Raw genomic sequence first — 113625 nt, 5'->3', positions numbered from 1 at the left:
ACCGATAGTGAACCAGTACCGTGAGGGAAAGGCGAAAAGAACCCCTGTGAGGGGAGTGAAATAGAACCTGAAACCGTGTACGTACAAGCAGTGGGAGCCCTTCGGGGTGACTGCGTACCTTTTGTATAATGGGTCAGCGACTTACATTTTGTAGCGAGGTTAACCGTATAGGGGAGCCGTAGGGAAACCGAGTCTTAACTGGGCGTCTAGTTGCAAGGTGTAGACCCGAAACCGGGTGATCTAGCCATGGGCAGGTTGAAGGTTGAGTAACATCAACTGGAGGACCGAACCCACTAACGTTGCAAAGTTAGGGGATGACCTGTGGCTGGGGGTGAAAGGCCAATCAAACTCGGAGATAGCTGGTTCTCCCCGAAAGCTATTTAGGTAGCGCCTCGGACGAATACTACTGGGGGTAGAGCACTGTTTGGGCTAGGGGGTCATCCCGACTTACCAACCCCATGCAAACTCCGAATACCAGTAAGTAATATCCGGGAGACACACGGCGGGTGCTAACGTCCGTCGTGAAGAGGGAAACAACCCAGACCGCCGGCTAAGGTCCCAAAGTTCTGGTTAAGTGGGAAACGATGTGGGAAGGCTCAGACAGCTAGGATGTTGGCTTAGAAGCAGCCATCATTTAAAGAAAGCGTAATAGCTCACTAGTCGAGTCGGCCTGCGCGGAAGATGTAACGGGGCTCAAACCAGGCACCGAAGCCGCGGATTCACACTTATGTGTGAGTGGTAGGGGAGCGTTCTGTAAGTCTGCGAAGGTGTATCGAGAGGTATGCTGGAGATATCAGAAGTGCGAATGCTGACGTAAGTAACGATAAAGGGGGTGAAAAGCCTCCTCGCCGGAAGACCAAGGGTTCCTGTCCAACGTTAATCGGGGCAGGGTGAGTCGACCCCTAAGGCGAGGCCGAAAGGCGTAGTCGATGGGAAGCAGGTTAATATTCCTGCACGACTTGTAATTGCGATGGGGGGACGGAGAAGGCTAGGTGGGCCAGGCGACGGTTGTCCTGGTGAAAGTGCGTAGGTGGTGTTTCTAGGCAAATCCGGAGACACAACACTGAGACACGAGACGAACACACTACGGTGTGGAAGCCATTGATGCCCTGCTTCCAGGAAAAGCCTCTAAGCTTCAGATTACAAGTCATCGTACCCCAAACCGACACAGGTGGTCGGGTAGAGAATACCAAGGCGCTTGAGAGAACTCGGGTGAAGGAACTAGGCAAAATAGAACCGTAACTTCGGGAGAAGGTTCGCTCTTGACAGTGAAGTCCCTTGCGGATGGAGCAGTTGGGAGTCGCAGTGACCAGATGGCTGGGACTGTTTATCAAAAACACAGCACTCTGCAAACACGAAAGTGGACGTATAGGGTGTGACACCTGCCCGGTGCCGGAAGGTTAATTGATGGGGTTAGCGCAAGCGAAGCTCTTGATCGAAGCCCCGGTAAACGGCGGCCGTAACTATAACGGTCCTAAGGTAGCGAAATTCCTTGTCGGGTAAGTTCCGACCTGCACGAATGGTGTAACCATGGCCATGCTGTCTCCACCCGAGACTCAGTGAAATCGAATTCGCCGTGAAGATGCGGTGTACCCGCGGCTAGACGGAAAGACCCCGTGAACCTTTACTACAGCTTGGCACTGAACATTGAACCTACATGTGTAGGATAGGTGGGAGGCTTTGAAGGCGTGACGCCAGTTGCGCTGGAGCCGTCCTTGAAATACCACCCTTGTATGTTTGATGTTCTAACGCAGGCCCATGAATCTGGGCCGCGGACAGTGCCTGGTGGGTAGTTTGACTGGGGCGGTCTCCTCCCAAAGAGTAACGGAGGAGCACGAAGGTTGGCTAATCCTGGTCGGACATCAGGAGGTTAGTGCAATGGCATAAGCCAGCTTAACTGCGAGACGGACAGGTCGAGCAGGTACGAAAGTAGGTCATAGTGATCCGGTGGTTCTGAATGGAAGGGCCATCGCTCAACGGATAAAAGGTACTCCGGGGATAACAGGCTGATACCGCCCAAGAGTTCATATCGACGGCGGTGTTTGGCACCTCGATGTCGGCTCATCACATCCTGGGGCTGAAGTCGGTCCCAAGGGTATGGCTGTTCGCCATTTAAAGTGGTACGCGAGCTGGGTTCAGAACGTCGTGAGACAGTTCGGTCCCTATCTGCCGTGGGCGTTGGATGATTGAAGGGAGTTGCTCCTAGTACGAGAGGACCGGAGTGAACGAACCTCTGGTGTTCGGGTTGTCACGCCAGTGGCACTGCCCGGTAGCTAAGTTCGGAATCGATAACCGCTGAAAGCATCTAAGCGGGAAGCGAGCCCTGAGATGAGTCATCCCTGACCCCTTGAGGGTCCTAAAGGGCCGTTGGAGACCACAACGTTGATAGGTGGGGTGTGTAAGCGCGGCGACGTGTTGAGCTAACCCATACTAATTACCCGTGAGGCTTAACCATACAACACCCAAGAAGTGTTCTAAGGCTTGTAGCAAATAGAACGAACTACTCAAATTCAGTGATAGTGACAAGCCAAGCGCAACATCACTACTCACGTCAGCTTTCTGGATTAAGAATTTGCCTGGCGGCCATAGCGCCGTGGAACCACCTGATCCCATGCCGAACTCAGAAGTGAAACGCGGTAGCGCCGATGGTAGTGTGGCATTCGCCATGCGAGAGTAGGACACTGCCAGGCACCCAATTTAAGAACCCCGCTCATCGAGCGGGGTTTTTTATTGCCTACAATTCAGTAAATCGCCTTAATATTGACCTTTTATTCCCTCTTCTCTGCCGTTTTCCCTGTTTTTCCTCCCCTATTTTCTCCGGTTCTGCCATCGCCGCTGGCGTTGGTTGTCGTTATAATGGCCGCCCTCAAGCAAGGTGGTGGTATGAAAGCAGAATATCTACAGCGATTCGGGGGCATTGCCCGTCTTTATGGTCAGAGCGCACTGCGTTCCTTTAGCCAGGCCAAGGTCTGTGTGGTGGGGATCGGTGGCGTGGGCTCCTGGGCGGCCGAGGCGCTGGCCCGCGCCGGCATCAACCAGATCACCCTGATCGACATGGATGATATCTGCATCACCAACACCAATCGCCAGATCCACGCTATGCAGGGTACGGTTGGTCGCCTCAAGACCGAGGTGATGGCCGAGCGCATTCGCGCCATCAATCCGGATTGCGAAGTGATCGAGGTGGACGATTTCGTCACCGCCGACAACCTGGCCGAGCATATCAAGCGAGAGTTTGACTATGTGGTGGACGCCATCGACTCGGTCAAGGCCAAGGTGGCGCTGATTGCCTTCTGCAAGCGCAACAAGATACCGGTAATTGTGGCCGGTGGTGCTGGCGGGCAGATGGATCCGACCCAGATCACCGTGGCCGATCTGGCCAAGACTATTCAAGACCCGTTGGCGGCAAAGGTGCGCTCCGACCTGCGCCGGTTGCACAATTTCAGCAAGAATCCGGCGCGCAAATTCGGGGTGGAGTGTGTCTTCTCAACCGAGCAGCTGAGTTATCCGGATGGTAATGGTGGCACCTGTCAGGCCAAGGCGGCCAGCGATGGCACCATGAAGATGGATTGCGCCTCCGGTTTTGGCGCCGTGACGCCGGTGACGGCAACCTTCGGGCTGGTTGCCGCGTCCCGGGTATTGAAGAAGATTGCCGAGCGGGGGGCCCGCGCCGAGAAAGAGAGCGGGAATGAAGATGCAGGGTCGATTGGTGAAGCCTAATCGACCACTGAACAGAGCGGGTTAGACAGCCTGTTCCCGGATCGCCAGCACGATAGCTCTGAGCCCGTTACCTCGTGACGGGCTCAAGTGTTTCTCAAGTCCCAGTTCGGTGAAATACCCTTCCATATCAAATGCCTGGATCGCCGCAGACGATTGGTGGTTGAGTGCCGCCAGCACGATGACGATAAGGCCCCGCACGATCCGGGCATCGGAATCACAGGCAAAGTGCCAGCAGCCATCCTCGCTTTGTTCTCCCTTCAGCCAGGCCTGGCTTTCACACCCCTTGAGGCGGAACTCCTCCTGCTGCCATTCGGCGGGTAGCGCTGGCAGCTGCTTGCCGAGCTGGATGATGAGCCGGTACTGGTTCTCCCAGCCATGAGCGGCGGCAAACTGCTGGCGGATGGTGTCGGCGTTGGGCTCAAGGCCAATCTGGGTATAGCTTGCGAGGTCACTCATTCGGTTGTCTGCCTTAGAAGAAGTCACTGAGTTTGTGCAGGGCGGCCAGCAGGGCGTCGACATCGTTCCGATTGTTGTAGCAGGCCAGCGAGGCGCGCATCGTGCCGCCGATCCCGAGCGACTCCATCAACGGCATGGCGCAGTGATGGCCGACTCGCAGGGCGATCCCCTGCATATCGAGCAGGGTAGCAGCATCTTGCGGGTGGATGTCGTCGAGCAGGAAAGAGACCGAACCGGCGCGTTGGCCGGGTTCGCCGATCAGACGCAGCCCCGGCACCTGCTGAAGGCCAGCGACCAGATAGTCGGTCAGGGCCTGCTCATGCTGGTCGAGCCATTGCCTATCTTGCGCCATCACAAAGTCGATGGCGGCAGCGAGGCCGATAGCGCCAGCGATATGGGGAGTGCCCGCTTCGAACTTGAAGGGCAGGGTATTGAAGGTGGTGCCGCTGAAACTGACCCGATCGATCATCTCGCCACCTGCTTGCCAGGGCGGCATCCGTTCCAATAGCTCGGTGCGGCCCCACAACACGCCTATGCCGGTCGGGCCATAGAGCTTGTGACCGGAGAAGACGTAGAAGTCGCAACCGATGGCCTGCACATCCACCTCGAGATGAGCCACCGCCTGGGCGCCGTCGATCAGTGTCACGGCGCCAGCTGCCTTGGCCGCTGCCACCATCTCTTTGACTGGATTGACGGTGCCAAGGGCATTGGATACGTGGGCCACGCTCACCAGCCGGGTACGTGGCCCCAGCATGGCGTGATAGGCGGCCAGATCGAGATCGCCCCGCTTATCGAGTGGGATAACCCGGATGACTGCGCCTGTGCGTTGGGTGACCAGCTGCCACGGGACGATATTGGCGTGGTGCTCCAGCGTGCTGAGGATGATCTCGTCCCCCGCTTTGAGCTCGCTCATCCCCCAGCTCTGGGCTACCAGATTGATCGCTTCTGTGGTACCACGGGTCCAGATAACTTCGTGGCTGCGGGGCGCATTGATAAAGCGGGCGACCGTCTCGCGGGCAGCCTCAAAGGCGCGGGTAGCGCGGCCACTCAGAGCATGGGCGGCACGGTGCACATTGGCGTTGTCGGCCCGATAGTAGTGAGCGATGGCATCCAGTACCGCTTGCGGTTTCTGGGTGGTGGCGGCGTTGTCCAGATAGACCAGAGGGTGGCCGTTTACCTCCTGCGTCAAGGCCGGAAACTGGCTGCGCAGTTGGTCGTGCTGTTGCTGATTCATGCTCCCCTCATCATCTGGAAAAAGTCATCATCTCGAAAGGTCGGCCATGATCCTGAAAATAGCGCCCGAACACAAGGCGCGATAAGCCCGATTGGCGGTTGCCTGCCGTGCAGCAGGTACGGCTCGTCGGGTGATTTCTGGTACAATGCCGCCCCTCATCATAAGCCAAGAGATCCGGCCCATGAAGCTCAACCCCAATCAGAACGAAGCGGTCAAGTATGTCTCCGGCCCTTGCCTGGTGCTGGCGGGTGCCGGATCGGGCAAGACCCGCGTCATCACCAACAAGATTGCCTATCTGGTGCAGCAGTGCGGCTACAGTGCGCGCAACATCGCTGCGGTCACCTTTACCAACAAGGCGGCGCGGGAGATGAAGGAGCGGGTCGGCCAGACCCTGGGTCGCAAGGAGGCGCGGGGGCTGATGGTCTCCACCTTCCATACCCTGGGTCTCGATATCATTCGTCGGGAGCACAAGAGCCTGAATCTCAAGGCGAACTTCTCCCTGTTCGATGACACCGACCAGCTGGCGCTGCTGAAAGAGTTGACTGAAGACGAGCTCGACAACCAAGGACAAGCTCTCGGCCCTTATCAGCCAAATCTCCAACTGGAAAAACGACCTTATCCTGCCAGCCCGCGCCATGCGCATCGCTCGCGGGCCGGAAGAGGTGTTGATGGCCCAGCTCTACGAGCGTTATCACCGCCAGATGGTGGCCTATAACGCGCTGGATTTTGACGACCTCATCGTGATGCCGACCCTGCTGCTCAAGAGCAATCAGGAGGTGCGCGAGCGCTGGCAGAACAAGATCCGCTATCTGCTGGTCGATGAGTATCAGGACACCAACACCAGCCAGTACGAGCTGGTGAAGCAGATCGTCGGCGAGCGTGCACGTTTTACCGTGGTAGGGGATGATGACCAGTCCATCTACTCCTGGCGCGGTGCCAAGCCGCAGAATCTGGTGCTGCTAAGCGAAGATTTCCCCAGCCTCAAGCTGATCAAGCTGGAGCAGAACTACCGCTCCAAGCGGCGGATCCTCAAGTGCGCGAACATCCTGATCGCCAACAACCCGCACGTCTATGACAAGGCGCTCTTCTCCGAGTTGGATGAGGGGGTGAAGCTCAAGGTGCTGTTCGCCAAGAACGAAGAGCACGAAGCGGAGCGGATCGCCGCCGAGATGATGGGCCACAAATTTATGAACCGCACCCGGTTCAAGGATTACGCCATCCTCTATCGGGGCAACCATCAGTCGCGCATCTTCGAGAAGGCGCTGATGACTAACCGGATTCCTTACCGTATCTCCGGCGGCACCTCGTTTTTCTCCCGCACCGAGATCAAGGACATCATGGCCTACCTCAAGCTGCTGGTGAATCCGGACGAGGACACCGCCTTCCTGCGGGTGGTCAACCTTCCGCGCCGCGAGATTGGCCCCACTACCCTCGAAAAACTGGGTCAGTATGCCAATCAGCGCGGCAAGAGCCTGTTTGCTGCCAGCTTCGAACTGGGGCTGGAACAGCATCTCTCCGGGCGGGGCCTGACTGCTTTGCAGGCCTTCACCAACTGGCTGGTTCGCCTTGGCGATCAGGCGTTGCGTGGTAATCCGGTGGAGGCGGTGCGGGACATGATCAAGGAGATCCATTACGAAGAGTGGCTCTACGAGACCTCGCCCAGCCCGAAAGCGGCCGAGATGCGGATGCAGAACGTTTCCACCCTCTATCGCTGGATCACCGAGATGCTGGAGGGGGATGAGCTGGAGGAGTCGATGACGCTGGCTCAGGTGGTCACTCGCCTCACCCTGCGCGACATGATGGAGCGCAACGAGGGGGAGGACGATGCGGATCAGGTGCAGTTGATGACCCTGCATGCCTCCAAGGGGTTGGAGTTCCCCTATGTCTATATGGTGGGGATGGAGGAGGGCTTGCTGCCCCACCAGACCAGCATCGACGAGGACAACGTAGAGGAGGAGCGGCGCCTCGCCTACGTGGGCATCACCCGGGCCCAGACCGAGCTGACCTTTACCCTCTGCAAGGAGCGGCGCCAGTTTGGCGAGTCGGTACGGCCCGAGCCGAGCCGCTTCCTGCTGGAGCTGCCGCAGGATGATCTGGATTGGGAGAATAAAAAAGTAGTCAGCCCTGAAGAGCGTCAGCAAAGAGGTTTGGATGCTCTTGCTCAGATAAGAGCACAACATAATTTGAAAAAGGGGTAGGGCGATTCTTCTCTACTTCTTGAGTTATCCCCAAGGGGAAAACCAGAAGAAGGTGACTGCCGAGGAGCGCCAGCAGAAGGGGCAGGTTGGTGTTGCCAACCTGCGGGCGCTGTTCAAGAAGGATTAATCCTAAGGATTTGCCGGGGTCAGTAGCGGTACTATGTCTGCTCCCGGCATGGGCGGTGAGATATAGCGCCCTTGCCCCATCCGGCAGCCGATATCAATCAGCTTCTGCAACTGCTGCTGGTTCTCGATCCCCTCGACCACCAGGGTGTAATCGAGATCCTGACAGATATCCCGCATGGCGCGGATCAGCGCCAAATCTTTGGGTGATTGCAGCATCCGCTGGGTAAAGCTGTCATCCACCTTGATGTAATCCACCGGGAAGTGGAACAGGGCGTTGAGGGAAGAGAAGCCGGTGCCGAAATCATCGAGGCTGATCTGGATACCCTTGGCCCTCAGGTCATGCAGGGATGCCAGCGCATCGGAATCTTGCCGCGACAGCTCCCGCTCGTTGAATTCAAAAATCAGATAGCCGGGGGCGACCCCCTCCTCTTCGATAATTCCCATCAGCCGCATGATGTGGTCATGGTTGACCAGATGCTTGCCCGACAGATTGATGGCGATCTTGAACTTGCCCTGCCCGGAGATTGGCAGCCAGTTCTTCAGCTGTTGGCAGGTGTGGCGCAGGATCTGGTAATCCAGCTCCAGAATCAGGCCGCACTGCTCCGCCAGCGGAATAAAGTCGAACGCATCCTTCAGAATCCCTTCCTCGGTCAGCCAGCGCGCCATCACCTCCAGTCCGGTCAGGCGGCTATCCTGCAGCCGGATCACCGGCTGGAAGTAGGGGACGATACGCCCCTCCCGCAGGGCTCTGGCCAGCATCTCTTCCGGCGAATTCCAGTTCTGGTTGATGCAATCATCCGAGTAGCTGACGATGCGACTGCGACCATTGCGTTTGGCCTGATACATGGCCAAATCGGCCTGATGGAGCAGCTGGCTGATATCTGAGGTTTGCTCGGATACGCTCGATACCCCAAGGCTGACGGTAATGCTCAGCTCGTTGCCGAGTAGCCGGAAAGGGTAGGAGAGACGGCTGATAATGCGGTTGAGCACCGGGCTGATGTCATCGTCGCTCTTGCTGCTGTCCAGATAGATGACAAACTCGTCGCCCCCCAGTCTGGCCACCAGATCATTTTGCCGGATACAGGTTTGCAGGCGGCGGCTGACCTCCTTGAGCAGCTGATCCCCAGCGCTGTGGCCCAGGGTGTCATTGATCTGCTTGAAGTGATCCACATCGATGAATATCACCGCAAATCCCGGCGATTTGTAGCGGTTGTAGTGGGTCATGGCGTGGTTGAGGTGGTTCATCAACAGCGCGCGGTTGGGCAGCTGGGTCAGCGGGTCGTGAAGCGCATCGAATTGCAGCCGCCGTTCCAGCTCCTGATGCTGCTTGAGCTGCTTTTGCAGCCTGAGGTTGGTCTGACGCAGCTGTTGCAGCCGCTGGTTGATGGAGTCTTCGGTATTGATGTCGTTGAGCTGCTGGCGGATCCGTCTCAGCTCCAGCAGCAGGGTGAGCTGACCACGCAGGAAGTCGAGAAACAGCTTGTCGTCGGTCTCCAGCGGTTGAGCCGTGCTGATGATGAAGTGGGCGAAGTACTGTTGTTGCAGCCGCAGCGGCATGCTGTGCCAGTAGCGTGACTCCCTGCTCACCTCGATATTGCTGGTGCTGTGGCACAAGCCGCTGATGAACTCGTCTCCCTGATGGGGATGGGCAGGGTAGATCTTTTCCAGCTTCTGACTGGTTAGCCTGACCAGCAGCATGTCCTCGATGGTGAGCATCTGACGCAGTACAGCTTCCAGTTGGGAGAAGAGCGCCTGGGCCGGCAGGGTATTGGCGAGCCGCATGATGCGGCTGATGCTCTCGATTTTCTTTTTCCAGTTCGGGTCTTTGCGGATTAGCGGCGAAGGCAGCTCGGTGAGATGGGATCCCGCCTGGGTTTCGGTCAGCCGTTTGGCCAGACACTCCAGCAGCAGACGCAGGGTTGGCAGGTCGGCAGGGGTGCCGCGAGCCAGCAACCACTGTATCTGGCCATGCTCAATGGGGAAGACGCACCACCCTTCGGCTTCATCCAGCTGGGTGAGCTGATCGGTGATGCGGGACTGCTCACGGCCCAGCTGTTGCTTGAAGATGTCGCTGACCTTGTAGGCGTAAAGCCAGTTCAGACCGGTATCGGAGAGGCCCAGCATGCCGAAATGTTGCAGCGGGCAGAGTTGGTCAATCTGCTGGATCAGGGCATCGTAATCGTCAGACGTGGCGGTTTGTGGCGCCGGGAAGTCCATAATGGCAGAGACCAACGCCAACAGAGGAGTTGAGTAGTGGGGTTCGATGGATTGGGCCGACATGTGCAACTCCCGATATGTCTACCTTACAAGAGTAGTCGGAAGCCGATAGATTGAAAGGGCCGCAATTGCGGCCCTTTCAAATACTTACAGCTTGTCGATCATGTAGTGGATGGCGTTTTCAATCTCTTCATCACTACAGTTCGCACAGGTGCCGCGCGGAGGCATCATGCCGGACTTGCCGGTAAAGCCTTCAATGGCATGTTTCTTGAGAGTATCAATGCCCTGGGCGATGCGAGGATCCCAGGCGGCCTTGTCACCCCGTTTGGGGGCACCAGCGGCGCCGGTGTCGTGACAGGCAAAGCAGGCGCCCTTGTATACCGTTTCGCCATCGCGGGGACCGGAAGAGGCGGCCGCCGTCGGTGCAGCACTCGCGCCGGCAATACCTTCCAGATCCTTGGCGGTATAGACCTGACCGATTGGTTTGATCCGCTCGGCAATGGCCTCCGGTGACATCTCATCGGCAGCAAGCACTGCCCCAGACAAGCTGGCGGCCGTCATCCCGACAGCCAGCAAATAGCTCAGTTTTTTCAACACGCTCATATACTCCCAGCAGTCTTTTATTATCCATGTAAACGACGGGATTATAACCGAATAGTTACAGCCATTTAAACGCTTGTGTGTGAAGTGTTAAACACTCTGCGTACAAAGTTTTGGCCGATATCACGGCAATTCGGGCGGTGGAGATAAAAAGAAACCCGGCATTCGCCGGGTTTCGGTTAACCAAGGGGTGAAACGGCCTATTTATCCCAGCTCAGGATCACCTTGCCGGAGTGGCCGGAGCGCATCGCATCGAACCCCTGCTGGAATTCGTCGATATGGAATCTGTGGGTGATGATGGGGGAGAGATCCAGCCCGGACTGGATCAGGCTGGCCATCTTGTACCAGGTCTCGAACATCTCGCGGCCATAGATCCCTTTGATAAACAGCCCCTTGAAGATCACCTTGTTCCAGTCGATGGCCATGGTGGAGGGGGGGATGCCAAGCATGGCGATCTTGCCGCCGTGGTTCATCTTGTCGAGCATCTCCTGGAAGGCGCTCGGGACGCCGGACATCTCCAGCCCCACGTCGAAGCCTTCGGTCATGCCCAGCTCGCTCATCACGTCGGCCAGCTTCTCCTTGGCCACGTTGACCGCGCGGGTGGCGCCCATCTTGCGGGCCAGCTCCAGCCGGTATTCGTTGACATCGGTGATCACCACGTGGCGCGCACCCACATGGCGGCAGACGGCGGCAGCCATGATGCCGATGGGGCCTGCCCCGGTGATGAGCACATCTTCACCCACCAGATCGAAGGAGAGGGCGGTGTGCACCGCATTGCCGAACGGGTCGAAGATGGCGGCCAGCTCGTCCGGGATGTTGTCCGGCAGCTTGAAGGCGTTGAATGCGGGGATCACCAGATACTCGGCAAAGGCACCCGGGCGGTTGACGCCAACGCCAATGGTGTTGCGACAGAGGTGAGTGCGCCCGGCGCGGCAGTTGCGGCAGTGACCGCAGGTGATATGCCCTTCGCCGGAGACCCGATCGCCGATGGCGAAGCCGCGCACCTCCTGACCGATGGCGACCACTTCCCCAACATATTCGTGGCCGACCACCATGGGTACCGGAATGGTCTTCTGGGACCACTCGTCCCAGTTGTAAATGTGGATATCGGTGCCGCAGATGGCGGTTTTGCGGATCTTGATCAGCAGGTCGTTGTGGCCGAGCTCGGGGGCCGGCACATCCGTCATCCAGATGCCGACCTCTTTGTGCAGTTTGGAGAGTGCTTTCATGGCTGTTCCTTCAATATGAATGCTAAAAAAAGGGGCTGCAGCCCCTTGATTCAAATCAGATAACGCCGAGTTCACGGCCGATGCGGATAAAGGCGTCGATCGCCTTGTCCAGCTGCTCGCGGGTGTGGGCGGCAGACATCTGGGTGCGAATACGCGCCTGACCTTTGGGCACGACCGGGAAGGAGAAGCCCACCACATAGATGCCGGCTGCCAGCATGCGGCTCGCCATTTCGGAGGCTAGCTTGGCATCCCCCAGCATCACCGGAATGATGGCGTGGTCGGCGCCAGCCAGAGTGAAGCCGGCGGCGCTCATCCGCTCGCGGAAGTAACGGCTGTTCTCTTTCAGACGTGCGCGCAGGTCGTGACCTTCCGCCAGCATGTCGATCACCTTGATGGTGGCAGAGACTATGGAGGGGGCCAGCGAGTTGGAGAAGAGGTACGGGCGGGAGCGCTGACGCAGCCAGTCGATCACCTCTTTCTTGCCGGAGGTATAGCCACCGGACGCGCCGCCGAGCGCCTTGCCCAGGGTGCCGGTGATGATGTCGACCCGATCCATCACACCGCAATATTCGTGGGTGCCACGACCATTTTCACCGATAAAGCCGACGGCGTGGGAGTCATCCACCATCACCAGCGCATCGTATTTGTCGGCCAGATCGCAGATGGATTTGAGGTCGGCGATGACCCCATCCATGGAGAAGACGCCGTCGGTGGCGATCAGCTTGAAGCGGGCGCCATCGGCGTCAGCCTGTTTGAGCTGGGCTTCCAGTTCGGCCATGTCGTTGTTGGCGTAGCGATAACGCTTGGCCTTGCACAGCCGCACGCCGTCGATGATGGAGGCGTGGTTGAGGGCATCGGAGATGATGGCATCTTCGGCGCCGAATAGGGTCTCGAACAGGCCGCCGTTGGCATCGAAACAGGAGGAGTAGAGGATGGTATCTTCGGTGCCGAGGAAGGCAGACATCTTCTGCTCCAGCGCTTTATGCTGGTCCTGGGTGCCACAGATGAAGCGCACCGAGGCCATGCCGAAGCCGTGGCTGTCGAGTCCCTGATGGGCGGCAGCGATCAGATTCGGGTGGTTGGCCAGCCCCAGATAGTTGTTGGCACAGAAGTTCAGTACCTGCTCACCGCCGACGGCGATGCTGGCCTGCTGGGCGGAGGTGATGATGCGCTCCTGCTTGTACAACCCTTCAGCTTGCACCTGGTTCAGTTGCTCGGTCAGGTGACGATAGAATCCGTTAGACATCCTCGATCCTTAGTGGCTATTTCAGCTGCGTATCAACAGAGGGCGACATTTTACTGCAATCTGTTGCGGTAAATTCAAATGATTGTGCTGATATTCAACAAATGTGAAACAGATCTCACCCTGCTGGTTGGGCCAGCTGACGGTAGTGCTGTTCCAGCTGCTGGATCTGTCCGGCCACCTGGGGTTGCACATAAGGGCGCAGCAGGAACAGCACCTTCAACACGCCCTGATAGAGCAGCGGTTTGGTGATGCGGGTGTTGGGGGCCTGGGCAATCTGGAAGGGGATCCAGCAGGTCACCACCATCTTGATGGTCTGTCCCAGATCCGGCAGGTCTTCATCGCTGACATCTATGATGCCCCCTTCGCGCAGGCTTCTGAGCAGCGCGACCACGGAGGAGCGCATCTGTTCCTGGGCTTTGAGGTACTTCTGTTGCAGCGGTTCGTCACGGCTCAGGATGTCCGGCAGATTGGCGTAGAAGAAGCGGAACTGCCACATCAGATAGAAGATGGCATCCAGATAGCCCATCAGATCCTGCAGGGTGATCTCACGGTTGCGGGTCGGGACGAAGCTCTCGCTCAGGTGGCGGGCATACTGGTCGAAGATGGAGTGGATGATGTCTTCTTTATTGCGGAAGTGGTAGTAGAGGTTGCCCGGGCTGATGCCCATGTGCGCCGCAATATGGTTGGTGGTGATGTTGCGTTCACCCTGATCGTTGAACAGCTCGGTCGCGCTGTGAATGATCCTGTCTCTGGTTTTCATCACTCATTCCTCCAACAGGTTCCGCTCGGGGCAGTTTTGAACAAGGTCGAATCCCCGGACGGCCCGTGATAAACTTTTCGGCAATTTCAAATTGGCTCACTATACACAGCTTTAACAAGCAGTCACATGTAGCCATCAACGTACGAGAGGCAAACTCCATGATCGTAGTAACTGGCGGTGCTGGCTTTATCGGCAGCAATCTGGTCAAGCAGCTGAACGCTCAAGGACGGACCGATATCGTGGTCATTGATGACCTGACCGACGGCACCAAGTTCGTCAACCTGGTCGATCTGACCATCGCTGACTACATGGACAAAGACGAGTTTCAGGCTCGGATCGTCTCCGGTGACGAGTTTGAAGAGTGGGACAACGGCATCGAGGTGATCTTCCACGAAGGTGCCTGCTCTGCCACCACCGAATGGAACGGCAAGTTCATCATGGAGGTCAACTACGAGTACTCCAAGGATCTGTTCCACTACTGCATCGAGCGTGAAATCCCGTTTATTTACGCCTCTTCTGCCGCGACCTACGGTGGCCGCAATGACAACTTCATCGAAGATCCCAAGTTCGAACAGCCGCTCAACGTCTACGGCTACTCCAAGCAGCTGTTTGACCAGTACGTGCGCCGCTGGATGCCGGAGATCAACTCTCAGGTTGTCGGCCTCAAGTACTTCAACGTCTACGGCCCGCGCGAGCAGCACAAAGGCTCCATGGCTTCCGTCGCCTTCCACCTCAATACCCAGGTGAAGAAGGGTGAGAATCCCAAGCTGTTCGAAGGTTGCGATGGCTTCCCGAACGGTGGCCAGATGCGTGACTTCATCTATATCGACGATGTCTGCAAGGTAAACCTCTGGTTCTGGCAGAACCCGCAGCACTCCGGCATCTTCAACTGCGGTACCGGCCGTGCCGAGCCGTTCCAGAACGTGGCCGAAGCAGTGATCAAGCATCATCAGAAGGGAGCCATTGAGTACATTCCCTTCCCGGATCACCTCAAGGGTCGCTACCAGAGCTTCACCCAGGCTGACATGACCAAGCTGCGCAGCGTGGGTTATGACGCCGAGTTTAAAACCGTTGCCGAAGGGGTAGCGGATTACATGGCCTGGCTCAACCGCTAACGGGTGAGCACAACGCGGCAGTTTGAGCGCAAAACCGGAAGTGGGCACTCGCCTGCTTCCGGTTTCTGGTCTCTGTGGCTGCTTGCCATTCCTCTCTTCTCTACCGGGTAACCGCGCGATGAATATATTGATGGCACTCTCCCAGCTCGAGGTAACGGGAGCTGAGGTCTATGCCACCACGGTCGGTAACGAACTGACCCGGCGTGGTCACAACGTCTTTTATGTTTCTGATACCCTGACCAAGCCGACGCTTGGTCCCGTCTTCAAGCTGAGATTCAACAAGCGCAGCATTCTGCGCCGCTTCTGGCACGTCTTTTACCTCATCTATCTCATCAAGAAGCACCATATCCAGTTGGTGCATGCTCACTCCCGCGCCTCCGGCTGGAGCAGCTATGTCGCTTGCAAACTGACTGGCACCCCGATGATTACCACGGTTCATGGTCGCCAGCCGGTGCACGCTTCGCGCAAAGCATTCCATGCCCTTGGGCTTAGGGCGGTTGCCGTTTGTGAGGATATTGCCCATCAGATTGTCGACAATCTGGGGGTGGATCCCGCGATCGTGCAGGTGCTGCGCAACGGTATCGAAACCGACAAATTCCAGCTTGTGCCAGCGCCGGACAACCCAAAGCCGGTGATTGCCATCATTGGCCGTTTGAGCGGTCCCAAAGGGGAGCTTTGCTACCGCCTGCTCGACGAAGTACTCGATCTGGATGCCTGCAAGGTACGGATTGTCAGCGGTACCAAGGTGCCGGAGCGCTTTGCCCGTTTCGAAGATCGTACCGAGTTTGTCGGTTATGTCGATGATGTGCCTGCTCTGCTGGCTGGCAGCGATTTGGTGATCGGCGCCGGTCGGGTTGCGATGGAAGCACTGCTCTGTGGTCGGCCCGCCTTTGCCATTGGTGAAGCCAGGGCCATTGGTCTGGTGACCGAACAGAATCTGGATGATGCCCTGGCGAGTAATTTTGGCGATATCGGCCCCAAGGATCTGGCTATCGATTTTGCTGCCCTGAAGGGAGAAATCGAGACCGCCCTGGCCAGCAAGACGGTGCCGGAAGTCATTCGGCAGCGCATTCAGGATGAGTATGGCTTGCAGGGGGTAGTATCTGGCCTCGAAACCATCTATCAGGATGCCGTAGTCGAAACCCTGCGCCGCGAGATGCCCGTCATCATGTACCACCGCTTTATCGAACAGGATAGCGAGAAAGGGGTGCACGGCACCTGGATGCCGATCACCATGTTCGAGAAGCATCTGCGCCTGATGAAGTGGCTCGGCTACGAGACCCTGACTTTCCGCGATTTGGCGGACAAAGGCTTTATCCACCGTCTGCAATACGGCAAGAAGTACCTGATGATCACCGCCGATGACGGCTATCAGGACAACCTGACCCGCATGCTGCCACTGCTGGAAAAATATGGTTACAAAGCTGTGGTGTACGTGGTCACCGGCGAAGGTTATAACCGTTGGGATGTGGATCATCCGACCAATCCGGATACCAAGGTCTCATTGATGAGTGGTGAGCAGGTCAAGGCGCTGGCCGCCAGCGGTCATGTGGAAATTGGTGGTCATACCCTGACCCATCCCCGCTTGAGCAAGCTCACACCCGAACAACAAGCCCATGAAATTCAGGAGAATAAACGCCAACTGGAGGCCCTGCTTGGCCATCCGTTGCTCTCGTTTGCCTACCCTTACGGAGATATGAACGAGAGTGCCAAGGAGCAGGCTATCGCTGCCGGGTATCGTTTTGCCGTTGCTACCAATAGCGGCCCCAAAGCGATGCACCAGGACCCCTACCAGATCCGCCGGATCGCTATCTTCCCCCGTACTGATGTATTCGGGCTGTGGCGCAAGATCCGCGGGAATTATGTTTTTAGAAAATGAAAGAGAAAAAAATGAATTACAAAAAAATAGAAAGATATTTACTTTGTTTGTTTGCTGCTTCCATATTTACTAGTAAGCCAGCTATTTATATTTCATCGGCACTAATGATAGTGTTTTTTATTGGGCGATGTGTTTTTGACAGAGAATATTATAATGTGGTGAAACGCGATGTTGTTTTATGGGGGCCAATCGCGGTGTTCCTATTCGGGGTCTTCGCGAAAATAATATCTCCTGCTTCCTTTGTGGATATAGGTCATTTTTTTTATAAGGGGATGTTTTTATTGGTTTTCCCGGCCTTAGTTATTTCTTTGCGAGAGAATAAAAATAGACGATTAGCATTCTCGATATCGATGTTGGGTTTTCTTCTATCTGTATTATGGTCTTTTGTCCAAGCATTTGTTCTGCTTCCACATACTTGGAGTGGTGAGCGATTTGGTGGGTTCTGGGATATAGGTCGGTGGGCTGAGATCACAACGTTTGTCTTTGCATTTATGTTGCCAAAATTGTCTGATGATATGACGGCATCAAAGAAAATTGTCATTGGATTATTTTTGTTTGTGACTTTCTTGAGTCTTATAATATCTGGCGGTCGTGCTGGTTGGATTGCTGCATCATTTTCCCTTGTGGTGTATATGATCTTTATGAATCGGAAAATGTTGTATGTTTTTACTCCGGTTGCATGTGTGTTGATTTTTTCTCTTTATCTAGCAATGCCCTCACAATTTAATGCTGTAGCGGGAAGGGCTACATCTGTAACTGAGACTACAAGCAAGGATTATTCTAACTTTAGCCGTATTCTCATGTGGGGGAATGGCGTTTCTCTTCTGCATGAAAATTTATCACATTATCCTCGAAAGTTTCTATTTGGTATAGGGTTCAATAAGTTTCAGACAGAATACTCGGCCTATTTGAACAAAATTTCGAATACTGAGGATCTGATAAAATTAACGCAAGGTAATTACTCCTTAAATGACTTGCATAATTCTTATCTTGATTCGGCAAATAAAATGGGTTTTTTGTATACGTTGTTTTTCTATGGCTCATTAATTTTCATTGTGTATCTTTTTTATAAGAAAGAATCTCTCATTAAGGGTTGCATATTAATTGCTCCATTTTTAATTTTGGGTGTTTTCTATACAAATTATCTTGAGTTTCAAACCTACATATTTTTCTTTGTTGTTGCATTAGCCTACTCGGAGGTTGAGCAATATAATGTTGATAACCATAAGGTGAGAGCATGAAAGCTAGTGTTATTATAGCTTTTTACAATAATTTAAAAGCATTGAAAATTATTCTGTCAGCTCTTAACAATCAGTTTGAAGATAACTTTGAGGTTATTATTGCTGATGATGGCTCCAGGGAAGATGTTGTTTCAGAAATAAAGTCTATTCAGACAGGATTTAGTTATCATATAAAGCATGTATGGCATGAAGATAAAGGTTTTAGAAAAAACAAGATACTTAATCAGGCTGTGTTACTTGCATCAAATGAGTACATAATATTTATTGATGGAGATTGCATTCCACAAGTTAACTTCGTTCGTGATCATTTGGAAAATGCAGAGGTTGGTTGTTTTTTAAATGGAAGAAGGGCGGACTTGTCACCATCATTTAGTCAGAAAATAACACTTGTCAGGCCAGAGTCATTTTTTAAAGAGAACGTATTTTTTATGCTTGCAGAATATATTTTTCTTGGGAAAGGGAAAAATATAGAGAAAGGGATGAGAATTACTAATCGATTTTTGAGTAGATGGTTGAATAGGAAAAACAAAGGGGTTGTTGGATGTAATTTTTCTCTTTACAAGAAAGATTTGACTTATATTAATGGATTCGATGAGCGGTATGAGGCTGCGGGGGTCGGAGAAGATACTGATGTTGAATTCAGATTGAAGTTGGCTGGTTTTAGATGCAAAAATATTTTTTATTTGGCTAATCAGGTTCACATGTATCATAAAGAGCTTCCTAGAGATCGAGTTAATGATGAGATATATGCATCTGTTGTTAAATCAGGGGAGTATTTCACCCCGTGGGGAATAGAAAAAAAGGCAGTTGATTAAAATGAAATTTCGGCTATTTAAGACTATTAAAGATCAATTTTTCATAGGGCGAGATTTATTTAGACGGCGTCTGGCAAGAATACTGTTTGATAAAGAGAGAAATTGTAACAAACATAATCTTTCAATATCTAGAGGTAATGGGAAAAAATTTCTGGTTATTCGTTGGGATGCCAAACTAGGGGATTCTATAGTTTGCTCTTGGTTATATAGGGAGATTAAAAAAGAGAATAAAAACAATCAACTTATAGTAATTTGCAATTCTAACATACAGAAATTGTATGAGAATATTTGGGGAGGTGATGTTTTTGTTATAAAAAAACGGCCTTCTTATAGAGAGTTGCGTCTGTTGGCAGAGAAAATAGGTTTTGTCGATTATGCTCTTCATTTTGGTGAGAAGCTAAAAATGAGAGACATTTATTTTCTAAGTAAGCTCTCTACAACATGCATTGCGGGGATGGATGATGACCTTGATTTAATAAATATTAAACTTGGTCAAGTTACATCAGAAATGCATTTTAGTGAGAAGTTTGTTTATTTTTTAAATGGAATTGGATTTTTTAATGTTGATGCGAAATATATCATTCCTGACTTCCCATTAGTTGAAAATAAAATAAGTTCATATCGGTGGCCACAAAAGAGCAATACTATTTGTTTTAATCCTTATGGGAGTGGGTCATCTCGAAGAATGAACTCTGAGTTGATAATTTCTCTGTGCGATTTCATGCTAAGAGAAACGGGTTTTTCTATCGTATTGTTAGGTATGCGTGATCAAGTTAAGGTAATTGAACATATGATAGCTAAAACCATAGATCCTGGACGAGTTTTTTGTTTACCGCCAGAGGACGTGTCAATTGAGTCACTATTCTCTCAGCTACGAATGTCAATTGGGTTGGTATCCGTAGATACTGCTACGATACACATCGCTTCCGGTCTGAATTTACCAACATTGGCAATTTATAATTCTAAAAGTGGTGAGCCAGATCAAAATTTTTTAAACTGGCATCCAAATAATGAGAAGGCTGATGTTGTTTTTACTAAGGATTTGAGTGGTCGTGGTGTAAACTCGCTTTCTGTTGATGATTTTGAAAGTAGATTCAAACAGTGGGTGAAGCGATTTCTATCATAAAAAAAAATAAATTATTTTATTTCGGTGTGATGTTTATTGGTCTCTTGATCAGCATATTATATTCGAATTTACAGAAGCTCACCGGCGATCAGACCCAGATGCTCTACAAAGGTTACCTTGGGGCCTATGAGGGGGTCTGGCTCAGCTATGGCAATGCGGCGAGTGCGGTGGGCAATGTGCCGGGGAGCTTGTCGGCCTGGCTGATCGGCGGGCCGCTGCTGCTGTGGGATTCTCCCTATGCCCCCATGGTGTTGCTGCTGGCGATGCGGTTGGTCGGATTCCTGCTGTTTGATGCGGTGATCCGTCAGGTGTTTGATGACAGGGTGCGCCTGCTGTTTCTGGTGCTCTGCTGGCTTAACCCCTGGTTCCAGTACGAGAGTCTGCTCTACAACCCCTCCTATCTGTTCCTTTTCTCGGCCATGCACTGCTGGTCGGCCTGGCATATGCGCGAGCGGGCCTCCTTCTGGCACATGATCGTTCACCTGCTGGCCATCGGCATGGCGATGCAGCTGCACTACTCCTGGCCGCTGCTGGCGGTAATGTCCTCCTATCTGTTCTGGCGCCGCATTCTCAAGGTGAGCTGGAGCGGGGTGGTGGTGGCGACCCTGCTGATCGGTGCCTCCCTGATCCCTTACGCGATGGAAGTGATGAGCAACAGCCATATCACCCAAAACGTCGATCCCGAGGCGCGCCAGCGCTATATCGGCTGGGGGCTGGTGCATGTCTATCCGGTGCTGAAATCAGTGCTCTACTGGCTGCGCTACGGCTCCTGGCTGTTTGCCAGCAAGCTGGTCAACGACACCCAGTTCATCTGGTTGGCGGGGCACGAATACCTGCAGATGGCGGCAGTCTGGCTTTGGCGGGTGGTGATTTACGGGGTAGGCTTGGCGACTGTGCTGCTGGCGGCAAAGGCCAACTGGCAGCTGTGGCGTGAACTCAAGCCGCGTCTGCTGCGCAGCGACCGTGCTCCAGTGGATGGTGAAAGCTGGCTCGGCCTCTATGCGCTGGCGGCGGTGCTGGCTGTGCTGGTGAGTGCGGCGCTCTCGCCCATCATCTTCAACTACTGGCACCTGATGCTGATCTTCCCCTACGCCCTGTTCCCGATCCTGCTGTTGCTGGTGCGCTGGAGCCGTCGTTATCCGCAGTGGCTTGGCAAGGGGCTGCTGGCAGCCACCCTGTTCTGCACCGCGGTCAACCTGATTGCGGCGTGCGACAGCACCAAGTTCTCCTATCAGGCGGACTACAAAACCCAGGTGCTGGAGTATCTGCAAGAGGTGAAGTTGCAACCCAAGCAGTGAGTCATCCACGGCCAGCTCCCCGATCTCGGGGGGGCTGGCTATCACTATTCGAAACGGTCCATATGGGCGAAGTTTTTGGCTTCGGCAACCCAACCCTCACACCCCTGCTTGTCCCGAACTTTTACCCACCACCGGTTCTGCGGTGACCGGCCGTATCTGATCTCTTTGCGCGCATAGTCATAATCGAGAATGTAGGTTTTGCCCTTGTACCAGAACAGGCTATTGCCTTCGCCCAGTCCGCCGAGGATATAAAGCGTTTCCCCTGCCTTCATATTCAACAGCGGCCCTTTGCCCTCCTTGCTGTAGCCCAGCTTGACCGATCTGAGTATCTCGACGATCCCCGGTTGTTCGGTAATGACGACCCCGGTCAGCCCTTCCACCTGCTGGCCGCGGGGTAGCCGGAACAGCGCTTTGGCCGTCAGGGATGGCTCGGCTCTGACGATCACCTCTTGCTTGGTGGTCCACGTCTGATAGGTGCAACCTTCAAACGGGCAGCGACCCCAGTCGTAATAGGGCAGGCGCGGCTTTTCATCAGAACTTACGGTCGCAGCAAACAACGACAACAACAGCAAAAACAGTCTCATGAATCTACCTGTCCGGCGGGGCGTTCATCCGCCGGTTTAATGAATGGGGCCGCACTATATCTCAAGAGACCAAAATCCATCAAAGTAGCGGGATTATTGATTTTCACCGCAATAAAACGGGGGCCCATTGGTCATGGGAGTAGGGGGCACAAGAGGTCGAAGCGCAGTAGGAGCGGATAGCCCGCCCCTTTGCCTTGTGCCATGCTGATGGCTATCAGGGCATCGGGTCGGCACCTATGGGCATCTCTCGTTCGGGCACGCGTTTGTTATTACTGCTATCGGCACTTCTTCTCCCTCTTATGACCATCAGCCAGGCCGTGGCGATCAACGCGCCCCTGCGGGGATGCGTCTTTCAGCTGGCGCCGCTGGTCACCATTGATCAGCAGGGCAAGGTCTCCGGGCCGGTGATCGACTACTTTCGCCGTCATATCGAACCCGTAATTGGACGCACCATCGAGTGGCAGGGGCTCAATGTGGCGCGGCTGCTCAGCAACCTCGAGAGCGGCGAGTGCGATCTGACCCCGCTGCTGAGTTACAGCCCCGAGCGTGCCCGTCACTTTCGCTATATCGACCCCCACCTGTTGCTGCTGCGGCCGGTGCTGGTGGTACTGGTGCCATCGCGACTTCACTCGGTCGAGCGGCAGGAAGATCTCTACGGCACTACCATCGGCTGGTCGACTCAGGCGATCGTGCCGCCGCTGTTGCAGCATCCGCAGATCCACATCGACACCCTCTCCCAGCTCAGCTGGGAGCATGGCAACATGCAGAAGTTGCTGCGTGGGCGCATCGATGCCGCGCTCTTCTCCAACGATATTTCCGCCAACCATTTTCGTGCCAAGCTCCCTGCGGCGACCCGCCTCATCTACCTGCCGGTCACCCCGCTGCAGGTGCATATAGTGCTGAACAAGTCATTGGGGGATGGCAATCCCGAGCTGGTGCAACAGATGCGTCAGATGGTGGAGCGGGTGCCGCTCGCCTCGCTGGTGGAGCCAACCCCGCGGCTGTGGGGGCGTTGAGAGGGGGGTTGCGTGCAATAATTTACAAGTCCAAGGCCCGCTTCTGGTGTATCTATAACCCATGAATACCACCGATTCCCTCATCCGCTACTGGCAATCCCCGCACCTGCCGGGGGTCGAGCTGTCACACTCCCACCACAGGGCGTTCAGCTATGGCCGCCATGTCCATCTCGACTACCATATCGGGCTGGTGCAGCGGGGGGGCCAGAAGTTTATCCACAAGGGGAACAGCCACCATCTGGTGCGCGGGGTGCTCTCTACCGTCAACCCGGACGAGGTGCACGACGGCCTCAGCCTGCTGCCGGAAGGGTACGAGGTGAGGGTCTTTGCTATCGATCCGCAGCAGCTGGCGCTCTGGCTGCCGGAGCAGCCAGAACCCTTCTTCGACAAGGGATTGCAGAGCCGCCCCGACCTCTATCAGGGCTTTGCCCAGTTGCACGGCTATCTCGACAACCCCAAGGTCGATGGCCTGCTGATCGAGAGCCAGCTGCTCGCCCTGCTGGGGGAGCTGCTGCATCTGGCCCCCGAGGTACACCAGCTTGCCGATCCCCAGTTGCGATTCCTGCGCGACTACCTGATGGCTGCCCTCGACGAGCCCCACTCGCTGGAAGAGCTGGCGGGGCTGCTCGGGCTCGACCGTTTCGCCTTCCTGCGCCAGTTCAAGAAGCGCAGCGGCATGACCCCCTACGCCTGGCTGAAACGGCTGCGGCTGGAGCAGGGCAAGCGGCTGCTGGCGAGCGGGATGGCGGTGAGCGAGGTGGCGCTGGCGGTCGGTTTCTTCGATCAGAGTCACTTCCACCACGGTTTTCGCCAGGCATTCGGTCTGACGCCCGCCGAATTTCGTGCCCAGATGCAATCTTTTACAAGCCGCGCCCCCCGCTGATCCGCCATGCTGGCTCTCCGTCGTTAAAGCGAGAGTTGTTATGCTGACCAGTCTGTTTGTTACCCTCGGCCTGATGCACCTGATTGCACTGGCCAGCCCCGGCCCCGATTTCGCCCTGATCCTGCGCACCAGCCTGCACCGGCCGACCGCCCTTGGCGCGGCGCTGGGCATCTCGCTGGCGATCATGGTGCACGCCACCCTGAGCCTGACCGGGATCAGCATGCTGATCGCCAGTCACCCGCTGCTGTTTATGGTGATCAAGTGCTGCGGCGCCCTCTATCTGGGCTGGTTGGGGTGGGGCGCCCTGATGGCGGCTCGGCAGCAGAGCAGCACCCTGATGGCCAGCGCCGCCAACGAGCTGCGCGGCTGGGGCAGGGGCGTGCGCACTGGCCTTGCCACCAATCTGCTCAACCCCAAGGCGCTGGTGTTCTTTATCGGTCTGTTGGCCGCCATGGTGACGCCAGAGGTGGATGGAATGACCCGCAGCCTGCTGGTGGGCGAGCTCTTCATCATCTCCCTCTGCTGGTTCGGGTTGCTGGCGTGGAGCCTCTCCACCGATCGCGCCCAGCGCCTGCTGCTGCGGGTACAGCGACCACTCAATCTGGTGACCGGCGTGCTGTTTGCGGTGGTCAGCCTCTCCATTCTGGCGAGCATGGGCGCCGAGCTGATGGTCTGACGAGTCGGCGCATGGGCCTATACTCCAACAAGGTTTACCTGTCAGGAGTACCCGGCCATGCGTCTACTGCCTCTTTGCTGGTTGTTGGGGATGACCCCGGCGCTGGCGGCCCCGGTTCAGCTCAGATTGCTGGAGTGGGGCTATCTGCCTGCGGGTTATGAACAACAGTTTGCCGACTACGCCAAAGCCCATGGGGTGGAGGCGACGGTCAGCCGGGTTGAGCCGCTGCTGACCGATTTCGACAGCGTCTACCGCGCCCTGCGCACCCGCAGCGCCGATGTGGTGCTGCCGACCAGCTACTTCTACAAGGCCCATCACCAGCCGCTGTTCAAGCTGTTACTCCCCATCGATTTCAGTCGCCTGCAGCACTACGCCGAGGTGAAACCCGCCCTCAAGAACACCGAGTATGACAAGCAGGGGGAGCGCAACTACTCGGTGCCCTTCTCCTACGCCATGTTCAGCCTCGCCTATGACAGCAAGCAGGTGCCGCAAGTGCCCACCAGTTGGCAGGTGCTCGCCAACAGCTCGCCGCCGGGTCAGTTTGCCGAGTTCTGCGACCAGTTCGAGCCGCTGCTCTTTTCGGTGCTGCTCTCCCTTGGCAAGTCGCCCGCCCTGTTTGCCAGCGGCGAGATGCTGGCCGACAAGACCTTGCAGCAAGAGGTGGAGCTGCAGCTCTCGCAGCGGCTGCGAGCCAGTCGTGGCTTCTGGTTCAATCAGGCCAACCGCTGTGAGGATCTGCGCCAGCAGACCTTTGCTACCACCTGGGGGCTGGAGCTGGTGGAGTGCAACAAGCAGAACGAGCAGCAGTGGCGGATCGCCATGGTGCAGGAGGGGGCCATCTATGCCCTCGATGCGATCTCCATCGCCCGTCATGTTGGCGATGATCCTGCACGGCTCAAGGCCGCCTACCTGCTGGTGGATTTTCTGCTGAGCGCGCCGCTGCAACGCCAGATGCTGGTGGGCACGCCCACCATTTCGGCCAGCAATATTGCCTCCCGGCCACCCCTCAGCCCACAGGAGCAGGCGGTGCTGCCGGATCGCCCGCTGCCTGAGTTTGACGAGCGGCTGCTGGTGCCCGCGTTGCCCGCCCATATCAAGAATCGCTACAAACGGATGGTGCAGCAGGCGATCGTCGCCAGCGGCAAAGAGGGGCTGGTCAAGCAGTGCCCCTGGGACCTCGATAACTGATGAATGAGCCTGCCGCTTCTCCGGCGGCAGGCAAGTGTGCGCAAGATAGCTGATGATCGGTCATCGCCCGTTCCAGGATATTCCCCCGTTCAACTCACGCCGCTCGCTGGCCCACATCGTTTGAAAAAACTGAGCGCTTACCGCAGCCCCATTTAGCCGGATTAAACAACCGAACACTCGCCAGATTGCCGCTCATACCCTGGCTGACCCTGTACAAAAGTGCCTCAATTGTGACAACTTGGATGTGAGCTGAACAATCCTGATCTGTCCCTTGTGGGAAGGTGATGAATAGGTTATTTCTCTGTGACATTGGCGGCATCCGGCACGGGTTCTCCAGCCATGTGGTGCGAAATCCACAGCAAAAACAAACAGTAAAATGCAGGAGCAAATATGAAAAAGGTCGTGATGGTTGCCGTGGCTGCGGCCCTTCTGGGTGGCTGCGCCGTCAAGAATCAGGTATCCCACAGCTTGCAGGCGATCCCGCTGACAGCCTTCCAGCAGAGCGAGAGCAACCCCAATCAGCGCGTCTACAAGGAGCCGGGCGTTGACCTGCGCCAATACAATGAAGTGCTGCTCGATCCGCTGCAGTTTATCCGGCAAGAGAACGGTCAATGGTATCTGCTGACCGCCAATGAACAGAACCAGATTGGCCGCTATTACCACGACAAGTTCCAGAGCGAGCTGATCAAGCAGGGCGTCAAGATCGCCACTGCCCCCGGCCCGAAAGTGATGCGGATCCAGGCCGCCGTCACCAACTTCGACTTGACCCGCCCCGACCCCAAGCTGCGTGACCTGCTGCCAGCCAAGATCGCCATCAACGTCACCCGCGAAGTGATCGGCAAGGAGCCCTATCTGCTCAAGGTGGGCAGCATGGCCCAACTGCTCGACTCCCAGAGTGGCAAGCTGCTGGTGCGGGTGATGGATGCCCGTGAGAGTACGGATACCACCCACAAGGATGAGCCCATCACCGCCGGGGAGATGGAGAAGATGATCGACCAGTGGGCGGCCAGCCGCGCCAAACAGCTGGCGGACAATCTGGGGCGCTGAACGATTGGTGCGTCCAAGCGGGGCGCAGCGGGAGCCTTTTGGGCTGCAATAATGGCAAGATGTTGATAAGGTGGTCATTTTGCAGGCAGGAGAAAATGATATGAAACGCGTGTTGTTACCCATCCTTGTTGCTGGCCTGTTGAGTGCCTGTAGCACCTCGTCACCCACGCCGGAGTGTGCGCCGATGGCGGGTGGCTGGCAGAGTCAGCCGTTGCCCAATGCTGAAGGGGAGGCTGCGTTGGCCAGCGTGCTGGCTCGCATGAACACGGCCGCCAAACTGCAGAGCATCCGCGAGGTGCGCAGCCAGGTGGTCTCCGGGGTCAACTACGACATCGAGTTCCAGCTCGACAACGGAGAGGTGTGGAACACCCGTGTCTATCGGGATCTTGCCGGCAACTACCAGATGACCCGCCCGGCTGCACAGGGCGAGCTTCCTCCCTTGCCTTGCGTCAAGGCCAAGTAATTCCTGCTTGTTGAGCCCCTCGTCAGAGGGGCTCATCTGACCAGAAAATTTCTGCTTTTCTCCCCGCATTCTGACAGTCAGGATGACCCCTCCCGTGACTGCATCCTCATAGAAAAGGAACCGCTATGAATCGCCACCCCTGCATCAAACACTGGAGCGAGCTGCAAGAGCAGACGCCGCGCTACTACTCCGGCAGTCAGGAGCCCCTGTCGCGCGGTTGCGCCCTCGGCAAGCACTTTGGCTTCAGCCGCATCGGCATCCACCACGAGATCGTCGAGCCCGGCCACCGCACCAGCTGGCCCCACGCCGAAAAGACCGAGGACGAGTTCGTCCACGTGCTGGAAGGCACCCCCGATGTCTGGCTCGATGGCGTGCTCTATCGGCTGCAACCGGGCGACTCGGTCGGCTTCAAGGCCGGTGACGGGCTGGCCCACGCCTTTATCAACAACACCGAAGAGACTGTCCGGCTGCTCTGCATTGGCGATACCGATCGGGAGGACAACCGCATCCACTACGCCGTGCACCCCGAGCGCAATATCACCCTCGGCAAGCTGCACTGGGATGACGTGCCCGAGCGTGAGCTGGGGGATCACGATGGCCTGCCCGACAAGCTGCGCGAGAGCAACGGTCCCTTCTAGGGCGCAGCCTTTCTGCGCACCAGCCCTGCACCATCCGGCATAAAAAAGCCTGCCGCGTGGCAGGCTTTTGCTATCTGTTTGCCGCCAGTGGCGTGCAGCGCTTATTGCAGGTTGAGCCCGCCCAGATAGTCGCGCTTGCCGAGATCGACCCCGGCGCGGCGCAGCAGGGCGTAGGCCATGGTGAGGTGGAAGTAGAAGTTGGGAATGCCGTACTCATGGACGCAGGTATGGCCATCCATCCCCTTGCCGCCCGCCCAGTGGGGCACGTAACGGCCGCTGGCATACTGGCTGTAGTCCGCCTCCAGCTTGCCTTGCAGATAGCTGATGGTCTTGCCGATATGGGCGCGCAGATCCGCCATGGTTTTGGGATCATCGCCCATGGCCGGCAGCTCGCTGTGGCTGGCGGTGGCGACCACGGCGCGGGCCGAATCGCAGCAGATCAACACCTGCTTGGACAGCGGCAGCATATCGACGATCAGCCGCTCGCCGAAGAAGTTCTCCACGTTGAACTGCTTCGCCTCGGCGTGGGCCTCGGCCTTGGCCAGGCAGTGATCCAGATTGGTCAGCATCTTGATGAACTGGGCGGTAATGTCGCGATTCATGAGCACTCTCCATCTTGTTGAAACAGCGGCCCGCTTGCGCGGCCACAGTGAATGAGACTGGCTAATCGGCCACCAATATACCCCAACCGCTGCCGGGTTCGAGCCCACCACGACGAAAAGGGCAGGGCAGTGCCATTGCGCGCGACAGCCGCTGGCCATGCTCGCTTTTTCGCCCCATGAGTCTCTCTCTGCCCCTTTTTTGATCTGTGACATAAATCACCTTTTTTCAGAGGCGTAGGCTGAATGCCGTTGTCCTGGACAGACGCCTGCGCATCCGCCAGGACACAAGAAAAGGAGAATGAAATGAAGATCTATGACCGTAACCGCAATGTGCTGAACCTGGGTCAGCGCGTGATGATTGCCGCCACTGGCGCAGTCGATTTTCTGAAAGAGGCCCACACCGATAATATGACCCCCTATCAGGCGGAGCATGAGAAGTGCGTGCTGCTGGCAAACTCCGGTGAGCGCTACGCCCCCATCGAGTTGATTAGACTAGGCTGATCCCTTTCCCTGTCACCCTACTCTTTACAATTCACCCGGCCGTCGCGCCCCATCTGGCGGCCGGGTTTCTGAGTTCCCCCCTTCATCCCACCAAATGCTGGAAAATTGAACCGGGTCACACCCCAACCGATTTGAGCGATTGTCAGCCAGCGCAGGCTCATGCGAACCTTTAAACCCCGTTAACTCACTAAAAAATAACGACTATGTTCAGGCAAATAATGATGAGTGCCGCCCTGCTGTCGGCGGCGCTGCTTTCCGGTTGTGCTTCCGTACCCATGGCCGATGCCACCGCAGACGCCCAGGCCAAGCAGTTTGTGGCGCCCAAGGATGCGGCCAACCTCTATATCTATCGCAACGAGACCTTCGGTGCGGCGGTGAAAATGCCGCTGCTGGTGGATGGTATGGCGGTTGGCGATACCGTGGCCCACACCTATATCCTCAAGCAGGTGACGCCGGGCAGCCACACCATCACCTCCAAGTCGGAGAACGATGCCACCCTGACCCTCAGTACCGAGGCGGGTAAAAACTACTACGTCTGGCAGGAGGTCAAGATGGGCCTGCTGATGGCCCGCTCCAAGCTGAGCCAGGTCAGTGAGGAGGAAGGCAAACAAGGGGTGATGGAGAGCAAGTTGGTCAAGTGACCAAAGGCTTTCACCAAAAACAAGGCGTAGCTCCACCAGTTACGCCTTTGCCCGAAAGTGGGTGTTCCAGATTTCCTGTCCATGTAGGTTCGATTAGCGAAGCGTAATCGGACGATCGCGCAATGGAATATCCGCACCATCATGGCCCGTAAGCAGATCGACGTGAGGTAAGACTATGCTTGGCTTTTCGGTCTCAACGAGGGGAAAAGGATGGCCAATTGGCGGCGGGCATGGTGGCCCGGAGGAACCTGGTTCTTTACCGTCAACCTGCTGGAGCGGCGCAACAACCGGTTGCTGGTGGAGCAGATCGACCTGCTGCGCCAAAGCGTTGCCAAGGTGCAACAGGCTCACCCCTTCGCCATTCATGCATGGGTGGTGTTGCCCGACCATCTCCACTGCATTCTCTCTTTGCCGGAGGGGGACAGCGATTTCCCCCTGCGTTGGCGGCTGATCAAAAGCCACTTTTCCCGCACCTTGCCAGTGAACGAGCGGCGCAGCCAGACCCGGTTACGCCACGGCGAGCGGGGCATCTGGCAGCGCCATTATTGGGAACATCTGATCCGGGATGAGCAGGATTACCGCCACCATATGGATTACGTCCATATCAACCCGCTCAAGCATGGTCATGTCACCCGGGTGGCAGATTGGCCGTATTCCACCTTCCATCGTTACGTGGCGAGTGGCGTCTATCCGCAGGATTGGTGTGGGTCGGTGGATGGGGCGTTGGGGGGATTGGAGTAAACCTATCAAGGGTTAAACGTCCGATTACTCGATCGTCCGATTACGCTTCGCTAATCGAACCTACGGCCCTGCGTCATTTAACTATATGAATATATTGTGTTTTTGTGCTTCTCTGAACGTTGGGGTATCACAAATAGTGATATATTTTCATTGACGGCTAGGTCACGATTGTCCATGATTCCGGTTACACATTTGACTCACAAATTGTAAGTTAAGGGTGTAAAAAAGGGCCCGAAGGCCCTTGGTTAGATCTGGTAATACTGCACTTTGGTTGCTTCTGGTGTGCGAGACCAAAAGTAATCGTTGAAATCGTGCGGGACTACACTAAGCAGAAGTAAAAACACAAATCCTACAAGCTTTTGTCTTAAAGCGTCTAGGAACCCTGATATGAGCCACCTGATCCATTTTGGAAGGGTGGCTTTATCATTTGTAGTCTTTGGTGTTGAACGACGTGAACGTCGTGGCCTTTTTGGCATGGATGACCTCCATTATTTGCCATGGGATGGGCACAGTTTCGCCCGGGATAGGTTTTGATACTTCACTTCTCAACATGAGTTGCTCCTTAGTTGATGTAAAACCACTATATGTGGTGCTCCTGTCGCTTCGTAACACAAGATAATGGTGCAGAGACAGAGTTGCAATGTGTGGATAACTGACGCGCTGTGGATAAATTGTGAGTCCCTTGCTATCTGTTAGTATCCACTCACACTGAGCGGGTTTTCATTCGTCCGCTCCGCTAAATACAAGTCTCCCGATCGAGGATGGAAAATTTAAATAACTTTTTTTGCTTGCGATAAGGGTGCTTTTTTAATAGCAAAATTAAGTTGAATATACCTTATCCAATATGGGGCAAATATTGTTCTTCCACAGTTTAAACACAGCTGTAGGTTCGAATAGCGAAGCGTATTCGGACGATTGCGTATTTAAAGTTGTCGCGATAGGCAATATAAAAATCAACCCGGCCTAAGCCGGGTTGGTTGTATCAAAAGGCGGGAAAAATCAGAGTGCTTCTAATCTCGCATACGCCGTCACCAGCCACTTGGCGCCGACGTCGTCGAACTGGATCTGCACCCGGCTCTGCTGGCCGACCCCTTCGAAGTTGAGTACCACCCCTTCGCCGAATTTCGGATGGAGCACCCGCTGGCCGAGCTTGATGCCGCTGGCGTCGAAGCTCTGCTGCACCTCGTTCTGGCTAAAGCGGCCGTACTGGGTGGGGCGGCTGACCTGAGTGCGCAGCCGGATCTCTTCCAGACACTCGGCGGGCATCTCGCGGATAAAGCGGCTCGGCTTGTGGAACATCTCGCGGCCGTAGATACGGCGGCTCTCCGCATAACAGATGTAGAGCTTCTCCATGGCGCGGGTCATGCCGACGTAACAGAGGCGGCGCTCCTCTTCCAGCCGGCCCGACTCTTCGGTGGATTGCTGGCTGGGGAACATCCCTTCTTCCACGCCGACCAGCAGCACCAGCGGGAACTCCAAGCCCTTGGCACTGTGCAATGTCATCAGCTGCACCGCGTCGGCATATTCGTCCGCCTGATTCTCGCCGGACTCCAGCGCCGCGTGGGCGAGGAAGGCGGAGAGATCGCTCATATCTTCCAGCTCGTCCGGGCGCTGGTACTGGCGGCAGGCGGTGACCAGTTCGTCCAGGTTCTCTACCCGCGCCTGGGATTTCTCGCCTTTTTCCGCCAGATACATCGCCTTGAGGCCGGAGTTCTGGATGGCGATATCCGCCTGCTGGTGCAGCGGCAGCAGGGAGACCTGTTCCTCCAGCGCGTCGATGAGATCCACAAAGCCGCGCACCGCGTTGCCGGCGCGACCGGTCAGCACCTTGTCATTGAGCAACCCCTTGGCCGATTGCCACAGGTTGAGCCCCTGATCGCGGGCGTTGCCGCGCAGGATCTCGAGGGTGCGATCGCCGATGCCACGGGTCGGGGTGTTGACCACCCGCTCGAAGCTTGCGTCGTCGCCACGGTTGTTGATAAGGCGCAGGTAGGCCATGGCGTCTTTGATTTCCTGCCGCTCGAAGAAGCGCAGGCCGCCGTAGATGCGGTACGGCATGGCGTCCTGCATCAGCGCCTCTTCCAGCACCCGCGACTGGGCGTTGGAGCGATAGAGGATGGCGCAGTCGGCCAACAGGCCGCCCTTTTCCTTCCAATCCTTGAGACGGCCGACCACGAAGCGCGCTTCGTCCACCTCGTTGAAGGCGGCGTAGAGGGAAATCGGCTCGCCCTCGGCCCCTTCGGTCCACAGCTCCTTGCCAAGGCGCTCGGCGTTGTTGGCGATGACGCTGTTGGCGGCCTTGAGGATATTGGCGGTGGAGCGGTAGTTCTGCTCGAGGCGGATGGTCTCGGCCCCCTGATAGTCGGTCAGGAAGCGCTGGATGTTCTCGATCTTGGCGCCGCGCCAGCCGTAGATGGACTGGTCATCGTCGCCGACGATCATCACCTTGCCGCTGTTGCCCGCCAGCATCCGCAGCCAGGCGTACTGGATGCCGTTGGTATCCTGAAACTCGTCCACCAGGATGTTCTGGAAGCGGTCGCGGTAGTGCTCGAGGATGTGCGGCTTGTTGAGCCACAGCTCGTGGGCGCGCAGCAGCAGCTCGGCAAAGTCCACCAGACCGGAGCGATCGCAGGTCTCCTGATAGGTCTTGTAGATCTGCTGATAGGTGCGGGTGACGGGATCGCCGTAGAGGTCGATGTCGCCGGGGCGCAAGCCCTCATCCTTCTTGCCGTTGATGTAGCCCATCACGGCGCGCGGGGCCCAGTGCTTCTCGTCGAGGTTGAGCGCCTTGAGCACCCGGCGGATCAGTCGGTACTGGTCGTCGGAGTCGAGGATCTGGAAATCCTGCGGCAAGCCCGCATCCAGATGGTGGGCCCGCAGCAATCGGTGGGCGATACCGTGGAAGGTGCCGATCCACATGCCGCGCACGCCGTCGCCGATCACCTTCTCGACCCGGCCGCGCATCTCGGCCGCCGCCTTGTTGGTAAAGGTGACCGCGATGATGGAGAAGGGTGAACAGCGTTCCACCTGCATCAGCCAGGCGATACGGTGCACCAGCACCCGGGTCTTGCCCGAACCGGCACCGGCCAGCACCAGCAGGTTGCTGCGGGGCGCCGCAACGGCATCTCTTTGCTTGTCGTTGAGCCCGTCGAGCAGGGTTGAAACGTCCATCACCACTCCTGTTTATTTATACAGGCGGGGATTATACGGCCTGAGCGGCCAGAGACCAACCAGCAGGATCAACGAAGGGGGCGGTGATAATCTCGATATTGGCCCAACACATCGCCAGAAAAGCTCAATAACATGGCGCGTGGGGAATCCAGCACTTGATGGACGGGATCAAAACGAAGGGAGGCAGCGTGCAAACGGCCTTCAGGTAAGGTCACTTCCGTGTCTCCCATTATGAGCTGGCCATCTTGATAATGCCCATGCTGGAAGTGCACGATGACTTCATTCGCCATCAAGGTGCCCTGCCTGAGCTGCAGTGACTCTCGTTGCATCTCTCGCAACGCAAAGAGAGTGGACAATGAGGGACGCCCGTTGGGCATCCGCTGCATATATTCACGGGTGGTTAATTGATATTGCAATTGACCCTGACGATCGAAAACACTCTCCCGATAATCTTTGTAGCGTGCCAACATACCGGCAGCTTGCGCCGTCGGTATCAGCAAAAAGAGCGCCCCCAGCAGGAGCGCTCTGCATTGTTTACAGCTGATCGGCACAGCTGACCTTGTTTCCATCCAGATCGGTACAAGATACAAAGACTTTGTCAAAGGTCGACCCAGCCACCGGTGTCATTTGGGTTGACCAGTCATAACCCACCCCCTTGGCATAGATGGTGGTGCGACTGTATTGATCTTCCTGCATCCAGCCGATGTACTTGAGTGCACCGTAATTGTTTTGGGCATGAAGCGCCTTGAATTCATCGCTCGAGATCAGGCACATGGGTTCTCCCATTGCTTTGGACAGTTCTGCATCCCGCATACCCACAGCACAGTTGCCAGATACCTTGATGGTCATATCGCTGCGATCCAGCATCTCGTCAAAGAACGGGATAACGTTGATGTTGAATTTGACGCCAACCTCTTTGGGCTCCCAGCCCATGCCGGTATTGACGTACTTGATCTTGCGATTTGTCCACTCGACAGTGGGCTCCTTGCCCAAGAAATGGTTCGCCAGCTGGGTCAGTAATTTGGTGTTGGCGGCGATATCCTCTTCAGTCAAAGAGTCGTCCAGCTTGCTCTGATCAATGGTCAGCGCAATGTCTACCGCTTGCTTCAGCTGAGCTTTGGCCTTGCCCAAGTGCATCTTGGCATTGTCGGTCAGGCGGAAGAAATCGGGGTGGCTCATCAGGCTATCCGGCTCGATATCCACCGGGCTGAACTGGGTCTTGAAGGTGCTGGCATTCTCACCATAGATGGTGTTTTGCTGTTGCCCATCCGAAGAGTAAGTGATGAGCATGCGAGGCAAGGTCACCTCTTCTTCCTGAACAGAATAGGCTTTGTCCGGGCCATATTGGTATGACGCGGCAATATTGAGTGCCGATGCCATCGCCATGGCTGAGGCGCGCAGGGCCTTTGCTCCATCGAAGTTGAGGGTGATGGCGTCGTTCTCACCATAGCGCGCGTTGTACTCCGGGTCCTGGATATCGGCCAGGCTGGCGGCAACTTTGTCCATGCTATCGGCATAGGTCCCCATCAGCTTGGCTACGTCGCGGGTATACCCTTTGTCACCTTTGAGGATAACGGAGGCGGAATAGGGGGTGTGGATGATGACATCGATCACTTTGGCCAGGTTGGTGCTGTAATTCACACCCATTTCAGAGGAGGTAAAGCCCAGACGTTCTGCCACAACAGGGTCGTTGGTCACTTCGAGCATGGCCAGTGCGGCCAGCACGATCTGGCGGTCAACCTTGCCATTATCTGTGGTTTCCGCCAGCAGAGTGTCTTTGTACTCCTTGAGTTTCTTTTCAACGTTAAGGGTCTTCAGGTCGGTCAGCGCTTGTAAATCCGAGAGCACCTTGTCGACCGCGACAGAGCGGCCATTAATCACTGCCAGCGAGGCATTCATATGTGCTGCGGCAGCTGTTGTATCAACCACTTTTTTGTCGATCTGCGCCTGTTTCAGGGCTTCATTCAGGCTGGTATTAAAAGCGTCATCGCTGTCAAAGCGCAGGGTATTACCCAACTTGGCGATGACATCAGGCTTCAGGGTGATGCCGTTCGCAGGATCGTTGTCAGCATCCATGGTTTGCAGCAGGGCGGCGATACGAATGGCGCGATCCTTGTCACCCTTCTCGGCGATGGTGTAGGGGGTCACCATGGTCTGGCCCTTTTTAACCTGAGTTTCTCCAAGCGGGATTGAGCCCAGTTTGAAGGCGCAGGTATCGCCGTCATTAAAGAGGAACTGGCCTTGCTCATCGGTGAGCGCGGTGTAGCTGCCACAGGTGTAGTTCAAACCGACTACTGCACTATCAATAAAGGTGGCGGTCAAAGTCGGCTTGGTGGCGTTTCCACCATTGCCGCCGTTATTGCCATTGTCACTGCTGGCGCCGTCGCCACCACCGCCACAACCTGCCAGCGCCAGGCTGGATAACGCTGCCACAACCGATAAAGCCAGAACATTCTTTTTCATTTTTATTTCCCTGAAACAACGATACGTATGCCACCTGTACCAAGCTGAGGAGGCCAGATAGGAGAGAGTGGCATGGATTGATATACAGTACTCAATTGACATTATTGTTAGTTGCATTTGAGCCCGTGCGGTAAGCATTATACAGGGGCTCATATGGTTTTCATATTGATCTGGATCCCGCCTATTGATGAATTGTGAGATAGCCGAAGTTTCAGATGTATGACGTTTTGTTATGACGACCAGAATGAGGAGGGGCCTTTAACCGCAAAACAGGTCAGCGTAATTTTGCGAGCCGGATCACGGGCTTGCCGGGGGGCTGGATGAATAACAGGGGAAAACGGTTTACAGTAACTTGCTGAACAATAAGAGAAATGTCGTTTGGGTCTTTTGGTTGTTAGCATAAAAAACTGAAAAGTAGCTTAAAAACAACTGCTTATAAGGTTATTTGCTTAGAATTCAAACCGTTAACGCAAACGTTTTTCCCTTATCATTTGCTTGACCCGCATCGGGGCTGACTTAGAGTAAGCCTGCGTGCTAGATAGCCTGCTCTGACAGGCAAGCAAGTTCCCTCACTTAATAACAATCAAGGATACGATCGTGACTAAAGTGCTCAAGCTGGCCACTGTGGCCTCCCTCACTCTCGCTGCTCTCTCTGCTCAGGCTGCTTCCGAGCCAGCCGTCATTTATGACACCGCGGGCAAGTATGACAAATCATTCAACGAAGCCGTGTTCCGTAACGGCGTCGAGCTCTATAACAAGGACAAGGGCGTCAAGGTCAAAGAGTTTGAACCCCAGAACGAAGCCCAGCGCGAGCAGGGTCTGCGCCGTCTGGCCAGCCGTGGCAACGGCCCGATCGTGGCGGTCGGTTTCAACATGGGTTCTGCGGTAGAGAAGGTTGCGACCGAATTCCCGAAAACCCAGTTCACCATCATCGACATGGTGGTCGACAAGCCGAACGTCCAGTCCGTCATCTTCAAGGAGCATGAAGGTTCCTTCCTAGTGGGCGCGCTGGCTGCCATCGCTTCCAAGAGCGGCAAAGTCGGCTTCGTGGGCGGCATGGATATCCCGCTGATCCGCAAATTCCAGTGCGGTTACGAGCAGGGTGCCAAGTTCGTCAATCCGAAGATCGAAGTGTTCCAGAACATGGCGGGCTCTACCCCGGCCGCGTTTGCTGACCCGGCTAAAGGTGCCGAGCTGGCCAAGTCCCAGTTCGCCAAGGGCGCTGACGTGGTTTACGCCGCAGCTGGCGGTACCGGTATCGGTGTCTATCAGGCAGCCAAGGACAGCGGCAAGTTCGCCATCGGTGTGGACTCAAACCAGAACCACCTGCAACCGGGCACCATGCTGACCTCCATGGTCAAGTCTGTGGGTCTGGCCGCTTACCAGACCTGGGATGATGCTGCCAAAGGCGAGTGGAAGCCGGGTATCAAGAACCTGGGTCTGGCGGAAGGCGGTGTGGATTGGGCGCTCGACAAGGACAACGAGAAGCTGATCACCCCGGAAATGAAAGCCAAGGTGGATGCCATCAAGGCTGAAATCATCGCTGGCAAGGTCAAGGTTCATGACTACATGAGCGATAACACCTGCAAATACTAATTAGATAGCTGCTACGACTCTCAACGCACCACCGGCCCGCACGGGCCGGTTTTTAGTCTTATTTCATGAAACGCAGGGCTGCATCATGGACCAGACAGATCGCTATGCCATCGAATTAAGAGGTATCGATAAGCGGTTCGGCGAAGTGTACGCCAACAAGCTGATCGACCTTAAGGTTCGCAAAGGCAGTATCCACGGCATTGTCGGCGAAAATGGCGCCGGTAAGTCCACCCTGATGAGCATCATTTATGGTTTCTACCATGCCGACAAAGGCGAGATGCTGATCGACGGGAATCCTTTCAAACCCCATGGCTCACAAGATGCGATTGCCGCAGGGGTGGGCATGGTTCACCAGCACTTCATGCTGGTCAATAACTTCACTGTATTGGAAAACGTCATCCTCGGCGCTGAGAACGGCTGGCACCTTCAGCAGAGCGTGGCGTCAGCCGAAAAGCTGCTGGGCGAACTGGCGCGGGATTATGGCCTCGACGTGCCGCTGCACGAGAAGGTCGAAGATCTGCCGGTGGGTTTGCAACAGCGGGTCGAAATTCTCAAGGCGCTCTATCGCGGCGCCCGCATCCTGATCCTCGACGAGCCGACCGGGGTACTGACCCCGCAAGAGGCGGATCACCTGTTCGAGGTGCTGAAAAAGCTGCGGGATCAGGGGGCGACCATCATCCTCATCACCCACAAGCTGCGGGAGATCCTGGCCATTACCGATCAGGTCTCCATCATGCGCCGTGGCGAGATGGTGGCACACGTCGCCACCAAGGATACCGACAAGGAGCAGCTGGCCGAGCTGATGGTGGGCCGCAAGGTACGCCTCAAGGTCGACAAGGGGCCAACCCAACCCGGTGAAGCCAAGCTGAAGATCGAAGGGCTCAGCTATTTCGACGCCAGCAAGGTGGAGCGGGTCAAATCGGTCAGCTTCGAGGTGCGGGCCGGTGAAGTGGTCGGCATCGCAGGGGTCTCCGGCAACGGTCAGTCCGAACTGCTCAGCCTGCTTGGCGGCATTCTCAAGCCGAGCAAGGGCGGCTTCACCATCAGCAGCCGCAGCGGCGTGCACAAGGTGAGCGCGGAGCACCCGGCCGATCCCGAGCTGGTGCGCAACTACGGCCTCGGTCATGTGCCGGAAGATCGCCACAAGATGGGGCTGATCAACCGCTTCGAGGCGAAAGAGGCCTTTATTCTCGGTTATCACCGTCGCCCGCAATACAACAAGGGGTGGCTGCAGAACAAGGAGGCGATCCAGCAGGATTGTCAGGCCAAGATGGAGAAGTGGGACGTGCGCCCGCCTCATCCCGATCACAAGACCGCCAACTTCTCCGGTGGCAACCAGCAGAAGCTGGTGATTGCCCGTGAAGTGGAGCAGGACCCGGATGTGCTGTTGATCGGCCAACCGACTCGCGGGGTCGATATCGGCGCCATCGAGTATATCCACCAGCAGATCATCGCCATGCGCGATAAGGGCAAGGCCGTCTTGCTGGTCTCGGTGGAGCTGGACGAGATCATGAGCCTCGCAGACCGGATTCTGGTCATTGCCGACGGTCGCATCGTCGGCGAGCTGGATGGTGCCAAGGCGGATGAGCGCACCATTGGTCTGATGATGGCAAACATAGTGCCGGACGAAGTTGCCAAGGAGGCCCACTGATGAGCCAAGTACGTATTCCTGCCTGGGTCTCCGTAGGCGTCTTGTCTGCGGTCAACATCCTGCTGGCCTTCCTGGTGTCGGCCATTCTGTTCTACTACCTCGACATCAACCCGGTCGATGCCGCCAAGATCATGTGGTACGGCGCGTTCGGCACCGGTGAAGGGGTCGGCTTCACCCTCTACTACGCAACCGGCTTTATCTTTACCGGTCTGTCGGTGGCGGTCGCCTTCCACGCCGGTCTGTTCAACATCGGTGGTGAAGGTCAGGCCTATATCGGTGGGCTCGGTGTCGGTCTGGTCTGTCTGATGCTCGGCGATGTGCTGCCGTTTGCCCTGCTGTTGCCGCTCTCCATCATTGCCGGTGGTCTGTTCGGTGCGGCCTGGGCCTTTATTCCGGCCTGGCTGCAAGCCAAGCGCGGCAGCCATATCGTGATCACCACCATCATGTTCAACTTCATCGCCGCCTCGCTGATGGCCTATCTGCTGGTGGAGGTGTTCAAGCCGCCCGGCTCGATGGCGACCGAGAGCAAGGTGTTTGCCGAAGCAAGCTGGCTGCCCAAGATGAGCGGGCTGGCTAGCCTGTTCGGGATGGAGATCCCCAACAGCCCGCTCAATATCAGCTTCTTCTGGGCGCTGATCTGTGCGGCGCTGGTGTGGGTCTTTATCTGGCACACCCGCTGGGGTTACGAGATCCGTTCGGTCGGCGCCAGCCAAAGCGCCTCCGCCTACGCCGGTATCTCCTATCCCAAGGTGGTAATCCTGGCCATGGTCATCTCCGGCATGCTGTCGGGCTTCTTTGCCCTCAACGTGCTGCAGGGTGAGCTGCACCAGATCAAGCTCAACTTCGTGGAAGGGTTCGGCTTCACCGGTATCGCGGTGGCGCTGATGGGGCGCAATCATCCGGTCGGCGTCATCATCGCCAGCCTGCTGTTCGGTTTCCTCTATCAGGGGGGCGCAGAGCTCAGCTTCGAGTTCGGTGTCGACCGCAACATCGTGGTGGTGTTGCAGGGTCTGGTGATCCTGTTCTGTGGCGCCCTTGAGCACATGATGCGTCCGCGCATCGAGCAGCTCTATCTGGCGTTTGCCAACCGCTCAGCCGCGCAAGCTAAAGGAGTCTGATCATGTTTGAAATTCTGATCCTGATGCTGGATGCGACCATTCGGACCGCACCACCGTTGATTCTTGCCGCCATGGCGGGCATGTTCTGCGAGCGCTCCGGGGTGGTCAATATCGCGCTGGAAGGCAAACTGCTGGCGGCGGCGTTCGCCAGTGGTGCGGCGGCGGCGGTCTCCGGTTCTGCCTGGATAGGTCTGGGTGCCGGGGTGGGTGTCTCCATCCTGTTTGCCCTGATGCACGGTTTTGCCACCATCACCCATCGCGGTGATCAGGTGGTGAGCGGCATGGCCATCAACATTCTGGCGGCCGGTCTGACCGTCACCCTGGGCCGTTACTGGTTCGATCAGGGTGGCCAGACCCCGGCGCTCTCCGGGGATGCCCGTTTCGCCCCCATCGATCTGCCCTATGCCAAGGAGCTGTGGGATGTGTCGGTGATCGGCCAGCTCTACAGCGAGCTGCTGAGCGGCCACTCCCTGCTGGAGTACGTGGCATTTGCCTGTGTGCCGCTGGCCTGGTGGGTGATGTTCCGTACCCGCTTCGGTCTGCGTCTGCGGGCGGTGGGCGAGGCGCCCGCAGCGGTCGATACCGCCGGTATCTCTGTGGTGCGGATGCGCTACACCGCGCTCCTCATCGGCGGCCTGCTGGCCGGTATCGGTGGCACCTATCTGGCGGTGGCCCAGACGGCCCAGTTCATCCCCAACATGAGTGCGGGCAAGGGCTTTATGGCGCTGGCGGCGCTGGTGTTCGGCAAGTGGCGCCCCTGGAATGCCATGGCAGCCTGCCTGCTGTTCGGCTTCCTCGATGCGGTCGCCATCCGGCTGCAAGGGGTCAGCATCGGTGGCTTCGCCATTCCGGTGCAGGCCATCGAGGCGCTGCCCTACATCCTGACCGTGTTCCTGCTGGCCGGTTTTATCGGCCGCGCGGTGGCGCCGAAGGCGCTTGGTACACCTTATGTGAAGGAGCGGGAGTAGCGCCTTTTATCGCAATATTCCCGATCACACAGATAACAGCAGGCCCACTTCGGTGGGCCTGTTTTTTATGGTTTGAATGGCTGGTTACAGCAGGAACAGGGTCGCCAGCCCGAGGAAGATAAAGAAGCCGCCGGTGTCGGTGATGGCGGTGATCATCACGCTGGCACCGACTGCCGGGTCGCGGCCGAGGCGGGTCATGGTCATGGGGATGATGACCCCCATCAGGGCGGCCACCAGCAGGTTGAGCATCATGGCCAGGGTCATTACGGCGCCGAGCGCCGCATCCTGATAGAGCAGATAGGTGGCGATGCCCATGGTGCCGCCCCACACCAGCCCGTTGATAAAGGCGACGCCAAGTTCCCGCAGCAGCAGGAAGGAGAGGTTGCCTGCCTGAATGTGCTGCAGCGCCAGCGCCCGCACTATCATGGTGATGGTCTGGTTACCGGTGTTGCCGCCGATCCCGGCGACGATGGGCATCAGGGCCGCCAGTGCCACCAGCTGGGAGATGGTGTGCTCGAACAGGCCGATCACCCGCGAGGCGACAAAGGCGGTGCAGAGGTTGATGGCAAGCCAGGCCCAGCGGGTCTTGACCGCCTTGGAGACGGGCGCGAATACGTCTTCATCCTCGCTGATACCCCCCATCCGGCGCAGGTCGGTGTCGCTCTCTTCATAGACCAGGTCCACCACCTCTTCGACGGTGAGGCGGCCCATCAGCTTGCCCTTGCCATCCACCACGGCGGCGGAGAGCAGGTCATCCCGCTCGAAGGTGCGGGCCGCCGCTTCATCGTTATCCTCCGGATCGAAGGTGACCGGATCCCGCTCCATCACGTCGCTCACCAGGGTGGCGGGCTTGTGCAGCAGTACTGTGGTGAGGGCCAGCTCACCCAGCAGGTGGTTGCGCCGGTCGATGACGAACAGCTTGTCGGTGTTGGCGGGGATCTTGCCGCGCAGGCGCAGATAGCGCTGCACCGTGGCGAGCGTCACCTCGGGGCGGATGGTGATGATCTCGAAGTCCATCATGGCGCCGACGGTGTGCTTGCCGTAGCGGATCACCTCCCGCACCCGATCCCGGTCGGCGGGGGCCATATAGGTGAGCAGCCGCCCCATCAGGTTGCGCGGCAGGTATTGGCCCAGATAGATCTGGTCGTCGATATCCAGGGTGCGCAGGGCGTGCAGCAGCTCCTTGTCGCTCATCCCGCTGATGAGGCTGTCCCACACCGTCTCGGAGGCTTCGACCAGGATCTGGCCGCGCTTTTCCTCCTCCACCAGTACCCACAGGGCATGACGCTCATCGGGCGGCAGCGACTCCAGCGCATCGGCGACGTCGGCGGCGGGCAACCCGTTGACCAGCGCGGTGAGTTCGCTGGTCTGATCGCGCTGCTCGGCATCCTGCACCACCTGCGGATCGAGCAGGCTGTCGGTGAGGGCATCATCGCGCAGCAGCAGGGTGAGAATGCGGGATCTGTCATCCGCGCGCTGCCGGGCGCTGTTCTTGATGGGAAGAGACATGGGATGAATTCCTGAGATGGTAGCCAAGGGCTCAATGCCCATAGGATACCAGACTTAAAACAACAGGTTATGACCGTGATAGGAGAAGAGAGAGGTAAAAGTGAGGCCACCTGCTGGTGGCCTCATGGTGAGTTGCCGAGGATACCTCAGGCGAGGGCTCGCTGAGCCTGTGGTGCCTCGCCAAACCAGGCGAGCCGGTCGGCCAGGGTCACCACCGAGCCCACCATGATGAGGGCAGGACTCTCGACCCCCACCGCCAGCGTGGGCAGCTCATCGAGGGTGCCGCGAATGACCCGCTGGCAGGGCTGGGTGCCGCGCTCGATCAGCGCCACCGGGGTGTTGCCCGCCTTGCCGTGGGCCAGCAGCTGCTCGCGGATGGTGGCGCAGGATGAGAGCCCCATGTAGAACACCAGAGTCTGTTTGTCCTTGGCCAGCAGCGGCCAGTCGAGATCCCTGGCGCCCCCCTTGCCGTGGGCGGTGACGAAGCGCACGCTCTGGGCGTGGTCGCGATGGGTCAGCGGAATGCCGGCGTAGGCGGCGCAGCCGCTGGCCGCAGTGATCCCCGGCACCACCTGAAAACCGATGCCGCTGCCGACCAGCGTCTCCAGCTCTTCGCCGCCCCGGCCGAAGATAAAGGGGTCGCCCCCCTTGAGCCGCACCACCCGTTGCCCCTTCTTCGCCTCCTCCAGCAAGAGCTGGTTGATCCCCTCCTGCGGCACGCAGTGGTTGCCCGCCTGCTTGCCGACGAAGATGCGCTTGGCATCCCGGCGCACCAGCGCCATCACCTCGTCGGAGACCAGCCGGTCATAGACCACCACGTCCGCCTGCTGCATCTGGCGCAGGGCGTGCAGGGTGAGCAGACCAGGATCGCCGGGGCCAGCACCCACCAGCACCACTTCGCCTCCGGTCTGGCTTTCATTGGCAAACAGGCTGTCGGCCAGCTGGTGGGCAGAGGCGCTATCGCCCCGCGCCAGCGCCTGACCGAGCCGATCCGCCCCGAGCAGCCGCTCCCAGAAGCGACGCCGCTCGCCCATGCTGGCGAAGCGGGCCTTGACCCGTTCCCGCAGGCTGCCGGCGAAGGCCGCCACGGCCCCCAGATGTTGCGGCAGCAGGGCTTCCAGTTTTTCCCGCAGCAGCCGGGCCAGCACCGGTGCCTTGCCGCCGGAGGAGATGGCTACCATCAGCGGCGAGCGATCGATGATCGACGGCATGATGAAGCTGGATCGTTTCGGGTCATCCACCACGTTGGCAAAGATCCGCGCCTGATTGGCGCTCTGGTAAACCAGCGCATTCACCTCGCGCCGATCGGTGGCGGCCACCACCAGCCACTTGCCCGCTAGTTGTTCCGGCATAAATTCACCGGCCAGCCACTCGATGCTGCCGTTGGCCGCCAGTTCCGCCAGCTCGGGGTCGAGCTTGGGCGCTACGACTGTGAGGTGGGCACCGGCATCCAGCAGCAGACGCGCCTTGCGCTCTGCCACCTCGCCGCCGCCGACCAGCAGCACGGGTTTGTTGTCGAGTCGGCAAAAGATGGGCAAGTAGTCCATGGGGCCTCCGGATCAGGCGGTTCGGGTCTGGTTGGCGGAGCTGGTGGTCTCGCTCACTGCGACCGGGCGCTCAGCCTTGGGGGTGGCATACCAGTAGCCGAGGCCCATAAAGAGGACGCCGGAGACGGTGTTGCCCAGGGTCACCCACAGCAGGTTGTGGCCGATGCCGCCCAGGGTGTAGGCCTCGGAGTGGGCGCCAAACCAGGAGAGGGCGAACAGGGTCATGTTGGCGATGGAGTGCTCGTAGCCGGAAGCGATAAAGGCCAGCAGACACCACCAGATGGCGATGAAGCGGGCCGCCCCTTCGGTGCGCAGCGCCATCCAGATGGCGAGGCAGACCAGCCAGTTGCAGAGGATCCCCTTCATAAACAGGGTCAGCGCCGGGGCCTGGGTCTTGGCCAGCGCCACCTTGTGGGCCAGGCTGCCTGCGTCCGGCAGCAGGCTGCCGCCGTAGGAGTAGATGAGCGCCACCACGATGGAGCCAATCAGGTTGCCAGCCCAGGTCTGCGGCAGGATGCGCAGCAGGTCGGCCATGGTGATCTTGCCGCTCTTCACCCCAAAGGTGAGGAACATGGTGTGGCCGGTAAACAGCTCGGAGCCAGCAATGATCACCAGCGTCAGGGCGATGCCGAAGGTGGCTCCCATCACCAGCGGCCGGATGGCGGGATCCACCAGATTGCCGAGGGTGAAGATGAGGATGATGCCGAGGCCCACATAGGCCCCCGCCATGGCGGAGCTGAGCCAGAAGCCGAGCTTGTCGCTGCGCTCGAAGCGGTTGATGCGGGCCGCGTTGGCGGCGCACTTGTTAATGGTTTCCGTGTACATCTTGTGAGTCCTTGAAAGGGCTGCCCACAGGCAGCCCGAAAGAGAGTGAAATCGGCTTAGACGGCGACCCAGACCTGCTGGTCGCGCACTTCAACGGGGTAGCTTTGAACCGACATGGCGGGATTGTCGAAACAGTGGCCATCGCTCAGGCGAAAGCGCTGCTTCTTGAGCGGGCTGGCGACCCAGAGCTTGCCGTCGTGTTCGCAGATCAGGCCCCGTGACAGCACGTTGGCAGCGAAGAAGGGATCCCGGTTGTCGATGGCGAACACCTCGGCGGCCGCGCTCGGGCGGAACAGGGCGATCTGGCGACCCTCGATCAGAGCGCAGACACCGGTTCCCGGCAGGATGTCGTTGAGTTGGCAGGCAAGTTTCATCATTTGTTTTCCACCTCGATCTGGTAGACGGGGATGCGTTCGGCCGGAGTGGCGGGTCTGTGCTGGTCGCGCTCGGCAACGAACTGAACGTCGGGATCGCGCTTGTCGCTGTTGATGAAGTGGCTGAATCGCTGCAACGCCTCCTCTTCATTGAGGGTGCGCGACCATTCGCACTCGTAGCTGTCGATAAGACGCTGGATATCGCGCTCCAACGTCTCGGCCAGTCCCAGCTTGTCATCGACGATCACCTCGCGCAGGTAGTCGACGCCCCCTTCCAGATTGCCGAGCCAGACCGAGGTGCGCTGCAGTTTGTCGGCGCTGGTGACGTAGAACATCATAAAGCGGTCGATCAGCTTGATGAGGGTTTCGCGGTCGAGGTCAGACGCCAGCAGATCGGCGTGGCGCGGCTTCATGCCGCCGTTGCCGCCCACATAGAGGTTCCAGCCCGCGTCGGTGGCGATGATGCCGACATCCTTACCTTGGGCTTCCGCACATTCGCGGGTACAGCCGGAGACGCCGAACTTCATCTTGTGCGGGGTGCGAATGCCCTTGTAGCGGTTCTCGAGGAAGACCCCGAGGCCAACGCTGTCCTGCACGCCGAAGCGGCACCAGGTGCTGCCGACGCAGGTTTTGGCCATGCGCAGTGCCTTGGCGTAGGCCTGACCGGTCTCGAATCCGGCTGCCAGCAGTTTGCGCCAGATGGCGGGCAGGTCATCCTTCTGGGCCCCGAACAGGCCGATGCGCTGGGCGCCGGTGATCTTGGTGTAGAGCTTGTAGTCGCGGGCCACTTCGGCCACCGCCAGCAGCCCTTCCGGAGTCACTTCGCCACCGGCCATGCGCGGGATGACGGAGTAGCTGCCGTCTTTTTGCATGTTGCCGAGGAAGATGTCGTTGGTGTCCTGCAACGGGATGTTACGCGGGCTCAGCACATGCTCGTTCCAGCAGGAGGCGAGGATGGAGCCGACGGTCGGTTTGCACACCTCGCAGCCATAGCCCTGACCGTGTTTGGCCAGCAGCTCGTCGAAGCTCTTGATCCCCTCCACCTTGACCAGATGGAACAGCTCCTGACGGGAGTGGGGGAAGTGGGCGCAGAGGTGGTTGTTGACCTCGATGCCCTGCTTCACCAGCTCGGCGTTGAGCACCTGGCTGATGAGCGGCACGCAGCCGCCGCAGCCGGTACCGGCCTTGGTGTGCTGCTTGATGGCGGCAAGGGTGGTGTGACCCTCGGCCACCGCCTTGGCGATGTCGCCCTTGGAGACGTCGAAGCAGGAGCAGATCTGGGCGCTTTCCGGCAGGGCATCCACCCCCAGCGTCGGCTTGGCACCGGCGTAGGCGGGCAGGATCAGGGTGTCCGGGTGGCTCGGTAGCGGCAGGGCGTTGAGCATCATCTGCAGCAGGTTGCCGTAATCTTCCACGTCACCCACCAGCACGGCGCCGAGCAATCGGCTGTTGTCTTCGCTCACCACGATCTTCTTGTAGACGCCAGCCTGATCGTCCTGGAACACATAGCTGTGGCTGCCCGGGGTGCGGCCATGGGCATCACCGATGGAGCCGACGGAGACGCCGAGCAGCTTGAGCTTGGCGCTCATGTCCGCCCCTTCGAAACGGCTGTCGCCGCCCTGCAGATGGTCGACGGTGATCTGGGCCATCTTGTAGCCCGGCGCCACCAGCCCGAAGAAGCGGCCCTGCCAGGCGGCGCACTCGCCGATGGCGTAGATGTCGGGGTCGGAGGTGAGGCAGTGATCGTCGATGACGATGCCGCCGCGCTCGGCGATGGCGAGATCACCGTAGCGGCCCAACGTATCTTGCGGACGAATGCCGGTGGAGAAGACCACCACATCCACTTCAAGCTGGCTGCCGTCGGCGAAGGCGAGGCGGTGTTTCGCCTGTTCGCCGCCATGCATCAGGATCTCGCTGGTGCTCTTGCTGGTGTGCACTTGCACGCCCATGGATTCAATCTTGCGGCGCAGTAGCTGGCCGCCCTGACCGTCGAGCTGCTCGGCCATCAGCACAGGGGCAAATTCAACCACGTGGGTCTCGAGACCCAGCGCCTTGAGGGCACCTGCCGCTTCAAGGCCAAGCAGACCGCCCCCGATCACCACCCCGCTCTTGCCGCTCTTGGCGGCGCTGCGGATGGCTTTCAGATCCTCGATGGTGCGATAGACGAAGCACTCGTGGTGCTGACTGCCCGCAATGGGCGGCACCCAGGGGTAGGAGCCGGTGGCCAGCACCAGCTTGTCGTACCCGACCACAGTACCCTTGTTGGAGTGCACTTCGCGGTTGGCCCTGTCGATTTTTTTCACCGCTTCGCCGAGCAGCAGGCGGATGCCGTGCTTGTCGTAGAAGCCGGGTTTGACGAGGGAGAGATCTTCGCTGGTGTGATGGGAGAAGTAGGAGGAGAGATGGACGCGATCGTAGGCGGGACGGGGTTCTGCACCGAAGACGGTGATCTCGTAGCGGCCCGGCTCGGCCCGCTCGATCAACTCTTCGATGAAGCGGTGCCCCACCATGCCGTTGCCCACAACGACCAGTCTGACTTTGCTCATGATTGCCTCTAGTTTGGAGTAATAAAACATCATTCTGGGGCTAGGCTACCCAGTCAGTCGGGGCGGGCAATTGATGCAAATCAAGTGTCTATTTATATATCTCGTCAGGGGTAATTCGATAAAATTCAAAGATATATAAAAATAGGTATACCAGTTGATGATTTCCGCGCTGGCTTTGGTGAGGGATGGTGGAGAGCAAGAGCGCTTTAGCAAAAGCCGGGGAGTGAAAACTTTTGGCGGAAAAAGCCGATCTCGCACTGGGCGAGACCGGCATCAGCCGATGCAAGGTGGCGCGTCAGGCGATATGGCGGCGGAACATGGCAAGCGCCAGCGACAGGGTGACGCCAGCGATGGCGAGCAGCGGCCATAACAGGGGCCAGGCGGCCGACCAGTCGAACCCCTTGAGGAAGACCCCCTTGAGCAGCACGATGAAGTGGGTGAGGGGGTCGATGGCCGCCAGGCACTGGAACACCTGCGGCATGTTCTCCACCGGCGAGATGTAGCCCGAGAGGATCACCGCCGGTACGGTGAAGGAGAAGACCCCGAGAAAGGCCTGCTGCTGGGTCGAGCAGAACGACGAGATGAAGAGCCCGATCCCGGCCAGTGCCAGCCCGTAGCAGACCATGCCCGCCATCAGCAGGCTGAGGCTGCCGGCAAAGGGGAGGTGAAAGACAAAACGGGCGGCCAGCGCGACTATGCACCCTTGTCCCACCGCCACCATGATGCCGGGCACCGCCTTGCCCGCCATGATCCAGCCTGCGGTGAGGGGCGAGACCAGCAGCTGATCGAAGGTGCCCTCTTCCCGCTCCCGCGCGACCGAGAGGGCGGTGACAATCAGACAGCCGGTGGTGGTGATGATGGCCACCAGCGCCGGCAGGATATGCCAGTGGAACTCGACGTTGGGATTGTAGAGGTTGCGTACCGCCAGCTCGGGTTGCCCCTTGCCCTCACTTTGCCAGCGGGCGATCACCTGACTGATGTAGCCCGCCGCCACCTGACCGCCGTTGGAGCGGCGGCCGTCGATAATCAGCTGCACCTTGGCCGGTTCGCCCCGCGCCAGCCGGCGCGAGAAATCCCCCGGAATAATCAGCCCGAGCAGTGCCTGCTGCCCGGTGATGGCCTCGGTCATGCCCGCCTCGCCCTGCACCGGGATGATGGTTGTGAAGGCGGGCATATGGGTGAGGCGCTCCAGCAGCTCGCGGCTCTGGGCTCCGCCATCCTGGTTGTAGATGGCCAGCGTGTTGCCGGTCACCTCCAGAGTGGCGGCGAACGGGAAGAGGGCGGTCTGCAACAGCACCGGCATGATGAGCAGAAAGCGCCCCTGAGTATTGCCCATCAGGGCCTGCAGCTCTTTTCGGATCAGCCACCAGAGTCGGATCAGCATGGGTTACTCCAGAGTGCGCCGCGTCTTGCGGGCGGTCAGGGCCAGCCAGAAACCGGCCAGCAGCAGCAGACAGAAACCGTTGACCAGCAGGATCGAGAAGACGCTGCCCGCCTGATAGAGGGTCTGCAGGGAGCTCGCGAAGTAGCGGGCCGGAATGAGGTGGGTGATGGCCCGCAGCAGCGGTGGCATGCTGGCGATCTCGAACACGAAGCCCGACAGCATCACCGCGGGCAGAAACGCAGCGATCAGCGCCGCCTGCGCGGCGTTGAACTGGCTGCGCATCACGGTGGAGAGAAACAGCCCGAGCCCGAGGGCGCTGCCGAGAAAGACGCTGGTGACCAGAAAGAGCAGCAGCAAGGAGCCGCGCCATGGCACGCCCATCACCGCCACCGAGAAGAGCAGGCAGAGCAGCATGGCGATGATGCCAAGGCCATAGTAGGGCAGCAGTTTGGAGAGCAGCAGCTCCCCCTTGGTGACCGGGGTGGCGAGCAGCGCCTCCATGGTGCCGCGCTCCCACTCCCGCGCCACCACCAGCGAGGTGAGCAGGGCGCCTATGATGGTCATCACCACCGCAATGGAGCCCGGTACCAGAAAGTTGCGGCTCACCAGCGCCGGATTGAACCAGGCGCGGCTCTCTATCGACACCGGCATGGCGACCCCCTCGCCAGCGAGCCACCCCTGCCAGATCCCCTGCACATAGTTGGTGACGAAGTTGGCGGTGTTGGGCTCGGAGCCGTCGGTCAGTAGCAGCGCCTGCGGCGTGCCATTGCCCTGGCCGGCCAGCGCGCGGGAGAAGCCGTCGTCGATCACCAGCAGGCCGCGGATCTCGCCACGGGCCAGACTGGCGAGCAGGGACTCCTTGCTCGGCCCGCTGTGGATCTCCAGTGCGGTAGAGCCGCGCAGGGTTTGCTCCAGCCGCACCGCCGGGGCGCCGCTGTCGGTGCGCCAGATGCCTAGGCGCAGATGGTCCACATCCAGATTGATGGCGTAACCCATCACCACCAGCAGCACCACCGGCATGATGAAGGCGATGAGGATGCTGCTCGGGTCACGGACGATTTGCAGCGTCTCCTTGCGGCAGAGGGCCAGCAGTCGCCGACGGTTGATGCTCATGCGTCCTCCTCGCTGGCCCGCTCGACCAGGGTGATAAAGGCCTCTTCCATTGTTGGCAAAGAACAGGTCGGCAAGGAGCCGGTTGGCAAAGAGGTCGCCGCCTCTTTGGCGGCCAGCCCCTTGAGATCGTCCGGAGTGCCGAGCGCCAGCAGCTTGCCGTGATAGATGAGGGCAATGCGGTCGCAATACTCCGCCTCATCCATAAAGTGGGTGGTGACCAGCACGGTGACGCCGTGGTCGGCCAGCGCGTTGATGTGCGACCAGAACTCGCGCCGGGTCACCGGATCGACCCCGGAGGTGGGCTCGTCGAGAAACAGCAGCGGCGGCTCGTGCAGCAGGGCGCAGGCAAGCGACAAGCGCTGGCGCAGACCGAGCGGCAGGGATTCCGCCTTCTGATCAAGCCAAGGGGCGAGGGCAAAGGCAGTCACCATGGCGTCGATCCGCGTCTGCTGGTGGCGGCCAAACAGGCCGTAGATACCGGCGAAAAAGGAGAGGTTCTGCACCACGGTAAGCTGCTTGTAGAGGGAGAACTTCTGCGCCATGTAGCCGAGGCGCTGGCGCGCAGCCGACGGACTGTGGGCCAGGTCGATGCCGGTCACCAGTGCCTGCCCCTCGCTCGGGCGCAGCAGGCCGCACTCCATCTTGAAGGTGGTGGACTTGCCCGCCCCGTTGGGGCCGAGCAGGCCGAAGATCTCGCCGCGGCGCACCGCAAAGCTGACATCATCGGTGGCGGTAAAATCGCCGAAGCGCTTGGTGAGGTGGCGCGCCTCGATCACCGCCTCGGGGGAGACCCCCTGCGGCAGTTCGGCTTCCCGCATCCCGGCCGCCAAACTCGACTCCCCGCCGGGGCCGCCGCCGAGCAGGTCGATAAAGGCATCTTCCAGCCGGGGCTGGGCTGGTTGAAAGGCGCCGTTGGCCAGTTGCAGCTCCGCCAGCGGCGGGGGCGTCATGCCCGGGTGCAGCAGCAGGCGAACCCGCTCCCCCGCCACCGCGCCATCCATCACCGCCGGGTGAGCCAGTGCCCGGCGCAGCAGGGCGCGTCGCTCGCGGCCATCCAGTTGCCCCGCCTCCAGCAGCCAGCAGCGGCTGGCCATGGCCCCCATCAGATCGGCCGGGGTGCCGCTGGTGCGCACCTCGCCATCCGCCATCAGCAGCACGTGGTCGCACAGCTCCGCCTCATCGAGATAGGCGGTACTCCAGAGCACCGTCATCCCTCCCTTGGCCAGCTCGCGTACCATCTGCCAGAGGGCGCGGCGGGAGATGGGATCTACCCCAACCCCCGGTTCGTCGAGCAGCAGCACATCCGGGGTGCCGAGCAGGGCGCAGGCCAACCCGAGCTTCTGTTTCATCCCGCCAGAGAGCTTGCCCGCAGGCCGCGCGGTGAAGCGGGCGAGGTCTGTGAAGGCGAGCAGCCGCGCGAAGGTGGGCGTGCGTTCGGGCTCCAGTACACCGCGCAAGTCAGCGTAGAGGGTGAGGTTCTCCAGCACGCTGAGATCCTCGTAGAGGCCGAACTGCTGGGGCATGTAGCCGAGGCGCTGGCGCAGCAGATCCCCCTCGCTCACCGGGTCCAGCCCCAGCACCCGGATGGTGCCCGCTTCCGGGATCAGCAGACCGGCCAGCAGGCGCAGCAAAGTGCTCTTGCCCGCGCCGTCGGGGCCCACCAGCCCGGTGATGCCACCAGCCGGAATGGTGGCCGAGATGGCGTTGAGGGCGACCCGCTCGCCAAAGCGTTTGGTGAGCCCCTCGAGGGAGATGGCGCAGCTCATGGCGCCAGCCTGACGGTGACCGGCATCCCTTGGCGCAGGGCCGGGTCGGGGTCCTGCACCACGATGCGCAGCCGGTAGACGAGGTGAGTGCGCAAGTCAGGCGTCTCCACCGATTTCGGGGTGAACTCGGCGGTCGGCGAGACAAAGCCCACCACCCCGTGATAGGGCTGATCCGGCCGCGAGTCGGTGGTGAGGGTCACTGTGGCGCCGCTCGGGAAGTGGCCGAGCCAGGGCTCCTCCACATAGGCGCGCACCCAGACCGGCGCGGTCAGGGAGAGGTTGAAGGCGGTCGCTCCGCTCTGCACCATGCTGCCATTCTCGATGGCGCGGCTGATGATGATGCCGTTGCTGGGGGCGGTCAGGTTGGCATCTGCCAGCGCCAGTTCGGCACTGGCAAGCGCCGCTTTGGCCCCTTCCAGCTGGGCATCGGACTGGGCGATTTCCTCCGGGCGGTAGCCGGTTTCGAGCTGGGCGAGCTGCTCGCGGGCGGAGCGCACTTGTGCCTGGGTCTGATCCCGCTGGGAGCGGGCGGTATCGAGCTGACCGCGGGAGATGGCGCCGGTAGCGGCCAATGCGCTCTGGCGGCGCCACTGCTGGTCGGCCTCCAGCGCAGCGGCTTCGGCGGCGGCCAGTGCGGCCCGGGCTCGGTCGGTCTCTTCGCTGCGATAGCCTTTGTGGATCAAGGCGTTGGCGGCAGTGAGCGCGGCCAGATTGGCGCAGGCGCTGTCGCGGCTGTGGGTGAGGGGAACCGGATCGAGGCGGGCCAGCAGTTGACCGGCTTTTATCCTATCCCCCTCATCGACCAGCACCTGATCGACGCGGCCGCCGACCCGAAAGGCCAGATTGACGTCGCGAATATCGACATTGCCGTAGAGGATGGAGCCGTCGGCGGGGCGCCCCTGCCACCAGAGGTAGCCGCCGATAACGGTTAGCAGCAGGGCTGCGATGGCAATGCGTTGCTTCATGCCGCGTCTCCTTCTTTCATATCGCTGGGGCGCAGGCCGCGCAGTGCCCATACCAGCCGCTGTCTGGCAGCCTCGGGGTTGTCTATCTGGCTGAGAAAGGGGGCGGCCTGTTCGGGCAACCAGCCGAGCTGACGACCGCTGCCGGCGATCACCAGCGGCAGACCGACCGACCCCATGATGAAGATCATCAGCTGGAGCGGGTGGCCCGTGACCAGCGACCCTTCCGTCTGTGCCTTGCGCACCTGTTCGATCAGCAGCAGGGGATGGCGGCGCGGCAGGCTGAGCAGAAAGCGCTGGGCCGCCCCTTCGCCTGCCAGTGCATCGCCAAACAGGTGGTTGATAAAGCCGCGCTGGCGCGCAACCAGCCCGATCAGCGCCTCCATGGTGGCCTCGAACATGGCAATGGCAGAGGGGTAGGAGCCTTTGGCTGCCACCGCCTTGAGCTCGTCATAGAGGGGGGCATACCAGAGCTCGACCAGCTCGTCGATAAAGGCGTCGCGGTTGCCGAAGTGGTAGACGAAGGAGCCGAGGTTCACCTCTGCCGCCGCCGCCAGCTCGCGCACCGTCAGGCCGCGCAGCCCCTTCTCGGTGGCGATGGCGAGGCCGGTATCGAGCAGTTTCTGCCGGGTTGGATTCATCTTTCTGGTTCCTGTTGCACAGATTGTGATCTGATTTATACGTATGTATAAATCAATTGCACAGAAGTAGACAGATCTTTTTTTGAGCGAATTTCAGCGGAGATGAAAAGGACGCCTCCACATAGGGAGGCGTCCATGATGTCGCTTATTGGCTGGTGTCCCAGTCAGGAAACTCGAGATACCAAGTGTCGTGGGTATTGCCGACAATAGAACCACGTTTACCGATCTTTTTTCTTAATGTAGCGATGCAAGTAGATTCAAAATCCAAGCTGTATCTTCTTTGCCGAGATATTGAGTCAAGCCATTGCCAATCGCTGCTGCCTGGATTGATGCTCAGGCGAATTTTTTGTCCTGAGCCTCCGAGTTGGATTACTCCGCCACCCTGTGATCTGCTCAAAATAAGTGGCACAAGGGGGCCGTCCTCATGGATCTCAATGAAATCAATCTGACGACCATTCACTGTCACAATATCCGGTTCACGTTCAGTCATTGGCATGCTCCATTAGATAGAAAAACCAATAATATCAGTGCTTTAGTTGACAGTCTCGTCAATGGCTGGAGAGGGTGGTTAGGGGCTTAAAATGCAAAACGCCCCCATTTCTGGAGGCGTTTTTTTACAAACAGAACTGCGCTTACAGAATAAAGCGGCTCAGATCTTCATCCTCGACAAGCGCACCGAGGTGGGCGTTGACGTAGTCGGTGTCGATGACAAAGGTCTCGCCGGACTTCTCGGAGGCGTCATAGGAGATATCTTCCATCAGGCGCTCCATCACGGTGTGCAGACGACGGGCACCGATGTTCTCGGTACGCTCGTTGACCTGCCAGGCCGCTTCGGCCAGACGGCGGATGCCATCCTTGGTGAACTCGATGTTGACCCCTTCGGTGGCCATCAGCGCCTTGTACTGATCGGTCAGCGAGGCGTTCGGTTCGGTCAGGATGCGCTCGAAGTCATCTGTGGTCAGGGCGGTCAGCTCGACGCGGATCGGCAGACGGCCCTGCAGCTCGGGGATGAGGTCGGACGGCTTGGCGATCTGGAAGGCGCCGGAGGCGACAAACAGGATATGGTCGGTCTTGACCATGCCGTGCTTGGTGTTGACGGTGCAACCTTCAACCAGCGGCAGCAGGTCGCGCTGTACCCCTTCACGGGAGACATCGGGGCCCGAGCTCTCACCGCGCTTGCAGATCTTGTCGATCTCGTCGAGGAAGACGATGCCGTTGTTCTCGACCGCAGCGATCGCTTTCTGCTTCAGCTCTTCCGGATTGACCAGGCGGGCCGCTTCCTCTTCGATCAGCGCCTTCATGGCCTCTTTGACCTTGATCTTGCGCTTCTTCTTCTGGTTCTGGCCCAGATTCTGGAACAGCCCCTGCAGCTGGTTGGCCATCTCTTCCATGCCCGGCGGGGTCATGATTTCGACGCCCATCGGGGAGGCGGAGAGCTCCAGCTCGATCTCCTTGTCATCCAGCTGACCTTCCCGCAGTTTCTTGCGGAAGATCTGGCGGGTGTTGGAGTTGTCGGCTTTCTCTTCCTCACCCCAGGTGTTGCGGGGGTTGGGCAGCAGGGCGTCGAGGATGCGCTCTTCGGCGGCTTCCTCGGCGCGGTATTTCATCTTCTCCATCTCGGTTTCGCGCACCAGCTTGATGGCGGCATCGGTCAGATCGCGGATGATGCTGTCCACTTCCTTGCCGACATAGCCCACTTCGGTGAACTTGGTCGCTTCCACCTTGATGAAGGGGGCGTTGGCCAGCTTGGCCAGACGACGGGCGATCTCGGTTTTGCCGACACCGGTCGGGCCGATCATCAGGATGTTCTTCGGGGTCACTTCATGGCGCATCTCTTCGTTGAGCTGCATCCGGCGCCAGCGGTTGCGCAGGGCAACGGCAACGGCGCGCTTGGCATCGGCCTGACCAATGATGTGTCTGTCCAGCTCGTGGACGATTTCTCTCGGGGTCATCTCGGACATGATGGTGTTCCTGTATCCGGGGCGGGCAGTGCCCACCCCTTGGGAAATTGGGTTGGCTGGCGCCTTATTTGGCGGCCTTACTTGGCAGCGTAGTCCAGCACTTCGATGGTGTGGTTGCCGTTGGTGAAGACGCAGATGTCGCCCGCAATCTTGAGGGACTTCTCGACAATGGTCCTGGCATCCAGCTCGGTGTTTTCCAGCAGCGCGATGGCGGCGGATTGGGCGAAGTTGCCACCGCTGCCGATGGCGATGAGATCGTGCTCCGGCTGCACCACGTCACCGTTGCCGGTGATGATGAAGGATTTGTGTTCGTCGGCCACGGCCAGCAGCGCTTCAAGGCGGCGCAGGGCGCGATCGGTGCGCCAATCTTTGGCCAGCGCCACGGCGGCGCGCTCCAGATTACCCTGATGGGCCTGCAGTTTTGCTTCGAAACGTTCGAGCAGTGTGAAGGCGTCGGCGGTACCGCCAGCGAAACCGGCCAGCACCTTGCCGTTATAGAGGCGATGAACCTTGCGGGCGTTGCCCTTCATGACGGTGTTGCCAAGAGAGACCTGGCCATCGCCACCGATGACGACCTGACCGTTGCGGCGAACTGAAACTATGGTAGTCACTTTACTTACCTCGCTTGAGCCGAATGACGGCCTGACTGTGCATGGCAAGAAAGATGGGGATGGCAAACGGGCTTTTCAACCCTGCCCTTGGTCGGGATAAACGGGGTAGTAAAGAGCGTGGGTGCGAGTGACACCAAAAGAAGTGACACCAAAAGAAGTGACACCAAAAGAACAGGGCCGGGTGTTGCCACCCGGCCCTGCGTCATCGGTAAGCGGATTACCCTTTCTTGGGAATGCAGCCGCTGATGCCGGAGCTCTGCAGCTTGCTGTTGGCCGCGTCGGCGGCCGCCTTGCCGTTGAAGGGGCCCACCATCACCTTGTAGACGGTGCCGTTGGCGCCATTGATCACCTGCAGGCTGGAAGAGAGGCCGGCGGTGAAGGCGATACGCGCCTTGAGCGACTCTGCGGAATCCTGCGAGCGCAGGGCGGCGCACTGCATCATATAGCGACCGCTGTCGGCGGCTGCGGTCTGGGCTGGCGGAGTGGCCGCTTTGGCCTTGGCCGCTTCGGCCCGCTCCCGTTCCAGCTCGGCGCGGATCTCCCGCTCCATCCGTTCCCGTTCGGCCTTGCGGTCGATCACCTGCTCTTGCGCGCTGGCAACCGGTGCACCGGAGGTGGAAGGGGTGGTCGCCGGATTGGGCTGATAGGGCTTGGGCTGGCCGATGGGCGTTCCCGGTTGGGGAATGTCGGTCGGCACCGGCTGCGGCAGTTTTTCCGGCTGCAGGGTCATGGTATCTGCCGGCGGTGGCGGCAGCACACCCGGCTGGGTCGGCGGCTCTATGATATCGACCTGCTTGTTCTCAAGCCGTTCGATGTAGCTCCACTTCTCCTGAGGCAGCCCGTTATTCTGCGCTTTTGGCTTGTTGGCTTTTACCTGCTCCTCAATGGTGGGGGCGTCGTTGCCCTTGCCATTGATCATGTAGAGGAAGCCACCAAAGCCTGCCAGCAGTGCCACGACCAGCAGCACTGGAATAACAGGAAAGCGGCGAGGGGCCGCTTTCTTGGTATTGCGGCCACCCGCCCGACGTCGCGGGCGGCTGCCGACATAATCCCGGGTTGCCATCTATTACATGCGCTCCAGGGTATGGATGCCCAGTACGCCGAGGCCCAGTTTCAGCACCTTGGCGGTGGCGGCACACAGCAGCAGACGGCTCTGACGGGTCGCTTCGTCCACGCCATCCTTGTTGATCGGGCAGGCTTCATAGAAGGTCATGAAGTTGCCGGACAACTCGTACAGGTAGGTACAGAGCAGGTGCGGCATGCCTTTGTCGGCCACGCCGTTGACCGCGTCGGAGAACTGGATCAGCTTCTGGGCCAGCACCTCTTCGGCCTCTTCGTTCAGGGTCACGTTGCCGGTCAGCGTCTCGGCATCGATGTTGGCCTTGCGGAAGATGGACTGGATACGGGTATAGGCGTACTGCAGGTAAGGGGCAGTGTTGCCTTCAAACGACAGCATCAGATCCCAGTCGAAGATGTAGTCGGTAGTGCGGTTCTTGGAGAGATCCGCATACTTGACCGCGCCCATGGCGATGGCGTTGACCACGTTGGCCTTCTCTTCGGCAGAGAGGTCGCTGTTGCGGCTTTCCAGCAGGGCAGCGGCGCGCTCTTCGGCTTCGTTCAGCAGGTCAACCAGCTTGACGGTGCCACCAGAGCGGGTCTTGTAGGGACGACCATCCTTGCCCAGCATCATGCCGAAAGCGTGGTGCTCAAGCGGTACGGATTCCGGCACATAGCCCGCCTTGCGGGTGATGGTCCAGGCCTGCATCAGGTGCTGGTGCTGACGGGAGTCGATGAAGTACATGACACGGTCGGCGCCCAGGGTCTCATAACGGTATTTGGCACAGGCGATGTCGGTGGTGGTGTAGAGGAAACCGCCATCGCTCTTCTGGATGATGACGCCCATGGCCTCGCCATCCTTGTTCTTGAACTCGTCCAGGAAGACAACGGTGGCGCCTTCGCTCTCGACCGCCAGCCCCTTGGCTTTCAGGTCTGCCACGATCTCCGGCAGCATGTCGTTGTACATGGACTCGCCCATGATGTCCTTGTTGGTCAGGGAGACATTCAGGCGGTCGTAGTTGATCTGGTTCTGTTCCATGGTCATGTCGACCAGCTTCTTCCACATGGTACGGCAGTACTCATCGCCGCCCTGCAGCTTGACCACGTAGTTACGGGCGCGCTCGGCGAAGGCTTCGTCTTCGTCGTAGCAACGCTTGGCCTGGGTGTAGAAGGCTTCCAGATCCTTGAGCGCCATGTCGCTGGCGTGCTCGTTGGACATCTTTTCCAGATAGGCGATCAGCATGCCGAACTGGGTGCCCCAGTCACCGATGTGGTTGGCACGGATCACTTTGTGGCCGAGGAATTCCAGCGCGCGCGCAGCCACGTCACCGAGTACGGTGGAGCGGATGTGGTGCACCGCCATCTCTTTGGCCACGTTGGGGGCGGAGTAGTCCACCACCACGGTTTGTGGAGCGGGCAACCGTACGTTGGCGTTGGCAGAGGTCACCATGGCCTCGACCTGACCGGCCAGCCAGCGCTGGTCGAAGAAGAAGTTGATGAAGCCGGGACCGGCGATCTCGACCTTGGCGATCAGGTCGGAGGCGGGCAGGTGCTCGATGATGGCCGCCGCCAGCTCACGGGGATTCTTGCGGGCCGGTTTGGCCAGCAGCATGGCCAGGTTGGTAGCCAGGTCGCCGTGAGCTTTTTCCTTGCATCGGTCTACTTGCACGCGGGCTTCCAGGTCCGCCGGCAGGACGCCTGCTGACTTGAGATTGGCTACCGTTTGTTCAAGTAGATGATGAATATGCTCTTTCATAACTGACCACCAAGGTTGCGCGTCGAAAAATGACTGATATATAAGGGCGTGAATTTTACCCGCATCGGCCCGAGAAAACTATAGGGATGACCCGCCGCTCGCTGTCGGGCGGATATTTCACTGCGTTTAGCGCCATATTCCAGAATATTGGGCGGAAATTACGGTGCTTATCCATTTCTACTGCATATCGAAGCGGCTTGTCCAGGCTATTTTCCCCTGATTGTTAAGGGTTTTTCCTTTCCGATGACGGGAATGATCTCCTCCCTCTGGCCCGGCGTATCAACAGAGGTTCCCAACCGAGGAGTTTGCGATGCGACTGGCGCTGTTTCCCCTATCTGCCCACCTGCTGCCCGGCGGCGTCATGCCGCTGCGGATCTTCGAACCGAGATACCAGCGGATGATCGCAGAGGCGGGGGAGTCCGGCTTTGCCCTCTGCATGGTGGACCCTCGCCAGCCCGACGCCCTGCGCAACATGCTGCCCATCGCCACCCGGGTCACCATCATCGATTTCGACCGGCTGCCGGACGGCATGCTGGGGATCACGGTGCAGGGGATGGAGCGGGTGCAGATAGAGGATCTGTGGCAGGAGCAGGATGGCCTGCGTATCGGCGAGGTGACGCCGCTGACGGCCTGGCCGCCCCGCCGGCTCCATCCCGATCAGCAACCGCTGGTCGAGGCATTGCGGGAGGTGTTTGCCGACTATCCAGACTATGCCGCCCTCTATCCCGCCCCCCGCTGGGACGATGGTAACTGGGTGGCCCAGCGCTGGCTGGAGGTGCTGCCGATCCCCCCTGAACAGAAACAACTGCTGCTGGCCGCCGCCGACAATCAGCCCGCCATCGCCTTACTAAAGGGGGTACTGGTGGCCAGCCACTGATTTTTTCTGACCCGCTGATCCGCCAGCGCCGCAGCGCCGTACAAGTCATTACCACAGCATGTTCGACAGCACACCAAAGGGATGGCGCAATGGCATATACTGGCCAACCACACTCGACCATACGCAGGACCTCGCCCGTGATGGATAACCCGGATGGCGACCTCAAATCTCTGCTGATCAGGGTGGCAGAGCAGGCCGACAAGGCTGCTTTTGCTCGCCTGTTCCAACACTTTGCGCCGCGCATTCGCAGCTACGGGCTGCGCCATCTCGGCAGCGAGGCCAACGCCATGGAGCTGGTGCAGGAGACCATGCTGCTGGTGTGGCAGAAGGCACGCCTCTACCACCCCGAGAAGGGGGCGCCGGCCACCTGGATCTACACCGTGATGCGCAACCAGTGCTTCGACATGCTGCGCCGTCGTCGCGCCAGCAAGGAGGATCTCTGTGCCGAGGAGCTGTGGCCCGTGCTGGAGTTTCAGGCCGAAGAGGAGCATCTGAGCGGGGGGGAGGATGCGGTGCTGACCCGTCAGATGGCCCACTATCTGGGCACCCTGCCGGAGCCGCAACAGCAGGTGGTGCGCGGCATCTATCTGCAGGAGTTCTCCCAGCAAGAGCTGGCGGAGCGACTCGGCGTGCCGCTCGGTACCATCAAGTCCCGCCTCAGACTGGCGTTACAGAAACTGAAAGAGCAAGTGGAGCAAGGCCATGATTAAAGCCCATCCGACCGACCCTATGCTGCGTGCCTTCGCCGCCGATGAGCTCCCTCTGCCGCTGGCGGTAGGGCTCTCCGCCCACTGTGAACTCTGCCCCGATTGTGCTGCACGACTGAAGACATTCGAAGAGGAGCTGGCGCAGCAATATCTTGCCTCGCCAGCAGAGCCCGAGCTGGCCTCCCGCGATGAAGTGGGACTGGACGCCGGATTCGACGCCATGCTGGCGGATATTCTGGCCCAGCCGCTTGCAGAGCCCCTCTCCGAGCCAACACATGACCAACCCCGAGCCCAGCCCGGAGAGCTGGAGGTAGCCGGTCACGCCTACCGTTTGCCACGGGTGCTGGCCCGTTATCGTTCGCCCAAGTGGCGCCATATCGGGGCTATTCGTCAGCATAGTTTGCCGCTGGACGAGATGGGGGCGCGCGCCAGTTTGCTCCATATCGAAGCGGGCGGCCGCATCCCTGAGCACACCCATCAGGGCTATGAGCTGACCTTGCTGCTGGCTGGCAATATTCAGGATGGCGATACCCTTTACAAGGCGGGAGATTTCATCTGGCGCGATGCCAGCCACTCCCACAGCCCGCACACGCCGGATGGCTGCCTTTGCTACACGGTGCAGGATGCGCCGGTGCAGTTTACCAAGGGGCTGTCGCGGCTGCTGAACGGCATCAGCCAGCACCTCTACTGAGCACCATGACGCCATAGAAAAAGGGACCAAGTTGGTCCCTTTTGTCATTTCATGGCTGGCTGCCGGTCAGGCGACAAACACCAGATAGACGGCGAATGCCACGACAAAGCGGTAGATGGCGAACGGGATAAAGTCGATGCGGCGGATCAATGTCAGGAAGGTCTTGATCGCAAACATCGCCACCACGAAGGCGGTGATAAAGCCCACTGCAAACATCGGGAAGTCGGCCATCGAGAGGAAATCGCGGCTCTTGTAGAGATCAAGCCCGCTGGCCGCCACCATCATGGGCACCGCCATGATGAAGGAGAACTCGGCGGCTGCGTGACGACTGATCCCCATCAGCATGCCACCACTGATGGTGGCGCCGGAGCGGGAGAAGCCGGGCCACAGGGCCAGACACTGGAACAGACCGATGCCAAACGCCTGCTTGTAGCTGATGTCATCCAGGGTTTCAGCTGTGACGGCCGGGCGGAACTTCTCGGCGATGATCAGCAGGATGCCGCCCGCAACTAGCGCGTACATGACGGTCTGCGGACCAAACAGGTTGGCCTTGATCCAGCTGTGGATGGCCAGACCGACCACGATGGCGGGCATCATGCCGAGGATGACGTGCACCAGCGACAGGGTGGCGTGATCCCGGGACGGCTTCTGGCCAAAGTGGATGCCAATCAGGCCAAACAGGCGACGCCAGAAGACGGCGACCACGGCGAGGATGGAGCCAAGCTGGATCACCACTTCGAAAGTGGCAGCCTTGGGCCCTTCAAAGCCCAGCAGATGGCCGACGATAATCATGTGGCCGGTGGAGGAGACGGGGAGGAACTCGGTCAGCCCCTCGACGACGCCCAGAATAAAGGCGACCAGCAGGCTATAAGTGTCAGTCATCGAACAAACAATCCTTAACTTCGTTGATGTAAAACGCCCCGGGAGGGTCTCGGGGCGGCTTATCTTGCTCGATAGTGACTGCTGAGGCTATGTAAAAATCATGAAACCTTTAAGTCAGTCGCGGATAAAACGGTAGCGGGTCTGGTGGTAATAACGCCCGCCCGGCAGCAGCCAGGGGTTGCCCAGCTCGGGGCGATTGGGGCTGTCCGGTAGCTGTTGCGCCTCAAGACAGAAGCCGTCGTGATCCCGGTGCGACTGGCCGCTACGGTTCGGGGTATTGGCCAGCCAGTTTCCGGTGTAGAACTGTAGCGAGGGCTGGTTGGTATAGACCTCCATCGCCAGCTGCTTGTCGCCAGAGACTATCCGAGCGGCCCATTCTGATGTCGGGCCGTTGAGCACAAAGGCGTGATCGTACCCCTTGGCCTGTTGCTGCTGGGGATGGCTCAGCCAATCCTGTCCGACAAGGCGCTCGCGGCGCAGATCGAACGGCCCCTCCACCGGAGTGATGGCGATCGGCAAACCGCTCGGGTCGGTCGGCAGGAAGTGGTCGGCATTGATGCTGATGAGGTGGTCACGGACATCGTCGCCATCGGTTTGCCCATCGAGATTGAAGTAGGCGTGGCTGGTGAGGCTGACCGGAGTTGTGGCATCCGTGCTGGCGATGAAATCCACCACCAGATCGCTCTGCTCCAGCCGGTACTCCAGGGTGACCCGCAGATTGCCGGGAAAGCCCTGATCCCCCGTTCGGGAGAGCAGCGCCAGCTTGACCCGATCCGCTTCCAGCTCCTTGATTTGCCACTGCTGGCGATGAAATCCCGCCTGCCCGCCATGCAGACAGTGGGGTGCCTGATTGGCATCCAGCGACCAGCGCTCGCCATCGCGTAGCAGTTCGGCGCCGCCGATGCGGTTGGCAAAACGCCCCGCCACAGCGCCCAGCCACACCTGCTGGGCGGGATAGGTGTCGTCGGCACAGCCCAGCAGCACTTCACGCCGTTTGCCCGCCACCGGCAGGGTGAGGGAGGTGAGGGTGGCGCCGAAATCGAGGCCGCGCAGCCGCAGCCCCTCCTCGTTTTCCAGTTCGAATGGCGTCATGGTGCTGCTCATAGCTTGCCTGCACCGGCGCTGGCAGAGCAGACGTAGCAGTCGGCCTTGAGGCCCGAGATGGCCGGATACTCCGCTTCGACGGCGGCAATCACCTCGGCCACCTTCTCGGGGCGCAACAGGGCGACCACGCAGCCGCCGAAGCCGCCGCCGGTCATCCGCACGCCGCCATCTGTGCCGATTTTAGCCTTGATGATCTCCACTAGACCGTCGATGGCGGGCACTGTGATCTCGAAGTCATCGCGCATGGCGGCGTGCGACTCGGCCATCAGCTCGCCGAGGCGGGTCAGGTCGTGGCTCGCCAGCGCATCGGCGGCCGCCAGGGTGCGGGCATTTTCCCCAACGATGTGGCGGGCACGGCGATAGCAGGCCTCATCCAGCCCGGCTTTGCCCGCTTCCAGTCCGGCCAGATCGAGATCGCGCAGCGCCTTGACCCCGTAGTGATGGGCGGCCGCTTCGCACTGCTGGCGGCGGGTGTTGTATTCGCTGTCCACCAGACCGCGGCGCACATTGGAGTTGACGATCAGCACAGCCAGATCCGCTGGCATGGGGATGAGGCGAGTCTCCAGCGAGCGACAGTCGAGCAGCAGGGCGTGGTCAGTTTTGCCGCTGGCGGAGATCATCTGATCCATGAGGCCGCAGTTGCAGCCGACGAACTTGTTCTCCGCCTGCTGGCCGTTGAGGGCGATCTCGGCCTGGCTGATGTCGAGCCCCAGCGCCTCCTTGAAGGCCTGACCGATGGCCACTTCCAGTGAGGCTGAGGAGGAGAGCCCCGCCCCCTGCGGCACGTTGCCGGAGACCACCAGATCGAGGCCGCGCAGGGTATAGCCGCGCTCCTGCAGATACTTCACCACGCCGCGGATGTAGTCGCTCCAGCGCTGGCTGGGGTGGTGCTCGATGGGCTGGTCGAGGTCGAACTGGTCGCGCTGGTTGTCGTAGTCGGCGGCGATCACCTGTACTTGCCGGTCATCGCGCAGACCGATGGCGACGCAGGTCTCGTAGTCGATGGCGCAGGGCAGCACGAAGCCGTCGTTGTAGTCGGTATGTTCACCGATGAGGTTGACGCGGCCGGGGGCGCGCACCAGCAGATCGGGCGCTTTGGCAAATTGCTCGGCAAAAACGGCGCTGACGCGTTGGCTCGGGGTCATAGGGCCTCCTCATTGGTTTGATTGGTCTGGTTGTAGTGAATGGGGCTCAGAGCGCGCAGCCGCTCGGCAGCCTGCTCCGGAGTCAGGTCGCGCTGGGTTTCGGCCAGCATCTCGAAGCCGACCATGAATTTGCGCACGGTGGCGGAGCGCAGCAGCGGCGGATAGAAGTGGGCATGCAACTGCCACGCCTCGGGGCACTCCGACTTGGGCGGTGCAAAGTGCCAGCCCATGGAGTAGGGGAAGCTGCACTCGAACAGGTTGTCGTAGCGGCTGGTGAGTTCCTTGAGCGCCACCGCCAGATCCTGTTGCTGGGCCTTGGTCAGGTTGAGCATGGAGGGGACGTGCGCTTTGGGCAGCAGCAGGGTTTCGAACGGCCAGGCGGCCCAGAAGGGAACTACGGCGAGCCAGTGTTCGGTCTCCACCACGACGCGCGAGCGATCCGCCAGCTCCCGCTCCACATACTCCAGCAGCATGGGGCGGCCATGCTTGGCCAGCCAGTCACGCTGGTGCTGTTCTTCACGGGCGATCTCGTTGGGCAGGAAGTCGCTGCCCCAGATCTGGCCGTGGGGGTGCGGGTTGGAGCAGCCCATAACGGCGCCTTTGTTTTCAAATACCTGCACCCACTCCCACTGGGCTGACAGCTCGGTGACCTGATCCATCCAGGTGGTGATCACCCCCTCGATGGCGGGCAGCGGCAGCTCGGGCAGGGTCTTGCCGTGATCCGGCGAGAAGCAGATCACCCGGCTGGTGCCGCGGGCGGCTTCCAGTTTCAGCAGGGGATCGCTGGCGCTATCGGCGGCCGGGGTATCCTGCATCAGGGCGGCGAAGTCGTTGGTAAAGACGAAGGTGCCCTTGTAGTCGGGGTTGATGTCGCCGGTGACCCGGGTGTTGCCCGCGCAGAGGAAGCAGTCGGGATCATGTACCTGTTTGGGGGCCTGACTCACTTTCTCCACCTGCCCCTGCCAGGGGCGTTTGGCCCGATGGGGGGAGACCAGCACATACTGGCCGGTCAGCGGGTTGAAGCGGCGATGGGGATGATCGACGGGGTTGAACATCATCTCTCCTGAATAAGGTATTGAAAAATAAGGTCGTCTATTAACAGGGAGCAGGCAGGCCTACTCCTCGTAACCGTTCGGGTTGGCGGATTGCCAGCGCCAGCTGTCGGCGCACATGGCGTCTATGTCCCGGGTTGCCTGCCAGCCCAGCTCGCGCTCGGCCTTGGCCGGATCGGCCCAGCAGGCGGCGATATCGCCCGGGCGACGCGGTTCGATGCGAAACGGCAGCGGCTTGCCGCAGGCATTGGAGAAGGCGGCGACCAGCTGCAATACGCTCTGGCCCTGGCCGGTGCCTAGGTTGTAGGTGTGCACGCCACCCTTGCCGGCGCAGTGTTGCAGTGCCTTGACATGCCCCTCGGCGAGATCCATCACATGGATGTAGTCGCGCACACCGGTGCCGTCCGGGGTGGGGTAATCGTTTCCAAAGACCGAGAGGCAGTCGCGACGGCCAATGGCGACCTGGGTGATATAGGGCATCAGGTTGTTGGGGATCCCTTGCGGGTCTTCACCCATGGTGCCCGATTCGTGGGCGCCGACCGGATTGAAGTAGCGCAGCAGGGTCATGCTCCAGTGGGGCTCGGCCAGTTGCAGATCTTCGAGGATCTCCTCGATGATCAGCTTGGATCGTCCGTAGGGGTTGGTGGCGCTGCGGGGGAAATCTTCGCGGATCGGCAGGCTGGCCGGATCGCCATAGACGGTGGCCGAGGAGCTGAACACCAGATTGTGCACATTGGCCCGCTTCATCGCCTGCAGCAGGGTGAGGGTGCCGCCGAGGTTGTTCTCGTAGTAATCCAGTGGAATGCGGGTCGATTCACCGACCGCCTTGAGGGCGGCAAAGTGGATCACTGCATCGATTTGCTGTTCGGCGAAGATCCGGTCCAGCAGGGCGGCATCGCGAATATCCCCTTGATAGAACAGGGGTTGCTGGCCGCTGATGGCGGCTATTCGCGCCAGCACGCTGCGCTTGCTGTTGCCGAGGTTGTCGACCACCACGGGATTCATGCCTGCCGCTTGCAGGGCCAGACAGGTGTGGCTGCCGATATATCCGCAACCGCCGGTGACCAGAACGTTCATCTTGCTCTCCACTGAAAAGTGTCTGGAAGCAGTCTAGCCGAGGGTGTGGCGACCAAACTGTGAGCTTGCTTGCAAAATGGTGTAAACGATTACACTGTTTTTATGGTTATCCTGACGGCAGATATGCGTTTCACCCCTGTTTTCAATGGGTTTGCTGGGTATAATGGCGCTCTATTGCACAGTGAAAGAAGTGAAAACAGCATGAGCACCATCAAGGATGTCGCCCGTTTGGCCAATGTGTCGGTGGCAACGGTTTCACGGGTGATGAACAACTCCCCCAAGGCCAGTGCCGCGTCTCGCGAAGTGGTGCAGAAGGCCATGGCTGAACTGGGCTACACCCCCAACGCCAACGCGCGGGCACTGGTCAGCCAGACTTGCGACACCATGGGGGTAGTGGTCGGTGACGTGGCCGATCCCTTCTTCGGTGCACTGGTTAAGGGTGTCTCCGGCATCGCCGTCGAGCAGAACCTTCACCTGCTGATGGGTAACGGTTTTCACAAGGCGCGTCAGGAGCGTGAAGCGATCGAGCTGCTGATCGGCAAGCGCTGCGAGGCGCTGGTGGTGCACAGCAAGGCGTTGAGCGACGAGGAGCTTTACGATTACGCCATGCGGGTGCCCGGCATGGTGCTGATCAACCGCGATATTCCGGCCCTCAAGGGACGCTGCATTGCCCTCAATAACCGGCTGGGTGCGGCTACGGCGACTCGCCACCTGATCGAACTGGGCCACCGCCATATCGCCTTCATCAGCTCGGATCACGCCATCGAGGATGCCACCTTGCGCCTGCAGGGTTATCAGGATGGACTGATGGAGGCGGGTCTGGCAGCCGATCCCGAGCTTATCGAGAGTGGCACCCCGAACGAGGAGGGGGGCGAGCGCGCCATGCTCAACCTGCTGGCCAAGGGGCTCAAGGTGACCGCCGTGGTGGCTTATAACGATGCCATGGCGGCGGGCGCCATCTCGGTGCTGGCGGACAACGGCCTGCGAGTGCCGGAGGAGGTATCGGTAGTGGGCTTCGATGACATCATCTATGCCAGATATTTGCGCCCCAAGCTCTCCACCATGCGCTATCCCATCGAGTTGATGGCGGCCCAGGCGGCCAAGCTGGCCATTCAGCTGGCGGCGGGGGAGAGTGACGCGACCCAGAGCCGGATCTATACCCCCACCCTGATCAATCGCCACTCGGTGGCACCGGTTCGGGCCGGATAGCCCCCTTTTGCGGCTCTGTTCAGGGCCGTTTCTTGCACAGTTATTGTTTTACCTATTTTTAATCATTTTTACTCCGCTTTACTTAACAAAATTAGTGTAATCGTTTACATCTGTGTGAGCGAGATCGCCGTTCCCTGCGTCATACTTCTCTAGACTGAATACGTTTTCCAATCAGCAGGGAGAGAGTGAATGCTCAGGGAGATAGTGGCGCGTCAGGATTGGCAGACTCAGGCCATTACGTCGGTAAATCGTCTGGCTGCCCATACCCCCATGTGCAGCTGGCGCAGCGAAACGGATGCCAGGGGTGATCTGGCCTCTTCCTCCCGTCTCTTGCTCGATGGCGAGTGGCGCTTCTCCTTCTTTGCCGCCCCCGAGCGGGTGCCCGAGAGCTGGCTGGTGCAGGATCTGGCGGATGCCACTCCCATTACCGTGCCGGGTAACTGGCAGCTGGATGCCGCCTATCCGGCTGCGCGGCCGCTCACCGATGGCCCCATCTATACCAATATCAAGTACCCCTTTCCTTGCGATCCGCCCCGGGTGCCTTCGGAGAACCCCACCGGTTGCTACTCCCGCGAGTTCGAACTGCCCGCCGACTGGCTGGCCAGCGGTCAGAGCCGGATCATCTTCGACGGGGTGAGCAGCGCCTTCCACCTTTTTTGCAACGGCCGCTGGGTCGGTTACTCCCAGGACAGCCGCCTGCCCGCCGAATTCGATCTGACTCCTTATCTGCAGAGCGGTCGCAACCGGCTGGCGGTGCTGGTGCTGCGCTGGTCCGACGGCTCCTATCTGGAAGATCAGGATATGTGGTGGCTGTCGGGGATCTTCCGCTCCGTCAGCCTGCTGCACAAACCGTCCCGTCATCTGATGGATATGCGGGTGACCCCCGAGCTGGATGCCTGCTATCGGGATGGCCGTCTCAAGATTGCACTGCAGGTGGCTAATGGGGCCGGTCTGTCGGTGGAGGTCAATCTCTATGACGGCGGCGAGCGGGTCGCGACCCTGTGCCAGCCGATCGGTACCCAAGCCATTGATGAAAAAGGGGCTTACGACGATCGCGCCGAGTTCTGGCTCGACGTGGCTGCGCCGCGCAAGTGGAGCGCCGAGACGCCCCATCTCTATCGCCTGACCCTGACCCTGCTCGACGAGCAGGGTCAGGTTATCGAGAGCGAGGCGTGCGATATGGGCTTTCGGGTGGTGGAGATCCGTGGCGGCCTGCTGCGAGTCAACGGGCAGCCGCTGCTTATACGCGGTGCCAACCGTCATGAACACCATCCCGCCAAGGGTTATGCCATCGATCGCGCCACCATGGAGCGGGATCTGCTGCTGATGAAGCGGCACAACTTCAATGCGGTGCGTTGCTCCCACTATCCCAACCATCCCGACTTCTATCGCCTCTGCGATCGGCTCGGTCTCTATGTGGTGGACGAGGCGAATCTGGAGACCCACGGCATGACCCCCATGGGGCGGCTGGCGCGGGATCCCGCCTGGAGCAACGCCTTTCTGGAGCGGGCGACCCGCATGGTGGCACGGGATTTCAACCACCCCTCGATCATCATCTGGTCGCTCGGCAACGAGTCGGGTTACGGCCCGGCCCATGATGCCATGTATGGCTGGATCAAGCGCAGCGACCCGAGCCGTCCGGTGCAGTACGAGGGGGGCGGGGCCGATACCCCGGCCACCGACATCATCTGCCCCATGTATGCCAGAACCCATCAGGATCAACCCTTTCCTGCGGTACCCAAGTGGGCGCTGGCCAAGTGGATCGGCCTGCCCGGCGAGCACCGGCCGCTGATCCTCTGCGAATATGCCCACGCCATGGGCAACAGCCTGGGGGGCTACGTCCACTATTGGCAGGCGTTTCGCGATCATCCACGCCTGCAAGGCGGGTTTGTCTGGGATTGGGTCGATCAGGGGCTCGACAAATACACCGCCGATGGTCGCCACTACTGGGGCTATGGCGGCGATTTTGGTGATGTGCAAAACGATCGCCAGTTCTGCTGCAACGGCCTGCTGTTCCCGGATCGCACCCCCCATCCCACCCTGTTCGAGGCAAAACGTGCCCAGCAGCCGTTCCGTTTCAGCCTGCTTGAGCACACCCCGCTGCGGGTGCGGATCGAGAGCGAATACCTGTTTCGGGAAACCGACAACGAGCGGCTTTGCTGGCAGCTGTGTGAGAACGGCCATGTGCAGCAGCAGGGGGAGGTTTCCCTTGAGCTGGCGCCACAGGGGGTGATCGAGTTGACCCTGAGCGAGGCGTTGCCCACCTTTGCGGCAGGTTCACTGGCCTGGCTCGATCTGGCCATCGTGCAGCCACAGGAAACCCTATGGTCGCAGGCGGATCACAAGGTCGCCCGTCAGCAGTTCACCCTGCCGACCCCCCTTGCCCTGCCAGCGCCGGTCGCTGCCGCTACCCTGAGCGAGCAGCCGGATGGCTGGTTGGTCACTGCCGCAAACAGCCAGTGGTGGCTCGACAAGCAGAGCGGCTGCATCACCAGTTGGCAAAAATCGGGGCAGGAGCAGTTGCTGGCGCCGATCATGGATCACTTCTATCGCGCACCGCTCGACAACGACATTGGCACTAGCGAAGCGGATCACGCCGACCCCAACTCCTGGATTGCCCGCTGGCAGGCGTGTGGTCTCGGTCAGTGGCAGCACCGCTGTCTGGGGATCGCGGTCGTCGGAGGGGATATCCGGGTCAGCCATGGTTACTTCCACCACGATGAGCTGCTGCTGGTGAGTCACTGGCATCACCACTTTACCGACGATGGTGCCATGAGCCTCGAGATAGAGACCGAGCTGGCACAGGTGCTGCCGTCGCTGCCGCGGATTGGTCTGCTGCTTCATCTGGCCAAGGTGCCAGCGCGAGCCGAATGGCTGGGGCGTGGGCCGCACGAGAACTATCCGGATCGCCTGCTGGGCGCCGATCTGGGGCGCTGGAGTCTGCCGCTGGAGGCGATGCATACCCCTTACATCTTCCCGAGCGACAACGGCTTGCGCTGCGATACCCGCCAGTTGCAGTTGGGCAGCACGACGGTGAACGGCAGCTTCCATTTCAGTGCCAGCCGCTTCAGTCAGCAGCAGCTGGCCGCCGCCCGTCACCAGAGCGATCTGGTGGCTGAAGCAGGGCTGTGGGTCTGTCTCGATGGCGCCCACATGGGGGTGGGCGGGGATGACTCCTGGAGTCAGAGCGTGCGTCCCGAGTATCAACTGCTCGAGCGTCGTTACCGTTGGGGCTGCACTCTCCGCTAATCCAGCTATTGAAGCGACTGTCTAGCCAGTGCGCCATTTTGACAACAGACCAGTAACGACTAGCCTCAATGCTGTGGGAAAGATTGAGTCTCAAATCTGATTTTTATTTATATGTATTTGAAAAATAAATATAAAGTTTCAATGTAACAGAGTGTAAACGTTTTCATTTTGTTGTCATGATCACAGAAGAAATGACAACAAACTGATTACATTGATTGGCGCTTGCTCAATTGCTCGCCACCCTACAACACAGATAGACACATCGGAGCACACATAATGAAAAAACTGACCACAGTTGCCGCCCTGCTGATGGGCATGATGGCTGGAGCCAATGCCCAGGCTGACACCCGTATCGGGGTAACCGTCTACAAGTACGACGACAACTTCATGGCGGTCGTGCGCAAGGCCATCGAGAAGGAGGCGGCAGCCACTCCAGGGGTGGAACTGCTGATGAACGACTCCCAGAACGACCAGTCCAAGCAGAACGACCAGATCGACGTGCTGCTGGCCAAAGGGGTGAAGGCGCTGGCCATCAACCTGGTTGACCCAGCTGCGGCCCCGGTGGTGATCGAGAAGGCCCGCGGTGAAGATATTCCGGTGGTCTTCTACAACAAGGAGCCGAGCGCTACCGATCTGGCCAGCTACGACAAGGCCTACTACGTGGGCACCGACTCCAAGGAGTCAGGGATCATCCAAGGTCAGCTGATTGCCAAACACTGGAAAGCCCATCCGGAGTGGGATCTGAACAAGGATGGCGTGATCCAGTTCGTGTTGCTGAAAGGGGAGCCGGGCCACCCGGATGCCGAAGCTCGCACCTCCTACGTGGTCAAGACCCTGAACGATGGTGGCGTCAAGACTGAACAACTACACATGGATACCGGTATGTGGGATACCGCCATGGCGAAAGACAAGATGGACGCCTGGATCTCCGGCCCCAACGCCAACAAGATCGAAGTGGTCATCGCCAACAACGACGGCATGGCAATGGGTGCAGTCGAGTCACTGAAAGCCCAGGGCAAGACTGCCATTCCGGTATTCGGCGTCGATGCGCTGCCGGAAGCGCTGGCCATGGTCAAGAGCGGTGCCATGGCGGGTACCGTGCTGAACGATGCGGCCAACCAGGCCAAGGCCACCTTCGAGCTGACCAAGAACCTAGCTGAAGGCAAACCGGCCGGTGAAGGCACCAAGTGGAATATCGTCGACAAGGTAGTACGTGTTGCCTACGTCGGTGTGGATAAAGACAACCTGTCCCAATTCGAGTAATTCCCTCCTCCAGGGCAAGGGAGATCCCCTTGCCCTTTTTTCAACCAGATGTGATGGCTGATATGACAACACAGCAACAATCAGAATGGCTGTTGGAGATGATTGACGTCAGTAAGAGCTTTCCCGGCGTCAAGGCACTCGATAATGTCAATTTACGGGTCCGTCCTCATTCTGTGCATGCGTTGATGGGCGAGAACGGAGCGGGAAAATCCACACTGCTCAAGTGCCTGTTCGGCATTTACGAGAAGGATCAGGGCAAGATCTTCTTCAAGGGGCAGGAGATCAACTTCACCTCCTCCAAAGAGGCGCTGGAAAATGGCGTCTCCATGGTGCATCAGGAGCTCAATCTGGTGCTGCAGCGTACCGTGATGGACAACATGTGGCTCGGCCGCTACCCCACCAAGGGGTGGTTTATCGACCACGGCAAGATGTATGACGACACCAAGCGCATCTTCGATGAGCTGGATATCGACATCGACCCCAAGGTGAAGGTCGCGACCCTGTCGGTCTCCCAGATGCAGATGATCGAGATCGCCAAGGCGTTCTCCTACGATGCCAAGATCGTCATCATGGACGAACCCACCTCCTCCCTGACCGAGAAAGAGGTGAACCACCTCTTCAAGATCATCAACAAGTTGAAGGATAAGGGGTGCGGCATCGTCTACATCTCTCACAAGATGGAGGAGATCTTCCAGCTCTGTGACGAGATCACCATATTGCGGGATGGCCAGTGGGTGGCAACCCAGCCGCTCAAGGGCATGACCATGGATCAGATCATCGGGATGATGGTCGGCCGTGAACTGACCCAGCGCTTCCCGGAAAAGACCAACCAGCCGAAAGAGGTGATCCTCGAGATCGAACACCTGACGGCGAAGAACCAGCCCTCCATTCAGGATGTGACCTTCAACCTGCACAAGGGGGAGATCCTCGGCATCGCCGGACTGGTCGGGGCCAAGCGCACCGACATCGTCGAGACCCTGTTCGGCATTCGTGATCGCAGTCAGGGCAGCATCAAGCTGCACGGCAAAGAGGTGGCCAACCACAACGCCCACGAAGCGATCCGCAACGGCTTTGCGCTGGTGACGGAAGAGCGCCGCTCCACCGGTATCTACTCCCGGCTCGATATCGCCTTCAACTCCCTGATCGCCAACATGGACAGCTACAAGGGCTCCATGGGGCTGCTCAGCGACAACAAGATGAAGAGCGATACCCAGTGGGTGATCGACTCCATGCGGGTCAAGACGCCGACCCAGCAGACCCAGATAGGTTCTCTCTCCGGGGGTAACCAGCAGAAGGTGATCATCGGTCGCTGGCTGCTGACCCAGCCGGAGATCCTGATGCTCGACGAGCCCACCCGCGGCATCGACGTCGGGGCCAAGTTCGAGATCTACCAGCTCATCCTGGAGCTGGCGAAGAAGGACAAGGGGATCATCATCATCTCGTCAGAGATGCCGGAATTGCTGGGGATCACCGACCGCATCATGGTGATGAGCAATGGCCGGGTCGCCGGGATCGTCAATACCAAAGAAACTGACCAGAGCGAGATACTGCGCCTGGCATCTCTGTACCTCTAGAGACAGGAAGACATTTATGGAGTCGGCTAAAAATTTCAATCTGATGCAGGCGCTCAAGGAAAACGCCATCTATCTGGTGCTGCTGGTGCTGCTCATGGTCATCGTGATCCAGGAGCCCTCCTTCCTGAGCCTCACCAACTTCAGCAACATCCTGACCCAGTCCTCGGTGCGGGTCATCATAGCGCTGGGGGTGGCGGGCATCATCATCACCCAGGGGACGGATCTCTCGGCCGGTCGTCAGGTCGGTCTGGCGGCACTCATCGCGGCAACCATGTTGCAGGCGCTGACCAACGTCAACAAGGTGTTCCCGACATTGGGAGAGGTGCCCATTCCGGCGGTGATCCTGCTGGTGTGTGTGGTAGGTGCCCTGATTGGTCTGGTCAACGGTCTCATTGTGGCCTACCTGAACGTAACCCCCTTCATTACCACCCTGGGCACCATGATCATCGTTTACGGTATCAACTCCCTCTACTTTGACTCGGTGGGTGCTTCGCCGGTGGCCGGGTTTGACCCCCGCTTCTCCAGCTTCGCCCAAGGGTTTATCCGGATAGGAGGATTCAAGCTCTCCTATCTCACCTTCTATGCGGCCATCGCCAGCGTCTTTGTCTGGGTGCTGTGGAACAAGACCCGCTTTGGCAAGAACATCTTCGCCATCGGCGGCAACCCCGAGGCAGCCAAGGTCTCTGGCGTCAACGTGGCGGTCAATCTGGTGATGATCTATGCGCTGGCTGGGGTCTTCTACGCCTTCGGCGGCATGCTGGAAGCGGGCCGGATCGGCAGTGCCACCAACAACCTCGGCTTCATGTACGAGCTCGATGCCATCGCGGCGTGCGTGGTGGGCGGCGTGTCGTTTGCCGGCGGGGTGGGAACGGTCGCGGGTGTGATCACCGGCGTACTTATCTTCACCCTGATCAACTATGGTTTGACCTATATCGGGGTCAGCCCTTACTGGCAGTTCATCATCAAGGGCGGCATCATCATTTTGGCGGTGGCATTGGATTCCATGAAGTACGCCAAGAAGAAATAACGATTGGCAGGGAGGGTTGGCGTTGCCAGCCCTCTCTTCTGGAGGGAACCCATGCCATTCAAGGTCAAGATTTACCTCTTGCTGCTCCTGGCCATTCTGGTCACCATCGGCACCGCCGGACTCAGTGTGAATCACTTCATCAGTGGCTACATTCGCACTCAGGCCACCCACAACATCAACGAGCAGATCACTCTGGTCAAAGAGAAGCTGGCCAGCGACATCAATCAGAAGATCCTGTTGGCTGCCAACCTCAACTTCGGGGTGACCAACGTCAAGAAGACCCTGCAAGAGACCGGCTTTCACAACATCGTCAAGGTGATCGGCGACATGGCATTCGACGTGAGCGGTGTCATCAACGACAACGCCAAGGTCGATGCCCTGCGCAAGCTGATCCCCGCCGCCAACAACCAGATCACCGTCAGCCCGCTGCAACAGGTGGATGGCAAGCCGGTCATCACCATTCTGGTGCCGCGCGGTGCCGATTCCGCCTATCTCTACTACCTCGACATGAGCGAGTTCAAAAGCCTGCTGGAGAAGATGAGTGGCGATGGCCGCTACTTCTCGCTGGCCGACAGTCAGGGCAACAGCCTCTATAACAGCAAGCCGCAGGGGGAGAGCGAAGCGCGCCCCAACCAGCTGGATATTCGCGGCAGCAGCTGGACGCTGACTGGCTACATCGATCTTGACTACATCCGGGCCATGACCAGGGCCCTCAACGGCCAGATCATCATGGCGCTGTGTGGCGTGGCGATCGTGGTGATGGTGCTGGCAATGCTGGCGCTCAATGTGGCCTATCGCCCCATTCTCTCGTTGCGGGATCTGGTGCTGGAGCTCTCCCGCGGCAGCGGCGATCTCACCCGCCGACTGGCGGTGACCAGCAAGGATGACCTGGGCCAGATCTCGGCCGGGATCAACCGCTTTATCGAGCGGCTGCAGGAGATGATGGGGGAGGTGCGGCAGGCGAGCGGCCAGCTCAACAGTGGTATAGAAGGGCTGGCCAGCCAGACCGGCGCCGCCCAGTCCCTGCTGGCGGAACATGTACGCGAGACCGAGCAGGTGGTGACTGCCATCAACGAGATGAGCCGCACCGCGGTCTCCGTCTCCGAGAGTGCGGCCAGCACCGCCCAGCTCACCGGCCAGAGTCAGCAGCTGGCGAGCCAGTCCCGTCAGGTGGTGGATCAGGCGATGGCCAGCGTGATGGCGCTGGTGGACGAAGTGGAAGCCACTGCCCGCTCCATCGAGGCGATGCAGCAGGATGTGCAGCAGATTGGCTCTGTGCTGGGGGTGATCGGCAGCATTGCCGAACAGACCAACCTGCTGGCCCTCAACGCCGCCATCGAGGCGGCCCGCGCCGGTGAACAGGGGCGTGGCTTTGCGGTGGTGGCAGACGAAGTGCGCTCCCTTGCGGCCCGCACCCAGCAGAGCACAGCCGAGATCCAGACCATGCTGGCCAGTCTGCAGCGGGGCACCCGAACTGTGGTGGATGCCATGGGTAACACCAAGCAGAGCTGTCAGGGGGCGGCCGAGAACACCACCCGGGTCAACGAGTCGCTGGATCTGATGGCAGGGGAAGTAGTGGAGATCAACGATCTCATCAGCCATATCGCCACGGCGGCGGAGCAGCAGAGCGCGGTGGCCGAAGAGATCAACCGCAACATGAGCGCCATCGCCGAGGTGATCCGCCAGCTGACTCACAATGGCGAAGCGACGGTTGCCAGCTCCGCGGCGATGCAGCAGACCTACGACCGGCTGCGGGAGATCGTGGGTCACTTCCAGCTGGAGTGAGGCCGATGTTCAGTCAATAACAAAACAGGGCCATCCGGCCCTGTTGTTGTTTTCCTGTCTGCCTGAATCAACCGGCCTTGCGGCGCAGATAGACCCCGGCTTCCATGTGATGGGTCCAGGGGAACTGGTCGAACAGGGCGAAACGGGCGATCTCGTGGGTTTCGCCCAGCACGGCCATGTTGGCCTGCAGGGTATCTGGGTTGCAGGAGATGTAGAGGATGTTGTCGTACTCCTGCACCAGCTTGACGGTGGCATCATCGAGACCGGCGCGGGGCGGGTCGACGAAGATGGTGTTGCACTGGTAGCTCTTGAGATCGACCCCCTTGAGGCGGTTGAACTCCCGCTCGCCACGCATCGCCATGGTGAACTCTTCGGCCGACATGCGAAGGATGATCAGGTTGTCGACGCCGTTGGCGGCGATGTTGAACTGGGCGGAGTCGACGCTCGGCTTGGCGATCTCGGTGGCCAGCACCTTGCGGAAGTTCTGCGCCAGCGCGATGGAGAAGTTGCCGTTGCCGCAATAGAGCTCCAGCAGGTCCCCTTCGCTCCCCTTGGTCACATCCAGCGCCCAGGCCAGCATCTGCTCGTTGATGGCGGCGTTGGGCTGGGTGAAGCTGTTCTCCACCTGTTTGTAGGTGAGCTGGCGACCCGCCACGTTGAGCTGTTCGATGACGAAGTCATCCCCCAGACAGATCTTCTGCTTGTGGGCGCGGCCAATCAATTGCAGCTCGAACCCCTTGGCGCGCAGATCGGCCTGCAGCACTTCGGCGGCTTGTTGCCATTCGGCCTCCAGCTTGCGGTGATAGAGCAGGCTGACAATGATCTGGCCGGACTGGGTGGAGAGGTAGTCAATCTGGAACAGCTTGCGGCGCAGCACCGGGTGTGGGCGCAGCCCCTCCAGCAGCAGCGGCATCAACTGGTTGATGAGGCGGCTGGCGGTGGGGAAGTGGTCTATCTTGATGATCTCTTTGGTCGCCGGGGCATACATGCAGTGGAAGAGGTCATCCCCTTCGTGCCAGATGCGAAATTCGGCGCGCATCCGGTAGTACTCCGCCGGCGAGCTGTGCACTTCCAGCGCCGGGAGGGTGAAGCCGGCAAACAGCTCGGTGAGGCGAGCGCGCTTTTCGTCGAGTTGGGCCTGATAGTCGGCCGCGGTTCTAGGCGCCGGAGCGTTCGCGGAAGGCTGTTGGGACTGGGTCATAAATACCTCACATGCACACCGGCCGGGCCGGGTCGAAATCGGGGGAAGGCAACAGGCCACCCAAAGGGGCCCGATTTTAAAAGCCAGCCGCAGATTGTCCAGCATTTTATGGTCAAGAAGTGTTCAGTCAGGCCGATAGCTGATCTACAGGCATGGTGGGAGGACACATTATGCAAATCGAAGGCGTGGGCGCAGCCCAACCCAAGGGAGTGGGTGTTTCTCCCAAATCGCCCCAACAGGCGGAGCAGAAACAGGTCAAAAGCGAGGAGGAGGTCTCCTTGCACAAGCCGCCCAAGTGGGCGCAGGTGCTGATCCAGCAGGCGTTGCAGTTCTCGCTGGAGATCAACGGCCAGGGCTATCAGGCGCCGAAGGTGAAAGAGCCCGAAGAGATCACCCCTGAGACCCTGTTCGACTTCCAGTCGGTGGCGGACAACGTGTTGCAATTCGTGACCGGACGGCTCGGCGCCGCGCGGGCCGATGGCAAATCCGACGACGACCTGACCGGGATGATGGAGCAGGCCCGCAAGGGGGTCGACAAGGGCTTTGACGAGGCGAAGAAGCAGCTCGGCAAGTGGGCGACTGACAACGACGATATCAAAACCGGTATCGATCAGAGCTACAAGCTGATCCAGAAAGGGCTCGAGGAGTTCGAGAAGGAGTTCTTCGGCAAGATTTCTCCGACCGACATGGGACAGGCCGAGATGGCCAGTCGCCAGCAGGGGTATCTGGAGATCCAGACCAAGGATGGCGACAAGGTGGTGCTGCGATTCAACGACAGCTGGCAGACCAAGTCCCAGACCAGCGAGAGCGGCAGCCAGTTCAGCCTCAAGTCGAGCCAGAGCTTCAGCTTCTCGCTGGAGGGGGATCTCAACAGTGACGAGATGGAGTCCATCGGCAAGCTGGTCAAGGGGATCGACGAGCTGGCGGGGAACTTCTTCTCCGGCAACTTCGAGGATCTGCTGGACAAGGCGGGCGAGCTGAAACTGGATGACAGCCAGCTGGCCTCCTACTCCCTCAAGCTCAAGCAGAGCGTCAAGCTGAGCCAGACCTATCAGGGGGCGCACTCCCTGCAGGATCTGATCAAGCCGTTTGCCGACTACCTGCCCAAGCTGGATCAGGTGCAGAAACAGGCGGATACCCTGCTGCCACCATCCCAGCAACAGGCGCTGACCCCGGCCGTGCTGGCCGCGAGAGGAGAAGAGGAACCAGCGCAGGTCGATCGCTTCACCAGCTTCAACCAGCGGATGCTGGAGGCGCTGCGGATGATCAACCAGTTCCAGCCCTCCACTGAGCCCACCAGTAAGAACGCCTGAGCCACAGCGCGTTACGCAAGTAATAACCTGCCGTTTGCCAGCCCTTCCCGGGGCTGGCACACTGGCCTTTTCTCCAATCCGGTTGCCCCATGAACCCCAAGAAGCCAAGAGACAAGCGCGAGCTCTGCTACCCCTTTATCTTCGAAACCTCGTTCAAATGTGATTTTGAAATCGCCACCGACGAGCTCTGCTGTCAGGTCGGGGCCGTGCTGTCACACCTTGCGCCGGATGCCGATACCGAGCCCATGCTGGTGGATCTCGCGGCGTTGCAGCGACTTATCTACAACCTAAACGGCTCGGTACGCGGCAAGCTGGGGATCTTCGACGCAGACCTTGAGTGGCTCAAGGCCCGTTACGACCACTACAACGAGGCGAGTCGCGGGAGCGTCACCGGTTTCGTGCTGCCACAGGGGCCGCAGCCCATCCCCACCCTCCATCTGTGCCGCTGCGGCAGCAAGAAGGTGGTGCGGCTGCTGGTCCGGTTGGAAGAGAGCGGGGTGGCCTTCGATCCCATTCTCTATCGCTTCGCCAACCTGCTGGCCAACTTCTTCTTTGTGCTCACCGTCTACCTCAAGCAGCGCTGGCAGGTGCCGGAAGTGCCTTACGTCAGTATCAACTACTGAACACAGCCAAAAAAGCTTTTGTTTTGCATGAAGATCAAACACGATCATCCCATTTGTCGGTCGCCGGGATGGTTCCGGTAGCGCAGCGGGGAAGGTCATGACCATGCTTCATCTCAGTGGCAGTTCGTTCTTAATGCCGGGCAACCTCGCCTGGCGCCCCTTGGCTGAATACGGTCAAGTGCAGGTAGCCCCCCATGGTCAGTGGTTGCAGACCCTGATGCACCAGAGCGCCGATGCCGCGGCTGGGACCCACATCATCATCTGGCTGTGGGAAGATCTGGTGCCCGCCCAGACCCTGCAGGAGTGGGGTCGTCTGACGCAGGACGAGCAGCAGCTGGAGGTGGCCGCCTTCGTCGATGCGCTCTGCCTGCCTCTGTTGCAGCATCTGCAGCGCCGCCCGCAGGATCATGTGCTGGTGGGGGCCTGCAGCCATGCCCCGCTCTCCGTCTATGGCCCGGCCCCTGCCGTGCTCGCTGCGCTGGCCAGTGCGTTTGAGCTGCAGATGGCCCGCCTGCGCCAGCAGCAACCCGGCCTAGATGACTTGCACCTGCCGCTCTGGCTGCAACAGCATGGCCGCCAGCACTGCTTCGATCGGCGCAACCTCTATCTGATGTCCTGCCCCTTCTCCATGGCCGGTCTGGCCAGCCTGGCGCAGTGGATTCTTCCCTTGCTGCAGCGACTGCAGCGACCCGCCCACAAGGTGCTGGTGCTCGACTGCGACAATACCCTGTGGGGCGGCGTGGTCGGCGAAGACGGTGTCGGCGGCGTCCTGCTGGGACAGGACGGGATGGGCCGGCTCTATCAGGCTTTCCAGCAGGCGGCCAGTCATTGGCACGGGCAGGGCATCGTGTTGGCGCTCTGCTCCAAAAATCTGGCGGACGATGTGTGGCGGCTGTTTGATGAGCATCCGGGTATGGTGCTGACACAGGCGCAGATCGCCGCCGCCGAAATCGGCTGGGAGCCCAAATCCCAGGGGTTGCGGCGGCTGGCCGCACGCCTCAATGTCGGGCTGGACAGCCTGGTCTTCTGGGATGACAGCGAGCTGGAGCGGGCCGAGGTGCGGGCTAACTGCCCCGAGGTGATGGTGATGACCCCGCCGGCCGATCTCTGGAGCTGGCCGGATACCCTGCTGACTCTGCCGGCCCTGTGCAGTCGCCACCAGAGCCGAGATGATGGCCTGCGGCAGCACTCTTATCAAGCCCAGGCCGAGGCCGAGGCGGTGCGCCGGCAACTGGGCGACGAGCACGCCTTCCTGCGGCAATTGGCGCTGCAGGCCGACTGGCAGCCGCTCTCTCTGGGCAACCAGTTGCGAGCCGAACAGCTCAGCCAGAAGACCAATCAGTTCAACCTTTCCGGCCGCCGCTATCAGGCGGCAGAGCTGGCCCGGCTGGCAAGCGAGGGGGGCGACGTCTGGCTGGCCAGCCTGCGAGACCGGTTCGCCGATCACGGCATGACGGCGCTGCTGGTGGTGCGCCCGCTCGATGCGGGAAGAGTGCTGTTGGACACCTTGGCCATCAGCTGTCGGGTGCTGGGGCGTGGCTTTGAATACTGGCTGCTGGCCCAACTGGTTGATCGGTTGCTGGCGCAGAACGTGACCGAGCTGGTCATTAGTTTGGTTACTACGGAACGCAACTTGCCCGCACGGGATTTTCTGGCGAATCTGCCAACTCGGCCGATAAACATTCCAGCGGGATTGATACCGCTGCCGGACGAGGTCTTCCTTAGTCTGGATCTGACTTCTCTTTCTCTCCCGTTTTTGGAGTTTTATGCCAATGAATGACCTTCTTTTGCTGGTACGCCAGCAGTTTCCTCAGGCAAATGTCAACGCGCAGTCAGCGCTAGGAAGCTTTCCCGAGTGGGATTCTCTGGGCCATTTCAATCTTCTGTTACTGATCGAGCAGCACTATAGCGTGCGTTTCGAGCCGAACGAGCTGGTCGAATTGAAGAGTCTGGCCGACATCCAGCAAGCCCTGCAGAGCAAAGGGGTTGTCGTGTGAAGCTGGCGCTCGAGCATACGCTGACCGAGCTGGGGATCCCTCAAGGCTGCGCCCTGATGGTGCACTCCGATGCCATGGTTGTGGCCCAGTTTGCCGGGATGGGCAACGCCGCGGGTATCGCGGCTTTCTGGACATGCTTGGAGCAGTGGCTGGGCGGACACCTGCTGGTGCCGACCTTCAGTTACAGCCCGATGGCGGACGAGTGCTTCGACCCTGTGCAGACCCCGAGCAAGGTGGGGCTGATGACGGAGCTGTTCCGCCAGCGCGAAGGGGTGGTGCGTACACTGGACCCCATCTTCAGTATGGCGATTAGCGGTCCGCAGGGGCCTGCGCTGGTAGCCCGGGAGTGCCACGACTGTTTCGGTCAGGAGAGCCCATTTGGCTGGCTGGCGGAGCAGGATGGTTGGCTGATGGGGTTGGGTTGCCCCCCTAGTACCACCTTTACTCACTATGTAGAGCAGAGATTGGTCGTATCCTATCGCTATCACAAGGGGTTTGTGGGTCAGGTGCGCGTCGATGGGCGCGTGCGGGAGTGGCTGGCCGACTACTATGTGCGCGACCTGTCGCTGGCCAGCGAGATCGACCTTTCCCGGCTGGTAGCCTTGTTGCAGGAGCGGGGGGGCTGGCGCCAAGCGTTGTGCCATCGGGTGCCAGTCTGGGCTGTCTCGTGCCACGACTTTATGATTGCTGCTGGTGAGCTGCTGGCGGTAGCACCATATGCTCTGATCCGGGCGGGAGGGGAGCCCCATGCAGTTTGAGCGTATCGGACTGGTGGTGCCGAACCTCGCCTTTAGGGGGCAGCCTATTGCTGTGACGAATTGGGGGTGAGCCGCTTCTTTATAGCGGTATAGCGGTGGAAGAGCAGCAAGACGAGCATGGTTTGTGTTACGAACAGGTAGCCCCGACAGGTTAGGATAGTCCGGAGGTTCTGCTACTCAAGACTCCGTGCAACGTTATCAACCACATTGCCTGTCGGGTAGTCTGCAAGCAGGAGTGGATCGTCTGATTGAGGGAACTGCGATATCTTCCTTTGGAACCTGCCAGGCTGCCATCGCAGTTGGTGGTGCCTATATCTAATTTTGCTTGAACCCATCTAGACATATTGTGGAGTTGATTGAGGAAGCCTCATGATATCTAAAAAAATTATTGGTTATTTGCCAACGGACTGGGACGATCAGACTCAACTTGGCGAGAAATTGCATCATTTATTGACCCTGTTATTTCCGCTCAATCGCAGTTTGACTGGTGATGGTGTGAGGAAAACATTAGCCTTGTTTCGCGAGCATTGTTTACCTGAACTGCAGATTCATGAAGTTGCTAGCGGAAGCACATTTTTTGATTGGACTGTGCCGGATGAGTGGAATGTCAGAGCGGCATACATCATAGGTCCCGATGGGCACAAGGTGGTTGACTTCAATGATAGTAACTTGCATCTGGTGGGGTATTCAGAGCCAGTGCGCTGTACCCTCTCCTTGGCTGAACTACAGTCCCACTTGTATTCATTGCCTGAATTACCGGATGCCATCCCTTATGTTACTTCTTATTATCACCGTCACTGGGGCTTCTGTTTACCACATAAAGTTCGAGAGGCGCTACCGGAAGGCAACTATGAGGTGGTAATCGATGCAAGTTTGCAGCCTGGTTCACTTACTTATGCTGAGTGGGTGTTGCCAGGAGATAGCCAGCAGGAGGTTCTGTTATCCAGTTATATTTGCCATCCATCTATGGCCAACAATGAGCTATCTGGTCCCGGTATCGGGGTGTTTTTGATGGCTTGGCTAGCCTCATTACCCCGGCGTCGTTATAGCTATCGGCTAATGCTTGTTCCAGAAACACTAGGTGCAATAGTTTATCTATCGCGTCATTTGGAACATTTAAAAAAACATACAATAGCTGGTTTTAACCTGACCTGCATGGGGGACGAGCGGTGTTACTCCTTTTTGCCATCTCGGCAGGGTAATTCTTTAGTTGATCGTATAGGTCGTCATGTGTTGCATCATATCGCCCCTGATTTTATACAATATAGCTATCTTGATAGAGGCTCGAATGAGCGCCAGCTGTGTGCACCAGGAATTGATTTACCTGTTACGACTATAATGCGTAGTAAGTATGGCTGTTATGCTGAATATCATACATCACTGGATGATATGTCGCTTGTCACGCCATCTGGCCTAGCTGGCAGTTTCGCCGCTCTGCGGCGAGCCATTGAATGTTTGGAGCTGGATCAAAGATACAAGGCTGCGGTGCTAGGGGAGCCCCAGCTCGGCAAACGTGGTCTTTATCCTAATCTTTCGATGCGTAACTCGGGTGAACATATCCGAGATATGATGAATTTATTGGCCTATAGTGATGGGGAATTAACCCTGTTTGAGATCGCGGAGGTCATTAATGTACCATTTTGGCGAATAGAGCCACTCGCAAGATTATTGCTTGATGCTGGTGTGTTACTTCGTATTTCAGGTGATGTACAGACAGGATGAAAATTCATTATTATTCATGTGACTTGTGGGATGACAGTGTTCCGATATCAGATTGTTTATCAAACATGGCATGCTCTATGTGACATGAAAATATAATGTTATTGACCTTGATTATGATTTAAGGAAAAAGTTATGAAGTGTCCATATTGCCACAGTGATAATACATCAACCTTCCTTGAACGAAAAATGCCAACCGTTTTGTCTGCATATTCTGGTGAATTTCCTGTCAAGGTGGCAGAAATGCAAGTCAGTGTTTGCAAGGACTGTTTGCTCGGCTTCGCATCAAAAAAATTATCCTCAGAAGAGTTGGCGGAGATATACGATAATTATTTATACATCTCTCCTCTTAATAATATCGGCATAACTAAATACGATGGAATAATTAATACTATTAGACGCTATTTTAGTTGTGATGATGAAATACTAGAGGTAGGTTGTTCAGAAGGATATCTTCTCACAAAACTGGGTGAAATTGGCTTTCATAAGGTTAGGGGTATTGAGCCGGGGCCTCAAGCTGATAGTGCAAAGGCATTAGGATTAAATGTAACAAAAGGTTATTTTGACGCATCTCATGCAAATAAAAAAATAGATGGATACTATTTAATGCATGTTTTTGAACATTTTGAAGATCCATTTTCGATCTTCCAGTTAATGTCGGATACCTTGAAGGATAGTGGTAAGATAGTAATTGAAGTACCAGATTTTGGTGGTTTTCATGTTCAGCATCTTTTCTATTACAATATCTATTTCATGCAACTTCTATCTCACGACAACAATTTAAAAATAATAGATTACTGTATCGAGGATGATAACCTCAGAGTTGTTTTGGCAAAAAAAGATAATGCTAAATATAGTGAGATTGATGTGGTTTTTGACAAGGCTGGCTATATGTCAAGATTGGTTGACATTAAGAGCCATTGTGAATCCTTGCGGCAGAGAGTTCACGATTTTCTAAGAAAAAAAGAGAAGATAGTTTGGTGGGGCGCCGGTTCTGCATCGGTAATCCTATTGAACGGAATAGAGAATGATATTCTTTGCAATACAACAATTATTGTTGTTGATGGGGACGAAAATAAGGCTGGACTCATGATTCCTGGTGTTAATTTAAAAGTCCACCATTTTAATGAAATTAAAGGTATGCATATAAAAAATCTGGTTATTGCATCCAGCTTTTATAAAGAAATACTTAATTCAATAAGACTTGGTGGAATAACATACGATAATGTTGAAATTTTCAGTCATGCTTAATAAGTAGTCTCAAATAGAGGCCGGCAATCTCTATTTAGCATGACCTTGTGAAGTACGATTTTGGTCTGCTATCACAGATAGACCTGTATATACAGGTCTATCAAATGGAAAAGTGAGGTGGGGGCGGAAGTGTTTCCACCTTTCAAGTGGATATTCCCCTTATAGTCAGCTGGAGATCAGCACTCTCGCCGAGTTGGCCGGGATGGTGAGCTGCACCTCGCCCTGCACCACCTCGAACTTCTCGCCATTGAAGGCATCGGTGAAGCGGCTGGCGGGACTCGCGGTCTGCCACAGGGGCAGGCCGATGGTGCGCGGCTCGCTCGGGTGGCGGTTGCAGGCTACTACCACCTGATCGCTTTGCAGGGTACGGGCGAACACATAGCTGTGGGGCCCGGCGTAGAGGGTCTGGATATCGCCGCGGCGCAGGGAGGGGCGCTGGCGGCGGATCTGGATCAGCCGACGATAGTGGTCGTGCAGCACGTGATCCCAGTCTGTGGTATCCCACGGGAAGCAGCGGCGGCAGTCCGGGTCGTTGCCGCCGGAGAGCCCCACTTCATCGCCGTAGTAGATGGACGGCACACCGATATAGGTGAGCAGCAGGGTGGCGGCCAGCTGCATCCGCTGCTTGTCTTCACCCAGCAGGTGGAGGAAGCGGGCGGTATCGTGGCTGTCCAGCAGGTTGAACTGGGCCAGCTGGTTCTTGAACGGGATATGGGCCCGCGCCAGCTTGAGCCAGCGATCCAGCTCTTCGGCGCTGATCTTGATGGGGTGGTAGGCGATGTCCTGCCCCGCCAGGAAGGCGCGGACCGGGTGGGCGAAGCCATAGTAGTTCATGGCGCCATCCTCCTGATCCCCTTGCAGCCACTGGCTCGCCTCGAAGAAGTGTTCGCCGAGCACATAGGCATCCGGGTTCTCCTGCTTCACTGCCCCGCGAATGGCGCGCACGTGACTGCGATTGCCCTCGGCGGTGCCGCGCTCGCCCAGCATGTGGATGACGTCAAAGCGCCAGCCATCGATCTGGTAGGGGGCGCGCATCCAGTAACGGAGGATGGCGTCGTCGGCCCGATAGACGGCGTCTTGCACCTTCTCGCAGGAGAAGTCGAGCTTGGGCAGGCTGCGAATGCCCTTCCAGCTGACGTAATCCCCTTCTTTATCAAAGGTGTAGAAGCTGCGCCACGGGGAGTCCGGGTTGCTCTGGGCTCCCAGTGGCGGGCAGAACCAGGGGTGCTCGGTAGAGGTGTGGTTGACCACCGCATCGAGGATGATCTTCATGCCGCGCTGGTGCAGGTTGCGGGTCAGCTCAGCGAACTGCTCGTTGCTGCCGAGGTGGGCATCCACCTTGAAGTAGTCCTGGGTGTCGTACTTGTGGTTGCTCGGCGAATCGAAGATGGGGTTGAGGTAGAGCGCCGTTACCCCGAGAGATTGCAGATAGTGCAGCTTGGCATCGATCCCCGCCAGATCGCCGCCATAGAATTCGCAGGCGCCGTGGCCCTCTTCGTGGCGACTGACCGGCTCGCCCCACGCTTTGCTGATCACCGCTTTGCCGCGATATTCATACTCGTGATGCTTGACGCTCAGCGACGGATCGCCGTTGCAGAAGCGGTCGGGGAAGATCTGATAGAACACCTGATCCTGCACCCAGGCCGGTGGCTGGTGCAGGCTGTTGAAGCGAAAATGCTGCTCCCGTGGCGGCATGGACGCGCTGACGCCCGCCCCGTGCAGCCACCACTGCTCCTCGTCGGTGAGGCACTTGAAGCTGTAGAGGTGGATATCCTGTCCCTTGATGAGCGGCAGGGTCGCCTGCCACACCTGCAGCCGATCGCGGGTGGAGACTGCCGTCATCGGGATCAGGTACTCCTCGTTATCCGGCTCGTGGCGCAGCAACACCTCGCGGATCGGCGCATCCAGCTCGCTAAAAAGAGTCAATTGCAGTGCGTCGGCGCTCTCTTTGAACCAGGGCGCCACCTGGGGATGAAACAGAAACGGATGGGTCATGATGCTTATTGAGTCAGAAGATCGGCGAGGGCATTACCCTGTTCATGCAATGTTTCGAGCTGGCCTGCCAGCGACTTGGGATCCAGTCCCAGCTGATCGGCGAGCGGTTTGGGGAAGCGGGCGATGATGGCCTGGGCAGGCACGCCCGCGTTCCAGGCGAAGGAGATAAACACGGCGAGGCGGATCAGCACCGCCTCCTTGCTGACCGGATCGTGGGAGAGCGGGTCAAGCTGTTGGGAGATGGCATCGACGAAGGCCTCGGAGAGGTTCCAGCGCCGCGCCAGCTCGGCACCGAGCTGAGCATAGTCGTAGCCCAGCATCTCCCGCTGGGCCTCGACCCGGCTGCTGCCGTTCTGGAGCGCCATGTTGATGAGCTCGGCCTCCTCCGGCAAGGTGCTCTGGATAAGCAGTTCGCCGATGTTGTGGATCAGGGCGCAGGTAAAGGCGGTCTCGGGATCCATCACCTTGGCCTCCTGGGCCAGGGTTCGGGCTATGGTGGCGACCTGGAAGGTCTCGGTCCAGAACTTGTTCTTGTCGAAGCTGGGCGGGGCCTTGAAGGTGCCGATGATGCCGGAGGCGACCACCACGGAGCGCAGCCGGTTGAAGCCGAGCCGGATCACCGCCTGCTCAATGGAGGTCACTTCGTTGCCCCGGCGCAGGGCGGCCGAGTTGGCCATCCGCAGCACCTTGACGCTGATCACCTGATCCATGGCGATCTTGGCCGCAATCTCGTCGATGCGGGCATTCTCGTCGTTGAAGCTCTGCATCAACTCGTGCAGCAGCTTGGGAATAGTGGGGAGTTGTTTGATCTTGTCAAACAGGCGATCCATCGACATGGCTGAGGCAGCCTCCGTTGCGAACTCTGCCTCATATTGTGCCACAGCCGGACAACATGTTCCTGTTTGTGATGCGGCTTTGTGAGCGCTAGAACACCCAGTCGCGCAAGGTGTATTCCAAACGGTGCTGTTTGCCCTGCAGGATCAGGTTCTGACTGGTACCGCTCAAGGTCGCCCCCTCGGTAAGGGTGGTCAGCACGGCCTGTTCTATGGTGTCGAGCGGTGGCATGCAGGCCATTTCGGTACTGCCCAGACTGGTGACCCACAGTTTGTCATCTTCCAGATGGCCCTGACCGAAGTAGCGGTTGCAACCGGCGATGCCGTTGACGGTGAAGTGCTCGCCGATCTCGAAATCGGGGGGATTGTTGCGGGGTGCCTTGATCGGTTCGCCATCCAGTTTGCTCAGTACCCAGTGGTGGTGTTGCAGATCTTGCTGAACAAAGGCGGTCGAGCTGCAGCCAGCGAGCAGTAACAGGGGGATCAGCAAAAAGGGCAATCTGGGCATGAGGGGGCTCCGGTTGGGGGAGCGTCAAGAATACCCTTTTTGGGCCGTCGGGAGCAGGGCGGGAGAGGGGACGACCGACCGCTTCTGTCGCCCCTTGTCCCGCGCGACTGTCGCTTAATGGCAACACACGGGTGATGTTGCCATCGATTTACGCTATCTCAGGGCTCAGTTGGCGAACAGCCGCTCGGCATAACGGGCAAGACCCGCGGCCACCGAGCCGAAGTCATCCCCCCCCTCAAGCGGGATGGACGGGAGCTTCTGGCGGATAAAGCTGGCGATCAGCGGCGAGCGGGCGCTACCGCCGGTGACGAAGATGCGATCCGGCTGCACACCGGCGGCGGCAATCGCTTCGTCCATCAGATCGCCAATCTTCTCCAGCAGCAGGGCCGAGGCGTTGGCCAGCTGTTCGCGGGTCAGCTCCGCTTCCAGCCCTTTTTCCAGCTCGGCCAGCGACTGGCGATTGAGTTCCCGCTCCGAGAGGGCGATCTTGCCCTGCTCGGCACGCCACACCAGCTGGTGGCTCAGCTTGTGTGCCCGCAGGTTGGCCAGACGCCCCAGCTTGCTGCCGGGCTGGCTGTCGAGCTGCAGATCCTGCAGCTGGCGGGCGGTGTCGAGGCTGTAGAAGCGGCTCTGGGCGCTGACGTCGTTGATGGCGGCCGCATCCCAGAACAGCGGGTGGGGCAGCGGCTTGCCGGTCTTGAGGGTCTCGTGCATGCCGAGCAGCGGCATCATCCCTTCCACCGTCAGGCGGATGTCGAAGTCGTTGCCGCCGATCCGCTGGCCGCTGTGGCCAAGCAGATCGCCGCTGCGATCCAGCTGATCGCGGTAGCTGGGACCCATCCGCAGCATGGAGCAGTCGGTGGTACCGCCGCCGATATCCACCACCAGTACCACGGCGTCTTCGGTGAGGCGCGCCTCGAATTCAAACCCGGCTGCCACCGGCTCGTAGAGGAACTCCACCTGCTCGAAACCGGCCAGACGGGCCGCCTCGGTCAGGATGGCGATAGCTTGCTGGTTGCTCTCTTCCCCCGCCAGACCCTGGAAGTTGACCGGTCGACCGATCACCGCCTGGCGGATAGGGGCGCCGAGCTGCTGCTCCGCCTGTTGGCGGACATGGAGCATCATAGCGCAGACGATGTCTTCAAACAGGGCGATCTGGGGGGCCTTGAGGCCATAGGCACCGAGGAAGGATTTCGGCGATTTGATGTAGTAGCCGTCGTCCGGCTCTTCCAGATAGCGCTCCAGCGCGGCACCGCCAAAGCTCAGCTCGTCGATCAGTCCCTCTTCGCGCATCTGGCGGCGAACCATCTGGGCGCGGGTGACCACGGGGCCACGCAGCTTGAGGTACTCCGCCTGCTGGGCGGGGGCCAGCCCTTCGGCCAGCAGACCGGCGATAGCATCCCGGTGGGGGGCATGCAGGGTGGAGGGGAGATAGCGGGATGCGCCAAGATTCAGCAGCCTGGGGCTACCTTGTTCCATCACGGCCACGGCACAGTTGGAGGTGCCGTAATCAAATCCGATAAACATGGGCGCCAGACTCCTGAATAAAAAAGGGGGGCTAGCCTACCCGAAGGCGCCGGGTCTCACAACCCGGCGCGTGACGAAGAGAGGGCGAGCCCTTATTCCACTTCGTTGTCGCAGCGGCCCTGGCTCTCGATGGCGCGGATATTGCCGAGGGTGGTATCGGCGATGGCGTGCAGCGCCTCGCGGGTCAGGAACGCCTGATGGCCGGTGAACAGCACGTTGTGGCAGGCTGACAGGCGGCGGAACACGTCATCGGTGATCACCTCGTTGGACTTGTCGGAGAAGAAGAGATCCTCTTCCTCTTCGTAGACGTCCAGCCCCAGAGCACCGATACGGGAGGTCTTGAGCGCCTCGATGGCGGCGTTGGAGTCGAGCAGGCCGCCACGGCTGGTGTTGATGATCATCACCCCGTCCTTCATCTTGGCGAACGCCTCCTTGTTCAACAGGTGGTAGTTCTCTTTGAACAGCGGGCAGTGCAGGCTGATGATGTCGGATTGGCGGAACAGGGTATCGAGATCCACGTACTCGGCACCCAGCTCGATGGCTGCCGGATTCTGGTAAGGATCGTTCACCAGCAGGCGAACCCCGAAGCCCTTGAGGATGCGCAGGGCGGCCAGACCGATCTTGCCGGTGCCGATGACGCCAACGGTCTTGCCATGCATGTTGAAGCCGACCAGCCCTTCCAGCGAGAAGTTGGCGTCGCGGGTGCGCTGATAAGCCTTATGGATGCGGCGGTTGAGGCACATCATCATGCCGACGGCGTGTTCTGCAGTCGCCTCGGGGGAGTAGGCGGGCACCCGCACCACTTTCAGCCCCAGCTCTTTGGCGGCGGCCAGATCCACGTTGTTGTAACCGGCGCAGCGCAGGGCAATCACCTGGGTACCGTTGGCGGCCAATTCGGTCAATACCTCGCGGTCGGCATCGTCATTGACGAACAGACACACCACCGGGAAGCCGTGAGCCAGTCGGGCCGTTTTGGCCTCCAGCCGCACATCGAAAAACTCCAGGTCGAAGCCGTACTGGCTGTTGGCCTGGTTGAAATGCTCTTTGTCATAGCTCTTGGTACTGAATACGGCGACTTTCATGTTATGTGCTCCGCAGCGTGTGTGTCGTCAAATTACAACAAAATGGGTCAGCTATCACCGGACAAACCGGCTGGTTATTGTCCCCATGGCATAATGGGAACGGCGCTGACTGCACTCTTGTACGAACCATCCACCAGTTTGGTGCTGTAGGTCAGGTAAACCAGTGCATTGCGTTTCTTGTCGTAAAAACGCACCACTTTCTGCTCCTTGAACACCAGTGAAGTGCTGACATCGAACACCTCTTCCCCCGCCTTCAGCTTTTCGGGCAGGGTGATGGGGCCGATCTGGTGGCACGACAGGGAGGCGTGGGAGGGATCTTCCGCCAGTCCCAGCCCGCCTTTGACGCCACCAGTCTTTGGGCGAGCCAGATAGCAGGCGACGCCGTCGATGCGCGGGTCGTCGAACGCCTCCACCAGGATCTTGTGGTTGGGGCCAAACAGCTTGAAGGCTGTGCTCACTTCACCGACCGGGTCGGCCTTGTCGGCCAGTGCCGGGCCGGCAAACAGGGCCCCCAGCAGTAGGGGCAGGGCGCGGCGAAGGGCGTTATGTCGTGTGTGGTTATGTGTCATGGTCTCTCCTGTTGGCCCGGCACTCCTCAATAGGGAATGCCCAGGCGACGATAGAGGCTGGCAAGCACCCAGGCGGGGCCTATCAGCAGAAATTGCAGGTCGGCGAGGAAGGAGGGGCGCTTGCCCTCGATCTTGTGGCCGACAAACTGGGCTATCCAGAGCAGCACGAACGCTGCCACGGCTGGCCACAACAGCGGCCCCTGCCATTGGTGGCAGATCCACAGTCCCAGTGCGGTTAGCCCGGCCATCCCCGCGAACAGCGAAAACGACAGCTGCAGATAGAACAGCAGCACCGGAATAGCCGCCACTGCCGCCCAGTTGAGGATCTCTGGCAAGGGCCCGTGTGGCAGACACCAGAGCAGCGCCAGCGAGCAGAAATAGATGCCCGGCACCGCCAGCTTATGGATGGCGACGTTGACCGGATGGCGATGGCTCTGGCCGTACTCCACAAACCACTCCTGGATTCCCTTCATGGCACCTCCCTGGCGCACTTTGTTCTCGCTGCCTGACCTTCGTGGTCAGGCGTTCGTGATGCTTATCCTTGCGGTGGATACTCCCAATATTGGGCCGGAATGGATTTTAGCAACGGGGTCATATCCGGATTGGGCAGGGCGATGGTGACCCGCTGATCGAGGTTGGCGCTGGCGAGCGCTTCGCGGATCTTGGGGTTGTCATTGAAGAACTTCATAAAGCTGCCATCGGCATAGGCCCGCTCCAGCCCGGTCTGAATCGCCTTGGCCAGCTTGGGGTATTCGGGGCTGACGAAGAAGAACTGGGCGAAGGGGTAACGGATCAGCAGATGCTGCTCGATGGCGAGGTTGGGATACTGCGCCACCAGCTCGCTGCGCTCGGCGAAGATCTCCACCAGGGCGCGCGGGAAGAAGTCGATCTTGTCGCCGTCGTTGATAAGGCGAAACAGACTGCTGTATCGGCCGGAGAAGGTCGGGATGCCCGCATTTTCCAGAATTTTGTTATCGGCCCAACCGACCCCTTGCGCCGCCTTCAGCTGTTTGAGGTCGGCCAGGGTATTGATCTGGTTGAACTTCTCCTGAGCATCCGCGTGGATGAAGGACAGCCGCAATCCTTCCAGCCCGCGAAACAGCGGAATAGGGACGGCAATCAGGGAGGATTCGAGTGTGCTGGAGGTGCCCATCCAGAAGACGTTGATGGTCTTGCCCTTGCTCAGCTGCTGCTGGAGGGTGAACTGGTTGAGGTCGAGTTCGACAGGCTGGATGCGAAAGGGTTGCCCGGAGCGGGTCAGGGCCAGTTCCAGCAGCTTGTACTGGTACTCCTGGTCAAGATTGTTGACGGGACGGCTGGGGACCTTGACCGTCAGAACCTGTGCTTGTGCCAGCAGTGGCAGGCACAAACACAGCTTGATGAGCCATTTCACTCTCTGTTCTCCTGTAGATTCCGGAAGGTGTCCGGAGTCTAACAGAACTTGTCACCATCTTGCTGCGAGGCGTTGTGCAAGGTTTGAGCGCGGTGCCCTGCCTTGTTGGCGTCTGTTGCACCAGAATGGTGACGGTTCTTCGAAGAATCAGGCGACGCGACGGAACACGTGGGTATCGTTAAATTCCTTGGTGCTCTGGCATTCGACGCAGAAACGGGATTCCGGACGGGCATGCAGCCGCTTGAGGGAGATCTCGTCACCGCAAGATTCGCAGTAACCAAAATCCCCTTCGCTGATGCGCTTCAATGCGCCCCGCAGCTTGCGCAGGTGCAGCTTGTCGTGCTCGATGCGGTTCAGCTCCAGACGGCGGGCTTCCTCGATACTGGCACGGTCAATTTCATCAGCCATCTCGTTGGTGTCGGTGGCGATGGCCTGGCTGGCCTGGGAGTTCAGGCGCTCTTCGAGCTCGACGATCTGTCGCTCGATCTGCCCCTTGTAAAAGGCCAGTTGGTCTTCAGTCATGAAATCACACATACGATTAACTACCAGTCAGTTTACTAACCCAATTATCCCTGTTTATGGGGGCTGTCTGCCTACAGACCAAGCCCTTGTATCCCGATTTGCACCTGTTTCATGCAAGAGAGTGCAAATCAGGGCGGGCCTTGTACCAAAAAAATGCAGCCAAGCAAAGCAAATAGGATAAGGATTGTGCGCCCTTACAAAAAAATGGTCCGTTCCTGCGGGGGATTGGTCGGGATCTGGCGCCTGCTTCACCCTCTGTTGGCATCGCCTTTGCAACGATGAGAGGGGGGCTTCGTACGGATTTGAGTGTTTAGTATTTGGTGCCGCCTTGGTCATTATATGCGCCGTTATTTATAGTTTTTTAAACACGCCCGCTTGACATTGCCCTTGATGGCGGGCTTTTATGGTGATGTTGATTACAATTTTATAACAAGGGTGTTCCATATATTAGACACCCTTGCCAATGGCAACCGTAAAGTCGGGGTTTAACATGGACAGTATCAAAGGCTGGATGGAGAGCAATCGCATCACGGAAGTGGAGTGCCTGTTCCCGGATTTCACCGGCAACGCCCGGGGCAAGATCATCCCAGCCAACAAGTTTTTGCGTGAAGGGGGCATGCGTCTGCCCGAGGTGATTTTCACCCAGACGGTGACCGGCGAATATCCGGATGACGACAGCATGATCGACCCGCTGGAGCGGGACATGCAGCTCTATCCCGACCCCAACACCATCCGTTTTGTCCCCTGGGCGCTGGAGCCCACTGCACAGGTGATCCACGACTGTTTCGACGTCAACGGCAAGCTGATCGACATCGCGCCGCGCTCCGTGCTGCGTCGGGTTCTGTCATTTTACGAGAAGCAGGGCTGGAAGCCGGTGGTGGCGCCCGAGCTGGAATTCTATCTGGTCACCCGCAACGAGGACCCCGACTATCCGCTGGTGCCGCCGGTGGGTCGTAACGGCCGCCCGGAGACCGCCCGCCAGTCGTTCAGCATCGATGCGGTCAACGAGTTCGACCCCATTTTTGAAGACATGTATGACTACTGCGAGGCGCAGGAGCTGGAGGTGGATACCCTGATCCACGAGTCGGGCGCCGCCCAGATGGAGATCAACTTCCTGCATGGTGATGCCATCGATCTGGCGGATCAGGTGTTCCTGTTCAAGCGCACCATGCGTGAAGCCGCTCACCGCCACGGCATCTATGCCACCTTCATGGCCAAGCCGATGAGTGACGAACCGGGGTCGGCCATGCACATCCACCAGAGTCTGGAAGATGTGAACGGCCACAACCTGTTCGGCACTCCGAACGGCGGCAACAGCGAACAGTTCATGCACTTCATCGCCGGTCTGCAGAAATACACCCCGGCGGTGACCGCCCTGCTGGCCCCCAACGTCAACTCCTACCGCCGCCTCACCTTTGGCGAGAGCGCGCCGCGCAACGTCCAGTGGGGGGTTGAGAATCGTACCTGTGGCCTGCGGGTGCCCTTCTCCGACCCCAGTGCCCGCCGGGTGGAGAACCGCTTCGCCGGTGCCGATGCCAACCCCTATCTGGCGCTGGCCGCCACTCTGGCCTGTGGCTATCTCGGCATGATGGAGAAGCTGGAGCCGCTGCCGGAGATGAAGTCGAGCGCCTATGACCTGCCCTACAGCCTGCCCCGCTCGCTGGAGGAGGCACTCAGCCATCTCGAACAGTGCGAGCCCATCAAGGAGATGTTGGGTGAGCGCTTCACCCGCGCCTTCGTCGCGGTCAAACGCAAAGAGTACGAGACCTACTTCGGGGTGATCAGTCGCTGGGAGCGGGAGTTCCTGCTGCTGAACGTCTGATCCCCCTGTAACGGGGAGGCATGAGTCTGCCTCCCCGGTCCCTGTATCGAAGAGACCGGAACGCGAGTCAGGTGGCGGCAGCCACCTGTGAGTGGTTGTGGCCGAAAGAGCGCTGCGACCTGGATTGATTAACGATTGAATCTTGCCAAATCGAAGGCGCAGGGGAGTAACGAATGCAGCAGACACGCCGTGAGTGACTGTGGCTGCGAACGTGCCGACCCATCTGACTATTTGACGACTGAATCTTGCTAAATCGAAGGAACCGAGGAGCAACAAATGCAGCAGACAACCCGTGAGTGGCAACAACTGGATGCCAGCCACCACCTGCACCCCTTTACCGACTTTCAGGCCCTGAACAAGAAGGGCTCGCGCATCATTACCAAAGCCAGCGGTGTCTATCTGGAAGATTCCGAGGGCAAACGCATTCTCGACGGCATGGCGGGCCTGTGGTGCGTCAATATGGGCTATGGCCGCCAGGAGCTGGTGGATGCCGCTACCCGCCAGATGCAGCAGTTGCCCTACTACAACCTCTTCTTCCAGACCGCTCACCCGCCGGTGATCGAGCTGGCGACCCTGCTGGCCGAGGTGACGCCAGCCCATCTCAACCACGTCTTCTTCACCGGCTCCGGCTCCGAGTGCAACGATACCGTGCTACGGATGGTGCGCCACTACTGGGCCAGCAAGGGTCAGCCTGACAAACAGGTGATCATCAGTCGCCATAACGCCTATCACGGCTCCACCGTGGCGGGGGCGAGTCTGGGTGGCATGAAGGGGATGCATGCCCAGGGCGGGCTGCCCATTCCCGGCATAGTGCACATCGATCAGCCCTACCACTTCGGTGAGGGGCAGGGGATGAGTGCCCACGAGTTCGGGCTGGAGCGGGCCCGTCAGCTGGAGCAGAAGATTCTGGAGCTGGGGGTGGACAAGGTGGCTGCCTTTATCGGCGAGCCGATCCAGGGGGCGGGCGGCGTCATCATTCCGCCTGACAGCTACTGGCCGGAGATCCAGCGCATCTGCGATCACTACGGCATCCTGCTGATCGCCGACGAGGTGATCTGCGGCTTTGGCCGTACCGGCCACTGGTTTGCCAGCGAAGGGTTTGGCATCAAGCCGGACCTGATGTGTCTGGCCAAGGGGATCACTTCCGGTTATCTGCCGCTCGGCGCAGTGATGGTCAGTGACCGGGTTGCCAAGGGGTTGGTGGAGGAGGGGGGCGAGTTCAACCACGGCTTCACCTACTCGGGCCATCCGGTCTCTTGCGCCGTGGCGGTGGCCAATATCCAGCTTATGCAGAAAGAGAGCATAGTTAAGCGAGTGCATGATACTATCGGCCCCTATTTGCAGCGCCGCTGGGCGGAGCTGGCCGATCATCCGCTGGTGGGAGAAACCCGAGGCAAAGGATTGGTCGCCGCGCTGGAAATCGTTGAGGACAAGCAGACCAACCGGCGTTTTCCGGCTCAGGCAAATGCGGGGATGACTTGCCGGGAGTTCTGCTTTAACAATGGCTTGGTGATGAGGGCGGTAGGCGATACCATGATCATATCGCCCCCCTTGGTCATCACCGAGGAACAGGTTGATGAATTGGTCGATCTGGCCAGGCGCAGTCTGGATCTGACAGCCGCAAAGCTGAAGGGTTGAGGTGGGTCGGGCAGGTTGGCATGCGCATACAATTTGCTTAGGAGACAAGGATGATGTCTTTCAAAACAGGAGTGATCGCTGCCTCTGTGGCTCTGGTCATGGCAAGTGCCGGAGCAATGGCTGAAGAGAAGGTGCTGCACGTCTACAACTGGAGCGACTACATAGCGCCGGATACTCTGGATAACTTCCAGAAGGAGACGGGGATCAAGGTGGTCTATGACGTGTTCGACAGTAACGAGGTACTGGAAGCCAAGTTGCTGGCGGGTAGTTCGGGCTACGACATCGTGGTGCCATCCAACCCCTTCCTGGCCAAGCAGATCAAGGCGGGCGTGTTCCAGAAACTGGACAAGTCCAAGCTCTCCAATTGGCAAAACATGGATGTCGACCTGCTCAAGGCGCTCGAGCCGAGCGATCCGGGCAACCAGTACTCCATCCCCTATCTGTGGGGCACCATCGGCTATGCCTACAACGCCGAGAAGGTGAAAGCCGTGCTGGGGGCCGATGCCCCGGTCAACTCCTGGGATCTGGTGTTCAAGCCGGAGAACATGGCCAAGTTGAAGGAGTGTGGCGTATCCTTCCTCGATTCACCGACCGAAATGCTGCCAGCTGCCCTGCAATATCTGGGCTTCAAACCGGATAGCCAGAAACCGGCCGAGCTGAAGAAGGCTGAGGAGCTGTTCCTCTCCATCCGTCCCTATACCGCCTATTTCCACTCCTCCAAGTACATCTCGGATCTGGCCAACGGCAACCTTTGCGTAGCGGTCGGTTACTCCGGTGACTTGCAGCAGTCCAAGGCGCGGGCAGCCGAGGCCAAGAATGGCGTCGCGCTCACCTACACCATTCCGAAAGAGGGGGCAGGCAGCTTCTTTGACATGATCGCCATTCCGGCGGATGCCAAGAACGTCGAGGCAGCCCACACCTTCATCAACTACCTGATGAAGCCTGAGGTGATCGCCAACATCACCAACGTGGTGCAGTTCCCGAACGGCAACAAGGCGGCGACCCCGCTGGTGGATGAGGCGATCCGCACCGATCCGGGTATCTACCCTGATGCGGCAACCCTGCAGAAGATCTACACCTTCCCGGATCTGCCGGCCAAGGTGCAGCGTCTGATGACCCGCAGCTGGACCAAGATCAAGTCCGGCAAGTAAGTAACGAATGCCCCTCCCGGTCCGCAGTTCGGCCGGGAGGGTAGTGATGCCATCCATCCGGATGGGCCGCGCGAATGGATGCGCAGACGGTCAACCACTGAACAGGAGAACTGACACCGTGAATACAACCAGATTGCTAACCATAGCGCTGACCATGGGATTGGCGAATGTGGCCCAGGCTGCCCCTGTGCTGCACTTCTACAACTGGTCTGACTATATCGGCGAGACCACCCTCAGCGATTTCCAGCAGGCGACCGGGATCAAGACCGTCTATGACGTGTTTGACTCCAACGAGACCCTGGAAGGCAAGTTGCTGACGGGGCGGACCGGTTACGATTTGGTGGTGCCCTCCAATAATTTCCTGGCCAAGCAGATCAAGGCGGGAGCCTTCCAGAAGCTGGATAAATCCCTGCTGCCCAATCTGGCCAACCTGGATCCCGTGCTGCTCAAGCAGCTCGACAAGGTGGATCCGGGTCATCAGTACGCGGTGCCCTATCTGTGGGGGACCAACGGCATCGGCTATAACGTCGACAAAATCAAGGCGGTGCTGGGGGTCGACAAGATTGACTCCTGGGCCACCATCTTCGAACCGGAAAACATGGCGAAACTCTCTCGCTGCGGCGTCGCCTTCCTCGACTCTGCCGACGAGATGATCCCTGCTGCTCTCAACTACCTCGGACTCGATCCCAACAGTCATGCGACGGGGGATATCAAGCAGGCCGAGGCGCTGCTGCTCAAGGTGCGGCCCTATGTGGCCTACTTCCACTCCTCCAAATACATCGGCGATCTCGCCAATGGCGACATCTGCGTGGCAGCCGGTTTTTCCGGCGACATCCTGCAAGCCGCTGCCCGCGCCGATGAAGCTGGCAAGGGGGTGAAAATTGCCTACAGCATTCCGAAAGAGGGGGGCAATCTCTGGTTCGACATGATGGCGATCCCGTCCGATGCCACCAATGTCAAAGAGGCGCACGCCCTCATCAACTACGTCCTGCAGCCCGAAGTGATCGCCAAGGTCAGCGACTATGTGGGCTACGCGAATCCCAACTCAAGGGCGGGCGAGTTTATGGATGAGGCGGTGCGCAACAACGAGGAGGTTTATCCCCCTCAGGCCGTGCTGGAGCGACTCTATGTGCAGGAAGCACATCCCCGCTCGGTACAGCGTCTAATCACCCGGAGTTGGACCAAGATCAAGTCCGGTACCTAACCTTGGTGCCCGTTCGGGGGCGCCAAATCGCTTTTATGGATCGGCCGCAAGGCCGGTATCACGTTGGGGAGTTTGGTAATGGCGATAGCCTCCAGTGCCTACAAGAAAGCCCTCGAGGGCAGTCAGCAGCGCAAAGAAGTGCTGGTGAAAATTGATCGGGTAAGCAAGCAGTTCGACGAAACGCTGGCGGTCGATAACGTATCTCTCAATATTCACAAGGGGGAGATTTTCGCCCTGCTCGGCGGGTCCGGTTCCGGCAAATCGACCCTGCTGCGGATGCTGGCCGGTTTCGAGCGCCCGACCGAGGGGCGGCTGTTCCTCGACGGGGTCGACATCACCGACATGCCTCCCTATGAACGCCCCATCAACATGATGTTCCAGTCCTACGCCCTGTTCCCCCATATGACGGTGGCCCAGAACATTGCCTTTGGCCTCAAGCAGGATGGCCTGCCCAAGGCCGAGATCGATGCCCGGGTGGAGGAGATGCTCAAGCTGGTGCAGATGACCCAGTATGCCCGTCGCAAACCGCATCAGCTCTCCGGTGGCCAGCGCCAGCGGGTGGCGTTGGCTCGTTCCCTGGCCAAGCGTCCCAAACTGTTGCTGCTGGATGAACCCATGGGGGCGCTCGACAAGAAGCTGCGTTCCAAGATGCAGCTGGAGCTGGTTGAGATCATCGAGCGGGTCGGGGTGACCTGTGTCATGGTGACCCACGATCAGGAAGAGGCCATGACCATGGCGGAGCGGATCGCCATCATGCACCTCGGCTGCATCGAGCAGATCGGCAGCCCGATGGATATCTACGAGACCCCAGCCAGTCGGCTGGTGTGCGAGTTTATCGGCAACGTCAACCTGTTTGACGGCCTGCTGGTGGAGGATGAGCAGGACCACGCGACTATCGCCTGCGCCGATCTGGAACAGCCCATCTATGTGGGCCACGGCATCAGCTCCCGCGCCGAGAACAAGAAGGTGACCTACGCCCTACGGCCAGAAAAACTGCTGATGAGTCTGCAAAAACCGGAGGAGATCGAGCACCCGGACTTCAACTGGACCAAGGGTGAGGTCTATGACATCGCCTATCTGGGCGGTCACTCGGTTTATCACATCCAGCTGCCCTCGGGCAAAATCGTTCAGGCTTTCATCGCCAATGCCGAACGCCACGGCAAGCGGCCAACCTGGGATGACCAGGTGTTCCTCTACTGGGAAGATGACAGCGGCGTGGTGCTGCAATCATGAAGTTCTTGCAACGACTGAAGCGGGTCGGGGGGCGCCGACTGGTGATCGGCATCCCCTTCTTCTGGCTGTTCCTCTTCTTCCTGCTGCCCTTTGTCATCGTGGTGAAGATCAGTTTTGCGGAAGCGGATGTGGCGATCCCGCCCTACACCGATGTGGTGAGCTGGGCCGACAATCAGCTCACCATCCTGCTCAACATGGGTAACTACCTGCTGCTGCAGGAGGATGAGCTCTATATCGCGGCCTATCTGGGCTCCCTCAAGATGGCCTTCGTCAGTACTTTGCTCTGCCTGCTGATTGGCTATCCGATGGCCTACTCCATCGCTCGGGCCAACAAGGAGACCCAGACAGTTCTGCTGCTGCTGATCATGATGCCGACCTGGACCGCCATTCTGATCCGGGTCTATGCGTGGATGGGGATCCTCAGTAACAACGGCCTGCTCAACAGCGTCTTGCTGGGGATCGGGGTGATCGACGAGCCGCTGCAGATCCTCAACACCAACCTGGCGGTCTATATCGGCATCGTTTACTCCTACCTGCCCTTCATGGTGCTGCCGCTCTACGCCAATCTGGTCAAACACGATCAGAGCCTGCTGGAGGCGGCCTCCGATCTGGGGGCCCGCAACCTGACCCGTTTCTGGCAGATCACGGTACCGCTCTCCAAGAACGGCATCATCGCCGGCTGCATGCTGGTGTTCATTCCGGTGGTGGGGGAGTTCGTTATTCCGGAAATGCTGGGCGGCCCGGAGACCCTGATGATCGGCAAGGTGCTGTGGCAGGAGTTCTTCAACAACCGCGACTGGCCGGTTGCCTCTGCGCTGGCGGTAGTGATGCTGGCGGTGCTGATCATTCCGATCATCCTCTTCAACCGTAACCAGGCCAAAGAGCTGGAGGGCAAGGCATGATGAGACGTTTCGGTTTTGCCAAACTGATGCTCTGGCTGGGGCTGCTGTTTATCTACCTGCCCATGATCATCATGGTGATCTACTCCTTCAACGCCTCCAAGCTGGTGACGGTGTGGGGTGGCTGGTCGCTCAAGTGGTACTTCGGCCTGCTCGACAACAAGCAGCTGATTGGATCCGTGTTCCGCTCGCTGGAGATCGCCTTCTACACCGCGATCGCTGCAGTGGCGCTGGGGACGGTGGCGGCCTTCGTGCTGACCCGAATTCCCCACTTCCGTGGTCGCACCCTGTTCGGCGGCATGGTGACGGCGCCGCTGGTGATGCCCGAGGTGATCACCGGTCTGTCGCTGCTGCTGCTGTTCGTGGCGATGGCCCAGCTGGTGGGCTGGCCCGCCGAGCGGGGCATGCTGACCATCTGGATCGCCCACACTACCTTCTGTACCGCCTATGTGGCGATCGTGGTGTCGGCGCGCTTGCGGGAGCTGGATCTCTCCATCGAGGAGGCGGCGATGGATCTTGGCGCCAAGCCGTGGAAGGTGTTCTTCCTGATTACCATCCCGATGATCGCCCCCTCGCTGGCGGCAGGCGGCATGATGTCGTTCGCCCTGTCGCTGGATGATCTGGTGCTGGCGAGCTTCGTCTCCGGCCCGGGCTCCACTACCTTGCCGATGGAGGTCTTCTCGGCGGTACGGCTCGGGGTGAAACCCGAGATCAACGCGGTGGCCAGCCTGATCCTGCTGTCGGTATCGCTCTTTACCTTCGGCAGCTGGTATCTGATGGCCAGGGCGGAGAAGCGCCGTCGCGCCGAGATCGCCATGACCACCCAGATGCAGGCCGTGGTCTGACGCCATGATAAGATCCGCCTACTCTCGTCAACCTGGAGGATGAGTATGCGGATCTCCCTTTTTAGCGGTCGTGGCACCGAGCTGGTGCCCGGCCTCACCAGTGCCATTCACAAGCAACCGATCTCTGCACCAGTTCGCTGTACCTTTGCCGGTCTGGAAGGGGATGAGCAGTGTGACCTGCGCCACCACGGTGGCCCGGATCGGGCGCTCCACTACTATCCGGCCGATCACTATCTCTGGTGGCAGACCTGGCAAACTGCGCTGGGTCTTCCTGCTCCCCGCACTCCCTGGCAACCCGCCGCCTTTGGCGAGAACCTGTCCGGTGTCGGGCTGACCGAGACGCAGGCCTGCATTGGCGATGTCTATCGACTTGGTGAGGCACTCATCCAGATAAGTCAGCCAAGATCGCCCTGCTTCAAGCTCAATCAGCGTTTCGGCTATGGCCAGATGTCGCAGGTGATGCAGCTAAATGGCCGTTGTGGTTGGCTGCTGCGGGTGCTGGAGGAGGGGATGATTACACCCGAGGTGACCATGGAGCTGGTAGACAGGCCTTACCCGGATCTGACGGTAAAGCGCACCGCCAATATCCTGTGCAATCAGGTGCGCAATGAAGCGGATCTGTTGCTGCTGCTGGAGAATCCGTCCCTCTCACCCAACTGGCGTCAGCATGCGGCGGATTGGCTGGAGCACGGCACAGTCGCTGACTGGCAACGTCGTCTGCTGGGGCCCGAGTCGCTGCGCTTGCCTTGAGGCAGAGTTAGCGGAATGTCACCATCCGGCTGCATTTCGGTAAATGGAGACGAAGAGTGCTGAATAGTTGAGCGAACGGCACTTTTTTTCCTGCCAAACGCAAAAAAGGCTTGTGTCGGGTCGGGGCTTTCGGTAAATTCCCGTCCCGCAGACATCGGTGTGTAGCGCAGCTTGGTAGCGCACTTCGTTCGGGACGAAGGGGTCGGAGGTTCGAATCCTCTCACACCGACCAAATTTGAAAAGGCCGCTCAATAGAGCGGCCTTTTTGCATTTTCCTTCCAGTTACTCGGTTTTTCATTAGCTGCTGACCTGTTACCTGGCCAAGTGATCTGACTTGCAGTATGCAGGGTCGAAGCAAGACCACGGACATTAAAAGGGCCACCGCTCGGTGGCCCATCGGTGGAGTCTTATCCTGACTCCGGCACTCTAGATTGTGGCAATCTCGCTATGGGTCTTGTCTATGGTGCCCTCCTTGCGCGCCAGGCGCTTACTCAGATATGCCAGTGCTGATGCCGCAAAGCCTTGAAACTGTGTTGAGGCAGCAAGGCCGCGTGCTTGGGGTACTCACTAATGAAATGTTCTATTCCCTCCATCAGTTGTGCACGTAATGAAATCACGGGCTCATGCCAGGCTTGCAGGCATAAATGGCCGGGGATCAACTGCTCCTGATAATCTTCCAGCAGCTGTTCTGGCCAGGGTTCAATACCGGAATTGCGTTGCAGCAAATAGTGGGCGGCGGGTTCACGGGCATAAATGAACTGAATTTGGGCCAGATCGCGTTGGCATAGCGTTTGACTGTTGATGTGACAGGTCAAATATTTTCCCGTTTTCAGATCCAGAAAGTGACCGCGTTGCCGACAGGGAACGATGCGATACCAAGGCAAGGGTGAGGAGAGAGAATACCCCTCAAGCTCCTGTTCCAACCAGTGGCGACACTCGGGTGTCTGCACCTCGTCGAGCATGGACTCGAGCTGTGTCAACAAGGCTCTGGATGGTTTGATGGCCAGTTTCGCACTCATCGCCTGCAATCCTCCCTCTGCACACAATCCCGACTATCAGTATGGACCTTGTTCGGCCAGAGGGGGTAAGGAATCTAATGATTAAAAGTGGATTAGCCGCGTGGTTTTTATGCACTAACTTGGTTCAACCCACCAGATAGGTACCGGTGCCGAAGGCGATGTGGGTGCCTTCTTCGTTGTGCAGCTCCATCCGGGCGACAGCCACCTTGCTGCCAGCCCGGATGATGTGGGCGGTGGCGATAAACTCGTTGCCGCGCCCCGGGCGCAGGTAGTCCACCCGCAGATCTATGGTGCCGAGGCGGGCGAAGCGCTCCTTGAGATAGCTGGGGGAGAACTCCTCCAGCTCGTCGATGCAGGAGGCGGCGACGATCATGCCACCCGCCACATCCAGCAGCGTGGCGGTGACGCCGCCGTGCAGGATGTTGTGGAAAGGGTTGCCGATCAGCTTCTCGTCCATCTTGATACGTAGCTCCACCTTGTCGAAGTCGTAGTGGGTCACCTGCATGCCGATCAGTTTGTTGAAGGGCATCTTCTCGGCAAACAGGTTGGCAATGCCACTGAGCGCCATCTTCTTGAGCATCTGTTTCATTCTCTGATCCCAATCCTTGTCATCAAAGCCGAGTAAAAACTCCAGCCAGTCTGCAACAGTTCCTTAACAGTCGCAATGGCAGGTTTATTGTGGGCGGCGGCTGCTTTAGAATGGCGACCCCAAAGGAGAGCCCATGACCGCGATTGCCGAAACCCTGCCAGATCCTCAGCCAGAGAGTCCGCTTGCCCTGCTGCAGGCGGTCTTCGGCTATCAGCAGTTTCGGCCGGGTCAGCTCGAGATCATCGAGCAGATCGTCGCGGGGCGTGATGCGCTGGTGCTCAAACCCACCGGTGGCGGCAAGTCGCTCTGTTACCAGATCCCGGCACTGCTGCGGCCCGGGCTCGGTGTGGTGGTCTCTCCCCTTATTTCGCTGATGAAGGATCAGGTCGACAGCCTGCGCGCCAACGGCGTAGCGGCGGTCTACATCAACTCGGCCCTGAGCCGGGAGGAGATGATTCAGAACTTCGCCGCCATGCGCCGCGGCGAGATCAAGCTGGTCTATGTCTCCCCCGAGCGCTTGCTGCAGCACGAGTTTATGGACCGGCTGGCCGAACTGCCGCTCGGGCTGTTCGCCATCGACGAGGCGCATTGCGTCTCCCAGTGGGGCCACGATTTCCGGCCTGAGTATGCGGCGCTGGGGCGACTCAAGCAGTGGTTCCCGCAGGTGCCGGTGGTAGCGCTTACGGCCACCGCCGACGAGGCGACCCGTAGCGACATGCTGCATCGGCTGGAACTCCACGACCCCTTTATCCACACCGCCAGCTTTGACAGACCCAATATCCGCTACAGCCTGGTGGAGAAGTTCAAGGCGGCGGAGCAGCTGCTGCGCTACGTGCAGAGCCAGAAGGGCAACTGCGGCATCGTCTACTGCTCCAGCCGCAATCGGGTGGAGGAGGTGGCCGAGCGGCTCTCCCGCCACGGCTGCAAGGCGGCGCCCTATCACGCCGGCCTGCCGCTCGAGCTGCGTCAGCAGACCCAGGAAGCCTTCCTCAAAGATGACATCGAGATAGTGGTGGCGACGGTGGCGTTCGGTATGGGTATCGACAAGCCCAACGTACGTTTCGTGGTGCACTACGACATTCCGAAGAACATTGAATCCTACTATCAGGAGACCGGTCGTGCCGGTCGCGATGGCACTCCCGCCGAGGCGCTGCTGCTCTACGATCCTGCCGATATCGGCCGGGTGCGCCGCTTGCTCGATAACATCGAGAATCCGCAGCAGTTGCAGGTGGAGCAGTACAAGCTCAACGTGATGGCGGCCTTTGCCGAGGCGCAAACCTGCCGCCGTCAGGTGCTGCTCAACTATTTCGGCGAGTACAACGACAAGCCCTGTGGCAACTGCGATATCTGTCTCGATCCGCCCAAGAGCTATGACGGCACCGAAGATGCCCAGAAGGCGCTCTCCTGCGTCTGGCGGGTGGGGCAGAATTTCGGGGTGGGTTATGTAGTGGAAGTGCTGCGCGGGTCGCTGAACCAGCGCATCAAGGATCACGGCCACGACAAGCTCTCGACCTACGGCATCGGCAAGGATCAGAGCCACGAATACTGGATGAGCGTGATCCGCCAGCTGATCCACAAGGGACTGCTGACCCAGAACATCACCCGCAATCTGGTGCTGCAGCTGACCGAAGCGGCCCGCCCCGTGCTGCGTGGAGAGGTGAAGCTGGAGCTGGCGGTGCCCCGCCTGCAGCCTATCTCCAGCCGCAAGGAGAAGCGCAATGGCCTGCTCGACAACGCCAACTACGACAAACGGTTGTTCAAGGAGCTGCGCGGCCTGCGCAAGCAGATTGCCGAGGACGAAGAGGTGCCGCCCTACGTGGTGTTCAACGATGCGACCCTGGTGGAGATGGCTCAGCTGATGCCGATGACCGAAGACGAGATGCTGGCTATCAACGGTGTCGGGCACCGCAAGCTGGAGCGCTTCGGCGAAGCCTTTATGGATCTGATCATCGACTACTGCCGGCGGTAGGGTCGATTAGGCAGCCTAATCGACCACGGTAAGCGCGGCTCGGAAGAACCTGGGTCAGACGCGAGGTTATTTCAGGCTGGCATAGAAGGCGGCTAAATTGTCGATATCCGCATCGGTCAGCGGCGCCATGAAGGGGTCCATCAAGGGCTCTTTGCGAGTGCCATCCTTGAACGCTTTCAACTGTTTCACCAGATAGGCGGCATTCTGACCCGCCAGATGGGGATAGTTGGGGATCATCGCCTTGCCTTCCACGCCGTGACAGGCGGCACAGACCGCTGCCTTGGCTTTGCCGGCCTCGATATCCGCAGCCTTGGCCTGATGACCCCACGCCAGTGCCAGCAAGGGCAGGGCATATACCCATTTTTGCATCTTCTTCTCCTTGAATTGAAAAATGATGGTTGCCAGTTAGCGCAAGCATGGCTGACGGCAGTATAAAGAGTGACACGAGCATACGCAGGGACGAATGGTACAACCATGAAGTTGATCAACACTTTTGCGACCGAGTTGCCCTGGGCCTGTGAACCTGTAGCCCCCCAGCCGCTGCAGCAACCCCGGTTGCTTCATCTCAACCGGGCTTTGCTGGATGAGTTGGGGCTGGGAGGCGTCAGCGAGGCTGACTGGATCGCCTGTTGTGGCGGGGGAAAAGTGCTGCCCGGTATGCAGCCGGTAGCGCAGGTCTATGCGGGCCATCAGTTCGGGGGTTATAGCCCCCGGCTTGGGGATGGTCGTGCGCTGCTGTTGGGTGAGCAGCAGGCGCCGGATGGTCAGCGCTGGGATCTGCACCTGAAGGGGGCAGGAAAGACGCCGTTTTCCCGTTTTGGTGACGGTCGTGCCGTGCTGCGCTCCAGCATTCGCGAGTATCTCGCCTCCGAGGCGCTCCATGCCCTCGGCATCCCGACCACCCGGGCGCTGGTATTGGTGGGGAGTCAGGAGCCCGTTTACCGCGAGCAGGTGGAGACGGGAGCGACCGTGCTGCGCACCGCCCCCAGCCATCTGCGCTTCGGCCATATCGAGTATTTCGCCTGGAGCGGGCAGGGAGAGAAGATCCCGCCACTCATCGACTATCTGCTGCGCCACCACTTCCCCGAACAGGAGAGTGGTGCCGAACTGTTTGCCGAAGTAGTGCGCCGCACCGCGCGGCTGATTGCCAAATGGCAGGCGGCGGGCTTCTGTCACGGGGTGATGAACACCGACAATATGTCGCTGCTCGGCCTGACGCTGGATTACGGGCCATACGGCTTTATCGATGCCTACGTGCCCGATTTTGTCTGCAACCACTCGGACCCTGCGGGCCGCTACGCGCTGGATCAGCAGCCTGCGGTCGGTTATTGGAATCTTCAAAAACTGGCGCAGGCGCTGGCTGGCCATGTAGACGGTGATGCGCTGGCTGCAGCGTTGGCCCAGTACGAGCAGCAGCTGATGTTGCACTACTCCGAGTTGATGCGGGCCAAGCTCGGGCTGGCGGTGTGGGAGGAGGATGACCCGGCGCTGTTCCGCAAGCTGTTCCGGTTGCTGGCGGCCCACAAGGTGGATTACCACCTGTTCCTGCGCCGTCTCGGTGAGGTGGCGCAAGAGGGGGGGTGGCCTGCGTCTCTGCTTGCCCTGTTGTCTGAACCTGGTGTTTGGCAGGAGTGGCTGGAACGCTATCGGGCGCGGCTAATGCGCGAAGGAAGCGAGGATGCCGTGCGCAAGGCGCAGATGGATGGCATCAATCCCAAGTATGTGCTGCGCAATGCGCTGGCCCAGCAGGTGATAGATGCCGCCGACGCAGGGGATATGCAGCCGTTTGAGCGGCTGTTCACCGCCTTGCAGCGCCCCTATGATGAACAACCCGAATATGAGGATCTCGCCACCCCGACTCCGGCATGGTATTGCGGTGGTGAGCTCTCCTGCAGTAGCTGAGAGATTGGGCATGAGTTGGCAAATCAAACAGGTAGATAGCGAAGCTGGCGTAGTGACGCTGGATTGTCCGGCACTCGACTGGGACACTTTTCCGCTGTTGGCGCAGGCCTTGCTGCGAGAGTGGGAGCTGCAGCCGCTCGAGCAGGATGCGGGGGCCGACCGCCATAGCTGGTTGCTGGAGTTTGAAGGGAGCCAGTTTCGGCTGGAGTACGAACACTACAGCGGCTGCTGGCTGGAGGCGGTGCGCCCGGCGGATCGGGAGGCGCTGCTCTGGCTCGCCAGACAGCACAAGGCGTGACTATCGTCCACAAGGCCTGCTCTGCCGCTGGCCAACCTGGACAAGCGTAATCGCATAAAGATTGAACTATCGGTTTTGGGGCGTATAATCTCGCCCCTCGATTATCGCCAATGGTGGCGATATGGGTTCCCTAACCCCATTAACCAAAAAGGTCACAAGATGAATCTGACCCCTGCGCAGTACCAAACGGCGCTTGTTCGCCTGTCGTTGTTCCACATTCTGATCATTGCCAGCAGCAACTATCTGGTGCAGCTGCCGATCACCGTGTTTGGCTTCCATACCACTTGGGGGGCGTTCAGCTTCCCGTTTATCTTCCTGGCGACCGACCTGACGGTGCGGATCTTCGGTGCCGGTCTGGCACGCAAGATTATCCAGACCGTGATGCTGCCAGCGCTGGCGGTCTCCTATGCGCTCTCCGTACTCTTCTTTGAAGGGAGCTTCCAGGGCGTTGGTCATCTGGCCGAGTTCAACCTGTTCGTGGCGCGTATCGCGCTGGCCAGCTTTATGGCCTATCTGGTAGGGCAGTTCATGGATGTGGTGGTATTCAACCGGCTGCGTCTGCTCAAGCAGTGGTGGATTGCACCTGCAGCCTCCACCCTGTTCGGTAATCTGGTCGATACCATCGCTTTCTTTAGTGTGGCCTTCTGGCGCACCACAGATCCTTTCATGGCAGAGCACTGGGTCGAGATCGCAACCGTCGATTACGTATTCAAGTTGCTGATAAGCCTTGGTTTGTTCGTGCCGCTCTACGGTGTCTTGCTGCGCTACCTCAGCCGCAAGCTGGTGGGCGAGGCCGGATTATCCAGCCTGCAAACGGCCACCCGGCAAGCCTGACCAGATTGACCACCCTTCGCGGTGGTCAATTTTTTTGCACTTTCTGCAAATAGCGCTTGCCTAGTTAAATGAGAATGATTATTGTTAACTTGTTTTCCGGGAAAGACTTCATTCGTTCCAACGTGATGGACTTCTTGTGAAGGCACGACATTGCTCACATTGCTTCCAGTTAAGGGCCAGTTTATCTGGCCCTCTTTTTTTGTCATTTTTCAGCAAGTTGCAGGCATAAAAAACGGGAGCCAAGGCTCCCGTCGTCACGCTGTCTGTGGCTTACTCGATATCGAGTGCCTCGGGGGAGAGGATCACCCCTGTGGTATCGGCGTAGAGGTGGTCGTCAGGCAGAAAGGTCACCCCACCGAAGTTGACCGGCAGATCGGTCTCCCCTACATCCTTGCTGTCGGCACCGACCGGAATGGCTGCCAGTGCCTGAATGCCGATATCCAGATCTTCCAGAATATCGACTTCGCGGACGCAGCCGTAGCAGACAATCCCTTCCCAATCATTCTCGGCCGCCGTGGTGGCGATGTCGCTGTCAATCAGGGCACGGCGCATGGAGCCACCGCCATCGATCAGCAAGACACGTCCCAGTCCGTTCTCTTTTACGAGTTCACGGATCAGGCCATTCGATTCGAAGCATTTGACGGTGGTGATGACGCCGCCGAAAGAGGCGCGGCCGCCGAAGGAGCAGAGCATGGGTTCAAGCACATCCACCATGTCCTGATAGATGTCGCACAGTTCAGAAGTATTGTATTCCATAGTGTCAAATCCACGGCTGGAAACAGGTGCAACCAGTATAAGGAGTGGGTGTGGCATTTCAATGAATATTCCTTGCACAGATCACCTGTCGCCGCTTTTCTGCATAAGCTCAATGCAGTTCACTGCCAGTTTGCGAGAGGTCCATCGTGCTTATCCGTCATAAGTTGATCCTGAATACCGTGCTGGTTGCCGTTGCCATGCTGGTACTGAGCGGCCTGTTTATCTACTCCAGCCAGGTGCACCGTCACCTGACCGAAGCCCAGCGCAATATCGACCAGCTGGAGATCGCCATGCTCAACCTGCGCCGGGCCGAGAAGGATTTTCTGATCCGCAAGGATATGACCTTCGTCGAGCGCTTCAATCAGGGGCTGTCTGACTTTCACCAGCACAACCGGGAGCTGGTGACCGATGACAATCTGGCGGCCGTTGAGGGGGAGCTGACCAGACTGGATCAGCAGATCAGCGGTTATGGTAAAGCCTTCAACGATCTGGTGGCCCAGCAGCAGAAGATTGGTCTGGGGCCGGAGGAGGGGCTCTATGGCAAGTTGAGGGCGGCGGTGCATGAGGTGGAGAATGGGCTCAAGCAGCTGGATCAGCAGGGGTTGCTCATCACCATGTTGCAGTTGAGGCGGGCGGAGAAGGACTTCATGCTGCGCTCCGATATCCAGTATCTGGAACGTTTCGAGGCCTTGCACAAGAGTTTTCAGGATAGCCTTGCCACTTTGCCGGAGGCGGATCGCGGCAAGCTGGAACAGGCCAGCAAGCAGTACCGGCAGGACTTTGTGGCGCTGGTGCAGGGGATGCAGGTACTGGGGCTGAAAGAGGATGAGGGGCTGCGTAACCAGATGCGGGATCTGGTGCATCAGACCGAACAGGGGTTTGCCGCCGTCGATCAGCACATTGTCGCTGAGCTGGAGCGGCAGAGCGCTCGCCTCAACAGCCTGATGCTGGTCTGTGGCGGGGTGATTGTGGTGCTGATCGGCATTATGAGCGTGTTGCTGGGGCGCAGCATCGACCGTCCCATTACTCAGGTGAATGATACCGTCAACCGCATTCGTAAGGATAATGACCTGCGCCTGAAGATAGATCTGCGCGGGGCAGATGAAATGGCCCAGCTGGCAGGTAATCTCGACGTAATGCTGGGCGGGTTTCGCGATCTGATCGGCGATGTGAAGCAGAGCGTGCACACCCTGACCGAAGCGGCGGATCACCTCTCGGCCAACGTCAAGCGCACCAGTGAAGGGGCGGCGCGCCAGCTGCAGGAGACTGATATGGTGGCGACCGCTTCCACCGAGATGGGCTCCACCATCGAAGAGATCGCCCGCAACACCGAGCAGGCGGCCAACAATGCACAGGCAACCAACAACAAGGCGATGGAGGGGCGGGCTGCGGTCGAGAATACTGTCGAGCAGATCCGCTCGCTGGCGGGCAATCTGGAGAGCTCATCTCGCGAGGTGAGCCAGCTGCAAAAAGAGAGCGAGACCATCGGCTCCGTGCTCGACGTGATCCGTGGTATTGCCGAGCAGACCAACCTGCTGGCCCTCAACGCAGCCATCGAAGCAGCTCGGGCAGGGGATCAGGGACGCGGTTTTGCGGTGGTTGCCGATGAGGTGCGCAATCTGGCCATCCGTACCCAAAAATCAACCCAGGAGATCGCCGGCATCATCAGCTCGCTGCAGAAACAGACCGGCAGCATCGTAGAGGTGATGGCGACCTGCCGCGAGCAGGGCAACCGCAGCTCGGATCAGGCCAGTACTGCAGGGGAGTTGTTGGGGCAGATCACTCAGGATGTTACCCATATCATGGACATGAGCACCCAGATTGCCGCCGCCATCGAACAGCAGAGTCTGGTGGCCAACGAGGTGAACCGCAACGTCAACAACATCCGCGACATCGCCCAGGAGTCGAGCATCATGGCAGAGGAAAATGCGAGATCCAGCGAGGGTCTCAACGAGCAGGCCCAGCTGCTCAACAAGGCGGTGGCAAAATATCGGGTTTAGTGAGCAGACTGGCATCCTTGTGAGGTTTTTGCACCAGAGTGGCAATGATTTGATCGTAATGGCTGTTATTGGGGGAATTCGCTCATATAATCGCCGCCACTATGATGATTCGGAAGGATTCGATGGCAAAGTTGCTGGTGGCCGTATTCGGGCTGCTCTGTTCCTGTCTGGTGTTGGCAGGGCCGGCGCCTCAGGCTACCCCACTCAAGCCCGGTATGGAGCCGCTACTCAGCTGGTTCAACGGGGCCTTTACGAGCCGGGAGCAGGCCAGTTACGACAGCCGCTTTACCAGTGCCGAGCTGCGCCTGATGGAGATCTGGCCCGGCTATCAGGGCTATCGCTGGGTCTATGCCGAGCAGTACCTGAGTCTGCGCTCGTCCGTCCTTTTCGCCAGCGCATCTATCGCTTCTCACCCGCCCCTGACGGGCGGATCCTGATGGCAGAACTGACCATGCCCCGGGCTACCGATTTTGCCGGTGCCTGGCATGATCCTGCCCTGCTCGACAGTCTGACCCCGCAGCAGCT

General features: G+C 58.8%; 96 protein-coding genes, 1 tRNA gene, 2 rRNA genes and 2 pseudogenes (2 of these 101 only partly in view). 55 read left to right on the top strand and 46 right to left on the bottom strand.

The window, feature by feature from the left end; all coding sequences use genetic code 11:
- From ACTG2J_RS20960 to tcdA, 3 genes are all read left to right on the top strand, one after another.
- Window positions 1-2455 (top strand): 23S ribosomal RNA (locus ACTG2J_RS20960) (it extends 435 nt beyond the left edge of the window).
- A gap of 120 nt (window positions 2456-2575) precedes the next feature.
- Window positions 2576-2690 (top strand): 5S ribosomal RNA (gene rrf, locus ACTG2J_RS20955).
- Window positions 2691-2883: 193 nt separating this feature from the next.
- Window positions 2884-3720 (top strand): tRNA cyclic N6-threonylcarbamoyladenosine(37) synthase TcdA, encoded by an 837-nt coding sequence (tcdA, locus tag ACTG2J_RS20950; RefSeq protein WP_439989158.1) that lies wholly within the window; start codon window positions 2884-2886, stop codon window positions 3718-3720.
- A gap of 21 nt (window positions 3721-3741) precedes the next feature.
- Here the strand turns inward: tcdA and ACTG2J_RS20945 are convergent, their stop codons facing one another.
- Together ACTG2J_RS20945 and ACTG2J_RS20940 are read right to left on the bottom strand one after the other, a co-directional pair.
- A complete protein-coding gene (locus tag ACTG2J_RS20945; RefSeq protein ID WP_058056434.1) occupies window positions 3742-4176 on the bottom strand; it encodes a SufE family protein in 435 nt (144 codons plus the stop codon).
- Window positions 4177-4189: 13 nt separating this feature from the next.
- A complete protein-coding gene (locus ACTG2J_RS20940) occupies window positions 4190-5410 on the bottom strand; it encodes a SufS family cysteine desulfurase (protein ID WP_439989159.1) in 1221 nt (406 codons plus the stop codon).
- A 181-nt stretch (window positions 5411-5591) separates the two neighbouring features.
- On the opposite strand from ACTG2J_RS20940, the pseudogene rep reads away from it, so the two are divergent.
- Window positions 5592-7608, top strand: a pseudogene (gene rep / locus ACTG2J_RS20935) (DNA helicase Rep).
- Window positions 7609-7737: 129 nt separating this feature from the next.
- On the opposite strand, the gene ACTG2J_RS20930 reads toward rep, so the two are convergent.
- From ACTG2J_RS20930 to ACTG2J_RS20910, 5 genes are all read right to left on the bottom strand, one after another.
- Window positions 7738-10014, bottom strand: a complete 2277-nt coding sequence (locus ACTG2J_RS20930) for a putative bifunctional diguanylate cyclase/phosphodiesterase (RefSeq protein WP_421318693.1) — start codon at window positions 10012-10014, stop codon at window positions 7738-7740.
- Window positions 10015-10098: 84 nt separating this feature from the next.
- Window positions 10099-10554, bottom strand: a complete 456-nt coding sequence (locus ACTG2J_RS20925; RefSeq protein ID WP_041234042.1) for a c-type cytochrome — start codon at window positions 10552-10554, stop codon at window positions 10099-10101.
- A gap of 197 nt (window positions 10555-10751) precedes the next feature.
- Window positions 10752-11780 carry an L-threonine 3-dehydrogenase gene (gene tdh / locus ACTG2J_RS20920; protein ID WP_005340852.1) on the bottom strand — a complete coding sequence of 343 codons (1029 nt, stop codon included), beginning with the start codon at window positions 11778-11780 and terminating at the stop codon, window positions 10752-10754.
- A 55-nt stretch (window positions 11781-11835) separates the two neighbouring features.
- Window positions 11836-13026, bottom strand: coding sequence for a glycine C-acetyltransferase (locus ACTG2J_RS20915; protein ID WP_136502380.1), 1191 nt, complete (start codon window positions 13024-13026; stop codon window positions 11836-11838).
- A gap of 115 nt (window positions 13027-13141) precedes the next feature.
- Window positions 13142-13786, bottom strand: a complete 645-nt coding sequence (locus ACTG2J_RS20910; protein ID WP_005340848.1) for a TetR/AcrR family transcriptional regulator — start codon at window positions 13784-13786, stop codon at window positions 13142-13144.
- A 158-nt stretch (window positions 13787-13944) separates the two neighbouring features.
- Here ACTG2J_RS20910 and rfaD point away from each other — a divergent pair, with 158 nt between their 5' ends.
- The 6 genes from rfaD to ACTG2J_RS20880 all read left to right on the top strand — a co-directional run bounded on the left by rfaD (window position 13945) and on the right by ACTG2J_RS20880 (window position 21260).
- Window positions 13945-14901, top strand: a complete 957-nt coding sequence (gene rfaD, locus ACTG2J_RS20905; protein WP_005340846.1) for an ADP-glyceromanno-heptose 6-epimerase — start codon at window positions 13945-13947, stop codon at window positions 14899-14901.
- Between the two features lie 118 nt (window positions 14902-15019).
- Window positions 15020-16780, top strand: a complete 1761-nt coding sequence (locus ACTG2J_RS20900; RefSeq protein ID WP_113740205.1) for a polysaccharide deacetylase family protein — start codon at window positions 15020-15022, stop codon at window positions 16778-16780.
- A gap of 11 nt (window positions 16781-16791) precedes the next feature.
- Window positions 16792-18021, top strand: coding sequence for an O-antigen ligase family protein (locus ACTG2J_RS20895; RefSeq protein ID WP_162628438.1), 1230 nt, complete (start codon window positions 16792-16794; stop codon window positions 18019-18021).
- On the top strand, window positions 18018-18836 hold the full coding sequence (locus ACTG2J_RS20890) for a glycosyltransferase (protein WP_113740203.1): 819 nt from the start codon (window positions 18018-18020) through the stop codon (window positions 18834-18836). The genes ACTG2J_RS20895 and ACTG2J_RS20890 overlap by 4 nt, the downstream gene beginning before the upstream one ends.
- 1 nt (window position 18837) lies before the next feature.
- Window positions 18838-19962, top strand: coding sequence for a glycosyltransferase family 9 protein (locus ACTG2J_RS20885; protein ID WP_113740202.1), 1125 nt, complete (start codon window positions 18838-18840; stop codon window positions 19960-19962).
- Window positions 19963-20060: 98 nt separating this feature from the next.
- Window positions 20061-21260 (top strand): 3-deoxy-D-manno-octulosonic acid transferase, encoded by a 1200-nt coding sequence (locus tag ACTG2J_RS20880; RefSeq protein ID WP_439997857.1) that lies wholly within the window; start codon window positions 20061-20063, stop codon window positions 21258-21260.
- A 44-nt stretch (window positions 21261-21304) separates the two neighbouring features.
- Here ACTG2J_RS20880 and ACTG2J_RS20875 read toward each other — a convergent pair whose 3' ends face one another.
- Window positions 21305-21844 (bottom strand): hypothetical protein, encoded by a 540-nt coding sequence (locus ACTG2J_RS20875; RefSeq protein ID WP_439997856.1) that lies wholly within the window; start codon window positions 21842-21844, stop codon window positions 21305-21307.
- 299 nt (window positions 21845-22143) lie between these two features.
- On the opposite strand from ACTG2J_RS20875, the gene ACTG2J_RS20870 reads away from it, so the two are divergent.
- From ACTG2J_RS20870 to ACTG2J_RS20840, 7 genes are all read left to right on the top strand, one after another.
- Complete coding sequence (locus ACTG2J_RS20870) at window positions 22144-22860, top strand: substrate-binding periplasmic protein (RefSeq protein ID WP_439997855.1); 717 nt, start codon at window positions 22144-22146, stop codon at window positions 22858-22860.
- 61 nt (window positions 22861-22921) lie between these two features.
- Window positions 22922-23743 carry a helix-turn-helix transcriptional regulator gene (locus tag ACTG2J_RS20865; protein WP_042079893.1) on the top strand — a complete coding sequence of 274 codons (822 nt, stop codon included), beginning with the start codon at window positions 22922-22924 and terminating at the stop codon, window positions 23741-23743.
- Window positions 23744-23783: 40 nt separating this feature from the next.
- A complete protein-coding gene (locus ACTG2J_RS20860) occupies window positions 23784-24419 on the top strand; it encodes a LysE family translocator (RefSeq protein WP_069556353.1) in 636 nt (211 codons plus the stop codon).
- Window positions 24420-24476: 57 nt separating this feature from the next.
- Window positions 24477-25607 carry an ABC transporter substrate-binding protein gene (locus tag ACTG2J_RS20855; protein ID WP_439997854.1) on the top strand — a complete coding sequence of 377 codons (1131 nt, stop codon included), beginning with the start codon at window positions 24477-24479 and terminating at the stop codon, window positions 25605-25607.
- Window positions 25608-25997: 390 nt separating this feature from the next.
- Window positions 25998-26654 (top strand): DUF3313 domain-containing protein, encoded by a 657-nt coding sequence (locus ACTG2J_RS20850; RefSeq protein WP_110304241.1) that lies wholly within the window; start codon window positions 25998-26000, stop codon window positions 26652-26654.
- A 100-nt stretch (window positions 26655-26754) separates the two neighbouring features.
- Window positions 26755-27117: a cystatin domain-containing protein gene (locus tag ACTG2J_RS20845; protein ID WP_042054283.1), complete on the top strand. Its 363-nt coding sequence runs from the start codon at window positions 26755-26757 to the stop codon at window positions 27115-27117.
- Between the two features lie 125 nt (window positions 27118-27242).
- On the top strand, window positions 27243-27755 hold the full coding sequence (locus ACTG2J_RS20840; protein WP_019445003.1) for a cupin domain-containing protein: 513 nt from the start codon (window positions 27243-27245) through the stop codon (window positions 27753-27755).
- Window positions 27756-27856: 101 nt separating this feature from the next.
- Here the strand turns inward: ACTG2J_RS20840 and ACTG2J_RS20835 are convergent, their stop codons facing one another.
- Entirely contained in the window at window positions 27857-28357 is a 501-nt protein-coding gene (locus ACTG2J_RS20835) for a DUF1993 domain-containing protein (RefSeq protein ID WP_113740198.1), read from the bottom strand.
- A 303-nt stretch (window positions 28358-28660) separates the two neighbouring features.
- On the opposite strand from ACTG2J_RS20835, the gene ydfZ reads away from it, so the two are divergent.
- From ydfZ to ACTG2J_RS20820, 3 genes are all read left to right on the top strand, one after another.
- Window positions 28661-28858 (top strand): putative selenium delivery protein YdfZ, encoded by a 198-nt coding sequence (ydfZ, locus tag ACTG2J_RS20830; RefSeq protein WP_005342516.1) that lies wholly within the window; start codon window positions 28661-28663, stop codon window positions 28856-28858.
- A 203-nt stretch (window positions 28859-29061) separates the two neighbouring features.
- Window positions 29062-29499, top strand: a complete 438-nt coding sequence (locus ACTG2J_RS20825) for a DUF2846 domain-containing protein (RefSeq protein WP_017788673.1) — start codon at window positions 29062-29064, stop codon at window positions 29497-29499.
- Window positions 29500-29709: 210 nt separating this feature from the next.
- A complete protein-coding gene (locus ACTG2J_RS20820) occupies window positions 29710-30240 on the top strand; it encodes an REP-associated tyrosine transposase (protein ID WP_113740197.1) in 531 nt (176 codons plus the stop codon).
- Window positions 30241-31239: 999 nt separating this feature from the next.
- Here the strand turns inward: ACTG2J_RS20820 and uvrD are convergent.
- From uvrD to ACTG2J_RS20805, 3 genes are all read right to left on the bottom strand, one after another.
- Window positions 31240-33411 (bottom strand): DNA helicase II, encoded by a 2172-nt coding sequence (uvrD, locus tag ACTG2J_RS20815; protein ID WP_279486284.1) that lies wholly within the window; start codon window positions 33409-33411, stop codon window positions 31240-31242.
- A gap of 68 nt (window positions 33412-33479) precedes the next feature.
- Window positions 33480-33881, bottom strand: a complete 402-nt coding sequence (locus ACTG2J_RS20810; RefSeq protein ID WP_439997853.1) for a hypothetical protein — start codon at window positions 33879-33881, stop codon at window positions 33480-33482.
- Window positions 33882-33945: 64 nt separating this feature from the next.
- Window positions 33946-35976, bottom strand: a complete 2031-nt coding sequence (locus ACTG2J_RS20805) for a hypothetical protein (RefSeq protein WP_439997852.1) — start codon at window positions 35974-35976, stop codon at window positions 33946-33948.
- Between the two features lie 495 nt (window positions 35977-36471).
- Here ACTG2J_RS20805 and ACTG2J_RS20800 point away from each other — a divergent pair, with 495 nt between their 5' ends.
- The 4 genes from ACTG2J_RS20800 (at window position 36472) to ACTG2J_RS20785 (ending at window position 41207) form a co-directional block, all read left to right on the top strand.
- Window positions 36472-37470, top strand: a complete 999-nt coding sequence (locus ACTG2J_RS20800) for a BMP family lipoprotein (protein ID WP_005340803.1) — start codon at window positions 36472-36474, stop codon at window positions 37468-37470.
- Between the two features lie 85 nt (window positions 37471-37555).
- Window positions 37556-39121 carry an ABC transporter ATP-binding protein gene (locus tag ACTG2J_RS20795; protein ID WP_005342527.1) on the top strand — a complete coding sequence of 522 codons (1566 nt, stop codon included), beginning with the start codon at window positions 37556-37558 and terminating at the stop codon, window positions 39119-39121.
- Window positions 39121-40239, top strand: coding sequence for an ABC transporter permease (locus ACTG2J_RS20790; RefSeq protein ID WP_005340798.1), 1119 nt, complete (start codon window positions 39121-39123; stop codon window positions 40237-40239). The genes ACTG2J_RS20795 and ACTG2J_RS20790 overlap by 1 nt, the downstream gene beginning before the upstream one ends.
- A 2-nt stretch (window positions 40240-40241) precedes the next feature.
- Window positions 40242-41207 carry an ABC transporter permease gene (locus ACTG2J_RS20785; RefSeq protein ID WP_257687607.1) on the top strand — a complete coding sequence of 322 codons (966 nt, stop codon included), beginning with the start codon at window positions 40242-40244 and terminating at the stop codon, window positions 41205-41207.
- Window positions 41208-41291: 84 nt separating this feature from the next.
- Here the strand turns inward: ACTG2J_RS20785 and mgtE are convergent, their stop codons facing one another.
- From mgtE to argS, 15 genes are all read right to left on the bottom strand, one after another.
- Window positions 41292-42716, bottom strand: coding sequence for a magnesium transporter (gene mgtE, locus ACTG2J_RS20780; protein WP_088868183.1), 1425 nt, complete (start codon window positions 42714-42716; stop codon window positions 41292-41294).
- 146 nt (window positions 42717-42862) lie between these two features.
- A complete protein-coding gene (gene cysG, locus ACTG2J_RS20775) occupies window positions 42863-44263 on the bottom strand; it encodes a siroheme synthase CysG (protein WP_439989162.1) in 1401 nt (466 codons plus the stop codon).
- Between the two features lie 12 nt (window positions 44264-44275).
- Window positions 44276-45088, bottom strand: a complete 813-nt coding sequence (nirC, locus tag ACTG2J_RS20770) for a nitrite transporter NirC (protein ID WP_236398605.1) — start codon at window positions 45086-45088, stop codon at window positions 44276-44278.
- A gap of 56 nt (window positions 45089-45144) precedes the next feature.
- Window positions 45145-45462, bottom strand: a complete 318-nt coding sequence (gene nirD / locus ACTG2J_RS20765) for a nitrite reductase small subunit NirD (RefSeq protein WP_236398698.1) — start codon at window positions 45460-45462, stop codon at window positions 45145-45147.
- Window positions 45462-48008 (bottom strand): nitrite reductase large subunit NirB, encoded by a 2547-nt coding sequence (nirB, locus tag ACTG2J_RS20760; RefSeq protein ID WP_439997851.1) that lies wholly within the window; start codon window positions 48006-48008, stop codon window positions 45462-45464. The genes nirD and nirB overlap by 1 nt, the downstream gene beginning before the upstream one ends.
- Window positions 48009-48303: 295 nt before the next feature.
- Window positions 48304-49392, bottom strand: a complete 1089-nt coding sequence (locus ACTG2J_RS20755; RefSeq protein WP_439997850.1) for an ABC transporter permease — start codon at window positions 49390-49392, stop codon at window positions 48304-48306.
- A 3-nt stretch (window positions 49393-49395) separates the two neighbouring features.
- Window positions 49396-50505, bottom strand: coding sequence for an ABC transporter permease (locus ACTG2J_RS20750; protein ID WP_429187757.1), 1110 nt, complete (start codon window positions 50503-50505; stop codon window positions 49396-49398).
- Window positions 50502-52271 (bottom strand): ATP-binding cassette domain-containing protein, encoded by a 1770-nt coding sequence (locus tag ACTG2J_RS20745; RefSeq protein WP_439997849.1) that lies wholly within the window; start codon window positions 52269-52271, stop codon window positions 50502-50504. Before ACTG2J_RS20745 ends, ACTG2J_RS20750 begins: the two co-directional genes overlap by 4 nt.
- Window positions 52268-53236: a secretion protein HlyD gene (hlyD, locus tag ACTG2J_RS20740; protein WP_439997848.1), complete on the bottom strand. Its 969-nt coding sequence runs from the start codon at window positions 53234-53236 to the stop codon at window positions 52268-52270. The genes ACTG2J_RS20745 and hlyD overlap by 4 nt, the downstream gene beginning before the upstream one ends.
- The gene (locus ACTG2J_RS20735) at window positions 53233-53874 is read right to left on the bottom strand and encodes a TetR/AcrR family transcriptional regulator (RefSeq protein WP_113740185.1); all 642 of its coding nucleotides are present in this window, start codon (window positions 53872-53874) and stop codon (window positions 53233-53235) included. Before ACTG2J_RS20735 ends, hlyD begins: the two co-directional genes overlap by 4 nt.
- A 145-nt stretch (window positions 53875-54019) precedes the next feature.
- Window positions 54020-54364 carry a hypothetical protein gene (locus tag ACTG2J_RS20730; RefSeq protein ID WP_113740184.1) on the bottom strand — a complete coding sequence of 115 codons (345 nt, stop codon included), beginning with the start codon at window positions 54362-54364 and terminating at the stop codon, window positions 54020-54022.
- 142 nt (window positions 54365-54506) lie between these two features.
- Complete coding sequence (gene hslU / locus ACTG2J_RS20725) at window positions 54507-55835, bottom strand: HslU--HslV peptidase ATPase subunit (protein WP_005340773.1); 1329 nt, start codon at window positions 55833-55835, stop codon at window positions 54507-54509.
- 77 nt (window positions 55836-55912) lie between these two features.
- Window positions 55913-56446, bottom strand: a complete 534-nt coding sequence (gene hslV, locus ACTG2J_RS20720) for an ATP-dependent protease subunit HslV (protein WP_005342555.1) — start codon at window positions 56444-56446, stop codon at window positions 55913-55915.
- Window positions 56447-56663: 217 nt separating this feature from the next.
- A complete protein-coding gene (locus tag ACTG2J_RS20715) occupies window positions 56664-57509 on the bottom strand; it encodes an SPOR domain-containing protein (RefSeq protein WP_005340771.1) in 846 nt (281 codons plus the stop codon).
- A 3-nt stretch (window positions 57510-57512) separates the two neighbouring features.
- Complete coding sequence (argS, locus tag ACTG2J_RS20710) at window positions 57513-59258, bottom strand: arginine--tRNA ligase (protein WP_005355547.1); 1746 nt, start codon at window positions 59256-59258, stop codon at window positions 57513-57515.
- Window positions 59259-59568: 310 nt separating this feature from the next.
- On the opposite strand from argS, the gene ACTG2J_RS20705 reads away from it, so the two are divergent.
- The 3 genes from ACTG2J_RS20705 (at window position 59569) to ACTG2J_RS20695 (ending at window position 61533) form a co-directional block, all read left to right on the top strand.
- Window positions 59569-60135 carry an LON peptidase substrate-binding domain-containing protein gene (locus tag ACTG2J_RS20705; RefSeq protein WP_101530424.1) on the top strand — a complete coding sequence of 189 codons (567 nt, stop codon included), beginning with the start codon at window positions 59569-59571 and terminating at the stop codon, window positions 60133-60135.
- Between the two features lie 140 nt (window positions 60136-60275).
- A complete protein-coding gene (locus tag ACTG2J_RS20700) occupies window positions 60276-60845 on the top strand; it encodes a sigma-70 family RNA polymerase sigma factor (RefSeq protein WP_058056409.1) in 570 nt (189 codons plus the stop codon).
- Window positions 60838-61533, top strand: coding sequence for a ChrR family anti-sigma-E factor (locus ACTG2J_RS20695; RefSeq protein ID WP_255911619.1), 696 nt, complete (start codon window positions 60838-60840; stop codon window positions 61531-61533). The genes ACTG2J_RS20700 and ACTG2J_RS20695 overlap by 8 nt, the downstream gene beginning before the upstream one ends.
- A 66-nt stretch (window positions 61534-61599) precedes the next feature.
- On the opposite strand, the gene bacA is transcribed toward ACTG2J_RS20695, so the two are convergent.
- From bacA to galE, 5 genes are all read right to left on the bottom strand, one after another.
- A complete protein-coding gene (gene bacA / locus ACTG2J_RS20690) occupies window positions 61600-62415 on the bottom strand; it encodes an undecaprenyl-diphosphate phosphatase (RefSeq protein ID WP_439989168.1) in 816 nt (271 codons plus the stop codon).
- Window positions 62416-62529: 114 nt separating this feature from the next.
- Window positions 62530-63519, bottom strand: a complete 990-nt coding sequence (gene galM, locus ACTG2J_RS20685) for a galactose-1-epimerase (protein ID WP_439997847.1) — start codon at window positions 63517-63519, stop codon at window positions 62530-62532.
- Entirely contained in the window at window positions 63516-64664 is a 1149-nt protein-coding gene (galK, locus tag ACTG2J_RS20680) for a galactokinase (protein ID WP_439989170.1), read from the bottom strand. Before galK ends, galM begins: the two co-directional genes overlap by 4 nt.
- Complete coding sequence (locus tag ACTG2J_RS20675) at window positions 64661-65719, bottom strand: UDP-glucose--hexose-1-phosphate uridylyltransferase (protein ID WP_439989171.1); 1059 nt, start codon at window positions 65717-65719, stop codon at window positions 64661-64663. The genes galK and ACTG2J_RS20675 overlap by 4 nt, the downstream gene beginning before the upstream one ends.
- 60 nt (window positions 65720-65779) lie before the next feature.
- Window positions 65780-66793, bottom strand: coding sequence for a UDP-glucose 4-epimerase GalE (gene galE, locus ACTG2J_RS20670; RefSeq protein WP_439997846.1), 1014 nt, complete (start codon window positions 66791-66793; stop codon window positions 65780-65782).
- A gap of 201 nt (window positions 66794-66994) precedes the next feature.
- Here galE and ACTG2J_RS20665 point away from each other — a divergent pair, with 201 nt between their 5' ends.
- The 6 genes from ACTG2J_RS20665 (at window position 66995) to ACTG2J_RS20640 (ending at window position 76900) form a co-directional block, all read left to right on the top strand.
- On the top strand, window positions 66995-68002 hold the full coding sequence (locus ACTG2J_RS20665) for a substrate-binding domain-containing protein (protein WP_041915397.1): 1008 nt from the start codon (window positions 66995-66997) through the stop codon (window positions 68000-68002).
- Between the two features lie 189 nt (window positions 68003-68191).
- A complete protein-coding gene (locus ACTG2J_RS20660; RefSeq protein WP_439997845.1) occupies window positions 68192-71251 on the top strand; it encodes a beta-galactosidase in 3060 nt (1019 codons plus the stop codon).
- A gap of 276 nt (window positions 71252-71527) precedes the next feature.
- A complete protein-coding gene (mglB, locus tag ACTG2J_RS20655) occupies window positions 71528-72514 on the top strand; it encodes a galactose/glucose ABC transporter substrate-binding protein MglB (RefSeq protein WP_005340747.1) in 987 nt (328 codons plus the stop codon).
- A gap of 53 nt (window positions 72515-72567) precedes the next feature.
- Complete coding sequence (gene mglA, locus ACTG2J_RS20650) at window positions 72568-74088, top strand: galactose/methyl galactoside ABC transporter ATP-binding protein MglA (RefSeq protein WP_033136359.1); 1521 nt, start codon at window positions 72568-72570, stop codon at window positions 74086-74088.
- A gap of 16 nt (window positions 74089-74104) precedes the next feature.
- Window positions 74105-75115 carry a galactose/methyl galactoside ABC transporter permease MglC gene (gene mglC, locus ACTG2J_RS20645; RefSeq protein WP_005342585.1) on the top strand — a complete coding sequence of 337 codons (1011 nt, stop codon included), beginning with the start codon at window positions 74105-74107 and terminating at the stop codon, window positions 75113-75115.
- Window positions 75116-75166: 51 nt separating this feature from the next.
- Window positions 75167-76900: a methyl-accepting chemotaxis protein gene (locus tag ACTG2J_RS20640; protein WP_439989174.1), complete on the top strand. Its 1734-nt coding sequence runs from the start codon at window positions 75167-75169 to the stop codon at window positions 76898-76900.
- A gap of 67 nt (window positions 76901-76967) precedes the next feature.
- Here the strand turns inward: ACTG2J_RS20640 and trmA are convergent, their stop codons facing one another.
- Window positions 76968-78101, bottom strand: a complete 1134-nt coding sequence (gene trmA / locus ACTG2J_RS20635) for a tRNA (uridine(54)-C5)-methyltransferase TrmA (protein ID WP_236767560.1) — start codon at window positions 78099-78101, stop codon at window positions 76968-76970.
- 170 nt (window positions 78102-78271) lie between these two features.
- On the opposite strand from trmA, the gene ACTG2J_RS20630 reads away from it, so the two are divergent.
- The 7 genes from ACTG2J_RS20630 (at window position 78272) to ACTG2J_RS20600 (ending at window position 85762) form a co-directional block, all read left to right on the top strand.
- The gene (locus tag ACTG2J_RS20630; protein WP_439989175.1) at window positions 78272-79414 is read left to right on the top strand and encodes a DUF5610 domain-containing protein; all 1143 of its coding nucleotides are present in this window, start codon (window positions 78272-78274) and stop codon (window positions 79412-79414) included.
- Between the two features lie 89 nt (window positions 79415-79503).
- Window positions 79504-80037 carry an ATP--cob(I)alamin adenosyltransferase gene (locus ACTG2J_RS20625; RefSeq protein WP_139463128.1) on the top strand — a complete coding sequence of 178 codons (534 nt, stop codon included), beginning with the start codon at window positions 79504-79506 and terminating at the stop codon, window positions 80035-80037.
- 97 nt (window positions 80038-80134) lie between these two features.
- Window positions 80135-81817, top strand: a complete 1683-nt coding sequence (locus tag ACTG2J_RS20620; protein ID WP_201990880.1) for an HAD-IIIC family phosphatase — start codon at window positions 80135-80137, stop codon at window positions 81815-81817.
- Window positions 81810-82034, top strand: a complete 225-nt coding sequence (locus ACTG2J_RS20615; RefSeq protein WP_113740172.1) for an acyl carrier protein — start codon at window positions 81810-81812, stop codon at window positions 82032-82034. The genes ACTG2J_RS20620 and ACTG2J_RS20615 overlap by 8 nt, the downstream gene beginning before the upstream one ends.
- Window positions 82031-82792, top strand: a complete 762-nt coding sequence (locus ACTG2J_RS20610; RefSeq protein WP_113740171.1) for an AAC(3) family N-acetyltransferase — start codon at window positions 82031-82033, stop codon at window positions 82790-82792. Before ACTG2J_RS20615 ends, ACTG2J_RS20610 begins: the two co-directional genes overlap by 4 nt.
- A gap of 369 nt (window positions 82793-83161) precedes the next feature.
- A complete protein-coding gene (locus tag ACTG2J_RS20605; RefSeq protein WP_113740170.1) occupies window positions 83162-84514 on the top strand; it encodes a DUF4910 domain-containing protein in 1353 nt (450 codons plus the stop codon).
- A 132-nt stretch (window positions 84515-84646) separates the two neighbouring features.
- Entirely contained in the window at window positions 84647-85762 is a 1116-nt protein-coding gene (locus tag ACTG2J_RS20600; RefSeq protein WP_113740169.1) for a methyltransferase domain-containing protein, read from the top strand.
- Between the two features lie 165 nt (window positions 85763-85927).
- Here ACTG2J_RS20600 and malZ read toward each other — a convergent pair whose 3' ends face one another.
- The 9 genes from malZ to ACTG2J_RS20555 all read right to left on the bottom strand — a co-directional run bounded on the left by malZ (window position 85928) and on the right by ACTG2J_RS20555 (window position 94203).
- Complete coding sequence (malZ, locus tag ACTG2J_RS20595) at window positions 85928-87757, bottom strand: maltodextrin glucosidase (protein ID WP_113740168.1); 1830 nt, start codon at window positions 87755-87757, stop codon at window positions 85928-85930.
- A gap of 5 nt (window positions 87758-87762) precedes the next feature.
- Window positions 87763-88593, bottom strand: a complete 831-nt coding sequence (locus ACTG2J_RS20590; RefSeq protein WP_058059399.1) for an HDOD domain-containing protein — start codon at window positions 88591-88593, stop codon at window positions 87763-87765.
- A gap of 88 nt (window positions 88594-88681) precedes the next feature.
- A complete protein-coding gene (locus ACTG2J_RS20585) occupies window positions 88682-89098 on the bottom strand; it encodes an META domain-containing protein (RefSeq protein ID WP_439989176.1) in 417 nt (138 codons plus the stop codon).
- A gap of 165 nt (window positions 89099-89263) precedes the next feature.
- Complete coding sequence (gene yegD, locus ACTG2J_RS20580; RefSeq protein WP_439989177.1) at window positions 89264-90625, bottom strand: molecular chaperone; 1362 nt, start codon at window positions 90623-90625, stop codon at window positions 89264-89266.
- 92 nt (window positions 90626-90717) lie between these two features.
- Entirely contained in the window at window positions 90718-91707 is a 990-nt protein-coding gene (locus ACTG2J_RS20575; protein ID WP_005340720.1) for a 2-hydroxyacid dehydrogenase, read from the bottom strand.
- Between the two features lie 74 nt (window positions 91708-91781).
- On the bottom strand, window positions 91782-92276 hold the full coding sequence (locus ACTG2J_RS20570) for a CreA family protein (protein ID WP_005355485.1): 495 nt from the start codon (window positions 92274-92276) through the stop codon (window positions 91782-91784).
- Window positions 92277-92302: 26 nt separating this feature from the next.
- Window positions 92303-92749: an Mpo1 family 2-hydroxy fatty acid dioxygenase gene (locus tag ACTG2J_RS20565; RefSeq protein WP_113740166.1), complete on the bottom strand. Its 447-nt coding sequence runs from the start codon at window positions 92747-92749 to the stop codon at window positions 92303-92305.
- Window positions 92750-92811: 62 nt separating this feature from the next.
- The gene (locus ACTG2J_RS20560; RefSeq protein WP_150389955.1) at window positions 92812-93669 is read right to left on the bottom strand and encodes an amino acid ABC transporter substrate-binding protein; all 858 of its coding nucleotides are present in this window, start codon (window positions 93667-93669) and stop codon (window positions 92812-92814) included.
- Between the two features lie 147 nt (window positions 93670-93816).
- Entirely contained in the window at window positions 93817-94203 is a 387-nt protein-coding gene (locus ACTG2J_RS20555) for a TraR/DksA family transcriptional regulator (protein WP_005356952.1), read from the bottom strand.
- A gap of 478 nt (window positions 94204-94681) precedes the next feature.
- Here ACTG2J_RS20555 and ACTG2J_RS20550 point away from each other — a divergent pair, with 478 nt between their 5' ends.
- From ACTG2J_RS20550 to ACTG2J_RS20510, 9 genes are all read left to right on the top strand, one after another.
- Window positions 94682-96013 carry a glutamine synthetase family protein gene (locus ACTG2J_RS20550; RefSeq protein WP_013723370.1) on the top strand — a complete coding sequence of 444 codons (1332 nt, stop codon included), beginning with the start codon at window positions 94682-94684 and terminating at the stop codon, window positions 96011-96013.
- A 276-nt stretch (window positions 96014-96289) separates the two neighbouring features.
- The gene (locus tag ACTG2J_RS20545; protein ID WP_058056392.1) at window positions 96290-97651 is read left to right on the top strand and encodes an aspartate aminotransferase family protein; all 1362 of its coding nucleotides are present in this window, start codon (window positions 96290-96292) and stop codon (window positions 97649-97651) included.
- A 53-nt stretch (window positions 97652-97704) separates the two neighbouring features.
- Window positions 97705-98802, top strand: a complete 1098-nt coding sequence (locus tag ACTG2J_RS20540) for an extracellular solute-binding protein (RefSeq protein ID WP_005340709.1) — start codon at window positions 97705-97707, stop codon at window positions 98800-98802.
- A gap of 118 nt (window positions 98803-98920) precedes the next feature.
- Entirely contained in the window at window positions 98921-100006 is a 1086-nt protein-coding gene (locus ACTG2J_RS20535; RefSeq protein ID WP_005355476.1) for a polyamine ABC transporter substrate-binding protein, read from the top strand.
- Window positions 100007-100084: 78 nt separating this feature from the next.
- Window positions 100085-101239, top strand: coding sequence for a polyamine ABC transporter ATP-binding protein (gene potA, locus ACTG2J_RS20530; RefSeq protein WP_005340704.1), 1155 nt, complete (start codon window positions 100085-100087; stop codon window positions 101237-101239).
- Window positions 101236-102141, top strand: a complete 906-nt coding sequence (locus ACTG2J_RS20525; RefSeq protein ID WP_005340703.1) for an ABC transporter permease subunit — start codon at window positions 101236-101238, stop codon at window positions 102139-102141. Before potA ends, ACTG2J_RS20525 begins: the two co-directional genes overlap by 4 nt.
- Window positions 102138-102983: an ABC transporter permease subunit gene (locus ACTG2J_RS20520; RefSeq protein ID WP_005340701.1), complete on the top strand. Its 846-nt coding sequence runs from the start codon at window positions 102138-102140 to the stop codon at window positions 102981-102983. Before ACTG2J_RS20525 ends, ACTG2J_RS20520 begins: the two co-directional genes overlap by 4 nt.
- A 45-nt stretch (window positions 102984-103028) precedes the next feature.
- Window positions 103029-103733 carry an MOSC domain-containing protein gene (locus tag ACTG2J_RS20515; RefSeq protein ID WP_113740163.1) on the top strand — a complete coding sequence of 235 codons (705 nt, stop codon included), beginning with the start codon at window positions 103029-103031 and terminating at the stop codon, window positions 103731-103733.
- A 155-nt stretch (window positions 103734-103888) separates the two neighbouring features.
- Window positions 103889-103965, top strand: a tRNA-Pro gene (locus tag ACTG2J_RS20510).
- Window positions 103966-104224: 259 nt separating this feature from the next.
- Here ACTG2J_RS20510 and ACTG2J_RS20505 read toward each other — a convergent pair.
- Together ACTG2J_RS20505 and ACTG2J_RS20500 are read right to left on the bottom strand one after the other, a co-directional pair.
- Window positions 104225-104752 (bottom strand): AbiTii domain-containing protein, encoded by a 528-nt coding sequence (locus ACTG2J_RS20505; RefSeq protein ID WP_005356927.1) that lies wholly within the window; start codon window positions 104750-104752, stop codon window positions 104225-104227.
- Window positions 104753-104876: 124 nt separating this feature from the next.
- Window positions 104877-105341 carry a thioesterase family protein gene (locus ACTG2J_RS20500; RefSeq protein ID WP_005355465.1) on the bottom strand — a complete coding sequence of 155 codons (465 nt, stop codon included), beginning with the start codon at window positions 105339-105341 and terminating at the stop codon, window positions 104877-104879.
- A gap of 133 nt (window positions 105342-105474) precedes the next feature.
- On the opposite strand from ACTG2J_RS20500, the gene recQ reads away from it, so the two are divergent.
- The gene (gene recQ / locus ACTG2J_RS20495; protein ID WP_113740162.1) at window positions 105475-107310 is read left to right on the top strand and encodes an ATP-dependent DNA helicase RecQ; all 1836 of its coding nucleotides are present in this window, start codon (window positions 105475-105477) and stop codon (window positions 107308-107310) included.
- Window positions 107311-107376: 66 nt separating this feature from the next.
- Here recQ and ACTG2J_RS20490 read toward each other — a convergent pair whose 3' ends face one another.
- Window positions 107377-107679, bottom strand: coding sequence for a c-type cytochrome (locus ACTG2J_RS20490; protein WP_005340687.1), 303 nt, complete (start codon window positions 107677-107679; stop codon window positions 107377-107379).
- Between the two features lie 105 nt (window positions 107680-107784).
- Here ACTG2J_RS20490 and ACTG2J_RS20485 point away from each other — a divergent pair, with 105 nt between their 5' ends.
- The 3 genes from ACTG2J_RS20485 to ACTG2J_RS20475 all read left to right on the top strand — a co-directional run bounded on the left by ACTG2J_RS20485 (window position 107785) and on the right by ACTG2J_RS20475 (window position 110344).
- Entirely contained in the window at window positions 107785-109212 is a 1428-nt protein-coding gene (locus ACTG2J_RS20485) for a protein adenylyltransferase SelO (protein WP_439997844.1), read from the top strand.
- Window positions 109213-109222: 10 nt separating this feature from the next.
- On the top strand, window positions 109223-109510 hold the full coding sequence (locus ACTG2J_RS20480; protein ID WP_159162696.1) for a DUF3630 family protein: 288 nt from the start codon (window positions 109223-109225) through the stop codon (window positions 109508-109510).
- 159 nt (window positions 109511-109669) lie between these two features.
- The gene (locus tag ACTG2J_RS20475) at window positions 109670-110344 is read left to right on the top strand and encodes a 7-cyano-7-deazaguanine/7-aminomethyl-7-deazaguanine transporter (protein WP_005340680.1); all 675 of its coding nucleotides are present in this window, start codon (window positions 109670-109672) and stop codon (window positions 110342-110344) included.
- Between the two features lie 270 nt (window positions 110345-110614).
- Here the strand turns inward: ACTG2J_RS20475 and rraA are convergent, their stop codons facing one another.
- Window positions 110615-111100 carry a ribonuclease E activity regulator RraA gene (gene rraA / locus ACTG2J_RS20470; protein WP_005340678.1) on the bottom strand — a complete coding sequence of 162 codons (486 nt, stop codon included), beginning with the start codon at window positions 111098-111100 and terminating at the stop codon, window positions 110615-110617.
- 146 nt (window positions 111101-111246) lie between these two features.
- Between rraA and ACTG2J_RS20465 the strand changes: the two genes are divergently transcribed.
- Both ACTG2J_RS20465 and ACTG2J_RS20460 read left to right on the top strand, forming a co-directional pair.
- Window positions 111247-113100 (top strand): methyl-accepting chemotaxis protein, encoded by a 1854-nt coding sequence (locus tag ACTG2J_RS20465; protein ID WP_323893298.1) that lies wholly within the window; start codon window positions 111247-111249, stop codon window positions 113098-113100.
- Window positions 113101-113222: 122 nt separating this feature from the next.
- Window positions 113223-113625: pseudogene (locus tag ACTG2J_RS20460) on the top strand (chromophore lyase CpcT/CpeT); it runs 247 nt beyond the window's last position.

The organism is Aeromonas sp. 6P (assembly GCF_051919525.1).
Lineage (GTDB): Bacteria > Pseudomonadota > Gammaproteobacteria > Enterobacterales > Aeromonadaceae > Aeromonas > Aeromonas veronii.
The sequence above is the reverse complement of the archived record's forward strand: the minus strand, read 5'-3'. Positions and strand labels throughout refer to the sequence as shown.

Bases quoted from the DNA above. Each gene is read 5' to 3' on its own strand.
- tcdA (WP_439989158.1), top strand. From the start codon at position 2,884: ATGAAAGCAGAATATCTACAGCGATTCGGGGGCATTGCCCGTCTTTAT.
- ACTG2J_RS20945 (WP_058056434.1), bottom strand. From the start codon at position 4,176: ATGAGTGACCTCGCAAGCTATACCCAGATTGGCCTTGAGCCCAACGCC.
- ACTG2J_RS20940 (WP_439989159.1), bottom strand. From the start codon at position 5,410: ATGAATCAGCAACAGCACGACCAACTGCGCAGCCAGTTTCCGGCCTTG.
- ACTG2J_RS20930 (WP_421318693.1), bottom strand. From the start codon at position 10,014: ATGTCGGCCCAATCCATCGAACCCCACTACTCAACTCCTCTGTTGGCG.
- ACTG2J_RS20925 (WP_041234042.1), bottom strand. From the start codon at position 10,554: ATGAGCGTGTTGAAAAAACTGAGCTATTTGCTGGCTGTCGGGATGACG.
- tdh (WP_005340852.1), bottom strand. From the start codon at position 11,780: ATGAAAGCACTCTCCAAACTGCACAAAGAGGTCGGCATCTGGATGACG.
- ACTG2J_RS20915 (WP_136502380.1), bottom strand. From the start codon at position 13,026: ATGTCTAACGGATTCTATCGTCACCTGACCGAGCAACTGAACCAGGTG.
- ACTG2J_RS20910 (WP_005340848.1), bottom strand. From the start codon at position 13,786: ATGAAAACCAGAGACAGGATCATTCACAGCGCGACCGAGCTGTTCAAC.
- rfaD (WP_005340846.1), top strand. From the start codon at position 13,945: ATGATCGTAGTAACTGGCGGTGCTGGCTTTATCGGCAGCAATCTGGTC.
- ACTG2J_RS20900 (WP_113740205.1), top strand. From the start codon at position 15,020: ATGAATATATTGATGGCACTCTCCCAGCTCGAGGTAACGGGAGCTGAG.
- ACTG2J_RS20895 (WP_162628438.1), top strand. From the start codon at position 16,792: ATGAATTACAAAAAAATAGAAAGATATTTACTTTGTTTGTTTGCTGCT.
- ACTG2J_RS20890 (WP_113740203.1), top strand. From the start codon at position 18,018: ATGAAAGCTAGTGTTATTATAGCTTTTTACAATAATTTAAAAGCATTG.
- ACTG2J_RS20885 (WP_113740202.1), top strand. From the start codon at position 18,838: ATGAAATTTCGGCTATTTAAGACTATTAAAGATCAATTTTTCATAGGG.
- ACTG2J_RS20880 (WP_439997857.1), top strand. From the start codon at position 20,061: ATGCTCTACAAAGGTTACCTTGGGGCCTATGAGGGGGTCTGGCTCAGC.
- ACTG2J_RS20875 (WP_439997856.1), bottom strand. From the start codon at position 21,844: ATGAGACTGTTTTTGCTGTTGTTGTCGTTGTTTGCTGCGACCGTAAGT.
- ACTG2J_RS20870 (WP_439997855.1), top strand. From the start codon at position 22,144: ATGACCATCAGCCAGGCCGTGGCGATCAACGCGCCCCTGCGGGGATGC.
- ACTG2J_RS20865 (WP_042079893.1), top strand. From the start codon at position 22,922: ATGAATACCACCGATTCCCTCATCCGCTACTGGCAATCCCCGCACCTG.
- ACTG2J_RS20860 (WP_069556353.1), top strand. From the start codon at position 23,784: ATGCTGACCAGTCTGTTTGTTACCCTCGGCCTGATGCACCTGATTGCA.
- ACTG2J_RS20855 (WP_439997854.1), top strand. From the start codon at position 24,477: ATGCGTCTACTGCCTCTTTGCTGGTTGTTGGGGATGACCCCGGCGCTG.
- ACTG2J_RS20850 (WP_110304241.1), top strand. From the start codon at position 25,998: ATGAAAAAGGTCGTGATGGTTGCCGTGGCTGCGGCCCTTCTGGGTGGC.
- ACTG2J_RS20845 (WP_042054283.1), top strand. From the start codon at position 26,755: ATGAAACGCGTGTTGTTACCCATCCTTGTTGCTGGCCTGTTGAGTGCC.
- ACTG2J_RS20840 (WP_019445003.1), top strand. From the start codon at position 27,243: ATGAATCGCCACCCCTGCATCAAACACTGGAGCGAGCTGCAAGAGCAG.
- ACTG2J_RS20835 (WP_113740198.1), bottom strand. From the start codon at position 28,357: ATGAATCGCGACATTACCGCCCAGTTCATCAAGATGCTGACCAATCTG.
- ydfZ (WP_005342516.1), top strand. From the start codon at position 28,661: ATGAAGATCTATGACCGTAACCGCAATGTGCTGAACCTGGGTCAGCGC.
- ACTG2J_RS20825 (WP_017788673.1), top strand. From the start codon at position 29,062: ATGTTCAGGCAAATAATGATGAGTGCCGCCCTGCTGTCGGCGGCGCTG.
- ACTG2J_RS20820 (WP_113740197.1), top strand. From the start codon at position 29,710: ATGGCCAATTGGCGGCGGGCATGGTGGCCCGGAGGAACCTGGTTCTTT.
- uvrD (WP_279486284.1), bottom strand. From the start codon at position 33,411: ATGGACGTTTCAACCCTGCTCGACGGGCTCAACGACAAGCAAAGAGAT.
- ACTG2J_RS20810 (WP_439997853.1), bottom strand. From the start codon at position 33,881: ATGTTGGCACGCTACAAAGATTATCGGGAGAGTGTTTTCGATCGTCAG.
- ACTG2J_RS20805 (WP_439997852.1), bottom strand. From the start codon at position 35,976: ATGTCAATTGAGTACTGTATATCAATCCATGCCACTCTCTCCTATCTG.
- ACTG2J_RS20795 (WP_005342527.1), top strand. From the start codon at position 37,556: ATGGACCAGACAGATCGCTATGCCATCGAATTAAGAGGTATCGATAAG.
- ACTG2J_RS20790 (WP_005340798.1), top strand. From the start codon at position 39,121: ATGAGCCAAGTACGTATTCCTGCCTGGGTCTCCGTAGGCGTCTTGTCT.
- ACTG2J_RS20785 (WP_257687607.1), top strand. From the start codon at position 40,242: ATGTTTGAAATTCTGATCCTGATGCTGGATGCGACCATTCGGACCGCA.
- mgtE (WP_088868183.1), bottom strand. From the start codon at position 42,716: ATGTCTCTTCCCATCAAGAACAGCGCCCGGCAGCGCGCGGATGACAGA.
- cysG (WP_439989162.1), bottom strand. From the start codon at position 44,263: ATGGACTACTTGCCCATCTTTTGCCGACTCGACAACAAACCCGTGCTG.
- nirC (WP_236398605.1), bottom strand. From the start codon at position 45,088: ATGTACACGGAAACCATTAACAAGTGCGCCGCCAACGCGGCCCGCATC.
- nirD (WP_236398698.1), bottom strand. From the start codon at position 45,462: ATGAAACTTGCCTGCCAACTCAACGACATCCTGCCGGGAACCGGTGTC.
- nirB (WP_439997851.1), bottom strand. From the start codon at position 48,008: ATGAGCAAAGTCAGACTGGTCGTTGTGGGCAACGGCATGGTGGGGCAC.
- ACTG2J_RS20755 (WP_439997850.1), bottom strand. From the start codon at position 49,392: ATGCTGATCCGACTCTGGTGGCTGATCCGAAAAGAGCTGCAGGCCCTG.
- ACTG2J_RS20750 (WP_429187757.1), bottom strand. From the start codon at position 50,505: ATGAGCATCAACCGTCGGCGACTGCTGGCCCTCTGCCGCAAGGAGACG.
- ACTG2J_RS20745 (WP_439997849.1), bottom strand. From the start codon at position 52,271: ATGAGCTGCGCCATCTCCCTCGAGGGGCTCACCAAACGCTTTGGCGAG.
- hlyD (WP_439997848.1), bottom strand. From the start codon at position 53,236: ATGAAGCAACGCATTGCCATCGCAGCCCTGCTGCTAACCGTTATCGGC.
- ACTG2J_RS20735 (WP_113740185.1), bottom strand. From the start codon at position 53,874: ATGAATCCAACCCGGCAGAAACTGCTCGATACCGGCCTCGCCATCGCC.
- ACTG2J_RS20730 (WP_113740184.1), bottom strand. From the start codon at position 54,364: ATGACTGAACGTGAACCGGATATTGTGACAGTGAATGGTCGTCAGATT.
- hslU (WP_005340773.1), bottom strand. From the start codon at position 55,835: ATGTCCGAGATGACCCCGAGAGAAATCGTCCACGAGCTGGACAGACAC.
- ACTG2J_RS20715 (WP_005340771.1), bottom strand. From the start codon at position 57,509: ATGGCAACCCGGGATTATGTCGGCAGCCGCCCGCGACGTCGGGCGGGT.
- argS (WP_005355547.1), bottom strand. From the start codon at position 59,258: ATGAAAGAGCATATTCATCATCTACTTGAACAAACGGTAGCCAATCTC.
- ACTG2J_RS20705 (WP_101530424.1), top strand. From the start codon at position 59,569: ATGCGACTGGCGCTGTTTCCCCTATCTGCCCACCTGCTGCCCGGCGGC.
- ACTG2J_RS20700 (WP_058056409.1), top strand. From the start codon at position 60,276: ATGGATAACCCGGATGGCGACCTCAAATCTCTGCTGATCAGGGTGGCA.
- ACTG2J_RS20695 (WP_255911619.1), top strand. From the start codon at position 60,838: ATGATTAAAGCCCATCCGACCGACCCTATGCTGCGTGCCTTCGCCGCC.
- bacA (WP_439989168.1), bottom strand. From the start codon at position 62,415: ATGACTGACACTTATAGCCTGCTGGTCGCCTTTATTCTGGGCGTCGTC.
- galM (WP_439997847.1), bottom strand. From the start codon at position 63,519: ATGAGCAGCACCATGACGCCATTCGAACTGGAAAACGAGGAGGGGCTG.
- galK (WP_439989170.1), bottom strand. From the start codon at position 64,664: ATGACCCCGAGCCAACGCGTCAGCGCCGTTTTTGCCGAGCAATTTGCC.
- ACTG2J_RS20675 (WP_439989171.1), bottom strand. From the start codon at position 65,719: ATGTTCAACCCCGTCGATCATCCCCATCGCCGCTTCAACCCGCTGACC.
- galE (WP_439997846.1), bottom strand. From the start codon at position 66,793: ATGAACGTTCTGGTCACCGGCGGTTGCGGATATATCGGCAGCCACACC.
- ACTG2J_RS20665 (WP_041915397.1), top strand. From the start codon at position 66,995: ATGAGCACCATCAAGGATGTCGCCCGTTTGGCCAATGTGTCGGTGGCA.
- ACTG2J_RS20660 (WP_439997845.1), top strand. From the start codon at position 68,192: ATGCTCAGGGAGATAGTGGCGCGTCAGGATTGGCAGACTCAGGCCATT.
- mglB (WP_005340747.1), top strand. From the start codon at position 71,528: ATGAAAAAACTGACCACAGTTGCCGCCCTGCTGATGGGCATGATGGCT.
- mglA (WP_033136359.1), top strand. From the start codon at position 72,568: ATGGCTGATATGACAACACAGCAACAATCAGAATGGCTGTTGGAGATG.
- mglC (WP_005342585.1), top strand. From the start codon at position 74,105: ATGGAGTCGGCTAAAAATTTCAATCTGATGCAGGCGCTCAAGGAAAAC.
- ACTG2J_RS20640 (WP_439989174.1), top strand. From the start codon at position 75,167: ATGCCATTCAAGGTCAAGATTTACCTCTTGCTGCTCCTGGCCATTCTG.
- trmA (WP_236767560.1), bottom strand. From the start codon at position 78,101: ATGACCCAGTCCCAACAGCCTTCCGCGAACGCTCCGGCGCCTAGAACC.
- ACTG2J_RS20630 (WP_439989175.1), top strand. From the start codon at position 78,272: ATGCAAATCGAAGGCGTGGGCGCAGCCCAACCCAAGGGAGTGGGTGTT.
- ACTG2J_RS20625 (WP_139463128.1), top strand. From the start codon at position 79,504: ATGAACCCCAAGAAGCCAAGAGACAAGCGCGAGCTCTGCTACCCCTTT.
- ACTG2J_RS20620 (WP_201990880.1), top strand. From the start codon at position 80,135: ATGACCATGCTTCATCTCAGTGGCAGTTCGTTCTTAATGCCGGGCAAC.
- ACTG2J_RS20615 (WP_113740172.1), top strand. From the start codon at position 81,810: ATGAATGACCTTCTTTTGCTGGTACGCCAGCAGTTTCCTCAGGCAAAT.
- ACTG2J_RS20605 (WP_113740170.1), top strand. From the start codon at position 83,162: ATGATATCTAAAAAAATTATTGGTTATTTGCCAACGGACTGGGACGAT.
- ACTG2J_RS20600 (WP_113740169.1), top strand. From the start codon at position 84,647: ATGAAGTGTCCATATTGCCACAGTGATAATACATCAACCTTCCTTGAA.
- malZ (WP_113740168.1), bottom strand. From the start codon at position 87,757: ATGACCCATCCGTTTCTGTTTCATCCCCAGGTGGCGCCCTGGTTCAAA.
- ACTG2J_RS20590 (WP_058059399.1), bottom strand. From the start codon at position 88,593: ATGTCGATGGATCGCCTGTTTGACAAGATCAAACAACTCCCCACTATT.
- ACTG2J_RS20585 (WP_439989176.1), bottom strand. From the start codon at position 89,098: ATGCCCAGATTGCCCTTTTTGCTGATCCCCCTGTTACTGCTCGCTGGC.
- yegD (WP_439989177.1), bottom strand. From the start codon at position 90,625: ATGTTTATCGGATTTGATTACGGCACCTCCAACTGTGCCGTGGCCGTG.
- ACTG2J_RS20575 (WP_005340720.1), bottom strand. From the start codon at position 91,707: ATGAAAGTCGCCGTATTCAGTACCAAGAGCTATGACAAAGAGCATTTC.
- ACTG2J_RS20570 (WP_005355485.1), bottom strand. From the start codon at position 92,276: ATGACACATAACCACACACGACATAACGCCCTTCGCCGCGCCCTGCCC.
- ACTG2J_RS20565 (WP_113740166.1), bottom strand. From the start codon at position 92,749: ATGAAGGGAATCCAGGAGTGGTTTGTGGAGTACGGCCAGAGCCATCGC.
- ACTG2J_RS20555 (WP_005356952.1), bottom strand. From the start codon at position 94,203: ATGTGTGATTTCATGACTGAAGACCAACTGGCCTTTTACAAGGGGCAG.
- ACTG2J_RS20550 (WP_013723370.1), top strand. From the start codon at position 94,682: ATGGACAGTATCAAAGGCTGGATGGAGAGCAATCGCATCACGGAAGTG.
- ACTG2J_RS20545 (WP_058056392.1), top strand. From the start codon at position 96,290: ATGCAGCAGACAACCCGTGAGTGGCAACAACTGGATGCCAGCCACCAC.
- ACTG2J_RS20540 (WP_005340709.1), top strand. From the start codon at position 97,705: ATGTCTTTCAAAACAGGAGTGATCGCTGCCTCTGTGGCTCTGGTCATG.
- potA (WP_005340704.1), top strand. From the start codon at position 100,085: ATGGCGATAGCCTCCAGTGCCTACAAGAAAGCCCTCGAGGGCAGTCAG.
- ACTG2J_RS20525 (WP_005340703.1), top strand. From the start codon at position 101,236: ATGAAGTTCTTGCAACGACTGAAGCGGGTCGGGGGGCGCCGACTGGTG.
- ACTG2J_RS20520 (WP_005340701.1), top strand. From the start codon at position 102,138: ATGATGAGACGTTTCGGTTTTGCCAAACTGATGCTCTGGCTGGGGCTG.
- ACTG2J_RS20515 (WP_113740163.1), top strand. From the start codon at position 103,029: ATGCGGATCTCCCTTTTTAGCGGTCGTGGCACCGAGCTGGTGCCCGGC.
- ACTG2J_RS20505 (WP_005356927.1), bottom strand. From the start codon at position 104,752: ATGAGTGCGAAACTGGCCATCAAACCATCCAGAGCCTTGTTGACACAG.
- ACTG2J_RS20500 (WP_005355465.1), bottom strand. From the start codon at position 105,341: ATGAAACAGATGCTCAAGAAGATGGCGCTCAGTGGCATTGCCAACCTG.
- recQ (WP_113740162.1), top strand. From the start codon at position 105,475: ATGACCGCGATTGCCGAAACCCTGCCAGATCCTCAGCCAGAGAGTCCG.
- ACTG2J_RS20490 (WP_005340687.1), bottom strand. From the start codon at position 107,679: ATGCAAAAATGGGTATATGCCCTGCCCTTGCTGGCACTGGCGTGGGGT.
- ACTG2J_RS20485 (WP_439997844.1), top strand. From the start codon at position 107,785: ATGAAGTTGATCAACACTTTTGCGACCGAGTTGCCCTGGGCCTGTGAA.
- ACTG2J_RS20480 (WP_159162696.1), top strand. From the start codon at position 109,223: ATGAGTTGGCAAATCAAACAGGTAGATAGCGAAGCTGGCGTAGTGACG.
- ACTG2J_RS20475 (WP_005340680.1), top strand. From the start codon at position 109,670: ATGAATCTGACCCCTGCGCAGTACCAAACGGCGCTTGTTCGCCTGTCG.
- rraA (WP_005340678.1), bottom strand. From the start codon at position 111,100: ATGGAATACAATACTTCTGAACTGTGCGACATCTATCAGGACATGGTG.